At 60.2% G+C, this 115,343-nt stretch carries 89 protein-coding genes and 2 pseudogenes (2 of these 91 running past the window's edge); 31 read left to right on the top strand and 60 right to left on the bottom strand.

What is annotated here, in order from left to right; genetic code table 11:
• A protein-coding gene (locus AC07OJ_RS03895) for a DNA-binding protein (protein ID WP_120448666.1) crosses the window boundary here: on the bottom strand, positions 1–27 show its 5' portion. Its footprint begins 981 nt before the window's first position; 27 of the gene's 1,008 nt are visible here — the first part of the coding sequence; its start codon is at positions 25–27; the stop codon falls past the left edge of the window.
• A gap of 170 nt (positions 28–197) precedes the next feature.
• Between AC07OJ_RS03895 and AC07OJ_RS03890 the strand changes: the two genes are divergently transcribed.
• The 3 genes from AC07OJ_RS03890 (at position 198) to ahpF (ending at position 3,520) form a co-directional block, all read left to right on the top strand.
• Positions 198–1,130 (top strand): site-specific integrase, encoded by a 933-nt coding sequence (locus AC07OJ_RS03890; protein WP_495093989.1) that lies wholly within the window; start codon positions 198–200, stop codon positions 1,128–1,130.
• Between the two features lie 133 nt (positions 1,131–1,263).
• Positions 1,264–1,827, top strand: a complete 564-nt coding sequence (gene ahpC, locus AC07OJ_RS03885; protein WP_010210361.1) for an alkyl hydroperoxide reductase subunit C — start codon at positions 1,264–1,266, stop codon at positions 1,825–1,827.
• A 127-nt stretch (positions 1,828–1,954) separates the two neighbouring features.
• Positions 1,955–3,520, top strand: a complete 1,566-nt coding sequence (ahpF, locus tag AC07OJ_RS03880) for an alkyl hydroperoxide reductase subunit F (protein ID WP_495093988.1) — start codon at positions 1,955–1,957, stop codon at positions 3,518–3,520.
• 62 nt (positions 3,521–3,582) lie between these two features.
• Here ahpF and gloA read toward each other — a convergent pair whose 3' ends face one another.
• On the bottom strand, positions 3,583–4,104 hold the full coding sequence (gene gloA, locus AC07OJ_RS03875; protein ID WP_106803787.1) for a lactoylglutathione lyase: 522 nt from the start codon (positions 4,102–4,104) through the stop codon (positions 3,583–3,585).
• 202 nt (positions 4,105–4,306) lie between these two features.
• Between gloA and AC07OJ_RS03870 the strand changes: the two genes are divergently transcribed.
• Positions 4,307–4,843 carry a DUF4946 domain-containing protein gene (locus AC07OJ_RS03870; protein WP_120448664.1) on the top strand — a complete coding sequence of 179 codons (537 nt, stop codon included), beginning with the start codon at positions 4,307–4,309 and terminating at the stop codon, positions 4,841–4,843.
• Positions 4,844–4,954: 111 nt separating this feature from the next.
• Here the strand turns inward: AC07OJ_RS03870 and AC07OJ_RS03865 are convergent, their stop codons facing one another.
• The 3 genes and pseudogenes from AC07OJ_RS03865 to AC07OJ_RS03855 form a co-directional block, all read right to left on the bottom strand.
• A complete protein-coding gene (locus tag AC07OJ_RS03865) occupies positions 4,955–5,320 on the bottom strand; it encodes a histone-like nucleoid-structuring protein, MvaT/MvaU family (RefSeq protein WP_106803789.1) in 366 nt (121 codons plus the stop codon).
• A gap of 198 nt (positions 5,321–5,518) precedes the next feature.
• The gene (locus tag AC07OJ_RS03860) at positions 5,519–7,060 is read right to left on the bottom strand and encodes an EAL domain-containing protein (protein ID WP_120448663.1); all 1,542 of its coding nucleotides are present in this window, start codon (positions 7,058–7,060) and stop codon (positions 5,519–5,521) included.
• A 44-nt stretch (positions 7,061–7,104) separates the two neighbouring features.
• Positions 7,105–7,298 (bottom strand): annotated as a pseudogene (locus AC07OJ_RS03855) (LysR family transcriptional regulator); the annotation flags it as partial.
• A 304-nt stretch (positions 7,299–7,602) separates the two neighbouring features.
• Here AC07OJ_RS03855 and hppD point away from each other — a divergent pair.
• Positions 7,603–8,679, top strand: coding sequence for a 4-hydroxyphenylpyruvate dioxygenase (gene hppD, locus AC07OJ_RS03850; protein WP_065905432.1), 1,077 nt, complete (start codon positions 7,603–7,605; stop codon positions 8,677–8,679).
• A 55-nt stretch (positions 8,680–8,734) separates the two neighbouring features.
• Here the strand turns inward: hppD and rarD are convergent, their stop codons facing one another.
• The 4 genes from rarD to AC07OJ_RS03830 all read right to left on the bottom strand — a co-directional run bounded on the left by rarD (position 8,735) and on the right by AC07OJ_RS03830 (position 13,194).
• Positions 8,735–9,616, bottom strand: a complete 882-nt coding sequence (rarD, locus tag AC07OJ_RS03845; protein WP_120448662.1) for an EamA family transporter RarD — start codon at positions 9,614–9,616, stop codon at positions 8,735–8,737.
• 485 nt (positions 9,617–10,101) lie between these two features.
• Positions 10,102–11,112, bottom strand: a complete 1,011-nt coding sequence (locus AC07OJ_RS03840) for an aldo/keto reductase (protein WP_106803792.1) — start codon at positions 11,110–11,112, stop codon at positions 10,102–10,104.
• 186 nt (positions 11,113–11,298) lie between these two features.
• Positions 11,299–12,162 carry a hypothetical protein gene (locus tag AC07OJ_RS03835; protein ID WP_120448660.1) on the bottom strand — a complete coding sequence of 288 codons (864 nt, stop codon included), beginning with the start codon at positions 12,160–12,162 and terminating at the stop codon, positions 11,299–11,301.
• Positions 12,163–12,282: 120 nt separating this feature from the next.
• Positions 12,283–13,194, bottom strand: coding sequence for a LysR family transcriptional regulator (locus AC07OJ_RS03830; RefSeq protein ID WP_106803794.1), 912 nt, complete (start codon positions 13,192–13,194; stop codon positions 12,283–12,285).
• Positions 13,195–13,295: 101 nt separating this feature from the next.
• On the opposite strand from AC07OJ_RS03830, the gene AC07OJ_RS03825 reads away from it, so the two are divergent.
• Positions 13,296–14,000 carry an SDR family oxidoreductase gene (locus AC07OJ_RS03825; protein ID WP_495093987.1) on the top strand — a complete coding sequence of 235 codons (705 nt, stop codon included), beginning with the start codon at positions 13,296–13,298 and terminating at the stop codon, positions 13,998–14,000.
• A gap of 99 nt (positions 14,001–14,099) precedes the next feature.
• Here AC07OJ_RS03825 and AC07OJ_RS03820 read toward each other — a convergent pair whose 3' ends face one another.
• Positions 14,100–15,410, bottom strand: a complete 1,311-nt coding sequence (locus AC07OJ_RS03820) for an MFS transporter (RefSeq protein ID WP_106803796.1) — start codon at positions 15,408–15,410, stop codon at positions 14,100–14,102.
• Between the two features lie 174 nt (positions 15,411–15,584).
• Between AC07OJ_RS03820 and AC07OJ_RS03815 the strand changes: the two genes are divergently transcribed.
• From AC07OJ_RS03815 to AC07OJ_RS03800, 4 genes are all read left to right on the top strand, one after another.
• Complete coding sequence (locus AC07OJ_RS03815; RefSeq protein WP_106803797.1) at positions 15,585–16,691, top strand: sugar diacid recognition domain-containing protein; 1,107 nt, start codon at positions 15,585–15,587, stop codon at positions 16,689–16,691.
• A gap of 91 nt (positions 16,692–16,782) precedes the next feature.
• A complete protein-coding gene (locus tag AC07OJ_RS03810; protein WP_495093986.1) occupies positions 16,783–17,922 on the top strand; it encodes a glycerate kinase in 1,140 nt (379 codons plus the stop codon).
• Between the two features lie 53 nt (positions 17,923–17,975).
• Positions 17,976–19,046: a DUF1176 domain-containing protein gene (locus AC07OJ_RS03805; RefSeq protein WP_065905413.1), complete on the top strand. Its 1,071-nt coding sequence runs from the start codon at positions 17,976–17,978 to the stop codon at positions 19,044–19,046.
• A 61-nt stretch (positions 19,047–19,107) separates the two neighbouring features.
• Positions 19,108–19,620: a GNAT family N-acetyltransferase gene (locus AC07OJ_RS03800; RefSeq protein ID WP_495093985.1), complete on the top strand. Its 513-nt coding sequence runs from the start codon at positions 19,108–19,110 to the stop codon at positions 19,618–19,620.
• On the opposite strand, the gene AC07OJ_RS03795 is transcribed toward AC07OJ_RS03800, so the two are convergent.
• Positions 19,617–20,309 (bottom strand): aspartate/glutamate racemase family protein, encoded by a 693-nt coding sequence (locus AC07OJ_RS03795; protein ID WP_495093984.1) that lies wholly within the window; start codon positions 20,307–20,309, stop codon positions 19,617–19,619. The two genes, AC07OJ_RS03800 and AC07OJ_RS03795, sit on opposite strands and share 4 nt — an antisense overlap.
• Before the next feature lie 437 nt (positions 20,310–20,746).
• On the opposite strand from AC07OJ_RS03795, the gene AC07OJ_RS03790 reads away from it, so the two are divergent.
• From AC07OJ_RS03790 to AC07OJ_RS03775, 4 genes are all read left to right on the top strand, one after another.
• Positions 20,747–22,972: a cytochrome P450 gene (locus AC07OJ_RS03790; RefSeq protein ID WP_495093983.1), complete on the top strand. Its 2,226-nt coding sequence runs from the start codon at positions 20,747–20,749 to the stop codon at positions 22,970–22,972.
• The gene (locus AC07OJ_RS03785; protein WP_495093982.1) at positions 22,969–23,775 is read left to right on the top strand and encodes a class I SAM-dependent methyltransferase; all 807 of its coding nucleotides are present in this window, start codon (positions 22,969–22,971) and stop codon (positions 23,773–23,775) included. Before AC07OJ_RS03790 ends, AC07OJ_RS03785 begins: the two co-directional genes overlap by 4 nt.
• A 64-nt stretch (positions 23,776–23,839) precedes the next feature.
• The gene (gene idi / locus AC07OJ_RS03780) at positions 23,840–24,382 is read left to right on the top strand and encodes an isopentenyl-diphosphate Delta-isomerase (protein WP_106803804.1); all 543 of its coding nucleotides are present in this window, start codon (positions 23,840–23,842) and stop codon (positions 24,380–24,382) included.
• A gap of 478 nt (positions 24,383–24,860) precedes the next feature.
• Positions 24,861–25,355, top strand: a complete 495-nt coding sequence (locus tag AC07OJ_RS03775) for a hypothetical protein (RefSeq protein WP_495093981.1) — start codon at positions 24,861–24,863, stop codon at positions 25,353–25,355.
• 45 nt (positions 25,356–25,400) lie between these two features.
• Here the strand turns inward: AC07OJ_RS03775 and AC07OJ_RS03770 are convergent, their stop codons facing one another.
• A complete protein-coding gene (locus AC07OJ_RS03770; protein WP_495093980.1) occupies positions 25,401–27,614 on the bottom strand; it encodes a tetratricopeptide repeat protein in 2,214 nt (737 codons plus the stop codon).
• Between the two features lie 172 nt (positions 27,615–27,786).
• Here AC07OJ_RS03770 and AC07OJ_RS03765 point away from each other — a divergent pair, with 172 nt between their 5' ends.
• Positions 27,787–28,458, top strand: a complete 672-nt coding sequence (locus AC07OJ_RS03765) for a DUF3313 domain-containing protein (RefSeq protein WP_120448650.1) — start codon at positions 27,787–27,789, stop codon at positions 28,456–28,458.
• Between the two features lie 3 nt (positions 28,459–28,461).
• On the opposite strand, the gene AC07OJ_RS03760 is transcribed toward AC07OJ_RS03765, so the two are convergent.
• The 20 genes from AC07OJ_RS03760 to AC07OJ_RS03665 all read right to left on the bottom strand — a co-directional run bounded on the left by AC07OJ_RS03760 (position 28,462) and on the right by AC07OJ_RS03665 (position 53,378).
• A complete protein-coding gene (locus tag AC07OJ_RS03760; protein WP_201144535.1) occupies positions 28,462–29,436 on the bottom strand; it encodes a DUF3829 domain-containing protein in 975 nt (324 codons plus the stop codon).
• Positions 29,433–30,980 carry a J domain-containing protein gene (locus tag AC07OJ_RS03755; RefSeq protein ID WP_495093979.1) on the bottom strand — a complete coding sequence of 516 codons (1,548 nt, stop codon included), beginning with the start codon at positions 30,978–30,980 and terminating at the stop codon, positions 29,433–29,435. Before AC07OJ_RS03755 ends, AC07OJ_RS03760 begins: the two co-directional genes overlap by 4 nt.
• Positions 30,981–31,023: 43 nt before the next feature.
• Positions 31,024–33,516 carry a spermidine synthase gene (locus AC07OJ_RS03750; RefSeq protein WP_495093978.1) on the bottom strand — a complete coding sequence of 831 codons (2,493 nt, stop codon included), beginning with the start codon at positions 33,514–33,516 and terminating at the stop codon, positions 31,024–31,026.
• Between the two features lie 115 nt (positions 33,517–33,631).
• Positions 33,632–35,218, bottom strand: a complete 1,587-nt coding sequence (locus tag AC07OJ_RS03745; protein ID WP_262135261.1) for an arylsulfatase — start codon at positions 35,216–35,218, stop codon at positions 33,632–33,634.
• A gap of 75 nt (positions 35,219–35,293) precedes the next feature.
• Complete coding sequence (locus AC07OJ_RS03740) at positions 35,294–36,295, bottom strand: HAD family hydrolase (protein WP_495093977.1); 1,002 nt, start codon at positions 36,293–36,295, stop codon at positions 35,294–35,296.
• Complete coding sequence (locus AC07OJ_RS03735; RefSeq protein ID WP_495093976.1) at positions 36,292–37,341, bottom strand: hypothetical protein; 1,050 nt, start codon at positions 37,339–37,341, stop codon at positions 36,292–36,294. The genes AC07OJ_RS03740 and AC07OJ_RS03735 overlap by 4 nt, the downstream gene beginning before the upstream one ends.
• The gene (locus tag AC07OJ_RS03730; RefSeq protein WP_495093975.1) at positions 37,338–38,804 is read right to left on the bottom strand and encodes a vWA domain-containing protein; all 1,467 of its coding nucleotides are present in this window, start codon (positions 38,802–38,804) and stop codon (positions 37,338–37,340) included. The genes AC07OJ_RS03735 and AC07OJ_RS03730 overlap by 4 nt, the downstream gene beginning before the upstream one ends.
• Positions 38,791–39,777, bottom strand: coding sequence for a vWA domain-containing protein (locus tag AC07OJ_RS03725; RefSeq protein WP_495093974.1), 987 nt, complete (start codon positions 39,775–39,777; stop codon positions 38,791–38,793). The genes AC07OJ_RS03730 and AC07OJ_RS03725 overlap by 14 nt, the downstream gene beginning before the upstream one ends.
• Positions 39,764–40,219, bottom strand: a complete 456-nt coding sequence (locus tag AC07OJ_RS03720) for a DUF4381 domain-containing protein (RefSeq protein WP_495093973.1) — start codon at positions 40,217–40,219, stop codon at positions 39,764–39,766. Before AC07OJ_RS03720 ends, AC07OJ_RS03725 begins: the two co-directional genes overlap by 14 nt.
• Positions 40,216–41,139 (bottom strand): DUF58 domain-containing protein, encoded by a 924-nt coding sequence (locus AC07OJ_RS03715; protein WP_495093972.1) that lies wholly within the window; start codon positions 41,137–41,139, stop codon positions 40,216–40,218. Before AC07OJ_RS03715 ends, AC07OJ_RS03720 begins: the two co-directional genes overlap by 4 nt.
• The gene (locus tag AC07OJ_RS03710; protein WP_495093971.1) at positions 41,136–42,110 is read right to left on the bottom strand and encodes an AAA family ATPase; all 975 of its coding nucleotides are present in this window, start codon (positions 42,108–42,110) and stop codon (positions 41,136–41,138) included. The genes AC07OJ_RS03715 and AC07OJ_RS03710 overlap by 4 nt, the downstream gene beginning before the upstream one ends.
• Before the next feature lie 24 nt (positions 42,111–42,134).
• Entirely contained in the window at positions 42,135–42,647 is a 513-nt protein-coding gene (locus AC07OJ_RS03705; RefSeq protein WP_495093970.1) for a hypothetical protein, read from the bottom strand.
• On the bottom strand, positions 42,644–43,393 hold the full coding sequence (locus AC07OJ_RS03700) for a DUF2092 domain-containing protein (RefSeq protein ID WP_495093969.1): 750 nt from the start codon (positions 43,391–43,393) through the stop codon (positions 42,644–42,646). Before AC07OJ_RS03700 ends, AC07OJ_RS03705 begins: the two co-directional genes overlap by 4 nt.
• A 12-nt stretch (positions 43,394–43,405) precedes the next feature.
• On the bottom strand, positions 43,406–44,440 hold the full coding sequence (locus AC07OJ_RS03695; RefSeq protein WP_495093968.1) for a transporter family protein: 1,035 nt from the start codon (positions 44,438–44,440) through the stop codon (positions 43,406–43,408).
• The gene (locus AC07OJ_RS03690) at positions 44,437–45,342 is read right to left on the bottom strand and encodes a transporter (RefSeq protein ID WP_282396822.1); all 906 of its coding nucleotides are present in this window, start codon (positions 45,340–45,342) and stop codon (positions 44,437–44,439) included. Before AC07OJ_RS03690 ends, AC07OJ_RS03695 begins: the two co-directional genes overlap by 4 nt.
• Positions 45,343–45,416: 74 nt before the next feature.
• On the bottom strand, positions 45,417–46,817 hold the full coding sequence (locus AC07OJ_RS03685) for a DUF1254 domain-containing protein (protein WP_495093967.1): 1,401 nt from the start codon (positions 46,815–46,817) through the stop codon (positions 45,417–45,419).
• A gap of 13 nt (positions 46,818–46,830) precedes the next feature.
• On the bottom strand, positions 46,831–48,288 hold the full coding sequence (locus tag AC07OJ_RS03680; protein ID WP_495093966.1) for a DUF1254 domain-containing protein: 1,458 nt from the start codon (positions 48,286–48,288) through the stop codon (positions 46,831–46,833).
• 9 nt (positions 48,289–48,297) lie between these two features.
• Complete coding sequence (locus tag AC07OJ_RS03675; protein ID WP_495094266.1) at positions 48,298–49,059, bottom strand: hypothetical protein; 762 nt, start codon at positions 49,057–49,059, stop codon at positions 48,298–48,300.
• 232 nt (positions 49,060–49,291) lie between these two features.
• Positions 49,292–49,654, bottom strand: coding sequence for a response regulator (locus AC07OJ_RS03670; protein WP_495005202.1), 363 nt, complete (start codon positions 49,652–49,654; stop codon positions 49,292–49,294).
• A gap of 193 nt (positions 49,655–49,847) precedes the next feature.
• Entirely contained in the window at positions 49,848–53,378 is a 3,531-nt protein-coding gene (locus AC07OJ_RS03665; RefSeq protein ID WP_495093965.1) for an Mcf1 protease effector domain-containing protein, read from the bottom strand.
• A 286-nt stretch (positions 53,379–53,664) separates the two neighbouring features.
• Between AC07OJ_RS03665 and AC07OJ_RS03660 the strand changes: the two genes are divergently transcribed.
• The 5 genes from AC07OJ_RS03660 to AC07OJ_RS03640 all read left to right on the top strand — a co-directional run bounded on the left by AC07OJ_RS03660 (position 53,665) and on the right by AC07OJ_RS03640 (position 60,238).
• Complete coding sequence (locus AC07OJ_RS03660; protein ID WP_120448644.1) at positions 53,665–57,162, top strand: response regulator; 3,498 nt, start codon at positions 53,665–53,667, stop codon at positions 57,160–57,162.
• Entirely contained in the window at positions 57,163–57,993 is an 831-nt protein-coding gene (locus tag AC07OJ_RS03655) for a CheR family methyltransferase (protein ID WP_371920652.1), read from the top strand. It begins immediately after the preceding gene.
• Entirely contained in the window at positions 57,990–58,595 is a 606-nt protein-coding gene (locus tag AC07OJ_RS03650) for a chemotaxis protein CheB (protein WP_213553189.1), read from the top strand. Before AC07OJ_RS03655 ends, AC07OJ_RS03650 begins: the two co-directional genes overlap by 4 nt.
• Positions 58,589–59,782 carry a hybrid sensor histidine kinase/response regulator gene (locus AC07OJ_RS03645; RefSeq protein WP_065905381.1) on the top strand — a complete coding sequence of 398 codons (1,194 nt, stop codon included), beginning with the start codon at positions 58,589–58,591 and terminating at the stop codon, positions 59,780–59,782. The genes AC07OJ_RS03650 and AC07OJ_RS03645 overlap by 7 nt, the downstream gene beginning before the upstream one ends.
• 78 nt (positions 59,783–59,860) lie before the next feature.
• The gene (locus AC07OJ_RS03640) at positions 59,861–60,238 is read left to right on the top strand and encodes a response regulator (protein WP_065905380.1); all 378 of its coding nucleotides are present in this window, start codon (positions 59,861–59,863) and stop codon (positions 60,236–60,238) included.
• A 99-nt stretch (positions 60,239–60,337) separates the two neighbouring features.
• Here the strand turns inward: AC07OJ_RS03640 and AC07OJ_RS03635 are convergent, their stop codons facing one another.
• The 7 genes from AC07OJ_RS03635 to AC07OJ_RS03605 form a co-directional block, all read right to left on the bottom strand.
• Entirely contained in the window at positions 60,338–64,237 is a 3,900-nt protein-coding gene (locus AC07OJ_RS03635; RefSeq protein ID WP_495093964.1) for a hypothetical protein, read from the bottom strand.
• 405 nt (positions 64,238–64,642) lie between these two features.
• A complete protein-coding gene (locus AC07OJ_RS03630; RefSeq protein ID WP_495093963.1) occupies positions 64,643–70,069 on the bottom strand; it encodes an Mcf1 protease effector domain-containing protein in 5,427 nt (1,808 codons plus the stop codon).
• Positions 70,070–70,583: 514 nt separating this feature from the next.
• Positions 70,584–74,795 (bottom strand): Mcf1 protease effector domain-containing protein, encoded by a 4,212-nt coding sequence (locus AC07OJ_RS03625; protein WP_495093962.1) that lies wholly within the window; start codon positions 74,793–74,795, stop codon positions 70,584–70,586.
• Between the two features lie 244 nt (positions 74,796–75,039).
• Positions 75,040–76,722: an ATP-binding protein gene (locus AC07OJ_RS03620; RefSeq protein WP_065905365.1), complete on the bottom strand. Its 1,683-nt coding sequence runs from the start codon at positions 76,720–76,722 to the stop codon at positions 75,040–75,042.
• Positions 76,719–78,221 carry an ATPase domain-containing protein gene (locus AC07OJ_RS03615; protein ID WP_065905363.1) on the bottom strand — a complete coding sequence of 501 codons (1,503 nt, stop codon included), beginning with the start codon at positions 78,219–78,221 and terminating at the stop codon, positions 76,719–76,721. Before AC07OJ_RS03615 ends, AC07OJ_RS03620 begins: the two co-directional genes overlap by 4 nt.
• Positions 78,222–78,341: 120 nt before the next feature.
• Positions 78,342–79,400: a tetratricopeptide repeat protein gene (locus tag AC07OJ_RS03610; RefSeq protein ID WP_495093961.1), complete on the bottom strand. Its 1,059-nt coding sequence runs from the start codon at positions 79,398–79,400 to the stop codon at positions 78,342–78,344.
• 76 nt (positions 79,401–79,476) lie between these two features.
• Positions 79,477–80,370, bottom strand: coding sequence for a bestrophin family protein (locus tag AC07OJ_RS03605; RefSeq protein ID WP_065905359.1), 894 nt, complete (start codon positions 80,368–80,370; stop codon positions 79,477–79,479).
• 224 nt (positions 80,371–80,594) lie between these two features.
• Here AC07OJ_RS03605 and AC07OJ_RS03600 point away from each other — a divergent pair, with 224 nt between their 5' ends.
• From AC07OJ_RS03600 to AC07OJ_RS03585, 4 genes are read left to right on the top strand one after another with little or no spacing between them, the layout of a single operon-like run.
• Positions 80,595–81,362, top strand: a complete 768-nt coding sequence (locus tag AC07OJ_RS03600) for an SDR family NAD(P)-dependent oxidoreductase (RefSeq protein WP_120448635.1) — start codon at positions 80,595–80,597, stop codon at positions 81,360–81,362.
• Between the two features lie 11 nt (positions 81,363–81,373).
• The gene (locus AC07OJ_RS03595; RefSeq protein WP_495093960.1) at positions 81,374–82,558 is read left to right on the top strand and encodes an acetyl-CoA C-acyltransferase; all 1,185 of its coding nucleotides are present in this window, start codon (positions 81,374–81,376) and stop codon (positions 82,556–82,558) included.
• A gap of 9 nt (positions 82,559–82,567) precedes the next feature.
• Complete coding sequence (locus tag AC07OJ_RS03590; RefSeq protein ID WP_065905356.1) at positions 82,568–83,695, top strand: acyl-CoA dehydrogenase; 1,128 nt, start codon at positions 82,568–82,570, stop codon at positions 83,693–83,695.
• An 11-nt stretch (positions 83,696–83,706) separates the two neighbouring features.
• A complete protein-coding gene (locus tag AC07OJ_RS03585) occupies positions 83,707–84,480 on the top strand; it encodes an enoyl-CoA hydratase (RefSeq protein ID WP_065905355.1) in 774 nt (257 codons plus the stop codon).
• A 139-nt stretch (positions 84,481–84,619) separates the two neighbouring features.
• Here AC07OJ_RS03585 and AC07OJ_RS03580 read toward each other — a convergent pair whose 3' ends face one another.
• The 12 genes from AC07OJ_RS03580 to arnC all read right to left on the bottom strand — a co-directional run bounded on the left by AC07OJ_RS03580 (position 84,620) and on the right by arnC (position 97,668).
• Positions 84,620–85,771: an acyl-CoA dehydrogenase family protein gene (locus tag AC07OJ_RS03580; protein WP_495093959.1), complete on the bottom strand. Its 1,152-nt coding sequence runs from the start codon at positions 85,769–85,771 to the stop codon at positions 84,620–84,622.
• Positions 85,772–85,774: 3 nt separating this feature from the next.
• Positions 85,775–86,878: an enoyl-CoA hydratase/isomerase family protein gene (locus AC07OJ_RS03575; RefSeq protein WP_495093958.1), complete on the bottom strand. Its 1,104-nt coding sequence runs from the start codon at positions 86,876–86,878 to the stop codon at positions 85,775–85,777.
• A gap of 142 nt (positions 86,879–87,020) precedes the next feature.
• A complete protein-coding gene (locus AC07OJ_RS03570; protein WP_495093957.1) occupies positions 87,021–87,731 on the bottom strand; it encodes an HPP family protein in 711 nt (236 codons plus the stop codon).
• Between the two features lie 183 nt (positions 87,732–87,914).
• The gene (locus AC07OJ_RS03565) at positions 87,915–88,073 is read right to left on the bottom strand and encodes a type VI secretion system contractile sheath small subunit (protein WP_257236856.1); all 159 of its coding nucleotides are present in this window, start codon (positions 88,071–88,073) and stop codon (positions 87,915–87,917) included.
• A 289-nt stretch (positions 88,074–88,362) separates the two neighbouring features.
• Entirely contained in the window at positions 88,363–89,985 is a 1,623-nt protein-coding gene (locus tag AC07OJ_RS03560; protein WP_495093956.1) for an ArnT family glycosyltransferase, read from the bottom strand.
• A gap of 3 nt (positions 89,986–89,988) precedes the next feature.
• Positions 89,989–91,368, bottom strand: coding sequence for a UDP-glucose dehydrogenase family protein (locus AC07OJ_RS03555; RefSeq protein WP_065905348.1), 1,380 nt, complete (start codon positions 91,366–91,368; stop codon positions 89,989–89,991).
• Entirely contained in the window at positions 91,365–91,766 is a 402-nt protein-coding gene (gene arnF / locus AC07OJ_RS03550; RefSeq protein WP_495093955.1) for a 4-amino-4-deoxy-L-arabinose-phosphoundecaprenol flippase subunit ArnF, read from the bottom strand. Before arnF ends, AC07OJ_RS03555 begins: the two co-directional genes overlap by 4 nt.
• Positions 91,763–92,110 carry a 4-amino-4-deoxy-L-arabinose-phosphoundecaprenol flippase subunit ArnE gene (arnE, locus tag AC07OJ_RS03545; protein ID WP_065905342.1) on the bottom strand — a complete coding sequence of 116 codons (348 nt, stop codon included), beginning with the start codon at positions 92,108–92,110 and terminating at the stop codon, positions 91,763–91,765. Before arnE ends, arnF begins: the two co-directional genes overlap by 4 nt.
• Entirely contained in the window at positions 92,107–93,762 is a 1,656-nt protein-coding gene (gene arnT / locus AC07OJ_RS03540) for a lipid IV(A) 4-amino-4-deoxy-L-arabinosyltransferase (protein WP_495093954.1), read from the bottom strand. The genes arnE and arnT overlap by 4 nt, the downstream gene beginning before the upstream one ends.
• Positions 93,759–94,643, bottom strand: a complete 885-nt coding sequence (gene arnD, locus AC07OJ_RS03535; protein WP_065905338.1) for a 4-deoxy-4-formamido-L-arabinose-phosphoundecaprenol deformylase — start codon at positions 94,641–94,643, stop codon at positions 93,759–93,761. Before arnD ends, arnT begins: the two co-directional genes overlap by 4 nt.
• Positions 94,643–96,634, bottom strand: a complete 1,992-nt coding sequence (gene arnA, locus AC07OJ_RS03530) for a bifunctional UDP-4-amino-4-deoxy-L-arabinose formyltransferase/UDP-glucuronic acid oxidase ArnA (RefSeq protein ID WP_120448627.1) — start codon at positions 96,632–96,634, stop codon at positions 94,643–94,645. Before arnA ends, arnD begins: the two co-directional genes overlap by 1 nt.
• Positions 96,631–97,668: an undecaprenyl-phosphate 4-deoxy-4-formamido-L-arabinose transferase gene (arnC, locus tag AC07OJ_RS03525; protein WP_495093953.1), complete on the bottom strand. Its 1,038-nt coding sequence runs from the start codon at positions 97,666–97,668 to the stop codon at positions 96,631–96,633. Before arnC ends, arnA begins: the two co-directional genes overlap by 4 nt.
• 412 nt (positions 97,669–98,080) lie before the next feature.
• Here arnC and AC07OJ_RS03520 point away from each other — a divergent pair, with 412 nt between their 5' ends.
• Together AC07OJ_RS03520 and AC07OJ_RS03515 are read left to right on the top strand one after the other, a co-directional pair.
• Positions 98,081–98,893: a M949_RS01915 family surface polysaccharide biosynthesis protein gene (locus AC07OJ_RS03520; protein ID WP_213554102.1), complete on the top strand. Its 813-nt coding sequence runs from the start codon at positions 98,081–98,083 to the stop codon at positions 98,891–98,893.
• Positions 98,894–99,001: 108 nt separating this feature from the next.
• Entirely contained in the window at positions 99,002–99,916 is a 915-nt protein-coding gene (locus tag AC07OJ_RS03515) for a site-specific integrase (protein WP_065905329.1), read from the top strand.
• 92 nt (positions 99,917–100,008) lie between these two features.
• Here the strand turns inward: AC07OJ_RS03515 and AC07OJ_RS03510 are convergent, their stop codons facing one another.
• Together AC07OJ_RS03510 and AC07OJ_RS03505 are read right to left on the bottom strand one after the other, a co-directional pair.
• Positions 100,009–100,866, bottom strand: a complete 858-nt coding sequence (locus AC07OJ_RS03510; RefSeq protein ID WP_065905536.1) for an SDR family oxidoreductase — start codon at positions 100,864–100,866, stop codon at positions 100,009–100,011.
• A 95-nt stretch (positions 100,867–100,961) separates the two neighbouring features.
• Entirely contained in the window at positions 100,962–101,864 is a 903-nt protein-coding gene (locus AC07OJ_RS03505) for a LysR family transcriptional regulator (RefSeq protein WP_495093952.1), read from the bottom strand.
• 113 nt (positions 101,865–101,977) lie between these two features.
• Here AC07OJ_RS03505 and AC07OJ_RS03500 point away from each other — a divergent pair, with 113 nt between their 5' ends.
• Positions 101,978–102,592, top strand: coding sequence for a LysE family translocator (locus AC07OJ_RS03500; protein WP_495093951.1), 615 nt, complete (start codon positions 101,978–101,980; stop codon positions 102,590–102,592).
• A 29-nt stretch (positions 102,593–102,621) separates the two neighbouring features.
• Here AC07OJ_RS03500 and AC07OJ_RS03495 read toward each other — a convergent pair whose 3' ends face one another.
• A complete protein-coding gene (locus tag AC07OJ_RS03495; protein ID WP_495093950.1) occupies positions 102,622–103,842 on the bottom strand; it encodes a multidrug effflux MFS transporter in 1,221 nt (406 codons plus the stop codon).
• Positions 103,843–103,975: 133 nt separating this feature from the next.
• Here AC07OJ_RS03495 and AC07OJ_RS03490 point away from each other — a divergent pair, with 133 nt between their 5' ends.
• Positions 103,976–104,872, top strand: coding sequence for a LysR family transcriptional regulator (locus AC07OJ_RS03490; RefSeq protein ID WP_495093949.1), 897 nt, complete (start codon positions 103,976–103,978; stop codon positions 104,870–104,872).
• Here the strand turns inward: AC07OJ_RS03490 and AC07OJ_RS03485 are convergent.
• The 3 genes from AC07OJ_RS03485 to AC07OJ_RS03475 all read right to left on the bottom strand — a co-directional run bounded on the left by AC07OJ_RS03485 (position 104,849) and on the right by AC07OJ_RS03475 (position 108,180).
• Positions 104,849–106,045 (bottom strand): iron-containing alcohol dehydrogenase, encoded by a 1,197-nt coding sequence (locus tag AC07OJ_RS03485; RefSeq protein ID WP_495093948.1) that lies wholly within the window; start codon positions 106,043–106,045, stop codon positions 104,849–104,851. The two genes, AC07OJ_RS03490 and AC07OJ_RS03485, sit on opposite strands and share 24 nt — an antisense overlap.
• Before the next feature lie 19 nt (positions 106,046–106,064).
• Positions 106,065–107,549, bottom strand: coding sequence for an APC family permease (locus AC07OJ_RS03480; protein WP_495093947.1), 1,485 nt, complete (start codon positions 107,547–107,549; stop codon positions 106,065–106,067).
• Between the two features lie 271 nt (positions 107,550–107,820).
• Positions 107,821–108,180, bottom strand: a complete 360-nt coding sequence (locus tag AC07OJ_RS03475; RefSeq protein ID WP_495005218.1) for a winged helix-turn-helix transcriptional regulator — start codon at positions 108,178–108,180, stop codon at positions 107,821–107,823.
• 100 nt (positions 108,181–108,280) lie between these two features.
• On the opposite strand from AC07OJ_RS03475, the gene AC07OJ_RS03470 reads away from it, so the two are divergent.
• On the top strand, positions 108,281–109,030 hold the full coding sequence (locus tag AC07OJ_RS03470; protein ID WP_495093946.1) for an SDR family NAD(P)-dependent oxidoreductase: 750 nt from the start codon (positions 108,281–108,283) through the stop codon (positions 109,028–109,030).
• A 220-nt stretch (positions 109,031–109,250) separates the two neighbouring features.
• A pseudogene (locus AC07OJ_RS03465) lies at positions 109,251–110,294 on the top strand (tyrosine-type recombinase/integrase); the annotation flags it as partial.
• 559 nt (positions 110,295–110,853) lie between these two features.
• On the opposite strand, the gene AC07OJ_RS03460 reads toward AC07OJ_RS03465, so the two are convergent.
• Together AC07OJ_RS03460 and AC07OJ_RS03455 are read right to left on the bottom strand one after the other, a co-directional pair.
• Positions 110,854–111,171, bottom strand: coding sequence for a LysR family transcriptional regulator (locus tag AC07OJ_RS03460; RefSeq protein ID WP_495093945.1), 318 nt, complete (start codon positions 111,169–111,171; stop codon positions 110,854–110,856).
• 1,047 nt (positions 111,172–112,218) lie between these two features.
• Positions 112,219–112,863 carry a glutathione S-transferase family protein gene (locus tag AC07OJ_RS03455; RefSeq protein WP_495093944.1) on the bottom strand — a complete coding sequence of 215 codons (645 nt, stop codon included), beginning with the start codon at positions 112,861–112,863 and terminating at the stop codon, positions 112,219–112,221.
• A 908-nt stretch (positions 112,864–113,771) separates the two neighbouring features.
• Between AC07OJ_RS03455 and AC07OJ_RS03450 the strand changes: the two genes are divergently transcribed.
• Positions 113,772–114,668 (top strand): LysR family transcriptional regulator, encoded by an 897-nt coding sequence (locus tag AC07OJ_RS03450; protein ID WP_495093943.1) that lies wholly within the window; start codon positions 113,772–113,774, stop codon positions 114,666–114,668.
• Between the two features lie 137 nt (positions 114,669–114,805).
• Here AC07OJ_RS03450 and AC07OJ_RS03445 read toward each other — a convergent pair whose 3' ends face one another.
• A protein-coding gene (locus AC07OJ_RS03445) for an MFS transporter (RefSeq protein ID WP_495094265.1) crosses the window boundary here: on the bottom strand, positions 114,806–115,343 show its end. 1,010 nt of this gene lie beyond the right edge of the window; only the last 538 of its 1,548 coding nucleotides appear in the window; its start codon lies off the right edge, out of view; its stop codon occupies positions 114,806–114,808.

Genomic DNA, 115,343 nt, shown 5'->3' with positions numbered 1-115,343 from the left:
TGCTTTGTTGATCCCGCCGCGAGCCATGGGGTCTCCGTCGATTTAGTGCTGTGGTATGTAGTATGTATATACGTACTATAACATGAATGAAATCACCTTTAAATTCATGATTTAACGGATGGGATATTGGCGTATTATCCCGTGTCATAGCCGTTTTGGTTGCCGACACACCCCATAGCCGTACGAATAGGCCCTGCATGAGCGATCTGGATCGTTACCTCAACGCGGCGACCCGCGATAACACGCGCCGCAGCTATCGCGCGGCGATCGAGCATTTCGAGGTGAGTTGGGGTGGGTTCCTGCCGGCCACCAGTGACAGCGTCGCGCGGTATCTGGTGGCGCATGCCGGGGTGCTGGCAGTCAACACCTTGAAGCTGCGGCTCTCGGCGTTGGCGCAATGGCACACCAGCCAGGGGTTTCCCGACCCGACCAAGGCGCCGGTGGTGCGCAAGGTGCTCAAGGGCATCCGCGCCGTGCACCCTGCGCAGGAAAAGCAGGCTGAACCGCTGCAGCTCCAGCAGCTGGAGCAGGTGGTGGCGTCTCTCGACGCCGAGGTTGCCCGCGCCAGCGCCGATCAGGATGAGCCGCGCCTGCTGCGCGCCAAGCGCGACACCGCGCTGATCCTGCTGGGCTTCTGGCGCGGCTTTCGCAGCGATGAGCTGTGCCGCCTGCAGATCGAACACGTACGCGCCACGCCCGGTGCGGGGATCAGCCTGTATCTGCCGCGCAGTAAAAGCGACCGCGACAATCTCGGCAAAACCTACCAGACCCCGGCGCTGCTACGCCTGTGCCCGGTGCAGGCCTACAGCGAATGGCTCAGCGCCTCGGCTCTGGTGCGTGGTCCGGTGTTTCGCGGGATTGATCGCTGGGGCAACCTGGGCGAGGAGGGCTTGCACCCCAACAGTGTGATTCCACTATTGCGCCAGGCGCTGGAGCGCGCCGGCCTGCCTGCCGAGCAGTACACCAGCCACTCGCTGCGGCGCGGCTTTGCTACCTGGGCGCATCGCAGCGGCTGGGACTTGAAGTCATTGATGAGTTACGTCGGTTGGAGCGACATGAAATCTGCCATGCGCTATGTTGAAGCGACGCCCTTTCTCGGCATGACCTTGGCGACGCAACCGCTGCTTTGAGATTTCTTCTATTAATACAGTTACCTGATAGGGAAAACCAATCGTCAGCATCAGGTTTGCCAATGAGCCAACCGCCGAGAAGGTGGGTAGGATTCACCTCATCAACTTCTTAACCCCTGACGGAGAGTCAACGATGCCTATCATCAACAGCCAAGTAAAACCGTTCAAAGCTACCGCATACAAAAACGGCAACTTCGTAGACGTGTCGGACGCTGACCTGAAAGGCAAATGGTCGGTAGTCTTCTTCTACCCAGCCGACTTCACCTTCGTTTGCCCAACCGAACTGGAAGACCTGGCTGACAACTACGCCGAATTCCAGAAACTGGGCGTCGAAATCTACAGCGTTTCCACCGACACCCACTTTGCCCACGCTGCCTGGCACAACACCTCGCCAGCCATCGGCAAAATCCAGTACACCATGATCGGCGACCCAACCCTGACCATCTCGCGCAACTTCGATGTGCTGATCGAAGAAGCTGGCCTGGCAGACCGTGGCACCTTCGTGATCAACCCAGAAGGTCAGATCAAGATCGTTGAGCTGAACGACGGTGGTGTTGGCCGTGACGCTTCCGAGCTGCTGCGCAAAATCAAGGCTGCCCAGTACGTTGCTGCCCACCCAGGCGAAGTGTGCCCAGCCAAGTGGAAAGAAGGCGAAGCCACCCTGGCTCCGTCCCTGGACCTGGTCGGCAAGATCTAAGTCTGTGAAGTATCAAGGGCGGGTTTCCGCACTTAAGTAAGCTGCATCCGCCCTCAAAACGCCCGGGCGAGATTCGCTCGGGCGTTTTTTTGTCTGCAATAAACCGAATTAATAGGAAATCGCCCGTATGTTGGACGCCAATCTTAAAGCTCAGTTGAAGTCATACCTGGAACGGGTCACCCAGCCGATCGAGATCGTCGCCTCCCTCGACGACGGTGCGAAATCCCAGGAAATGCTGGCCCTTTTGCAAGATGTAACCAGCCTCTCCACGCTGATTACCCTGATCACCGATGGCAACGATGCGCGCAAGCCTTCGTTCTCCATCAACCGCCCGGGTGCCGATATCAGCCTGCGTTTCGCCGGCATCCCCATGGGCCATGAATTCACTTCGTTGGTGCTGGCCCTGCTGCAAGTCGGTGGCCACCCGTCGAAGGCCAGTGTCGAAGTGATTGAACAGATTCGTGCGCTCAAAGGCGAGTTCAGCTTCGAGACGTACTTCTCGCTGTCGTGCCAGAACTGCCCGGACGTGGTCCAGGCGCTGAACCTGATGGCCGTGCTCAACCCGAACATCCGCCACGTCGCCATCGACGGCGCGCTGTTCCAGGCTGAAGTCGACGAGCGCCAGATCATGGCGGTGCCAAGTGTCTACCTCAACGGTGTGAACTTTGGCCAGGGCCGTATGGGCCTGGAAGAAATCCTCGCCAAGCTCGACACGAGTGGCATCGAAAAGGCTGCCGAAAAAATCAGCGCCAAAGACGCCTTTGATGTGCTGGTGGTCGGCGGTGGCCCAGCCGGTTCTGCGGCGGCTATCTACGCCGCACGTAAAGGTATCCGCACCGGTGTAGCGGCGGAGCGTTTCGGCGGCCAGGTGCTGGACACCATGTCCATCGAGAACTTCATCTCGGTGCAGGAAACCGAAGGCCCGAAACTCGCCAGCGCCCTCGAGGCCCACGTGCGTCAGTACGACGTGGACATCATGAACCTGCAGCGCGCCAGCAGCCTGGTACCAGCGAAAAATGCCGGCGACCTGCACGAAATCCGTTTCGAAAGCGGTGCGACGCTGAAGTCCAAGACCGTCATCCTGGCGACCGGCGCGCGCTGGCGCGAGATGGGTGTGCCAGGCGAGCAGGAATACAAAGCCAAGGGCGTATGCTTCTGCCCGCACTGCGATGGCCCGCTGTTCAAGGGCAAGCGCGTGGCGGTGATCGGCGGCGGTAACTCCGGCGTTGAAGCGGCCATCGACCTGGCCGGTATTGTCAGCCACGTGACCTTGCTCGAGTTCGACAGCAAGCTGCGCGCCGATGCGGTACTGCAGCGCAAGCTGTACAGCCTGCCCAACGTTGATGTGATCACCAGCGCGCTGACCAGTGAAGTCAAAGGTGATGGCCAGAAAGTGACCGGCCTGGCCTACAAGGACCGTGACAGCGGCGAGTTCAAGACCATCGACCTGGAAGGCATCTTTGTCCAGATCGGCTTGCTGCCTAACACCGACTGGCTCAAAGGCACTGTCGAGCTGTCGCCCCGTGGCGAGATCATTGTCGATGCCCGTGGCGAGACTTCACTGCCAGGCATATTCGCCGCCGGTGACGTCACGACAGTGCCGTACAAGCAGATCGTGATTGCCGTAGGCGAGGGCGCCAAGGCTTCCCTGAGCGCTTTCGATCACCTGATCCGCACCTCCGCCCCGGCGTAAATCCGGCGCCGCAAATGAAAAACCCCATGAGCGATCATGGGGTTTTTTATTGCGTGGGGCTTTTACAGCGGCGCTGGCTGAATGATCTCGACCCAGTACGCGTCCGGGTCCTTGATGAACGCCAGGCTTTTCATGCGGCCATCGCTCAGGCGTTTCTGGAAGTCGCAGCCCAGGGCTTCGAAGCGTTCGCACGCGGCCACGATATCCGGCACCGAGATGCAGATATGGCCAAAACCACGCGGGTCGGTATTGCCATTGTGGTAGGCGAAGTCGGCGTCGTTTTCGGTGCCGTGGTTATGGGTCAGTTCGAGGATGCCCGGGATCGACTTCATCCATTGGGTCCGTTGTGCGGCATCGGCCGGGATCTGGGATTTGTCGACCAGGGCCAGGAAGTACAGGCTGAATTCGGCTTCCGGGAAGTCGCGTTTCTCAACCAGGGAAAAACCCAGGACGCGGGTGTAGAAATCCAGCGACTTGGTGATGTCCTTGACCCGCAACATGGTGTGGTTGAACACAAAGTTTGCAGTGGCGGTGTCAGGTTGGGCGGTGACGCCCGGGAAGGTGTTCAATTCGTGCAGGCTCATGGGCCCTCCAGAAAAAAATGGGGCAAACGCGGCTCCAGTGAAAAGCGAGGAGCGATCCCTTGGCTTGCGGCAGGCATCCGTGCAGCCGAGCCATGATACGCAAGGCTCGGCGGTGGCGCCAAATGAAAAAGCCGCTGCAAGCCTTGCGAGCTGCGGGTGGCGGGCTCACACTTTGTCGCTTGAACCTTGGGTATTTGTCGCAATGATCGAATTTCGTAAACCGCTGTTGAGTGCCGTATGCGTGCTGTTGGCCAGCCCCGTGGTCATGGCGGCCGATCCGGAAATCCATTGGCCCAGCGGCTGGCAAGTGGAAGAAGTCGTGCCTGACGACCAGGCCCCGGCAGCGCCCGCCACGGTGTCGCGCCAACGGGCGATCAAGAACGATGAAAACGGCACGACCTTGATGGTCATGGAACTGACCGGCACCCCCATCGAGGCCGGGCATAAAGTTAATCTTCAGGGCGTATTGCTGGAAATGCGCAAATCCATCCAGAAGGACTTTGCCCAAGGTGGCTATCAAAGCGTCTGCACCAAGATGCACCCAACAACATTGAGCCGACTTGACGCGTTGGAAACTACTTGTGTGATTACCGAGAACGGGCGACACGTGCTGTCACAAACATTGGTGGGCGCTGTTGATACCGATAAGGCCTATGTTTTTTCATATGCGGGGCAGGCGCAAACCTACGAAGCGAGCAAGGATGAAGTCAGTTCGGTGCGCGACAGCCTGAAACTTTAAATCGGTTATGTCGATCGATCTTGAATACGGTGAAATGTTATTTAAGTTTGTGTTCGAACCCTCCAATAAAAAAGCCCCGCATCGGCGGGGCTCTTTATGGGTAGTGCCTGATCACTTGCGCAGCCATGACTCTACAGTGGCTGCACCGTGCTCTTCTTTCCAGGCCTTGAGGCCGCGGTGGTTGCCGCCTTTGGTCTCGATCAGCTCGCCGGTGTGCGGGTTCTGGTAGACCTTGACGACGCGTGCGCGGCGCTGTTTTGGTGCGGCGGTGGCTGCAGCGCTGGTCTTGCCCAGGTTAGGGTCAAGGATGGCGATGATGTCACGCAGGCTCTTGCCGTAAGTCTTCATCAGGCCCTGGAGCTTTTCTTCGAATTCGATTTCTTTTTTCAGGCCGGCGTCGTTCTTCAGGGATTCCAGCTGGGCGAGCTGCTCTTGAAGGGCTTTTTCTGCTGCGCGAAATTCGGCGAGTCTGGACAAAATAGGTACTCCAATAGTGTTGTTGGCTGATATCAATTACAGACAAAGCTATAAGCCAAGCGCTTTAAGGCAACTCAGGAAAGACGCCTTCCTGCGAGTTCTGCACAGGCAGGAAAAATTGTAGTAGTTAATGCGCTACGAGTAAATCACGTCTTTTGTATTACTTACATTATTTCAACCTGTCTAGTACCGGGCTATTCATTGGTGGCCCAGGGATTTAATCAATTCATCGCTGGGCACAGGCTTTCCGAACAGGTAACCCTGCAGGAAGTCCACGCCACGCGCCGCCAGGTATTCGCATTGCTCGACTGTTTCCACGCCTTCGGCAACGATGCCCAGATCGAGCTTGCCGGACAGTTCTATGATGCTGTCGAGAATATGCCGGGAGAGTGCATCGGCGCCGATCATGGCGACAAAACTCTGATCAATCTTCAAATAGTCCACATTGAAGTTGCGCAAGTAGCCCAGGCTGGAATGGCCCGTACCGAAGTCGTCAATGGCGATCATCACCCCCAGTTTATGCAACGCATCGAACAGGCGGCGGGTAATATCCGTGGGTTCGATCAGCTCGCGCTCGGTCAACTCCAGCACCAGGGTGACCTGGCCAACAGGAAAGGCTGCCAGAAACTCTCGGCAATCGTCCACCAGCGCCAGGTCCTGGCAGTGGTGGGCGGTAATATTCACGCCAATATGAAACCCCGGGCTGAAACGCGCCGCGTGGGGTGCCAGTTGCGCGGCGGTCTGGCGGAGCAGGGCGCGCGTCATCGGCACAATCAGCCCGCATTCCTCGGCGAGTGGAATAAACAGGTCCGGCCGTACCAGGCCTTCCTTCGGGTGCTTCCAGCGCATCAGCACTTCACAGCCCGCCCACTCCCGCGTGTCGCCGCGTACCACGGGCTGGAAGTACGGGATGAATTCATTCGCCCCCAGCGCCCGTTGTAATTCATGGGTTGGCGCGGTCACGCGCTTTTGCAGGGCGTGCGCAAGGACGCCGGCCAACAGGCCAAAAAACACCACCAGGCTGAACATCGCAGGGTATCGGTCCTGCATATAACGCCACACTTCACCGGCCGGCATACCGGCGTCGACACTGTAGCGATAGCGCTCGGACGCCAGGTGATGATGGGCCACGGCAAACACCGGTACCTGCGTGCTGCGCACTTTGCCGTCGGCACCCAGCCAGTTGGGCCCGACCTGCAGGATCAGGTTCGCATAACGGCTGATCAGGCGCAGCGCGTTGGTCAGGTGGTAGCCGTCGATCGAGGCAAACGCGGCCTTGTCGCCCTCCACCAGGCGGTACACCAGCAAGGCCGTATCCGGCGTCACCGGGTTGCCGTTCATCAACCACAGCCGCCCATCCACGTAGTCATCCGGGTTCACCCGCGACTCGTACTGGCTGCCGAACAGCGAGCTGCAATAGATGTTTTTCTGCCAGGACAATGTGGTTGCGCGCACAAACGGCCGGCGTGTGACCTGCTCGCGCAGTGCCAGCTGCGCACTGCTGTCGCACGGCTGTCCGGCGAGTGGCAGCAATTCCTGGGCGGCGAGGGCGGTGTTGTCGAGCATCAGGTCGAATTGGCGCACGGCTTCCTGCGCGGTCTGCGCGGTGCTTTTCTCAAGGGTGCGTTCGGCTTGCCAGTGCAGGATGAGCACACCGAGCAGGATGGGCAGCAGCCCGCACAGCACACTGATCGAATGGCGAGTGAAGGACTTTCGAGGGCCTGTGACAGTCAGGGGCATGAATTCCGGGCCTGTTGCGCGAGAGGGCGGTGACGGTAGGGCAGTCAGGGATGCCCGGATGATAGACGGCCCGGTTCAAATATGCTCGTCAGCCCCAGCGATTCTGCGATCTCGATAAAGGCCTGGGCGGCAGGCGAGGACTGCCGGCGGTCCAGCACCGCCAAGCCGATACGGCGCGTCACCCGGGCGACAGGCGCCGGTATACATAGCGCGGGTCAAGATCGCGCGGCAACGCTGCTGGGCAGTTACCTGTGCAACAAACCGCTTGCGCAGGCCAAGGCAATAGGGATTTGATGAAGACTGCGGACAAACACGGTTACGCTGTGTAGAATCGATTTACGCATACAAGAATATGGACTTGCGCTCACGCAAGCCTCGGCCGTCAGAGACTGATGACACCATGAAGCTACTCGGCTCCCCCCTCATCTTTGGTGACTTCCTCGCCCGCAGTGTGCGAGGCCTTTCCTGCGCGCCTCCCTTCGACCTCATCCTTGCTCGCCACTAATCAATTGCTACCCAACAAGAATGATGAGGCACCGAACATGACCGACCATTTAGACAACCCAATGGGCCTGATGGGCTTTGAATTCATCGAATTCGCATCGCCGACCCCGGGCACCCTGGAGCCGATCTTCGAGATCATGGGCTTCACCAAGGTCGCGACCCACCGCTCCAAGAATGTGCACCTGTACCGCCAGGGCGAGATCAACCTGATCCTCAACAACGAGCCCAACAGCATTGCCTCCTACTTCGCGGCGGAGCATGGCCCGTCGGTGTGCGGCATGGCGTTTCGCGTCAAGGATTCGCAGCAAGCCTACAACCGCGCGCTGGAGCTGGGTGCGCAGCCGATCCATATCGAAACCGGCCCGATGGAACTGAACCTGCCGGCGATCAAAGGCATCGGCGGCGCGCCGCTGTACCTGATCGACCGCTTCGGTGAAGGCAGCTCGATCTATGACATCGACTTTGTCTACCTCGACGGCGTAGACCGCAACCCGGTCGGTGCCGGCCTCAAGGTCATCGACCACCTGACCCACAACGTGTATCGCGGCCGCATGGTCTACTGGGCCAACTTCTACGAGAAACTGTTCAACTTCCGTGAGGCGCGCTACTTCGACATCAAGGGTGAATACACCGGTCTGACGTCCAAGGCCATGAGTGCACCGGACGGCATGATCCGCATCCCGCTGAACGAAGAGTCGTCCAAGGGTGCCGGTCAGATCGAAGAGTTCCTGATGCAGTTCAACGGCGAGGGCATCCAGCACGTGGCGTTCCTCACCGATGACCTGGTCAAGACCTGGGACGCGCTGAAGGGCATCGGCATGCGCTTCATGACCGCACCGCCGGACACCTACTACGAAATGCTCGAAGGCCGCCTGCCGAATCACGGTGAGCCGGTCGATCAACTGCAATCGCGCGGCATCCTGCTGGACGGCTCGTCGATTGAAGGCGACAAGCGCCTGTTGCTGCAAATCTTCTCGGAGACCCTGATGGGCCCGGTATTCTTCGAGTTCATCCAGCGCAAGGGTGATGATGGCTTTGGCGAAGGCAACTTCAAGGCGCTGTTCGAATCCATCGAGCGTGATCAGGTGCGTCGTGGTGTACTGACCGCCGACTGAGGGTAAAAAAGCCCGGCCGGGATTGCTCCTGGCCGGGCTTTTTATTGCCTGCGGATCAGGCTTTGCGCTGACGCACCAGATGCTTGAAGCCTTCATACACCAGCACCATCACCGCCAGCCAGATCGGGATATAGGTCAGCCATTGACCACCCTTGATGCCTTCACCCAGCAGTAACGCCACTGCCAGCAACAGCACCGGCTCGACATAGCTGAGCAGCCCGAACAGGCTGAACGCCAGCAACCGGCTGGCGATGATGTAGCTCACCAGCGCCGATGCGCTGATCAGCCCCAGCGTTGGAATCAAGGCATACAGCTTCGGATAGGCATCGAGCACGGCAACCCCCTGTTCGCCGCTCTGCACGAACCACCAGGCCACCGGCAGCATCAATGCCATGTCCAGCCACAGACCGCCCAGGTGATCGGTGGACAGGTATTTACGCACCACGAAGTAGACCGGGTAGCCGATGATCACGACCAGCGTGGCCCAGGAGAAACCGCCGGCCTGATACAGCTCATTGAGCACGCCGAGCGCGGCGAACACGACGGCGATCTGCTGCAGGCGCGACAACCGCTCGCCGTACACCAGGCGTCCCGTCAATACCATGGTCAGCGGCAACAGGAAGTAACCCACCGACACATCCAGGCTGCGCCCGTTCAGTGGCGCCCACATGAAGAGCCACAACTGCACGCCGAGCAATGCCGAAGACAGCACCACGCCGCCGATCAACCGCGGCTTGGCCGCCAGCCTGCGCAGCAACTCCCACACACGGCGCCATTCGCCGCTGACGATCATGAACACCGTCATGCACGGCACGGTGAGCAACATGCGCCAGCCGAAAATCTCCAGGCCGCTCAACGGCGTGAGCAGCGACGTGAAGTAATACATCACGGCAAACAACACCGACGCCGCCACGGATAACACAACACCTTTAGACACACTGTCCTCGCCAAAACCGGTTGCTACAAAAGAAGAGAGAAAATCAGGAGGGGATTATGGAGCTTTTGACGGGAGACGGTTGCGCTGTTTTGGGGCGTTTTGCGCGAAAATTTTCATGGGGTGAGGTTTGGAGGGAGTGATAGAGACAAACCTCCTTTGATGAACCCACTTCCCATGGCGGGCCAGTTTGTTGTGGTGAGCGGGCTTGCCCCGCGTTGGGCTGCGAAGCAGCCCCAGTCAGCGAGTATGCGGTGGATCAGGTACTCCTCGCCGACTGGTTTTGGGGCGGCTTCGCCACCCAACGCGGGGCAAGCCCGCTCACCACAGAAAGCCCGCCCACCACAGGGAGCCTGTTTGCCACATGAAGCTGTTTGCAGCCACAAGCCCGTTCACCACACTAAGCCCGCTTGCCACAACAAGCCCGCTCACCACAGAAAACAGCTCAGCACAAAAAGCCCCGCTTGCTACAAGGCCCTATTCCCCGCTTACAAACGAGCTATCCGCCCGGACACAAAGTGCCCCACATCATTGAACCCCGGCGTGGACGAGTGCCCGGGCGTCACCAGCGAGTCGATGAAGGCTTCATCCTCCGCCGAGATCTTCACGTCGAGCGCGCCGATGTAGGCATCCCATTGTGCTTCCGTGCGCGGACCGACAATCGCCGAGCTCACCGCAGCATTGTTGAGCACCCAGGCGATCGCAAACTCGACAATCCCCACGCCACGGCCTTGGGTGTACTGCTGGATCTGCTGGGCGATGCGCAACGACTCCACGCGCCACTCGGTTTCCAGGATGCGTTTGTCCTGGCGCGCTGCGCGGCTGCCGGCCTCGGGGGTTACATCCGGCGCGTACTTGCCGCTGAGTACGCCACGCGCCAATGGGCTGTAAGGCACCACGCCCAAGCCATAGGCGGCGGCCGCAGTGATCTGCTCGACCTCGGCCTGGCGATTGACGATGTTGTACAGCGGCTGGCTGATCACCGGCTTGTCCACGCCCAGGCGCTCAGCGACGCGAATCACTTCGGCGATGCGCCAGCCGCGATAGTTGGACAAGCCCCAATAGCGGATCTTGCCCTGGCGGATCAGGTCACCGATCGCCGACACCGTGACGTCCAGCGGTGTGTCGTGGTCTTCGCGGTGCAGATAGTAGATGTCGAGATAGTCGGTATCCAGGCGCGTCAGGCTGGCTTCCAGCGCATTGAAGATACGCTTGCGGCTCAAGCCACTGCGATTGGGCAGGCCGTCGGTGGGGCCGATGGCGACTTTGGAGGCCAGCACCCAATCCTCACGATGGCGCGCAATGGCCTCGCCGACGATTTCCTCGGAGCGTCCGCCGGTGTAGACGTCCGCCGTGTCGATAAAATTGATGCCCTGGTCCCAGGCCTTGTCGATGATGCGCAGCGAGTCCTCGGTGTTGGTCTGTTCGCCAAACATCATGGTGCCCAGGGTCAGGGCGCTGACCTTCAGTCCGGACTGGCCCAATGTGCGGTAAATCATGCAAAGCTCCTCAAGGCAGGGAAACGTGACCTATGCAATACCAGAGAGGGAGGCTCTAGAACAAGCCTGATGTCGCGTTTTGCTGCTCGTATGTGCGTACACGGCCCTACCGCCGATAACACTTGCTTGAGGAGCAAGCGAAATCAGCGGGTGATGATTCAAGGCAATCGCTGAGTATCCAGCAGGTCAGGCGGTATAGAAGGGCGCGCGGACGTCAAACTTACCGTCGAACTGGAATTCCCCGCCTTGGGGATTAACGAAACTGCAATTCAGCTTGCCTTTTGCGTGACCGGTGCCGGGTAATGAATCGAAATGCAGTGTTCCCTTGCGGTGGACATAAAACGTCCACCCAGGCAGGGCGCTGCAATTAACGTACACCCCTTTGGCTTCTGGGCCGATGACATAGTCATGCTCGGTCAGGTTCTTATCTATTTGAATACTGACAATAAGATTTGAGGGCAGGGGTAGGGCAATGCGCTGCGAGCCAAAAACTTCCCACACGTGCGGAAAGACGGGCGATTCGTGACTGATGATGCCTGCACTCTCGGCGACAAACTGCTTATGTAAAAAAGGGCTGTTGGTGAATTCTCCCTCGAAGGTTCCCGTATTGAGCCTTGGATAGGAAACTCCCTTTAAATGGAGCACGCCGGCAGTCACATCCACATGGTCATTGTTCAATGCTGAGGAGAAGTGAAAGGCTGCTTTCATCTCGTCATTTTGTACGGAAACGGTAATCTTGCCGCTGACAATCGTGTAGACCGAAATCCCTGCGCGATGGGGCGTAAAGACGAAACCAGTGGCCTCGCCGGGGAAGCTGTAGGTGTGGTCCTTGCCATTTTCCTCAAGGCTGGCTGGCAATACCACACTGAGTCCGTAGTAGTTCTGGTGCGGATCGCTGCTTTGCAGTTGTACTCCGCTGAAACGCCATTGGCCGCCCGCTTTGAAAATGTGTTGCCTGTCAGGATCCGATACGAATGAGTGATTATGGCTGCCGCTGAACTTTGCGGTCAGCGTGCCTGTACTGGTGAGTGCCTCTGTCTCAGCTTTCATCTCGATGTTCCTTGCTTAACGTGAAGGGTACCTCGGGATGACTATGCTAATCGGGGTCAATGAACTCAGATACTGTCATAAATGACAGGTTTAAACGGCCGCGTTTTTATCGCCAAATTGTCACTGGTGCGTCGTGTTAAGCAACGACTGGCAGCGCCTCTGCAGAAAATCATGCAGTACTTTCACGCGCTCCGAGACCTGCAGGCGATGAGGACACATCAAGTTGAATGGCGCGGGCTCACCTTGCCAGTCAGTTAAGAGAGGCACCAGCCGGCCTGCTTTGATGTCGCGGGCAACATCCAGGTTGGCCTTATAGGCGATACCGTGGCCGGCCAGGGCCCAGCGTCGCACGATCTCACCGTCATCGCTGAGGTAGTCACCGCTGACCTCGACCTCCTGCAACTGTGCGCCCTGGCGGAAATACCAGGTGCTGTTGGCGCGGCCGCGACGCATATAGCGCAGCGTGCTGTGCTGCGCCAGGTCTGCCGGTGTGCGGGGTGTGCCGTGGCGTGCGAGGTAGTCGGGGCTGGCGCACGCGATGCGGTGGTGGCCGGGCACCACCGGCAGCGCCACCAGGCTGGAGTCCTGCGGCACGCCAAAGCGCAGGGCGATGTCGACGGTGTCGCGAAACAGGTCGGCGTTGCTGTCATTGAGCAGCAGTTGCAGGCGGATAGCCGGGTGTTCGACCTTGAATTCATCCAGCCAGCCCAGCAATACATTGCGCCCGAAGTCCGAAGGCGCCGCCAATTGCAACAGGCCGCTGAGGCTCTGGCCTTGCTGCTTGATCGCTTGCTCGCCCTCGGACAGTGCTTCCAGCGCCACGCGCACGCTGTCCAGATAGCGCCGGCCTTCTTCGGTGAGGCGCATGCTGCGGGTGGAACGCGCGAGCAGGCGAATACCCAGGCGGGTTTCCAGGCGTTTGAGCGCGATGCTCGCCGCGGCCGGCGTCAGGTTAAGGCTGCGTGCGGCGGCCGAGAGACTGCCGGTGTCGGCGGTGCGTACAAACACGTCCAGATCGAGGATCGAGCTCATTTGTAAAAATCCTTTAAAGATCTTGTCGTTTTACCGGGATTTTTCGTCGATTGCCAAGCTGGGAAGATGAACGCTCACTTTCTGACCCAGGACACTTCTCCATGACTTCTTCCCTCAACGGCAAAACGGTGATCGTCATCGGCGGCAGCAGCGGTATCGGCGCCGCCGTGGCCAAGGCCGCCGCAGCACGGGGCGCCCAAGTGGTACTGGCCGGGCGTCGTTTGTCTGCGGGCAACGAAAACGGCCTGCGCAGCGAGCCGGTAGACGTTACCGATGCCGCTTCGCTGCAGCGACTGTTCGAAAGCGTGGGGCGGTTTCATCATCTGGTCTATACATCCGGGCCATCGGTGCGCGCCAAGACGCTGGCCGAGACCGACCTGGATGAGGCCCAGGAAAACTTCAATGTGAAACTCTGGGGTTCACTGCGGGCCATTCAACTGGCGCTGCCGTTTCTCGACGAGCATGGCAGCATCAGCCTGACCTCCGGGCAGTTGGGGCGTAAAGCGGCGGCTGGCCAATTCATCAAGACCGGCATCAACGCCGCGACCGAGGCATTGGGCAAGCAGTTGGCTAAAGAACTCGCGCCACGGCGCGTCAATGTGATCAGCCCCGGGGTCATTGATACACCGGCCTATGCGGGGTTGACCGAGGAGCAGCGCCTGGCGATGTTCGCCAAGGCTGGCGGCGCCTTGCCGGTAGGGCGTGTCGGGCAGGCTGGGGAAGTGGCGGCGGGGTATGTGCTGGCCATGGAGAATGGCTTCATGACCGGCGCCGTGATCGACATCGACGGCGGCGGCTTGCTCTGACGGCACCGGTAGGAGCCGGCTTGCCGGCGATCGCGCCCTCTGGCGCGCAGCAAGGCTTTGGGCCTTATCGCCGGCAAGCCGACTCCTGCAGGATGAGCGTTACGCCTTCAGGGTTCGCGTCATCCGCAACGCCAGCACGCTGCCCGCCACGATCACCGCCGCCAACAGGTACAGTGCCACATCCGTGGAGCCGGTGGCATCTTTCACGAAGCCGACGATATACGGGCTGAGGAAGCCGGCCATCTGGCCCATGGAGTTGATCAACGCCAGGCCCCCGGCCGCTGCGCCGGCACTGAGCATGGCGGTTGGCACTGGCCAGAACATCGGCAGGCCGGTGAGAGCGCCCATCGTCGCGATGGTCAGGCCGAGGATGGCAATGGCCGGGGTGGTGGCGAAATTCACCGCGATCACCAGGCCAATCGCGCCCATCAACATTGGCACCACCAAGTGCCAGCGGCGCTCTTTGCGCAAGTCCGCCGAACGACCGACCAGCAACATGAAGACTGCGGCCAGCAGGTAGGGGATCGCACTGAGCCAGCCAATCACCAGGTTATCGCTGAACCCCAGGTTCTTGATGATCGACGGCAGCCAGAAGTTGATCGCGTACACGCCGCTCTGGATGCAGAAGTAAATCAGGCCGAACGCCCAGATCGCCGGGTTCTTGAACACTTCCGCCAACGAGTCGGTGGTGGTTTTCGGCTTGTTCGCGAGGTCCGTCGCCTGGTCGGCTTCCAGCACCGCGCGTTCATGCGGCGTGAGCCACTTGGCGTTGGCGAAGCTGTCGCTGAGCAGGAAGTAGGCGAGGGCGCCGAGGATCACGGTCGGAATGCCCTGCAGCAGGAACATCCACTGCCAGCCCGCCAGGCCGCCTTGGCCGGCGGCGAAGTGGTTGAGGATCCAGCCGGAAAACGGGCTGCCGAGCAGGCCGGACACCGGGATCGCCGACATGAACAACGCCATGATCCGCCCACGACGGAAGGTCGGGAACCACTGCGAGAGGTACAGCACCACACCCGGGAAGAAGCCGGCTTCGGCGGCACCGGTGAATAGACGCAGGGTGTAGAAATGCGTCGGCGTGGTGACGAACAGCAGGCAGGTGGACAGGGTGCCCCAGACGATCATCATCAACGCGATCCAGCGCCTCGGACCGAATTTGGTCAGCGCCAGGTTGCTCGGCACGCCGCACAGCACGTAGCCGATAAAGAAGATCCCGGCACCCAGGCCGTACACGGTTTCGCTGAATTTCAATGCATCGAGCATCTGCAACTTGGCGAAGCCAACGTTTACCCGGTCGAGGTAGTTGAACAGATAGCAGATGAAAATGAAGGGGATCAGGCGCAGGGTAATGCGCTTGTAGATGGCGTTTTTATCGTCATCGGTGGCCAGTGTGGCAGCGGCGCTCTGTGACATGGGGAGTCTCTCTTTATTATGATTTTTCGCGATGCGCAGGTAACGTTGATCGCCCAAAGAGTCTCAGCCACGTGGCAGGGTGCTGTCTTTGTGCTTGCGCACAGTGAAGCATCAATTGCGCTGTGCTGATGAACAACCTGCGTTTTCAAGCACTTCTTTCAAGGAGATGGCCCCATGTTCGAGCTGGATCATGACCTGGCTCAGGATATCGTCGATCGCACCATGGCGATCCTGCCGCACAACGTCAATGTCATGGACAGCCAGGGCCTGATCCTTGGCAGCGGTGAACCGGAGCGCATCAATACCCGCCACGAGGGCGCCCAACTGGTCCTGGCCAATGGGCGCGTGGTCGAGATCGACGGGCAGACCGCCAAGCACCTCAAGGGCGTGCAGCCGGGCATCAACCTGCCGCTGATGCACGACCAGCGTCTGATCGGCGTGCTGGGCATCACCGGTGAGCCGGAAGGCCTGCGCACTTACGCCGAGCTGGTGCGCATGACCGCCGAGATGCTCGTCAGCCATCGGCACCAGCAGGTCGAACAACAATGGCGGCGCCAGCGCTGCGATGACTTGCTGGCCTTGCTGCTCGCCGACACTGGCGACTCGCCGCGCCTGGTGGACGAGGCGCAACAACTGGGCCTCAAGCCGCAGCTGCCGCGCACCCCGTACCTGTTCGAGCTGGGCGTGGGGCAATCGGCGGAGGCGTTGAGTGCCTGGCTGACCTCGCGCTATCCGGACAGCTGGTGTGTCAGCTCGGCGCAGTTTTCGCTGCTGTGGTGTCGGCCTGCCGCGCTGCAGGTCGACAATCCGCGCTTGTTGGAAAAGCTCGAAGGCCTGGGTTGGCAGGTTCTGCGCGTGGCCGTGGGTGGGCAAGCCGATGGCTTGGCGGGGCTGCGCCGCTGTTACCGGCGTGTCGGTGATCTGCTCGCGTATGGGCGCGATATCCTGCCGCAATCGCGGCTGCTGACCCTCAACCGTTATCGCCTGCCCGTCATGCTCTGGCGCCATCGCAATGACGATGCCCTGGACGAATTGCTCAAGCCGCTGCACAAGGTGCTGGCCAAAGACACCAACGGCCAGTTGCTCGCGACCTTGCGCAGTTGGTGCGACCACGACGGGCAAAGCCAGGCGTGCGCCGACGCCCTCGGCATTCATCGCAATAGCCTGCGTTATCGCATGGAGCGCATCGCCGAGCTGAGCGGCGTTGATCCGCTGACCCTGGACGGCATGCTGGCTCTTTACCTAGGCGTACAGCTGCTGCCCCAGGCTTTGTCGGAATGAACAACAAACCTGAGCCAGACTTGTGCATCGGACCGGCGTCATTCCCGAAGCCAACTGGCAGCATGGGCGTCATAAAAACCGGAGAAAGCCCATGAAAATCATCATCGCCCCCGACTCGTTCAAGGACAGCCTGAGTGCCGAGGGCGTCGCCCAGGCCATTGCCGCCGGGCTGGCGCAGGTCTGGCCGGATGCGCAGAGCGTCTTGTGCCCCATGGCGGACGGTGGTGAAGGGACGGTGGATGCGGTGCTCGCGGCCTGCAACGGTGAGTTGCGGCGCCAGGCGGTGCGGGGTCCGTTGGGGGCCACGGTGCAAGCGCGTTGGGGCTGGTTGGCTGAAAGCCACACCGCGATTATCGAAATGGCCGAAGCCAGCGGCCTGCAACTGGTACCGCCGGGCCAGCGGGATGCCTGCAGCAGCAGTACGTTCGGCACCGGTGAGCTGATCCGCGCCGCCCTCGACCTGGGTGCCCAGCGCATCATCCTGGCGATTGGCGGCAGCGCCACCAACGATGGCGGGGCCGGCGCGATGCAGGCGCTCGGCGTGCAATTGTTCGACGCCGATCACCAGGCCCTGGCCCCCGGTGGCCTGGCCTTGGCCGGGCTCGCGCGGATCAGCCTGGAGAACTTCGATCCACGGCTGGCGCAGGTACGCTTTGAAATCGCCGCCGATGTGAATAATCCACTGTGCGGCCCCCACGGCGCGTCGGCGATATTCGGTCCGCAAAAAGGCGCCAATCCCGAGCAGGTGCAACAGCTGGACGCCGCCCTCGGCCACTTCGCCGACCAGTGCGCCCAGGTGTTGCCCAAGGATGTGCGCGATGAGCCCGGCAGCGGCGCCGCCGGCGGCCTGGGTTTTGCCGCCAAGGCGTTTCTCGGTGCGCAGTTCCGGGCCGGTGTGGACGTGGTCGCGGAGCTGGTCGGCCTGGACGATGCCGTACGGGGCGCCGACCTGGTGATCACCGGTGAAGGCCGCTTCGACGCCCAGACCCTGCGCGGCAAAACCCCGTTCGGGGTCGCGCGTATTGCCCGCCAACATGGCGTGCCGGTGATTGTCATTGCTGGCACCCTGGGCGATGGCTACGAACAGATGTACGCCCACGGTGTGAATGCCGCGTTTGCCTTGCCGTCGGGCCCGATGAGCCTGGAGCAGGCCTGCAGTGAAGCCCCGCGATTGTTGGCCGAGCGCGCGGCGGATATTGCACGGGTATGGCGCACGGCTGCCGGGCGCTGACTTGAACCCTTGAACATGGGACAATCCGCGCCTTTTTGACACGGAGAGTCCCCATGCTGCGCCCCGCATTCCTGGCCATGCTGCTGGCTGGTATCAGCCCTCACGTCCTCGCCCAACCCGCGACTGAAACCGTACCGCTGCTGCGGGAAATCAAAAACTGGGTCACCGGTTGCGACAACTTGCGCAATTGCCACGCGCTCAGTTCACCCAGCGGCGTCGATGAAGAAGACTACAGTTCGCTGACCCTGCATATCTTTCACCAGGCAGGTCCCGAAGGGTACTTGCGCCTGCGCTTTGATCACCGCGGCGAAGACCTCGACCTTTCCACCTTGCTGCTGGATGGCCAACCCTTGGGACAGGCATTGACGCGCGACTTGCATGTGGAACTGGACGATGAAGGCGGCGACCCCGAGATGCACTTCTACAGCGTCATCGAGGACGCGCCGGCGCGGCGCTGGTTGCAGCGGTTGCGCAATGGCCAGCGCCTGCAGTTGCCCGGCGATGACAACGCGAAGGTGTCGCTGAGCGGGCTGAGTGCTTCGCTGTTGTTGATGGACGCGGTGCAGGGGCGGGTAGACAACGTCACCGCGCTGGCCCGGCCGGGCAAGGCCGCTGCCAGCGAGGTGCCGGCTCGCCAGCCGACCCCGGTGCTGCGCAAGTTCCCGACCGCACCCGCGCTGACCGCGCAAGAACAGGCCGGCCTGGCTGCGGCGGCGATCAAGGCGCTGACCAACACCGACACCGAAATGAAACCCGACGCCGAGGCCGGGGCCTTGAGTGCCGACCAGGCCATGATGGTGGTGCGCACTGACTGCGCGGCCTACAACTGCGAGTACGAAATCAGCAGCCGTGAGCGCAAGCCGCCTTACACCGAAACGTTGCTGAGCATTCAGCCTTTGCCGTTGGACGGCGCCGCGTTCGAAGGCTCCGTGGGGTATGACGAAACCACCGGCACCTTGAGTTATTTCTACAAGCTGCGCGGGATCGGTGATTGCGGTGCGGGCGGGGTCTGGGTCTTTGACGGCAAGGCGTTCCAGTTGCGTGAGTTTAAGATGATGCCGCGCTGCACCGGGAGCCCCTACGGGGATTGGCCGGCGTTGTGGACAACCCTGCCGGCGCCCTAGCCAGGCAGCGCGCATGGCCTCTACACTGGTCGGCCACGTGTCTTTCAAAGGATGAAACACCATGCACGCCCCTGAACCGCATATCGTGATCCAGCGCTTTGGCGAAACCCACCTCGAAGGCGTGGCTGCGCTCTATAACGATCCGGCCGTGTGCCGACAGGTGCTGCAGATGCCGTTTCAGTCGGTAGAGGCCTGGCGCAACAAGCTGGTCACCGACAATGAGCGCCGGCTACAACTGGTCGCCGTGCACGGCGGCGAGGTCATTGGCCAGCTGGGCCTGGAACAGTACCCGCGCGTGCGCCGTGCGCATGTCGGCTCGTTTGGCATGGGCGTGGCGCCGGCCTGGCAGGGCAAGGGCGTCGGTTCGCGCTTGTTGGCCGCCGCGCTGGACGTGGCCGACAACTGGATGAACCTGCGCCGCGTGGAACTGACGGTGTACGCCGACAACGAAGCCGCGCATCACCTGTATCACAAGTTCGGCTTCGAAGTCGAAGGGCGCATGCGCGACTACGCCCTGCGTGACGGTGTTTTTGTCGACACCCTGAGCATGGCGCGCCTGCGCCAATCGGCTTAATCCTGCAGTGCAAACGCCACCGCAGCCTGCGCATGCAGCTCGGTGGTGTCCAACAGCGGCAGCGTGCTGTGCTCGGGCTTGACCAGCAGGCTGATTTCCGTGCAACCGAGGATGATCGCCTGGGCGCCCCGTGCGGCCAGGCCTTCGATCACCCGCAGGTAGACCGCGCGTGACGCATCGCTGATCACGCCGACACACAATTCCTCATAGATGATCCGGTGCACGGCCTGGCGCTCGTCGGCGTCCGGCACCAGCACGGTCAGGCCCTGGGCGGCTAGGCGCGCCTTGAGAAAGTCCCGCTCCATGGTGAACGCCGTGCCGAGCAAGCCGACGGTCAGCGTGCCGGCGGCCACGGCAGCGGCGCCGGCCGCATCGGCGATATGCAGGAAGGGAATCGACACCGCCGCCTCGATGCGCGGCGCGACCAAATGCATGGTGTTGGTACACAACACCACACACTCGGCGCCCCCGGCCTGCAGGCGAAGCGCGGCATCTTCGAGGATCAGCGCGGCGTCATCCCAGCGCCCGGCATGCTGGGCTTGTTCCATCGGGCCGAAATCCACGCTGTACATCAACAGTTGCGCCGAGCGCAGCGGGCCGAGCTGGTCGCGCACGCGCTGGTTGATGATGCGGTAGTACTCGGCGCTGGACTCCCAGCTCATGCCGCCGATAAGGCCGATAGTGCGCATGCGATGCTCCTGACAAGGAAAGTCGCTTCACCTTACCCAGCGGCTGCCGATTAGTCATACGCAGTTGCCAACTCATTCACCATAGCAGTTCAAATAACGGCGTTTGCCGATCGCAGCCAGCGTGCTGGGGGACTCGTCCATACCTGTAAGAAATGACAGTATATTTCGAATCAATGCGCGTATCTAATCAACAGTGGCGAGCAATCAATACACCTGCCAGACCGCTGGGACGGGAGGGGTAGGGATGGCGGTTCACCCCCCCACACTCTGAGAGGCATTGTCCGGGTCGACTTAAGGCAATGCCCACATTTCAAAAGATTAGCTTCAAGTAAGATCAGGCCGGTTGAAGAAACTACGATCTATTCTGCTTCGTCGTGACGGCAGGCGTTGCAGCCGGAGCCCAATCTTATAAAAAGTTGATTCAGGAGGAATCCCTCATGGCATCGCAACCCTGCGAAGGCGATCCCGGCACCGGCCAACGCGATCACTTATCACCGACACCGCTCATTATTCCCGAAATCCATCTGCCTTTCGCTGGTCCGCCACCGCGTTCCGACCGTGAGCCGTTGCGTGCACATGCTCTCGCCTGGGCGCAGCGGTATGGCTTGATCGGACGCCGCGGTGCGCATCGGTTGAGTACCACTGCGCTGCTCGAGCTGGGCATTGCGCTGTGCGGAAGGGCGCCCACGCCACAAGCCGAGATTCTGGTCTGCTGGTACCTGTGGGCGCTGATCCTCGATGACCGAATCGATGATGGCCCTTGGGCGGAAAAAGGTGCACTGGATCGTTTCATCACCGCAGTACAGGCTTTGACCGACGGTTGCGAGGCTGATCCTGCAGCTGAAACCAGCCGCTTCGATGACCCGATGCTCAGTGTTCTGGTCGATGACCTGTGGCCTCAGACCCAGCGCTTGGGGAGCGACCATTGGCGAAATAGGCTCGTGCGGCATTTGATCCAACATCTGCGAGCGCAGGCGACGCTGGTCCGCGTGCGGGAAACCGGCACGGCGCTCACGTTGGCCGAGTACCTGCCTTTGCGCCGTAACTCTTTCGGCGCACTGTTCTTCTTTGATCTCATCGATGCGGCTGAAACGCTCGATCCGTACGCGGATGCAGCGGACACCGAATGGTGGAACACGCTGCGTGAGCACGCTGCCGATATAATTGCCTGGACGAACGACATCCATTCGATTGCCAAAGATGTGGTGTGTGGTGAGCGCTTCAACCTGGTGTCGATCCTTGCCGATACCAGAAGCCTGGACTGGCCTGCCGCGATTGAATTGGCCCATCAGATGGTGAACACGGCGGTTGCGCAGTTCACCGCGGTCGCCGCCCAGCCTGCGAATCATTGGCGGTCCGCCGCGACTGACCCCGATCGGCTGCGCCAGGTTGTTCGGGCGGCGGGCGACTGGCACCGGAGCGTTTCTCGCTATCACCTGCAAGCTGCCGACGCTTCGGCACAGGATAACCGGCAAGTGGATCTGAAACTGACCCCGCCGACCCTTAAATCCCGTCAATTCGAAGTCGACCCGTACCCATTGTATGAGCGTTTGCGTACCTCGCTACCGATCGTTTACGACGAGCCCACCGATGTGTGGCTGGTCAGTCGGTATGTGGATGTGAAGGCGGCGCTGACCCATCCTGGGGCGAGCAACAACAACTACAGTTGGCAGATTGGACCGTTGCTGGGACACACAATTGTCACTATGGACGGATGCGAGCACGCTCAGCACCGAGCGTTGCTGAGTCCATCGTTTCGCAGCAATGCCCTCGCGGCGCTTGAGACCTCCATCATCGCGGTAACCACAGACCTTCTGGCGCAAATGCAGGGTCGACCTCAGGTGGACCTCATTGCCGATTTCACCGCGGCACTGCCCGTGCGGGTGATGGCTCGTGCACTGGGTCTCCCGGCTGAAACCCGCGAGGAAGTGGAGCGGCTTAAACGTTGGTGTGCCGTGGGCTTTGCTTATATGGGCAACTATCGACAGGACCCGGCACTGTTGACCGGTGGGTTATCCAACCGAGACAGTTTCTACGACTTCATCCAGCCACACATCGACGCCCGCCGTTCTGAACCCTCAGATGATTTGATTTCGCAGCTCCTGGCGGCTCAGATCGACGGCAAGCCGTTGTCGGAGACGTTCGTCCGATCCTACTGTGCGATCCTGATGACGGCGGGTAGCGAGACCAGTCACGGTGCGCTGGCGAATCTGATTGTCAACCTGCTGAACGAGCCGGGTGTCAAAGATGCGGTGATGGCCAATCCAGAGCTGATGGATAATGCGCTCGCCGAAACCCTGCGACGCAACCCGCCTTTGCAACTTGTACTGCGGGAGGCCCGTGAATCGCTGGAGCTGCCGTCGGGAACGATTCCTGCCGGAGCGACCCTGGCTTGTCTGATCGGCTCGGCCAACCGTGATCCAGACCAATTCACCGATCCGGACACTTTCAACATGTCGCGCACCGAACACGCAGCCAGCCATTTTGCCTTTGGCGCGGGGCGCCACTTCTGTCTGGGCTCAATGCTGGCACGGATGGAGATCACGATCAGCGCTCGCATGCTGCTACAGGCCTTTCCAAACCTGCGCTGGGCTCCTGGGTTCAAGCCTACCGAGCACGGATTCCTCAATCGATGCCCTGGGCAACTGGAGGTCACACTATGAGTACTACTGACTTCACTGAGGAAGCCGGCTACACCAGCAGTTATCTTGCCGATCAGCACGCAGGCCAATTGGCCCGTTTACGCACCCTGGAGCGTGCCTTTGACCCCTTGAGCCAGGAGGTTTTTAATCAGTTGGATCTTGCGCACACGCCCGCCATCCTCGATCTCGGCGCCGGTGCCGGATCCCTCGCGAGATGGCTGAGCAAGCGATATCTCGACGCGACGGTCACCGCCACTGACATCGATACCCGATTCCTGGCCGATATTCCCGGCATTCGGGTGCTGACCCACAATGCGGCGACTGATGGTTTTCCTGCTGCCTCCTTTGACGTGGTGCATGCTCGGGCGCTGCTGTGTCACCTCAGCGAACGCGAAGAAGTCTTGACGCGAGCCGCAACCTGGGTCCGCCCGGGCGGTTGGTTGGTGATCGAAGACGTGAGTCTGCAACCGAGCTTGAGCACTGCGAACCCGCTGTTTCGAAAAGTAGCCGAGGCCGGAGTCACCCTCCTGGAGCAGACCATCGGTTCCAACATGCGCTGGGCTGATACGCTTGCCGCTGGATTACGTGCTCGGGGACTCTCCAGCGTCGGGCAGCGTACCCTCGAAGGTCGAATCGGTGACAACAGCCTCGCCGATGCCTTTTGGGCTGCAACCACCGCCCAGGCTGGACCGGCGCTGCTGAAACTGGCGTTACTCACTCAAGACGACCTTGACGCCATGGCCCGCCTGCGTGCCGATCCAGGGTTCGACGAGGCAGCGCTGACGTTCGTCAGCGCCTGGGGGCAAGTCCCCTTACCTGAGTAAACCTCGCGCACTGAAAGCAGTGTGCGGGGGAGGGCATGCGTAATTGCACGGAAGGGAATGCACAATGAACAATGATGTAGTGTTAGTTGACGCTCAGGATGTACAGATCGGAGTGTGTGACAAACGCACAGCACACCTGGGAGCGGGAAAGCTTCATCGCGCATTTTCAGTGCACCTGATCGACAGCGACGGGCGTCATCTACTTCAGCGTCGTGCCGCCGGAAAAATGCTCTGGCCAGGGTTCTGGTCGAATGCGTGCTGCAGTCATCCGGCTCCGGGAGAGACTATCCTGGATGCCGCAGCTCGTCGTCTGCGTGAGGAATTAGGCGTCACGGCCTCGTGCCGTTTTTTATACAGTTTTGAGTACCATGCGCGCTTTGGTTCAATCGGCGCGGAACACGAATTTTGTCATGTATTGGTTGCGCAATCTGACGCTTTGGTCAGCCCGGCACTTGAAGAAGTCAGCGAGATCAAGTGGTGGACACGAGCCGAAATATCGGCGCGCCTTTCAGAATCGCAAGGACAGTTCACTCCCTGGTTTCGAATGGAGTGGCGTCAGCTTTTATCGGAGCATCCCTCTTTCGATACACCTGTATTGCAGGCCTGATCAAGCCGCAATGGGCGTCATGCGAATCCCCTGAAACCCTCAATCCCAGGCGAGAATCTTGCGCGTGCTGCAGTGTGTACCTGTAGCACGCAACACCGTCATGACAGGTATAAACCTGTTAATTCTAACAGTAGACGGTAAGCGTTTTGGCGCTGTTAATGGAGGTCAGGCCTATCCCATGCAGGCTTGATCCATTGATAGACGAAGGAATTGCATATCGACTACGGCGCTTACGTTAACAAGCGCGCCGTTCATCGATCAGCCGTGGCGCAATATCCCGCCGCTGAAACGCCAGCCCAGGGCTGACACGTCAACCGCACCTTCCATTGCATTCCACGTTGAGGCCGGGGCGCCTGGGTTGGAGTTGATCCAACGGTCAGCGACGAGCCGCGCCTCACGCTGGTGTTTAGTCATACGCTGAGTGGCCGCATCTGCCATGATCGGGCTTCGCAATCTGGCTCACCCAAGGAAATCCGCAATGGACGATGTACAGCAACTGGGCGAGATGCTTCGTCATTACGCTGATAGCGAAGCGCACAAAAAACAACAATTTGACCTGCAGTCGGCGCGCTGGACGCACAAGCTCAGCGAGTTGTTCGGGCAGATCGAGCAGTGGCTCGAACCGGTCAAGCAGGTGGGGTTGCTCGAAGTCCACCGTGAGCCCTATGTGGCCAGCGGGCCGAGCGTGCCGGCCGAGGCCTCGACCTTCAAGACCGAGAAGCTGACCGTGCAGATCACCGGCAAACCGGTGGAGTTCGTGCCGGACGTGATGGGCGTGGGCGGCTTGATTTCCGTGGCCGTGATGGGCCTGACCGCTGCGCGCCACGGCAGTGTGTCGCTGGTGCTGGCGGCGGATAAAAATGACTGGATCTGGAAGAAAACCAACGGCCTGAAAGACCCGGACACTTTTGCCTTCGACGCCAACTTCCTCGCCTCGCAATTGCAGAGCCTGATTCCGCGCGAACGCGGCTGAGGCACACGGCCCTCGCCGGCACGTCGGTGCCGACTGAGGACGTGTCTACTTCAGCGCCGGGTCGCCGGGGTTGAGCGCCTTCCAGCTTTGCAGCACGGCCTGCGCCTTGGGTTCCTGGCCATTTTCCAGGTAGTACTGGATCAGCGACAGCCGCGCAGTGCGGTGATAAGGCTGACGCTTGAGCAGGTCTTCCAGTTGCTCGCAGGCTGGCTCGACCTCACCGATGTCATGCAGGGCCACGGCCAGTACGTACGCAAACTGGGCGTTGGCCGGGTCCAGTCGTGCCGCTTGGCGCAGGTAGGGCATGGCCTTGGCGGTGTCGCCAGCGCGAATCCGCATCAAGCCCTGGGTGTGCTGCAACAGCGGCGCGTCGGGGTGCAGTGCCAGCTGCTCGGCGATCAACGCGCGTGCTTCGTCGGCGCGACCATTGGCTTCAAGCCACTGGGCGAGGGTCACCAATGCCGGGAAAAAGTCCGGATCGCGCAATAACGCAGCGCGCAACTGCGCTTCGACCCGGTCGCCACGGCCGCTGGCCTGGTAGAGCATCGCCAGGTTGAGGTTGGCTTCGGCGCGTTCCTGCAGGCTCAACTGCACCTGTTCATATTCGGCGATGGCCTTGTCCCAGGCCGGCCCCTGTCCCGGCACACTCAGCAGATCGCGCGCGGCGAGGATGCGCACGGCGCGCACCGGATCCTTGAGCAATGGCCCATACAGCGCGACACGCTCCGGTGGCGGCAACAACGCGCTGACCGCACGCACGGCACTTTCGCGCACCTGCGGGGCGGCGTTGGCCAGGTCCCTGGTTGCCAGCTTCAGCGCTTGTTCGCTCGGGTAATTGGGCAACTCCATCAACATCGTCGCGCGCTGGATCGCCGGCAGGTTGCTGCGCGCCAGCTGGTCATACAGTGCCTGGGCCGCACCGGGCTGGCCACCGCGAATCAGCGCCATGCTGTCCGCGTAGCTGGGAGCGCGCAGCACGTCACGCGCGCCGGCGGGGATGCTGAAGCTGTGGTCGTGCCGCAAATCGTTGCCCATGTAGAACTTGCCGGGCATATGGCAATCGACGCAGAACGAACCGGGTTGCCCAGGTGGCAGCCGCGTGTGTTCGCTGGACTCGTAGTTTTTTGCCTGCAAGCCACGCCCGTCCACCGTAGCGATCGGGGTTTTGCCTGCCGGGTTATGGCACTGCAGGCATACGCCATTGCCTGGGGCCTTGAGCTCGGCGCTGTGGGGGTTGTGGCAATTGCTGCAGCGCACGCCTTTTTCGGCCATTTTGCTTTGGGCGAAGGAGCCGTGTTCAAACACTTCATCCTTGATCTTGCCGTCCAGGGCATACAGCTCGCGGGTCAACACGCTGGGCAGGTAGTCGTCCATCAGGCGCTTGCCCACGGTGAAACCATCGCCCAGCGGCGCACGGCGTGCATGGCAGCGGGCGCAGGTTTCGAGTTCGACGGTGGCGTCCTTGTCTTTCAAATCCACGGCAAACCCGGCGTGCACCGCATCAGTGTTTTTGGCGGTCCACTGCAGGTGGTTGGAGGCCGGGCCATGACAGGCCTGGCAGCCCACGCCGAGGCTGTTCCATTGACTGTTAAAGCGGTTGTCGAGCGCATCGAAGTTGCGTTTGTAGCCGGTGGTGTGGCATTCCACGCACATGAAGTTGGCGTTCTGGTTGGGTTTGCTCCAGTGCAACGGGTTCTTGAAGTTGACGCCCTGGCCTGGATAGAGATGAAACCAGCGGCCTTTCTGTGTATCCCAGGCCACGCCCAGGGCCTGCAAGCGACCGTCGCCGACTTCGAGCAGATATTGCTGCAACGGCGCGATGCCAAAGGTGTAGGCCACCTTGAAGTCGGCCGCCTTGCCATCGCTGCCCGGCGTGTTGACCCAGAACTCATCGCCGCGTTGATAGAACCGCGTGGTTTCACCTTCGGCACTGAACGAGGCGTTGTTGAAATCCGCCGGGATCGTCTGCGGCGTGGCGGGCTGCATCGCCAGCTGGTGGTGCGAACCTTGCCAGTCCTTGGCCTGGGCCTGGTGGCAGCCCTGGCACTGCTGCTCGTCGACCATCTGCGCAGGGGGCGCGATGACCACCGGTTTGGTCGCCGCCACGGGCGCCGGAGCCGGTAGCCGAGGCGCGCTGGCCTGCAGGAAAAACCAGATCCCGGCCATGGCCGCCAACAGCAGCACAATCAGCACGGGGTACAGGTAACGACGGGGCGAATCACGGTGGGGTACGACAGGTGCTTGTTTGGGCTTGGGCATTCCGACTTCCGCTGTCTTGATGCATGGACGCTCTACGGCGTGCTTAAGCTCCGTGCAGCTTTGACGCTGGGCACAGTCCTGTCAAACGGGCAGGTGAAAAAAGCACTATTTCGCCAGGATTGGCTATACCTACAGCTCAGTGTTTTGACGAAGACCGCCAGGGAGTTCAATGATGAAACTAAGGCTAATGATCAGCACCGTGTGCATCGCAACCCTCGCCATGAGCGGTTGCGCCAGCAAGGTCACGCAACCGGATGAGTACTCGGGCTTTCTCTCCGACTACAGCCAGCTCAAGGAGGCCCAGTCGCCTTCGGGGGCCGAAGTGATGCGCTGGGTCGATCCCAAGCTGGACCTGAGTCGCTACAACGCGGTGTACATCGAACCGACCCAGTTCTACCCCAAGCCCCAGGCCACCGCGAAAATCCCGGACAGCACCCTCAATGGCATCAACACCTACTACAACCAGGCGCTCAAGCGTGAGCTGGCGAAGTCTTTGCCGCTGGCCAATGCCCCCGGCCCTGGCGTGATAGTGGTGCGTGCGGCGATCACAGCGGTAAGCAGCAAGACCGAGTCCCTCAAGCCATATGAGTACATTCCGGTTGCCCTGGTGGCGGCGGCGGTGAGTACCGGCACCGGCATCCGCGACCAGGAAACCACCCTCGGCACCGAGGCGCAGTTCCTCGACGGCGCCAGTGGCAAGGTGCTCGCCCAAGTCGTGCGCAAAGGCACCGGCAAGCCCCTGGCGAACGACTCGCAGGTGATGAAGGCCGACGATGTCAAAAGCGTCATTGATGGCTGGGCATCGGACCTGCATCAGTCTTACCTGAAGCTGAAAAAGCACTGACGCTTAAAACGCATTCCTGGCCGGTTTGTTGTAGTAGCTGAGCAGGGCATCGTAGCGGCGGGTGACGAGGTAATAGTCGTCACTCAGTTGCTGCGGTGGGGCGTGTTCGTGCCAGTGTTGGGTGAGCGTGCGCAAGGCTGAGAGGTACGCGTCGGCCGGCTCGTTCAGGGTGTACCAGAGAAAATGGGCTTCTTCGTCGAGCTTGTCGCCCGGATGGGTACGCACATAGGCCCGGGCGCTGTCTGCCGCCTGTTGCACGGTGTCGGCCAAGGCTGCCACGGCAGGCGGCGTCAGGCTGGCGTTGCGCATACCTTGCTCGATCTGGTTCACGGCCTGGCGCGCGGCGATCATGTAATTGAGCACCTGCCAGTGCATGTCCCGGCCGAAGCGTGCCTCGATCAACGCCAGCTGCGCCGGGCGCACCGCCATGTCGGCCTGCTCCAGCGGCGTGCGCAGCGCGGTCGAGGCCGCCAGGTAGTCCTGGCCTTTCTCGGCCAGTTGCAACGCATACTGTTTTCTCACGGCTTCGACGAGGATTTGCTGCGCGGCAGACGTCCACTCCGGCAGCGTGACCCGATCAGCCAGCGAGGTGAAGCTGTTCAGGCTGGCCGCGTAGGTCGCGGCGGGCCCGAGCAGTGGGCTGTCGGGTTGCTGGCGCCGCAGTTTCAGGGTGTACAGCTCAGAGCAGACCGACGCGCGGATGTAGCGGGCATCGGGCTCGTTGCGGTCGCCGAATTTATCGTAGCTGCGCACTTCCTCCTGCCCGGTACTCATGAAGTAGTAGGCCAGGCGTGTTTCGCGATCGACGCGGTTTACGCAATCAATGATCGGCGCAATGGCGCTGGCCGCCGCGGTGTAGGGGCTGTCGCGCTGGTCGAGCCACAATTGCGCGTATTGCAGCGGTTTGGTGGCGCCGGCTACGCCGAGCAAGCCCAGGCCGAGCACCAGGCCGATAGGCACCAGCCATTTCGGATTCATTGCGTAGCCTCCTGTCCATACCACTGCGCCTCGGTGGCGGGGGCCTGGCACGCGGTGTCGGTGCGCGGCATGCGACTGCACAGGCGTTCGGTCCAGGGTTGCAGGCCCTGGTTGCGGGTGACGCGGTGCTGGCTGTCGAGCAGGGCCAGGCCCGCGTACAGCACAATCCCCAGGATCACCAAGAGTGCCATGCCCAGTGCGGCCCAGCGCGGATTGCGCGCGGTCCACGGGGTGTGACTGTTCATCAAGGGTCGCTTGATCACGCCGATAAGCGCCAGCACCGCCACCAGTGTCAGGCTGGCAAACGGGCTGAAGACATACCCCAGCGTGGCCGCGAGGATCAGTCCAGGCACCAGGTCCCGTATCGGCAACAATGGCAAGTGTGTAGGGCTGAGCCAGCGGGGCAGGCGTTGACTGAGCTGCTCATCCAGCATGCGGTACTGATGGGCCAGCGGGCGCCAGGCCTGCCAGGCCACGCCGGCGCCGATCACTGCGGCGAATGCCCATAACACGCCGTAGCCCAGCGTCGGTACCACGTTGCCGGCCAGGGTTTCGGCCTTTGCCAGCGCGCCGACCAGGCAACTCAGCACCAGCGCGACGATCCACGGCCAGGTGTCCATCGCCGTGTCCCAGCCTTGCCAGAAATACACAGTGCCGCCGGGCATCGCCTCGGCTTCGGCCACGTGGTCGGCGTAGATGTCGGCGCTGAGCGCCTGGCAGGCTTTCCAGTCGTGTTCGTTGAAGCGCTGGGCGAAGGCACGCCGCTGGCCCAGGCTCAGCGGTGCCAGCAGCAACCGCGCGGCCCGTTGTTGCGGGGTGTTGGGGGCTTCGGCCGCCAGGGCACGCTGGCGCGCCATGACGATTGGCGCTTGCTGGCGCCGCAACAGCAGCGTCCACTCGTCTGCCGGGCAGTCATGACCCGCGCCGCCGTGCCAGTGCTGGCCGGCGCAGACTGCCTCGAATACGGCGCTCGACCAGTAGTGACTCTGCGCCAGCAGCCGCGCCAGCCAGTGGTTGAACCACTCGGCATGTGGGTGATTGTTCACCCACGGGTGCTCGTCGCGCGCTGCATAAGCGGCCAGGAACGCTGCCTCATCCTTGTGCTCCAGAGCCTCGCGCAGCGGTTGCTGCAAGGCCGCGCGGTGCTTGCGCTCGAGCTTCCCGACCAGCTCGGCGGGCAACTCCAGGCGCTGCCAGGCGGTCAGCCAGTTGAACGTTTCAAAGGCCCAGCGCGTGTCTTCGGGGTTGAGGTCGCCTTCGATGTCGCGCAGCAGCAGGTGGCTTTCGAAGTGCAGGGCGCCGCCATTACCGAGCGCCGCCTGGTAACGCTCGGCCAGGGTCTCGCCATGGGTCTCGATGATGACTTCGTCGGCTTCCTGCGGGTCCTCGCTCCATGTCAGCGCGGCCTCATAGGCTTCGCGCAGGCGCTGGAAACCCTCGGGGTCGTCATCCGGCCGGGCCTTCTTCAGCAGCGCCGCGTAAGTGCGCTTGATCGTGCGGCTATCGGCATCCGGCGGCAGGCCAAGGACATTCCAGCAAGTCATGTGCGGTGCAACTCCCTAAACAATCGCGCGCACATTACCTGTTTTACGGGGTGATAAACCAGCGGTAGTACGGGTTGGCGCTGTCTTGCTGCAAAACATCGCGAATATCCCGGCCCCAGGCATCGCGGTCGCCGTCGTAGGCATGCAGGCTCGCGCGGTAGAACTGCAGCAGGCGTTGCTGCTCGGCGGCCACGGTGCGGGTGAAGGCTGCATCGGCGTTGACCAGCGGCGCCGGCACCCGCAGGTCGAGCAACGCCGGCAGCACCCGCGTGATCTCCTTGCTACGCACCCACGGCGCGTATTCGATGCGCGGCTGGTCGTCGGTGACCGGCAATGCATCGGCGGCAAAGCGCTCAAGACCCTGGCGGTCGGTGACCCAGGTGGCCAGCAGTGTGGCCGCTGAATCGATACCGACGTCCGCCAGCGCGCTGCTGACGCCGGGCTGCGCGAACCGTTGGCGAATGCGTTCGGCATCCAGTTCGATGGGGTAGCGGGAGCCGACCAGCAGCATCTCGTGGAATTCACTGGTCCACAGCGAGGCGTACGGGAATACGTTGAGGAAACTGCGCACCAAGGCACGGGAATCGTCGATATTCTGCGTCGGCAACGGCAGCCATTGCGCCAGCAGGCCCTGATTGCCCAGGCGCGTGGCCGCCAGTTGGTAGAAGTCCTGGGAATACAGGTTGACCACGCCGGCGGCGGAGGGCGGCGGCGGTTCCAGGGTGATCAGGTCATAGGTTTGCGGGTTGCGCAGCAGTTCCTGGCGACCGTCGCGCAGGCGTACCTCTACGCCCGGGTCACTCGCGGCGTTGTAGTTGCCCTTGAACAGCGGCGCGGCTTGCACCACGCCCGGCAACAACTCGGCAACCACACGCTGCTCCAGGCCCGGATAGCGCAACAGCGCACCGGCGGTGATGCCGGTACCGAAGCCGATTACCAGCGCCGATTTGGGCTCGGCGTTATGAATCAACAACGGCAACAATGCCTGGATGCGCATGTAGCGCAGCGACGGCATGGCGTCACCGGTATTCGACACGCCCTGGATATACAGGCGCTGGAAGCTCCGCGCGCCCTGGCCCTGGGTGACTACCGCGACCGTCGCGCCACGTCCTTCCTGGTAAAACGCCACGCTGGCATTGCGCGCGCCGGGCAGCAGCTTGGCGAGCCGGTCCACCGGCGTCAGCAGCGCCACCGCCAGCGACACCAGCACCACTGCGACCACGGCCTGGCGCCGGCCTTTTTTCACGCCATGGCCACGACGTACGGCCAAATAACCCACGATGCCGGCGACCACGGCCAACAGGCCCAGGGTGCGCACCAGCCCCAGCCAGGGAATCAGCACAAAGCCGCACAGCATCACCCCGACAATCCCGCCGAGGGTGTTGAAGGCCACCACCGCACCGACATCGCGCCCGACCTGCTGGTTGCCGACACTCAGGCGCAAGGCCACGGGGAACGCCGCACCGAGCAACAGCGTCGGCACAAACACGATGCACAACGCCGCCACGGCAAAACGCGCGCTCATCCCGGGCAACTCACTGCCGCCCAGGCTCAACACCAACGCCTCGGCCTGGGTTTGCAGCAGCACCAGCCAACGCCCGAGCAAGGCGATTTCCAGCAGCGCCACCAGCCCCGCGCCCGCAATCAGCAGGCCAAAGACACCCCAGGGATCGCGCAGGCGCTGCACCCGATGGGCCATCAACTGGCTGCCGATAAACAGCCCGCCAAGGTAGGTGGCCAGCACCACGGCAAACGCGTAGGTACGGGTGCTCATGAACTGCACGATGGACTGCGACCACACCACCTCATACCCCAACGCCACGCCCCCGGCGATGGCGTACAACACCAGTGCCAGCCGCGCCGGCTGCACGCGATGGGCCGGCGGCACCCGCGCCGCCACCGGGTGACGCACCGACAGCAGCGCCCCCAGCGCTGCCACCAGGTTAAGCAGCGCCGCCGCCAGTGCACTGCCGCGCACACCGAATTGCGCGATCAGCACAAACGCGGTCAGCAAGGTCCCGGCAATCGCGCCCGCGGTATTCGCCGCATACAGGCGCCCACCGGCCTGGCCCAGGCCCTTGGCGTCGATGTTCAGCGAACGCACCAGTACCGGCAGCGTGCCGCCCATCAGCAGTGCTGGCAAACCAACCAGCAGGAACGGCAGCGCCCAAGCCAGCAGGCCGATGCGCTGCTCCAGCCAGGCGAACGGTTCAGCCGCCATGCCCAGGGCCAGCGTCGCGCCAACGCCAAAGACCGCGACCAGTAATTCAATCCCGGCATACAACAACAGCGGCCGTGCAAAGCGGTCCGCCAGGCGCCCGAACAGCAGCCCGCCCAAGGCCAGCCCGGCGAAAAACGCACTGATCCCGGTGGTGATCGCGTACACCTCCACGCCGACCACCAGCGACAGCTGCTTGATCCACAGCACCTGGTACACCAGGGCGGCGCTGCCGGAGATAAACAGGAGGAGGGCGGGAATGAGGATTGCGGCGGACGAGGTCACATCAATGGGCTTGCTGGCGGTGCGTGAGGTCATTGCCGAATTCCAAGGTAAGCGCAGGAACCTGTGGGCGCACGCAAGCCGGTGCCCACAGTGATCTCCAGTGATTCACAGAATGTGCCCACCCCATGCGGTGAGCACAGTGTTACCGCTAGCCCGCAGGTGCGGCCTTCATCTTCGCCTCGATTTTCTTGTCCACCGCTTCACGTATCTGGTCGATGCTGAAGCTGGCCGGTTTCTGGCTGGGCGGGTACTCGATGAACGTCTCGAGGAACTTCGCCGATTTGGTCACCGCGACCGCACCGAGGTAGACGTTCTTGGTGCTCCAGTCGTAGTACTGGTCGGAGACCACGTCCGCGCGTTCATACGGGTCCATCCTCAGGTTGAAGATCTTCGGCACCCGCAATTGCACGAAGGGCTCGCTCCAGACGCGGAAACCACCCGGCTGGCGTTGTTCGGCGAACACTACTTTCCAGTTGTCGAAGCGGACCGCCACCAGCGCTCCGTCATCGTTGAAGTAGAAGAACTCGTTACGCGCGCCCTTGGGTTGCTGGCCGGTGATGTACGGCAGTTGGTTGTAGCCGTCCAGGTGCACCTTGAAGTTGGTGCCGCCTGCCGTCGGCGCCCAGCCCTTGAGCAGCTTGTCCTTGACGTCGCCATCACCGGCGGCGGCCAGCAGGGTCGGGAACCAGTCCAGCCCCGAGACCATTTCGTTGGACACTTCACCCGCCTTGACCTTGCCCGGCCAACGGATGATCGCTGGCACCCGGTAGGCGCCTTCCCAGTTGGAGTCTTTCTCGTTGCGGAACGGCGTGGTCGCCGCGTCCGGCCAGGAGAACTGGTTCGGCCCGTTGTCGGTGGTGTAGACGACGATGGTGTTGTCGGCGATTTTCAGCTCGTCGAGGGTTTGCAGGAGCTTGCCCACATCGCCATCGTGTTCGAGCATGCCATCGGCGTACTCGTTGCCGGGCATGCCGCTCTGGCCCTTTATCGAGTCACGCACGTGCGTGAATACGTGCATGCGCGTGGTGTTCATCCACACAAAGAAGGGTTTGTTGGCTTCGGCCTGTTTCTTGATGAATGCCTGGGCCGCCGCGGTGGTTTCATCGTCGATGGTTTCCATGCGCTTGGTGGTCAAGGCACCGGTGTCTTCGATCTTGCCGTCGGCGAAGCTGTGGATCACCCCGCGCGGGGTGTTGGCCTTGACGAACTCCGCGTCGTCCTTGGGCCAGTAGGGGCGCTCGGGTTCTTCTTCGGCATTGAGGTGGTACAGGTTGCCGAAGAACTCATCGAAACCGTGGTTGGTCGGCAGGTATTCGTCGCGGTCACCGAGGTGGTTCTTGCCGAACTGCCCGGTGGAGTAGCCCAGCGACTTGAGCGCCTGGGCGATGGTGATATCACGCTTTTGCAGGCCGATTGGCGCGCCCGGGATGCCCACCTTCGACAGGCCGGTGCGCAACGGCGTCTGGCCAGTGATAAAGGACGAGCGCCCGGCCGTGCAGCTGTTCTCCGCGTAGTAGTCGGTGAACAGCATGCCTTCTTTGGCGATCCGGTCGATATTCGGGGTCTTGTAGCCCACCACGCCCATGGAATAGGCGCTGATGTTGGTCTGCCCGATATCATCGCCGAATATCACCAGGATATTCGGCTTGTCGGCGGCCCAGGCGGATGCCGAGGCCCCCAGCACCGAAGCCGCCACCAGGGCGAGCTTCGGCAGCCACTTACGTATGCGAGTCATAAGACTTGCTCCTTCTAGGGCTTGAGTCGCATTGCCTGCGACCAACGTTTTTTACAGTCCATCGCTACGTCTTGCTTATTGCACCTTCACTTGCACAGCCGGTTCGAAGGGGTAGATGCGGCGCCATTCGCTCGCCATGTCCACCACGGTCCAGTGCTGTGTCCTGGCCAGGTCCAGGGCCTTGTCCAGGCGCCCCACCTGAGAATTGCGGTCATAGGCCCACTCGCGCTTGGCGTCGGTGTGGTGGACCAGGCCCATAAAGCGCTTGCCCGAACCTGCGGCGGTCCACTGCAGCATTTGCAGGTCGCCGTCGGAGTTGCCGAAGGCCAGGATCGGCCGGCGGCCGATGATCGAGTCGATGCTTTCCGGCTTGCCCGGGCCGTCGTCGTTATGCGCCAGCTTGGCCGTGCGCAAGACCTGTGGCTGGCCGTCCTTGAGCTGGAACTGGGTGACAAAATTCGAGCCGATCACCTGTTCCGGCGGCACGCCATACACCTCTTCGGCAAAGGCGCGCATGAACGCGGTGTCACCGCCGGAGACGATGTAGGTCTTGAACTGCTGGCTGCGCAGGTAGTCGAGCATTTCCAGCATCGGCTGGTAGATCATCTGGTCGAACGGCTTGCCGGTCTTGGGATGACGGGCCTGCTTCAACCAATTCCGGGCATTGGCGACAAAGGCCTCGGTGCTGACCCCGGTGTGGGTGGCACCGATGATTTTCAGCAGGCCGTCCATGCCGCTCTGGGCCAGGGCCTGGTGATCGTTCTCAAGCACAGCCTTGAACGGCTGGGTGGTTTTCCAATCCGGATGCTGCGGCGCCAGGCGCTTGACTTCATCGAAGGCAAACAGCACTTCGAAGTACGCCGGCTGTTCGGTCCACAGGGTGCCATCGTTGTCGAACACTGCGATGCGTTCGGCGGGTTTCACATAGTCCTTGGAGCCTTCGACCGTCACGGCCTGGACGAACTCGATGATCTGTCGTTTGCTCGGGCCTTCGTTCCAGGAGGGCAACGGGTCGGCAGCGAGGGCGGGCAGGCTCAGCAGGAGCAGCAGGGGCAGGGCAGAACGCAGCGACGTCATGGGAAGTCCTTTTCGTGACGAGGGTTCAGTGCAAGCAAGCGTAGTCGACGACACACCCAGCGCAATGTCGCGCACAACGTTCGCCACAGCGGTGGAACACGTGGCCACAGGCCATGTAGCAGGTAGCCAGCCAGTACCAACAGCACCCCGGCGGCGATCCACATCATCCACTGCCGCGACAGTTGCCAGCGGCTGTGCTGCCCGAGGCCCTTGAGGTCCTCGGCGACGGAAAACGTCGGCGTGTAGGCGCTTGCAGCCTGGGCGTCGAAGGTCAGCGCCGGAAGCTGCGCGAGTTGCAGGCGATGGTGACGGCTGTCCCACCATTTCACGCTGATCGCTGGCAGGCTGAAGTGACCGCCCTGTTGCACGCGGTACACCAACCGGTCGATACGCTGGCCGCCGGTGATGGCACCCCGGCCGTCATCCAGATTGCTGATGATCGGCGCTTGCGAGTACAGGCGCAGGCCACTGACATCCGCGGCACTGGGGGGTGGGAGCGACAGCGCGGGGGTGTCGTCGGCTTGCAGGGTCAGGGTCCGCGTGAGGCTGTCGCCGACACGCAGGCCGGTGGCCGCCAGGGTCTGGCTCAGGCGCAGGTCGCTGGCAACCAGCACGGGTTCGCCGGGGGCAAAGCCTGGAGGTTGGGTGGCCTCGAACGTCAGCGGTGCACTCTGCGCACTCAGGGGCGCGCTGGCCTGGCCGGGTCGGGCGCTGACGGTCAACGCGGGCACCGTGAAACGTTGCGCCACGCTCGGGGTGATGCGGTAGGCGTAGCGCACGCCGTAGAAAGTCTTGCCGTCGATCACTTGGGTGGTGTGCTCGGCCTCACCGCCGGGCGCTTGCACGCGTGCGCCCTCGAGTTTGAGCGGCGGCAACGTCGCGGCGGCGGTGAACCAGGTGTCGGTCAGTACGTCGACCTGGACTTGCAATTGCTCGCCCACCACTACGGACGCACCCGGTATCAGCTGGGCTTGCACCCGCAGTTGCGGCTCGGCCGCCCATAACGGTCCCGCAAGCAACAGCAGCACGGCGCAATAACCCTTCATGGCTGCGTCTCCTGATCCTGCAGGCTGAATTTGCGCCGCAAAAAGGTGGCCGGCGAGGTGGTCAGGTTCTGTAGCCACAACGCATCGTTACGGGCTTGCTCGGTCTGGATCGTCTTGCTCTGGCCTTTGCCGGGTGCCTTGTCGAACTTGATCTCATCGGGCTTGACCTCGGGCGCGTTATTTGCCGCGCTCTCGGTGTCTTTTTTCAGCGCGATGGCCAGCGCGAGGTTGGCGCTGGCCTCGGGAAACACCGGCTGCAACTGCAACGCGTGTTGATAGGCGACGATGGCGTCATCGAACTTGAAGCGGCGCACGTGGATATTGCCCTGGTAGAAGGCGGCCGGCGCGGTGTCGAGGGTCGCGAAGGTGGCCTGGGCCAAGTCGTAGTCGGCGGCGTTGTAGGCGGCGATACCTTTCCAGTACGGGTCGACAAACAGCGCCGCCGCCTCGGGGTAGTGGTGGTGTTCGAAGGCCCAGCGGCCTTGCTGGTCTGGCGTGAGGAACGGATTGGCCTCGGCCTGGGTCGGTTGCAGCAACACGCCCAACAGCAACACGGCTGTCCAGTTCAGGCTCCAGCCCCGCCGCACGCTCAACAGCGCCAACAGCAACAGCGGCCAGCACAGCCAGTAACCGGCGTCTTTCCATTGCAGCAGGCGCTGCTGCTCGTCGGCGTTCTGGAAGTGCGCCTGGGCGTGCAGTTCGATCCAGTCGAGGTCATCGTCATTCAGCGTAAGGCTGCCCAGCGGCGCGTCGGTGGCCGAGGCCAATGCCTTGAGCGTGGGGCTGCTACCCAGGGCCAGCACCAGCACTTGCAGCGGGCTGTCGGCCAGATGCTGCTTGAGGCTCGGCAATTGCGCGGTGTCAGCACCGTCGGTGACCAGCAGCAGGGTGCCGGGTGCGTTGTCCAGCAAGCGCTTGGCCTGGTCGATCACGGCGGCCACATTCTTGCCGGGCTGGCTGATCAGGTCGGTGGCCAACGCCTGGATGAAGGTGCCGAGCAATGCCGGGTCATCGGTGGGTGGCAGTACCAGGTGGGCGCTGCCTGCGTACACCAGCAGCGCAGTGCGTGCGCCTTTGCGCCGCTGCACCAGGTCGTGCAGCGTGTGCTGGGCGGCGCGCAGGCGTGTCGGCGGCACATCGCCGGTGTCCATCGAGGGCGAAAGGTCGACGGCGATAATCAGCGGTGCGCGGTTTTCCAGGAAGTCCGGGCGATCCTGTTCCCAGGTCGGCCCGGCAGCGGCGATGGCGCCGAGCATCAGCAGGGTGCTGAGCACGTGCACCGGCCGCAGGCGATGGCGATCTGTAGGCGTCAGCAGTAAGTGCGGCAACAGATGGGGCGCGATATTTGCGCGCAGGCGCCGCTGCAAGTCGCGGCTGCGCCGCCAGATCAACGGCAGCAACACGCCAACAAGCGCCAGCAGCAGCCAGGCGGGGCGCAGGAAATGGAAGTCAGCGAGATTCATCAGCGGCCCTCCGGTGCGGCCAGCCGGCGGCGATCAGGTGATACACCGCCAATATCGCCAGCGCCGCCGCCAACGGCCACCAGAACAGATCGCGCTTGGGCTGGTGGCTCAGCGTCTTGACCTGATGCGGGGTGATCGTATCCAGGGTGGCGTAGACCTGGGCCAGGCTGTCACGGTCCTCGGCGCGGAAATAGCGGCCGCCGGTGGCCGAGGCAATCGCTTGCAGCGTGCTCAGGTCGACCTTGGCTTCGCCGCTGGCCTGTGGGTCGCCAATCGCGATAGTGTGGATGATCACGCCCTTGGCGGCGGCCATCTCGGCGGCGTGGTCGGGTGGGATTGCGCTGCTGGTGTCGTTGCCGTCGGTGAGCAGGATCAGCACTTTCTGCGGCTCATGGGCCTGGTCCAGCAGCTTCAGGCCCAGCCCGATGGCATCGCCGATGGCGGTATTGGGCCCGGCCATGCCGATGCCGCTGTCGTCCAGCAGCAGCGACAGGCTGGTGTGATCGAGGGTCAATGGCGCCTGGGGATAGGCGCCGCTGCCGAACAGGATCAGGCCGATGCGGTCATCCTTGCGTTGCTGGATAAAGCCATGCACCACCTGTTTGACGGCGGCCAGGCGGTCGATCTTGTGCCCGTTGGCGTCGTTGAAGTCCTGGGTTTCCATGGACTGGGAAATATCGATGGCGAGCATCAGGTCGCGCACCGGTTGCTGGCGTTCGATGGGTTTTTCCACCCACACCGGGCGGGCGATGGCCACGACCAGCAAGGCCCAGACCAGCAGGTTCAGCAGCAGTTGGGCGCGATTGTGCCGCGCGCCGCTGTTGGACGGTACGGCGCCGACGGCCTCGGTCATGCCACTGAAAAACGGCACGCGCACGGCGCTGCGGGCTTCACGGTAGTGCGGCAAATAGCGGTAGGCCAGCCATGGCAATGGCAGCAACAGCAGCAGCCAGGGGTAATCAAGCTGCCACATGGTGATGCTCCACCCAGGCTTTGCACTGGGCCAGCAAGTGCGCGTCCGCCGACGCCGTGCCGTAGGCCAGTGCACCCAGGCGCTGGCTGAGGTCAGCGGGCACGGGCGCGCCGGCGTGGCGCTGCAGGAAGGCTTGCCAGTCGGCGCCGCTCAAGGTCGGCACGCGCTGGCGTTCCTCGGCGCCCAGTGGCATCGACAGCGCGACGCGCTTGAGCAGTTCGGGCAGCTCGCGCATATCCTGCAGGGCATTCAGGCGTGCCAGGGCTTCGCGCCGGTACGCATCACGTCGCCAACGCAGCCACCTGCGCGCGGCCAGTATCAGCACGCCCAGCACTACCACGCCCAGCAGCACGCCCCAGCCCCAGGTCTGCGGCCAATAGCTGACCGGCGCGGGCAAGCCCAACTCCTGGAGTTGCTCGATGCTCGGTACCGGCGTGCTCACCGGCGTCTCCCCAGTTCGCTGCGCAATTGGTCGACGGCGGGCAGGGCCGTGCTGATCATCAGCAAGGGCACCTGGCTGCGGCGCAACAGACTCGCGACCGCCTTCAAACGCCCGCCGAGAAAATCGCCCAAAGGTTGGCGCACCTGGCGCTTGCTCACCTCCAGCGTCACCTGCAACTGGCCCTGGGTCACGAGCAATTGCCCCCGGCTGGGCACGTTGAGCGCCAGCGGGTCGTAGACCTGCAGCGCCACCACATCGTTATGCGCCGACAGTTGCTGCAGCAGTTGCAAAGTGCGCGGTCCGGCACCGGCGAAATCACTGACCAGGCAGATCAAGTGGTCGTGGCCGGCCACCGCCAGGCAGTGTTGCAGGACCTTGTCCAACTGGCTGTCGCCGTCGCCATCGGCGTTGCTCGCCTTCAACTCGCGATTCTGCTCGGCGATACGGCTGCACAGTGCTTCCACACGCTTGCGGCTGCGCAACGGCACGACACTGTCGATGCGTGCATCATTGAACACCAGGCCGCCGACCCGGTCCCCGGCGTTGAACACCATCCACGCCGCCAGCGCGCCCAGCTCGGCGGCGACCGCCGACTTGAAGCTGCGCACCGAACCGAAAAACATCGACATGCGCTGGTCCACCACGATCAGCGCCGGGCGGTCGCGCTCTTCGGTAAAGGTGCGCACCACCGGTTTGCCGGTGCGCAGGGACGCGCGCCAGTCCAGGTGGCGCAAATCGTCACCCGGCTGGTAGCGGCGCAGCTCGTCGAAATTCAAGCCACGCCCGCGCAGGCGTGAGGCATGGTTGCCGGCCAGAATGCTGCCCTGGGGCTGGCGCGCGACGAAACTCAGGTCGCGCGCCTGGAATTGCAAGGCCATCAGTTGCGCCAGGCTGACGTAGACGAAGCCGTCAGCGTTCATGCCGGAATCGCCACTTTGCTCAGCAGGCGGTCGAGTACCTGATCGGCGCTGACGCCATCGGCCACGGCGTCGTAGCTCAGTTGCAGGCGATGCCGCAGCACCGGGTGCGCCACCGCCTGCACATTCGCCGGGGTGACAAAGGCCTGGCCCTGCAACCAGGCGTCGGCCCGTGCGCAGCGGTCCAGGCCGATGCCACCGCGCGGACTGGCGCCGAGGCTGATCCAGCGTGCCAGATCGGCATCGTAGTCGGCGGGATGGCGGGTGGCGTTGATCAGGTCGATCAGGTAGCGATCAATAGCGGGAGACACCTGCACCGCGCTGACGGCGTGGCGGGCGGCGAAGATCACTTCCTGGGCCAAGGTAAAGCCCTGCACGGCCTCGGTGGTGGCCGCCTGTTCTTCCTCGCGCAGCAGGCGCAGGACCTGGGTTTCATTCTCGGCACTGGGGTAGTCCAGGAGCACCTTCATCACAAAACGGTCCATCTGCGCCTCCGGCAACGGGTAGGTGCCTTCCTGCTCGATAGGGTTTTGCGTGGCGACCACGATAAACAGCTGCGGCAACCCATGACTGGCGCCGGCCACGGTGATTTGCCGTTCTTCCATGGCCTCCAGCAGCGCCGCCTGGACCTTGGCCGGGGCGCGGTTGATCTCGTCGGCAAGGATCAGGTTGCCGAACAAGGGGCCGGGCTGGAAGCGGATCTGGTTCTGGCCGTCGACCTGGTGCAGCACTTCGGCGCCGGTGATGTCCGAGGGCAGCAGGTCAGGGGTGAACTGGATACGGCTCATTTTCGCGTCCAGGTGCCGCGCCAGCGCCTTGACCGTGCGGGTCTTGGCCAGTCCCGGCAGGCTTTCGAGCAACAGGTGCCCGTTGGCCAACAGGCCCAGCAGGATCTGGCGGATCACCTGGTCCTGGCCGAGCACACTTTGCGCCATGCTGGCTTGCAAGGCTTTCACATCATCGAGCGCTGTCATGCCAATCATCCTTGAAACGGTGGGTCACCAGGGAGCGGCGACCACGATGTATTGCACGGAACTGCCGACGTATCGCGGCTGGTACCAGGTCGGCCCGCAATGCTGGTAGGCCACGCCGTTGGCGACCACCGAGACACAATCCGGCGGCACGCTGCTGACCTGGGTGCCGATCGCCAGGATGGTCGCGGTGGTGGCGCCGACCACGGCTGCAGCCGCCCAGGGGTGATACCAGTCATCCGGGTGCGGCGGTGGTGGCGGTGGTGGCGGTGGCGGAGGGGGCGGCATCGGATAGGGATGCGGTCCAGGCCCAGGCCCCGGATGAGGCAGCGGCCCTGGATTCGGATGGGGTTGCGGGTGCGGCGCCGGATGCGGCGGCATCGGATGCGGTGGCGGCGGCCGGTAGCCACCGCCGCCGGGATGCGGCACCACAAATGTGCGAGCGCCACCGCCACCGCGCAATTGCCAGGCCTGGGCCACCAGCGGGTCGAACAGCGTCAACACCAGGCTGGCCGTGAGTACCGCCGCCGTGGTCTTCATGGCTGTTCTCCCTGCGGCTCCAACTGTTGCAGTGGGACGGCACGCGCACCCGCCGGCGCGATGAATTCAAAATCCCTGGCCGCCAGCGCAGGGCTGAGCTGCCATTGATAGTCGACGCTGTGGCGCGGCTGTTCGGCGCTGTCGCGGCGGCTGATCACCAGGCGACACGGCAGCGGTTGCGGGCCCTGGCGCACCCACAGTTGCCAGTCGATATCCGGCTGGCGAAAGGCATAGTGGTCACAGGCCTTGCCGTCCAGGCTGCCCTGCCCGATTAGCAGTGCGCTGCGCAGGCCCACGGCCTTGGCGGTGCCGGGGTTCCAGCGAAACAGGTCGGCCAGCGGCAACTCGATGCCGTAGCGCTCGCTCAATTGGTCGAGCAAACCGCTGATGTCTGCCGGGGCGTCCTGGCTGGCGAAGTAACCGCTGCGGCTATCGAACAGGGTAAAACGCCGGCCGTTGTAGAACAGGCTGCGGCGCTTGCCGTCGCTCTCGACCGTCACCTGCAGCTTGTCCGGCCGCTTGGCGAGCAGGCGGGTGTGATGGCGAAACTCGATGACCTGGCCATTTTCCAGCACCTGGTCAGTACGGCTGTCAGCCTCGATGCGAAATTGCTGCAGGCTGCGCAAGTAGCCGCCCATCTGCTCCAGGGCGCTGAGGGCCTTGGGCTCCAGCTCGTCGGCCGAGGCGCCATTGGCGGCCAGCAGCAAGCTGATCAAGACCATGCGTGTGCGATGAAAACGGGACATGGCGCACCTCGTTCAAAGCATGAAAGTGGGAATTACCGGGATGAACGACACGCGGAAATTCCAGCGACTGCTGATCAGGTCGTCGGCGTGGATCACCGAGTACTGCACTTCGCCGGAGATGCGCACCGGCAACTTGCCGAAATTGACGATGCGCCCGGCACCGATGCCGATCGGGAAGTTGACCTTGTTGCCACCCTCGGCCTTCCAGTTGACGGTGATGTTCGGCGTCATGCCCACGCGCCACTGGCCGGGACCCGGGATGGCGCGCTGAATGAAGTACTGGATATTGGTCAGGCTGACATCCTTGCGCCGCGCGTCGCCGCCCACCGACCACCAGTGCTGGGGGAAGACGCCTAGGGTCCAGTCTTCGCCCAGATAAGCCGCCACGAACGCCGGGCCGAGGGAGTACTTGCCGGTGCCCAGCACGTCCTTTTCGGCGGTAGGGAACATCGCCGTGGGGCCGAACCCCCAGACCATCTTGCCGCCATTGGCAAAGCGCACTGGCTGCTTGGGCGAGAACACGCCGACGTAGGCCAGGTCGCCAAAGCCCGAGGTGCGGTCGAACGGATCGTTGACCACCGCCGGAAAGTCGCGGTCAGTCAGCACGCCATAGGGGCTCATGCCGATCAGGTCGCCCGCCTTTGAGTTCACCGGGGCGCTGACGTAGCTCACCGGCAGGCGGTTGATCAGGTTCCAGTCGTCACCCAGCGAAATCGGAAAGGTCGGCATGAAACTGTATTTGCCCAAGTAACGCGTGCCGTTGCTACGCGGGCCCTTGAGCGCGCTGTAGTCGTACTGGTTGAAGAGCAGCACCAGGTTGCCCACCGGGTTGTCCATCAGCTTGGCAATCTGTTCCGAGGACGGCTCGCAGCCGGCCTTGATCACCTGCTTGAGGTCGATATCGAAATCCTGCTGCAGGCGATGGCACGTCTCGGCGTCGGCCTTGGGCGCAGGCGTGCTGCTGCCGAGGTCGGGCAGGTTGGCGGCCGACAGGTTGAAACTGCCGAGCAGGCCGACCCACAGTGAGGCGTCGCGTAACGTTCTCACCAGACGTACTGCAGGCGGAAGGTCCAGGTGTTCACGTCCGGCGAGCCACGGCGCTCGGACACGGTGTCGGAGTAGGCCAGCAAGCCGCCAAACTGTGGCGAGAGCATGAAGCCCAGGCTTGCACCGAGCAGGGCGTTTTCCTGTTTGTTGTCCTGCCAGTCGCCGTCGATGCGGCTTTCGCCACCCCGGCTGTAGGTGGCGTCCAGCGAGGCCCATAACGCACGGTTGAAGGTGTAGCTGTAATGGCCTTCGATGGCGTACAGCGGCTTTTGCTCGAGCTTGCTGTCGCCGTGGTAATCCTTGTTATCGCCAAACAGCGAGACCCAGGTGTTGATTTCCAGCCAGGTCGGGCCGATGGGGGTGCCGAAGCCGAGTTCCGGCTTGAATACCCAGCGGTTGGAACCGATGTTGATGATGCGGTCTTTGTCGTAGTCACCGGTGGGCGCGGTGATCCACAGCGCGCCGGTCAGGAAGGTCTCGGGTTTCCAGCTGGCAAACTCTTCGGCGGTCAGCGCCGGGCCACCGAAGATGTTGTGCGCAAACACGATCTGGGCGTCGCCCATGCCGCCGTTGTGCTTGGTGCCGTCGAAGAAGCGCGCATTGTCGAACGACGCCGAGACATCCGCGTACGGCTGGATGAACTGAATGGCGCTGTTGCGCCCGTCAATGCCGAACGAGCGCGCGTAGCGGAACAGGTAGAGGTCGGCATTCAACGACAGGCCGGTGATCGGCAGCGTGGTGTCGATGGGGGTGTTGGTGTCGACTCGGTTGTAATAGCCGAACACCATGTTCAAGTCAGTGGGCGTGTTCTGCCAGTCCCTGGCGTTGTCGGCAAATCCCATGCCTGGCACCAGGGCCAATGTCGATGCACAGAACGCACTCAGTCGGGCACGTGAAATCATGGCGCTACTCCTTGTCGGCCTGATATCTGGGGCTACATGCCCGGTCTACCCCTGTTGCGACCGGGCAGGCAGTGCTACTTCAATGGGGTCAAGGGCGGCAGTTTCCATTGACCATTACCTACCTCAGGCTTGGGCAGGTAAATCCGCAGTACCGCGTAAAACGGACCGGGTGGGGCCGGCAGCCAGTTGCTCTGCTCGGCCTTCGGTGGTTCGTGATGCTGCAACGCCAGGGTCAGGCCGCCATCGGCGTCCAGCTTGAGGTTGGGCAGCATGCGCGAATTGATCAGGTAGCGTTTCTTGTGGTTGGGCACCAGCAGCTTGGTCTTGCCGTCGTACATGGTCAGCGACCAGAACGCGTCGGCAGGTGGCAGCTGGTCCTTGGCGAAATGCACGGTGTAGCTGTGGCGTGCGCCGTTGGCCGGCTTGCCTTCGCTGTCGACGAAGTAACCCAGGTAGGCGGCCTCATCGGTGGAATTGCCGAAAATCCCCATGTCCGCACCGGCGTAGCGGTACAGGTAGTTGTTCTGCAGGTGATCGCGGCTGCCGAACAGGTCACCGCTGCTGACCTGGTGGGTGTCGACCTTGTCTTTCTTGAAGGCGGCGAATTCGGCGCGGGCGTCGGCAATCCCTTCTTCAAGGGACTTGCGCTGTTCAGCCGTCAGGTCCTTGACCTTGAACGGCGCGCCGGGGGCGATACCAATCCTGGCAAAGCGCGCCAGCAGGTCTTTTTCACTGTCCTGGGGGGCGGCGAAGGCCAGCATGAAGTTCAGGTAGCGAAACAGCTGCGGGCCTTCGGTCATGGTCGCCATGGGCTTGGGCCATTCGATCTTCGGTGCCTTGGCCGGCGCCGCTTGCTTCACGTAGCTGCTCAGCGGCTGCACCTTGTAGCCATTCTGGATCTGCTTGACCTTGTTCAGGTCCTTCTCATCAAACAGTTGCGTGCGGTACAGGGCATAGGCGATGTTGCTTTCGCTGTAGACCACGCGGTCGATGTCGACCGGCTGCTGACCTTTCCAGTCCGGGCCGGCGATCATGTAGTGGCCGCCGTTATTGCCGGTGCTGCGCGTGCCCAGGTAGGCGAAGTTCTGCGTGTAGAGGTCGATCAACTGCACCGAGTAGTAACGGTTGTCTTCGATCTTGGGCAGGGTCAGCACTTGTGGCTCGCTGCGCAGGTCCAGCCAGACAAAGGAGTAGGGCGTGTCCGAGTTCGGGGTGACGAAAGCGCTGTCCTTGGGCGTGAAGACCTGGGCGGTGTTGCCGATGTGGTTGAACGGTGCCTTGAAGTTGGCACCGCCCTTGTCGACGGCTTGGGTGTAGAGCGTCTTGTACATTTCCACCACCGGGTAGCCATACAAGTAGGCTTCCTTGGCAATGGCCCGGGCTTCGCTGGGCGTCGCGGTGAAATCGGCCCAGGCGCCGGTACTCATGAGTATCGAGAGGCTCGCCAACAGCAGGCGCGTCGGTTTTCTGATCATGTTGTTGCGTCTCTTAGGGAACTGGGGTGATGTCGTCGAGTTTCCAGCTTTTATCGAAGTAGGCCTCGGTCGGCGCGTACAGTCGGAAATAGCTGAACCAATGTTTGCCGGGGAGAGTTTGCACCCAGTTGCTCTCGAAGTCTTTTGGCGCGTGCGGTCCGAAGTAAAGATCGATCGATCCATCGGGGTTTTTCTGTAAATCCTGGCGTGAAGACAGGTCGGCCTTGCGTTGTGGGTTGTCGATCAGGCAGCGGCTGTCGATGTCGTAGACCGACAGTGACCAGAATTGCCTGGCGGGTGGATTGGCGCCCACATGCAGCGTGTAGTGTTTGCCGCCGTCGAGCCATTGGCCGTCTTTATCGGTGTAGGCGCCGAGGTAGGTCTGGCCCAGGCCCGGGGTCTTGGACACCATGCCCTTGGTGTTGGTGACTGCCTCGTAGAACCAGGCGCTGCGTTCCCACAGCTGGTCGTAGTAGCCAAGACGCTGCGAGGGTTCGGCGATGTTGAGCACTGTGTCCCACTGCCGGTCTTTCCAGTACTGGGAGCCCAGGAAGCGCTTGGCGAAGGCATTCGCCTTGGCGATCAGCTCGCCCATCTGCGCGCCTTGCTCCAGGGCCTGGCGCTGGCGATCGTTGGGGTTGAACGGTTTGTCCTTTTCGATACCGAGGCTGGCGAGCATGGCCATGTAGAAGCGATCACGTTCATTGACCGGCTCTTTCTGGATGATCCCGTGCAGGCGCTGCCAGTACGGCATGCCGCGTGGCTGGGTGCCGGACCAGGCTTTGCCGCCGGGCGAGAGCAAGCGGGTCGGGGCGGGCTTGCTCCGTTGGGCATAGGGGTACATCTTGAATTGGTCGACCAGGGCCTTGCCTTTGGCCGGGTCTGGGTCCAGCACGCGAAAACCGACGAGCACGTTCATGGTTTCCGACTTGGCCACGTAATACCGGCCCGCATCCGCCGGCGGCTGCTGGCCTGGTGGAATCACCAGGTATTTGCCGCCCTTGCCTTGATCCGGACCGGTCTGGCCCATGTCGATAATGGCGCGCTGCCAGAAGTCGCCAATCCCGCCGGCCGTGGGCCCGGGAGGTAACTCGATCACCAGCGGGCCGGTTTCGTTGAGGTCGACGAAACCGAGGATGTACGGGGTGGTGGCGTTGGCCGTGATGACCCCGAGTTTGTCTTCATAACTGTTAAGGACCATCAGGTCGCCACTGCGGGCGCCCAGCTTGCTGCTGAATTCTTCCTGCCACTGGGCGTAGGACACCAGCGGCAATGCCCAGAGAAAACTCTGCGTGGCTTGTTGGAAGTCCAGCTCGCCAAACACCTTGGCGATATCACTGCGCGCCGGCAGTTCGCCCTCCATGTTGATCGGGCCGATGCGCGTGTCCAGCGTCTGCGCCTGCACACCCACACTGCAACCGGCCGACAGGGCCAGCAGGCTGAAACCGGCATTGCGAAGCAGAGCGTTCATTGCGTCACCTTACTTTCCAAACGTCACGTTGATCCCGGCAAACAGGGTGAACTGCGGCAAGCCATCGCCTTTGCGGGCTACGGTCCACTGCGGCTCGATAAAAGCGTTGAAGATGTTGCTGCCGGCTTTCCAGGCCTTGCCCGCGCCCAGGCCGATGGGGATGTAGTGGGTGTCGTTTTTCAGGTCGAAGGTCCAGGTGCCGGTGGAGCGCAGGTACCAGCCCTTGGGGAGGTTATGGATGATGAAGGGCTGGAACGTGGCGCTTTCCACGTGGGGGCGATCATGGTCGCCGGCGAATGAACTCTGGTACTGCACCAGCGCACCGAGCAGGCCGCGTGGCGAGGAGTCGATGGCGATGGCTGCCAGGCCTGCCTGCCACTTACCGGTGCCCAGCTCATCATGCTCGGCGGTGGGCGCGGTAATCTGCGGGCCGATGCCCAGCTGCACGCCGTCGGTCTTGAGCAGGAAAATATCGAACAGGTTGAGGTCGCCGATGCCGGTGCTGTAGCCACTGTGCGGATCCGGGCGGGTGCTGATCGGCAGCGTGGCACGCAACAGCTGCGGCACGCCGATGAAGTTCGACGGTGCAATCGGCAATGTACCGCGCAGCAACAGGTCATTGGTGTGCGCGTTGCTGTCATACAACCTGGGCGTGTAGTAGTCCTGCAAGTTGGCGCCCGGTGCCAGGTTGAGCGGGTTGTTACTCTTGTTGGCGGTATCGGCGTTATCGGCGTGTGCAGAAAACGTCGGCATGGTGAACGCGGCCAGCATCAATGCCGGAACAAGCGGTGATCTGGACATGACAATTCCCCAATTCCATGGCGACTTGCCCGACTACATCTACGTGCTCGGGCTGCCCTGCGTCATAAACGCTGTAGGACCTGTCGATTGAAATTAGCAGCTATATCCAGACGCGCTAGCAACCCGAATGAATTAGTTGTTTAGAAAGGGGAAGAGCAGTGGCCTACCGCTCCAGGGAGCGATAGGCGGCAACGGGGAAGTGTCAGGCTGCCAGTATGGCTTTGACTTTGTCGCGCAGTTGATCGATGGAAAACGGCTTGCCAATCACGTGCATGCCCGCGGGCACATCGATGCTCTCGGCATAGCCGCTGGCAAACAGGATCGGCAGGTCAGGACGCAGTTCACGCACTTTGGTCGCCAGTTGCTTGCCATCCATGTCCGGCAGGCCGACATCGGTCATCATCAGGTTGATGACATTGTTGGAGTCTTCCACCACTTTCAGGGCCTCTTCGGCGTCGGCGGCCTCAAGCACCTGGAACTCCAACTCTTCAAGCACATCGACGATCAACATGCGCACGATGGCATCGTCTTCGACGACAAGGATGGTGGGGGCGGTGGCGGACATAATGAGGGTTCCCGAAAAGTGAGGTGCAGGTCGTGCTCAGTGCAAAGACCATCTTCTAATGAGTGGCTTCGATCCTGGCAAGTTCCCGCAGCAGGTCTTCATTGTGAAGGCAATGGACAAGAATGTCCCGCTCGGGAGAGGACCCTGCGCCTCACGTGGTCGAGTGAGGCGAGGGCTATTCACGTGCGAGGCATTATAGCGGCGTCATCAACTGCGCTACGGCCGCGCCGTCAACCTTGTCGGCAGCCAAATCGCGCGCTTGGAATTCGCTGACGTTGTAGGTCAGCGTGCCGTGTTTTTTGCCATAGGGCCTGCGCGTCACCGCAGTCAGCCCGCTGCTTAACGCTTTATCCAGGCCTTCCTGCATCGATTGCAATGTTTGGAATTTCACCAGCCCTGCGTCCGGGTCGTAAAAAAACCATTCTGTTTCTCCGTTCTTGACCTTGATACCGGCTAACAGCCCATGATCTTTCTCACCGATCCTCAGGGTTTTCGAGGTGGGGGAGTTGGTCAGGTCTTCGATGATTTGCGCGGCCGTGCATTTTGTGACGGTTTGGTCCAGGTGAAAGCTTTTTTTGTCCCCGACCACGTCTTGAAAGGTTCTCAGGGTCTTGATGAAGGTTTGCGCTTCGGGGGTCAAGGGCGCGTCGGCGGCGCGGTACAGGTTGGTGAGGAACACGTCTTCTTTGCCATGCTCGATCGCCAGCGCCATCGTATTTGCCATTGCCGCGCACTCGCCGCGGGAGGCGGGGTCGACATGCGCGTGGTAGTGGGTCTGTGACGCCGGGAATAACCGCACACCGGGTGCATCGACGTCACAGTTCAGAAGATGTGAGGCGTATTGTGCATTCTCTATGGCCTTCGACTTGATTTCCTTGGCAAGCATGCCAATTTCTTCCGCAGTCCGGCCGGGCTTGGAAATCAGTTCGATGAGCCCTTGCGCGCTGATATCTGGGTAATAATCGCGAAGACGGGTCACATCGCCACTTTCAAAGCCGCGATTGAAATCGGCGCGATTATGCGGCCACTGCGCACGCTCGAGGTTGTTCTTGAACCCTTCGTGATGAGGCCCGATCGGTGCTCCAGCGTCGATAGGGCCTGGCCTGCCATTCAGAGGGGTGAAGTGCTGCAGGGGCGCGCCAAATGCCTCCTGCTTGAGCGGATTGTAGGGGTACCAGTTGCCATTGCGATGGACAGCGACCCCGTCGACGGAACCCTCGGCGACTTTATACGACCCCAGGGCTGCCGCCCCGTATTCCTTGTTGGCCGCCTTCAACAGGTCATAGCTCCCCGATGCGCCCCGAACCTTGTTGATCAGCCATTGGCCTGAATGGCTGAACATTCTGGCGCCCTGGGTCGCCAATGCGGCTGTACCGATGGCCAGGCCCTTGGCGCCGCTCAAAGGGTTGAGTGCGCTGATCAGGGCGCCGCCGATGATGCGTCCCGCGTGCGCAGCCTTCACCGCAGCGGAGGCACCCGTCGAGGCTACCTTGGCGACTTTTGCGCCGGCTCCGTAGCCCGCGGTCAAGAGACCGAACGCATCCAGGCCAAGGTCGATAAGGCCCGCCTCGTAGTCACCCTGGCGAAAATTGACAATGGCCGACCTCAAGGGAATCAAATTGAGGAAAAACTCCTTGACGCGCTCCCCCCCGGCTTTCTGCTGATCCAGTGTCGTGGTTCCAAAGGCTTGCGTGCGTTGATCATGGCCACCGATATCCAAGTGTTTAAAAAAAGCGTCGGCGAGGTAGTGTGTGCGTGCGGAAGTAAAGCTCAAAGGGACTGGCGCCGAATCCAGCGGTGTTTTTTCAGGCGCTTGGCGGTCATGGTCATCCGGTATGAATTTTTCTATGCGGGTCTGGATATTGCTGTTGCGTTGATCGCCCCGGGTAATGGCCGCTTCCGAGCGCTTGATGATGCGGCTGTTTAAAATGTCCACTTCATACACGCACACCTGCGGTTTTCCATCCACCATTCGCTGCGTTCTTATCAGCAACTCATTGCGTCTGGAGCGAAAGACGGGCGGGTTTATAAACCCTGTATCAATGACATATTGGTTTTTTTGGTAAAGATCAATTTTACCCAGTTCGAGGTTTTTTCGATCTTCCAGGGGCAGTTCAGAGATCAAGTGCCTTATTTGGGTCTTGACGCCTTTTTCCAGGGAGTCGACAGCGGTTTCGTACTGGCCGAGAAATTCACCGTTGACATTAAGCCTGGGCCGCTCGTTGATCGCGTCGATGGGGATTCGGCTATCGTCGGTTTTCCAGCGGACATTGATCCCCATCATCGCCATGTCGAGCATCGAATGCTTGCCATCCAACTGCTTGGATTTGTCATCCGAAACCGTCGTGAGACATTTCTCCTCGAACGGTAGGCCTTCGCCAAACTGTTGCTTGAGCTTCTCCAGGGCAATCGCTTTGCGACTTGGAATGCTGGCCCCGAGTAATTCAGAGGCCGTGGTTCTTTCGTTGATTTGCTGATTGAACGCGGTCCTGACGGTTTCCACTTCCTGCGGAGTGTAGAGCGCGTCCTCTTTCCTCGCGACAAGGCCATTGATCACGCCCCAATCCAGCAGCAAGGCCTGGGTGATATGGTCCGGGGGATCATTCAGCGCTTGTGCCGCGCTCATGACATGGCCGTAGCTCATCTGTGACGCCGTTCCCGGCGCAATCGCTTCGATCTTGGCCACCGCCCGACAAAAATTGACCCAGGCCTGGCTGCCATTGACCACGCTGCCGGGAATATCCTGGACCAGCAACTGCGGCGCCACGCGTGCCAGCAACACGTGGGTGGCGAGTTTGGCTTCGGCCTGCGTGACCCGGCCGGCAGTCACCAGATGGCGACTCAGCCCATCGACGACAGTGGCCGCGGGCATGCCCCAATACGCTTCCTGACCCAGATCAAAGCCGGCGACCGACTGCCGGCGGGGTTGCTCGACGGACTCACGATCCAGGCCAATGTTAATGGCGGCCATCACGTAATCGCCGAGGCTGGTGGGCGTGGCAATGCCATTCAGGCCGTCCTGCACGGCTTGGCCTAGCGCCTGGGCCTTGGGTGACTTGAGCAGGGTTTGCAGGGCCTGACCCGGTTCCTGCAATTGGGCCTCCGACAACGAGGCGGCTTTTATCAGCGCACCCAATGCGCCTCGGGCCAATTGCGTCTGGGTGTCGGAGGAGGGGGCCTGGTTATCACTGCGCAGGATGCTGGAATCGACAATGACCCGGACCTTGCGTTGCTCCTCCTGCGTCAGGGGATGGGGCCAGGACAGCGCTCCGCCGAGATTGCCCTCTGGCTGTTGCAGGGCGTGAGCGTGAGCGGCTTCGGCCAGGTGAGCCAGGTCGGATCGGGTCTGAGGGATGGGCAAATCATGATGCTTGATAAACATTTCGAGGCTGACAGAGGGCGCGCCGCCCAAGGCGTTGAACCGATGATCGTCGGAGCGCGCATCAATCGCGACCTGAGTGTTTTTCAAATGGGCCAGCACGGCGGACGGCGCCGCGTCCTCGGCCAGGCTTTTTGCCGCGCGGGTCAGCTGTTGTGCCAGGTTCTTCCAATTGTGTGCATTTGCTTGCGCACGCGCCTGGGATGAATCCGATGGGGGCGCACCTGGCGTGTTCGCCGGGGGGGTGTCGTTTACGTCGGCAGCAGTGTGGGTAGATTGCGCTGACGTTGCAGGATGGGCGTGCTCTGTGACTCGGGGCTGTAGTTGCGAAACGGACGAAGACATCATCGTTATCACCTTTGCAGATTAGGATAATCGCCTACAAAAAAGCCTCACTGCGCGTGAGGCCTACTGCAAATGAGTGACGAGCCGAACTGAGCAGTTCCGGTGGCACCGCCTGCAGAAATGTCATAAATGTTTTGGTTGGGCGGATGTAACAGACTTGGCGGGCGGCACAGGTCGTGGCGCAGGAATCTGTACGCTTAATCCTCAATACACATTAGAAACGTAGCCCTGTACCGCCACTTTGGGGCAAACTCCCGGTTTTTCCATACTTGGCCAAGGCATGCCCATGACTCCTGCGTCGTCCGTCGATGAAAAGAGCTTTCGTACACTGCTCAGCCGAAACGTGGCTTTGCCCCTGGGTGTGGGCGTGCTCAGTGCGGTGTTTTTCGTCTGTCTGATCACCTATTTGCTCTCGGTTATCCAGTGGGTGGAGCACACCGACCGGGTCATCAACAACCTCAACGAGTCGTCCAAGCTGACGGTGGACCTGGAAACCGGCTTGCGCGGCTTCCTGATCACCGGTGACGAGCATTTCCTCGACCCGTATGAAGTGGCCAAGCCGCGCATCATTGGTGATTTGCACAATTTGCAGGAGCTGGTGGCGGATAACCCTCAGCAAGTGGATCGGCTCAAGCGCCTGGAGGCGATGCAGGCCGAGTGGAACAAGTACGCCCAATCGATGATTGACCTGCAACGCCAGAGTGGCGATTACCGGGGGGCGGTGAAGTCCGGTCGCGGCAAGAGCCTGACCGACGCGATTCGCCAGGAATATGCAGATGCCGTGGAGATGGAGCAGCAGTTCCGCGTCACGCGCAATCAAGATGTCACCCGCACCACCGTGATCAGCGTGACCGCATACCTGGCTTTCGTGCTGGGCCTGAGTGGTTTTCTCGCCTATATCGGTCGTAAGAATTTACTTGCACTTTCAGACAGTTATAGCGCAAACCTCGCGTCACAACAGAAGATCGCGCGGCGCCTCGAACAACAAGCCTGGCTGCGTAACGGTCAGACCGAACTGGCCGAACAGGTGCTGGGCCAACTGACTCTGAACATGCTCGGGCGCAACATCCTGCAATTCTTCGCCCAGTACATGGGCTCGGCCGTCGCCGCGTTGTATGTGCGTGAGGAACACGGCGGCCTCAAGCGCGTGGCCACTTATGGCTTCTCCCGCGAGCAGGAACAGTTGGAACAGTCGATCTACAGCGACGAGGGCATCGTCGGCCAGGCTGCCCAGCTGGACCGCCTGATTCGCCTCGACGACGTGCCGGTGGATTACTTCAAAGTCAGCTCCGGCCTTGGCGATGGCCCGACCCGCAGTGTGCTGGTGGTGCCGACCAGCGACGACGACCGCGTCAATGGGGTGATCGAGCTGGGGTTCCTGCGCCCGCTGGAAGAGCGTGATGTAGAGCTGCTGGAGCTGATTGCCGGGAACATCGGCACATCCATCGAGGCCGCGCGTTATCGCCAGCGTCTGCAGGAAGTCCTCGCCGAAACCCAGCAGCTCAACGAAGAACTGCAGGTGCAGCAGGAAGAACTCAAGACCGCCAACGAGGAACTGGAAGAACAGTCGCGCATCCTCAAGGAGTCCCAGGCCCACCTGGAAACCCAGCAGGCGGAGCTGGAGCAGACCAACGAGCAGTTGGCCGAACAGACCCAGACCCTGGCCGAGCAGCGCGACGCCATGGACCGCAAGAACGTCGAGCTCAACCAGGCCCAGCTCGAGCTGGAAGACCGCGCCGAAGAACTGCAGCGCTCGAGCAAGTACAAGTCCGAATTCCTCGCCAATATGTCCCACGAGCTGCGCACACCGCTGAACAGCTCGCTGATCCTGGCCAAGTTGCTGGCGGAGAACCCGCAGGAAAACCTCAGCGCCGAACAGGTCAAGTTCGCCGAGTCGATCTATTCGGCCGGCAATGACCTGCTCAACCTGATCAACGACATCCTCGATATTTCCAAGGTCGAAGCCGGCAAGCTCGAAATGCGCCCGGAAAACTCCAGCGTGGCGCGCCTGGTCGACGGCCTGCGCGGCATGTTCGAACCGCTGGCTGCCGACCGCAAGCTGGGTTTCCAGGTGGAGGTCCAGGAAGGCACACCGGCGATGCTGTTCACCGACCGCCAGCGGCTGGAGCAGATCCTCAAGAACCTGCTGTCCAACGCGGTCAAGTTTACCGAGCAGGGCCAAGTGAGCCTGTCGGTGTACCGTGCGGCAGGCGAAGGCATTGCGTTCAGCGTGCGCGACTCCGGCATCGGCATTGCCCCGGACCAGCAGGAAAGCATCTTTGAGGCCTTCCGCCAGGCCGACGGCACCACCAACCGCCGTTATGGCGGCACCGGCCTGGGCCTGTCGATCTCGCGCGACCTGGCCAGCTTGCTCGGCGGCTATATCAGCGTGACCAGCGAGCCGGGCAAAGGCAGCGTGTTTACCCTGGTCTTGCCTGAGCAGTACGTCGAACGACAGGAAGACGCCCCGCCTATCGAGCAGCCGCGCCAGGTGGTGGCCGCCCCTGCGCCCAAGCCCATCGCGGTGTCGCCGCTGCCGGTGGCCGATGCGCAACAGATCCCGCGGTTTGCCGATGACCGCGACAAGGCACCGTTCACCACGCGCTGCATCCTGGTGGTGGAGGACGAGCCGAATTTCGCCCGTATTCTCTTCGACCTGGCCCATGAACTGGGTTACCACTGCCTGGTGGCCCACGGCGCCGACGAGGGCTACAGCCTGGCCGAGGAATACACTCCGGACGCGATCCTGTTGGACATGCGCCTGCCGGATCACTCCGGGCTGACCGTGTTGCAACGCCTCAAGGAGCACGCCAATACCCGCCACATCCCGGTGCATGTGATTTCCGTGGAAGACCGCGTCGAAGCCGCCATGCACATGGGCGCGATCGGTTATGCGGTGAAGCCCACCACCCGTGAGGAGCTCAAGGACGTGTTCGCGCGCCTGGAGGCCAAGCTGACCCAGAAGGTCAAGCGCGTGCTGCTGGTGGAAGATGATGACCTGCAGCGCGACAGCATTGCCCGCTTGATCGGCGACGATGACATTGAAATCACCGATGTTGGCTATGCCCAGGCCGCCCTCGACCTGCTGCGCACCAATATCTATGACTGCATGATCATCGACCTGAAGTTGCCGGACATGCTCGGCAACGAATTGCTCAAGCGCATGGCCACCGAGGATATCTGCTCGTTCCCGCCGGTGATTGTCTACACCGGGCGCAACCTGACCCGCGATGAAGAAACCGAACTGCGCAAGTATTCGCGCTCGATCATCATCAAGGGCGCGCGCTCGCCGGAGCGCCTGCTGGATGAAGTCACACTCTTTCTGCACAAAGTCGAATCCCAGCTGTCCCATGATCGCCAGAAGATGCTCAAGACCGCCCGCAGTCGCGACAAAGTCTTTGAGGGGCGCAAGATCCTGCTGGTGGACGACGATGTGCGCAACATCTTCGCCCTGACCAGCGCCCTGGAGCACAAAGGCGCCGTGGTGGTGATCGGGCGTAACGGCCGCGAGGCCATCGACAAACTCAACGAAGTCGAGGACATCGACCTGGTGCTGATGGACGTGATGATGCCGGAAATGGACGGTTACGAGGCCACTGCCCTGATCCGCCAGGACCCGCGCTGGAAGAAGCTGCCGATCATTGCCGTGACGGCCAAGGCCATGAAGGACGATCAGGAACGCTGCCTGGCGGCGGGTTCCAACGATTACCTGGCCAAGCCGATTGATCTGGACCGCCTGTTCTCGCTGATTCGCGTATGGCTACCGAAGATGGAACGCATTTAAGTGGAGCGAAGTTTTTTGGAGAAGAGCAGCGATATTGAGCTGCGCCTGTTGATCGAGGCGATTTACCTCAAGTACAGCTACGACTTTCGCGACTACTCCGGTGCGTCAGTCAAACGCCGCGTGGCGCACGCCTTGCGCCAGTTTGATTGTGCGACCATTTCGGCGCTGCAGGAGCGGGTGCTGCACGACCCGGCAGCGTTCATGCAACTGCTGCAGTTCCTGACGATTCCGGTGAGCGAGATGTTTCGCGATCCGTCGCACTTCCTGGCAATCCGTCAGGAAGTGGTACCGCTGCTGAAGACCTACCCGTCGATCAAGATCTGGATCGCCGGCTGCAGCACGGGGGAGGAGGTGTACTCCATGGCCATCCTGCTGCGCGAAGAGGGCTTGCTGGAGCGCACGATCATCTACGCGACGGACATCAACCCGGCGTCCCTGGACAAGGCCAAGCAGGGCATCTTTTCCCTGGAGAATGTGCGGGCCTACACCGCCAACTATCAGCAGGCCGGTGGCCAACGTTCATTTGCCGACTACTACACCGCAGCTTACGATTACGCGATCTTCGACAAGTCGCTGCGTGAGAACGTGACATTCGCCGATCACAGTCTGGCGACCGACAGCGTCTTCTCAGAAACACAATTAATTTCATGTCGTAACGTATTGATTTATTTCAATAAAAAATTGCAGGATCGAGCATTCGGATTGTTTCATGAGTCGCTGTGCCATCGCGGCTTCCTGGTGCTGGGCAGCAAGGAAACCCTGGATTTCTCCGCCTTCGGCAAACAATTCGAACCCTTGGTCAAACAGGAACGGATCTACCGAAAACTATGACTCAAGCGACTGCCAACCCGCCATTGGTCGCGGGTATAGAGGCTATCGTCATCGGTGCATCCGCCGGTGGTGTCGAGGCGTTGCTGAAGGTTTTTGCCGAACTGCCCAGAGGGTTCGGGTTGCCGATCATCACGGTGTTGCACCTGCCCGATGAGCGCCGCAGCCAGTTGGCCGAAGTGTTTGCCCGCCGCCTGGCCATGCCGGTGGTGGAAGCGCGCGACAAGGAAGTGATCCAGCCTGGCACCCTGTATTTTGCTGGCCCCGGCTATCACCTGTCGGTGGAGCACGATCGCAGCCTGTCGTTGAGCCAGGAAGAGCGCGTGCACCATTCGCGACCCGCGATCGATTTCCTGTTCGAGTCCGCCGCCGATACCTACGGCCCGGGCCTGCTCGCCATACTGTTGACCGGCGCCAATCAGGACGGCGCGCGTGGCCTGGCCCACGTCAAGCAACAGCGTGGAACTACCGTGGTGCAAGAACCCACTGAAGCACGTGTTGCCATCATGCCCCGTGCAGCCCTGGCGCTGCATACACCTGACCACATTCTTACGCTGAGCCACATCGGCTCACTGTTGGCTTCCCTGGAATATTCCCCATGTTAAGTACTGTCCAGGCCAAACTGCTGATCGTTGACGATCTGCCGGAGAACCTGCTGGCCCTCGAAGCGCTGATCAAGCGCGAGGATCGCCAGGTCTTCAAGGCATTGAGCGCCGATGAAGCCTTGTCCCTGTTGCTGGAGCACGAATTCGCCATGGCGATTCTCGACGTGCAGATGCCCGGCATGAATGGTTTCGAGCTGGCCGAGCTGATGCGCGGTACCGAAAAAACCAAGAACATCCCGATTGTGTTCGTCAGTGCCGCCGGCCGCGAACTCAATTACGCCTTCAAAGGCTACGAAAGCGGCGCCGTGGACTTCCTGCACAAGCCGCTGGATATCCATGCGGTGAAGAGCAAGGTCAATGTGTTCGTCGACCTGTATCGCCAGACCAAGGCAGTCAAGCAGCAACTCGAAGCCCTGGAGCGCGCGCGTCGTGAGCAGGAACTGTTGCTCACGCGCCTGCAGGCTACCCAGGCCGAACTGGAGCAGGCGGTACGCATGCGCGATGACTTCATGTCGATCGTCGCCCATGAAGTGCGTACGCCGCTCAACGGCCTGATCCTTGAAACCCAACTGCGCAAGATGCACCTGGCGCGGGACAATGCGGCCGCGTTTACCCTGGACAAGATGCACGCCATGGTTGACCGCGATGAACGGCAGATCCAGAGCCTGATCCGCCTGATTGAAGACATGCTCGACGTGTCGCGCATCCGCACCGGTAAATTGTCGATTCGCCCGGGGCGTTTTGACCTCGCGCAACTGGTGCGCAACCTGGTCGAGAACTTCGCGCCGCAAGTGGCGGCGGCGGACTCGTCCATGCACCTGGTGGCGGAAGAACCGGTGGAAGGCAACTGGGACGAGTTCCGCATCGAGCAGGTGGTCACCAACCTGCTGACCAACGCCCTGCGCTACGGGGCCAAGAGCCCGGTGGATGTGCGCGTATACCGCGAGCACGGCGAAGCGCGGGTAGAGGTGCGCGACCGTGGCATCGGTATCAGCCAAGAGAACCAGAAGCGTATTTTCCAGCAGTTCGAGCGGGTTTCCGCCAGCCAGGTGGCGGCGGGCCTGGGCCTCGGGTTGTTTATTTCAGAGCAGATCGTTGCAGCCCATGGTGGCACCATCGAGGTCGAGAGCCAGATAGGCGAGGGCGCCTTGTTTCGGGTGTGCCTGCCCCTTGAGCCATCGGTATGAAATCAATCGTCACCCCGACGCAACCTCTGCGTGACCCCATGGTCGTAATTGCAGCAATTGACCGGACAAAGGCTTCCCATGAGTGAAGATGCACAAGATGTCGTACTGATCGTCGAGGACGACGAATCCATTATGTTTGTGCTGGGTGAGTACCTGGCAGGCCTGGGCTATCGGGTGTTGAAGGCAATTGACGGGGAGCAGGCGTTCCAGATCCTGGCGACCAAGCCGCACCTGGACCTGATGGTCACCGACTACCGCCTGCCGGGCGGAATTTCCGGCGTGCAGATCGCTGAACCGGCGGTCAAGCTGCGCCCGGAATTGAAAGTCATCTTTATCAGCGGCTACCCGCAGGAAATTCTCGACTGCAACAGCCCGATCACGCGCAATGCACCGATCCTGGCCAAGCCGTTCGATCTGGATACGTTGCAGGAGCATATCCAGCGCTTGTTGGCTTGACTCTATTCGCTGTTTTTACATGTTTTTGAATCCCAGTTACGCGTCGTCCGCGCACCACGGACGACGCGTAGCTGTTTGCGTGCACACCGATGTAACGCGCTAGCCGGCAGTATTCCATGGTTTTTTGCCGTAGAACGCGGGGCGATAGTTGATCACTTGTTTTACCTGTTTGTTGCCAGATAGTCCGTCGCTGACGATGTCGACTCGCTTGTGTTCATTATCGACTTTTAGGATTCTGTCGACTTTTCCTTCGAAGTCTCTTTTGAGTTTCTCTTCCGCGATGGTTAAAAGAGCGTTCTCATCGAGCTTTGGATTTTTGATTTTAGCGATGTGCAGATTAGTTTTAAATGGTATCTCGAAATCATTGATGTTGACCGTGACGGTGCCTTCGAAGGCTGCCACAGGCTTGCCGGTCAGCTCACCAAACTTGGCAGCAAAAGAATGGGTACCGGCCTCGCCAGAAAAACAGGTAACAAATCGTACGCTGTCGTATTTCTTCGGGTCGATACCGTGTTTCCCAAGTAGTTTGAGAAATTGTGCTGGCGTGTAAGAGTGCTCGGCGAAGTCTGATACAGTCGAGCCAAGATTGAATAATTTTTTTAGCGGGTTTCTTTCCCAACCATGCGCAACAATCGTCAATCGGGACGTGCCTTGAACGTCGTTTACAAAAGTGAATATTTCTTTGTCAATCGCTTTTATGTCCCTCATCGCGCCGCCCATATCCACGACGTTGTCAACTGCCAGTTGCCTTCCGAGTAAAGAATAGCGGTCATTCGCGCCGCCGGGGTTCATGCTGAAGCCCTCGAGCGGTCGCCCATAAACCTTATCCGCCTTGGCCGAGTAGCGGTAAACTTTTCCGGTACGGGTGTCCACTTTGGCAAGTGTCTTGTACTGGCTCACCCCATTGGGCCCCTTCACCGTCAGTTCGGCGACATCCGCTCTCGTCGCCAAATGCAGCAAGTCCGAGTTGCGAATGGCACCACTCAAGGATTTTGCCCCCTTGCCAGCCAGCTTGGCACCTCCAATCGCCAAGTCACCCAGCCCGTCGAGCGGGTTAAGGGCGCCAATGGCCCCTCGGCCGACTATTTTGCCCACATGCAGCGTTTTGCCCAGCAATGAGGCGCCGACTTGCAGGGCTTTGGCGCTCTTTGCCGCAGCACCTATCCCCGCCATGAATCCAAATATGTCCAGCGACAGATCAAGAATACCCTCGCCAATTTTCCCTTCCTGAAAGTTGATAATTGCCGATCGCAGCGGAATCAGGTTGAGCATGAACTCTCGAAACTTCTTGTAGAAGGGCACTTCGGTATCAAAGGTCGTCAGTCCCTGCGCTTCTTTTTCAAAAGTTTCGATATCCGAGTTGGTTATAAATGCATCCGCTATGTAGGACGTCCGCTCACTGCTGTAGCTGTTGGGAACCACGGGAGCGTCGTGTTTTTCATCGGTTAAGCCTGGAGGGTACGGACGTGACGAAACGGGTTTTACTTCTACGAAATTTGTGCCTGGGTGGGTGTGATCGAGTGGAAACTTGCCAGGCTGGAAATCTCCAAGGTCAGTACGTTCGAGGATTCGATCATTCTTTAGGTCCACCTCATAGGTGCGAGGCGCCTTCCCGGTTCGTTCAATTTTGAACAGCAAGTTATTATCGGTATTTCTCTTTGGTATCGGCCCCATTGAGTAGGGTGTGTAGGTTATGCTGTCCTCTCGGACAATAGTGATTTTGCCTTCCTCAAAATCTTTGCGAATGGCCAACGGCTGTTTAGATATCAAGCTTTTGAATTGAACGCCGAGGCTTTTCTTGATTGCCGTACTGTAGTCTCGAAACGTTGCTTTGAAACTACCCGACACATCAGGCAGTTCTTTTAAGACGGCAAGCACGCTGCGGGTATCAATATCAGCGGATGAAGAAACTAATGCAGCGACGACGTCACCGTTATTATGACGAATGTTATCGCTGACGTTGTTTCGTACAATCGGCGCATCCTGCACACTTCTGCCGTCGAGATACAGGTCCATGATCGAGTAAGGCCCTGGGAAATCGGGCACGTCAGGTTCGAAGCTAATGCATTTTTTATCAAACAGCGCCGGATCCATGTCAGGCAACGCGTTCTTCAACGCTGCCAATGCGATGTCCCTTGCGATCGGCATCGGAGTACGTTGCGCCTGGGAAGCAGCGCTCAGTTCTTGAATCTGGCGATTGAAAGCGTTACGCACGGTCTGCATCTGTGTGTCGTTCTGGGGGTATCCCAGGCCATTGGCCAGCGCCCAATCCTTGAGGGCATTTTCCTGGGCAACATATTCAATCTGACGCTCCTCGGCAGAGACCGGTGCAATGGATGCGTGGAGCATGACCTGCGCATAGTTCATGGTTGCAGTCGAACCGGGTGCGCTGGCTTCAAGCCGATCTACGGCCGTGACAAAGCTCACCCAACTGTGAGTGCCATAGATCAGCTTGTCAGGGATGTCCTTGACCAGAAACTCAGGCGCCCGGGTCGATAGCAGCAGGTGTACTTGAATCTTCGCCTTCTCGGGCGACGAGGCTCTGCCCAAGGTTGTGACAATTTCCTTGATTATTTCTGCGGCGTTCTTACCGTAATTGTACGAGGTTGCCAGCATGCACCCGCCAAGGTTGGCTTTTGGTGACACGCCCGGTGGGCTTCTGCGAAAGCTCTCATCAATGCTCAAGGCTGCCAGCAACCAATCTTCGGCACTGCCTTTGATCGCCATCGTTTCGAACTCGGCCATGATCGCTTCGCCCAATGCCTGGCCTTTCGGAGACTGGATCACCCGGTCGATCACCCGTTGCGGGTCCTGCAACTCGGCGGGCTCAAAGTTCATGCCCTGCATCAAATATTCCAGCACGTTGTTGAAACGGCTCACATCTGGGTCTGTCCTGAGGTACGTCAGCAGTTGCTGCTGGCCGTTGCGATCAAGCGGATCCGGCCAAGTGAGTGCGCCCCCATAGTTTCCATAAGGTGAGCTTTTGGGGTCTGGAGCGAGCAGGGCACTCACAAGGTTTTCCACCTGCAGTCCAGTGGTTGGGATATCCCAGCCATTGGTTTGCAGGTACTGCTTAAGGCTGATCTCACCTGATGTGCCAGCAAGCGTTTTCGCATAGGTGCTGTCGGGATCGACCGGGATTGTATTCTTCTCCAGATGCTCACCGATCAACGACGGTGGCAGGTCTCCGGTTTCCAGAAAGGTAACCATCTGCATGAAACCCTGGGCTGCGTGTCGCTGCGTATTGTGGTTAGCCAGTACCGTCCTCTGCCTGTCGAGGCTTTCTTCGCTGCGGGTTTCATGAAGACTGGAAAATTGCTCCAGGGGCAGTTCGTGGAAGGCCTTGTCCCGCTCCAGCTCTGCGACCCGCTGTGGCACTTCACCGGGCAGCGTTGCACGCTCCCGATAGAAACGCCCCACGAGCCATAATGGCGCGCTGTTGCTATTTTCCGACAAGGGCGGCTTGAATTTCGAAAACCCATAATTCGCGGCAATGACTTTGCCGGCCTGCATGACCGGACCGCTCACCTCTGCCCAGCGCTTGTCGTCTTGCCCACGGCTCTGCAGTACAGGATTGGAGGAAATGTGATGCTGAACCTTGTAGGAAATTTGGCCTGTTTCAGGAGATATCTGAACCGTGCGCGTATCGATCCCCACAGATCTCATCCAGTCGCCCACATCCGGGGACTGCATGGCGCGCCCCAGTTGTGCCCACCACTGGCCAAAGGTGGAATGTGGTGGAATGTTTTCCAGCATAAGCTCGCTGTCCCGGCTGGCGATACCGGTGATTTGTGGCAGTGTGCCGGCATAAAGCGCCGCCAGTTGAGTGTCGCCAGTGGCGCGAGAGGTATTCGAAAACGGGGAGGGTGTCGGGGTATCGCTTTCGGGGCCGATGCCAATGCCAATGCCCGTAGTCGGCTGATCAACGGGAACCTGGGGCAAGGTGGAATTCTGGGTAGATGTGGGAGGTGTCTGGGCTGCGAAGTTTGGCATCATCATCGGTGTGGTTCATCCAGGTCTTATTCAGAGGGTACCAGGGGCACATTTCATACCCTCAGGTACAAACCTTCGTACCCAAACTGTGATGAGTAATTCCACGCTTCGCCTGGCTAATGATTGCAGGCTATGTTCGTGATGGGCAGTGACCCTGCGAACGCAATCAGGACCGAATCATCTCCCTCACCTTACGGATGTATAGGCAGCATCAACGCGTTTTTCCGGCACGGTTGCCTGGCAATCGTTGGCTCAGTAGGCTCGGTACCTACCGGCGGGGCAGAGGATCAGGCTGCTGGAGCCAGTCTCAGCCCCGCCGGCCAAAGGCGCGGGAATACGTGAATGCAATCCTGCATTGTTGGCTTGATGGAGGAGCGGCGTCGAAAGCTCGACGCCGCTGATTTCATAGGTTCAAGGTGCCAATTTTTTCACATTGGCATTAAGTGTGCTGGCGGGTGTGTAGGCAAATTGCCAACCCGGGTTGCCCCGGAGCCCATCGAGGTAGTCCTGCAGGCCTTTGCTTTTGCCATTGCTAAGGGGGAACACTGCCATCCCGCCGCTATATTCCGGCGGATTGCCATTTCTGATCATCGCCACTTCCAGGTCCGGGCTATTGATACTGAAAAGAAACAACTCATCGTTTTTTGTTTTTTGAATGTAGACGGTATGCCCGAATTCTCCGCCTTGGTTGGTATGCTTGAAATTAATCAGCCCAGACTCTGTGATGTCTTCGGCATTGAAGGTCGCCTTCAGACTGTCTTGTTTGATGTCCATCAAGTCCAGATAGCGTCGTGAGTAATTAGTACCCTCACCATTTGTACTTGCTATGACCGCGGTAAATACTTCGGGCGAAAGGGTTTTTTCAGATTGACCGATGAGCACGGAAGACTCGTAACAGATTCGCTGTTGATTGTTTGGCGCCTGATAGAGGATTTCCCAATTCTTCCGCAATTCTGCGTGAGAGAGGGGCGTAGTGCCGGAAAGCGCTAGGGGGTTTTCATACAGTTTTTTGACATCTGCGCTGAACACACTGTTTTTTTGCTGCCAGGCATCGTCATGGTCAAAAACCTTGAAGGTCAGCTTGTTGGGGTCGGTGTCGTGGGTTTTATATTGCGGTTTCAGCTTTTTATCGCGGGTCAGTTTTTCAAGCCCCTTTTGCATGGCCTCTGCACTGCTGAAGTCGGCGAGACCAAAATTAGGATCGTAGAAGTAATAGGATCTGCTGCCATCCTGGATTTTTACTCCTGCCGCCATGGCGTGCCCCGGCGAGTCGATCATCACTGACTTTGAAACAGTAGCGTCTGCCAATTCCTTGACCATGTCATTGACTGAGAGCTCCCGTACAGGCTGTCCTGCGTGAAAAGCACTGCGGGCACCCACTTGATTTTGCATCTTGCTCAGTTTGCCAATGAATTCTCGTGAGGCTGGATCCGTTGGAAAGGCCGCTGCGCTAAACATGTTTTTAATCAGTTGCCCTTCCTTTCCTTGCTCCATTGCGGTGGCCATCACGCGTGAAAGCGCAGCGCATTGCCCATCAGACAGTTGCGCGGTCTTGGAAAAGTAAACGACCTGCGGCATCGGGTGCACGTTGCCAAAACGTGGTTCGATGACGTCGATAAACTTCGCTGAACCATTGCGCCCCAGTTCGTAGGCGACGTCGTCGTACTTTTTGACCAGCATCCCAACCTGCCTTGCTGTGAGGTCTCTGTTACCCGCCAATTTCATGATATCGGGGGCTTTCATATTATTTGAGAAGCCCTTGATCGTTTGTGGGTTTCCAGAATAATACCCGCTCTCAAACGCCTCTTTTTCCGGCCCTTCGCGATGTGTCCTGACCGTTCTTTTCCAGTTATTGACAACGGCCTCATCGACTTTCTTGACGGTGCCATCGGCCGTCGTCCATTTCCCCAAGTCTTCCGTATTGAGTCGAGCAGAGGGCAGGAAGTCCCTCACCGCAGGGCCGTAGGCTTGGCCGGTTACCGTGTTGTAGCGATGCCATTTGCCATTTTGCAGGACAACGGGACCTTCCACTAACTCAGCGTTCACTTTGAAGGTGCCCAGAGACGATGCATCAAAGCGTTTGGCGGCGAGTAACAAGTCATAACTCCCAGCGGAGTTCGTGAGGGTGTTCAAACGGTGAGACACCGCGTTGAAACTGATCACGTTCGAGGATTGACTCCCCGACAACAAATCCCCAGGCAGAGCAGCTCTTTTAGGGTGGTTGGCTAAAGAGGGAAGCAGTCGTCGGGTGATTTCATCTTTGATTTGCCCGCCGGTTAAATGTGCGGTGTTGGTAGGGACACTTCTTGAAATTTCGTTGATAGCGTCCGGCGACAGATTCGCATGCAGAGGTCCTTGGAAGGCCTTGACTTCACGCTTGATCAATCCCCCGAATTGCTGCCGGAAAGAATCGACGCTGCCACTGGCAGGGTCGCACATTAACAGCCGCACGTTATTAAAACTTTCTGGATTTATATTGGAAGCCTTGAGCGTCGCCAACAGTTCAGCGGGTGTATTGTTCTTCCCGTTGTAATATATTTTCATCGGCTCATCGAGCAACAGGTCTGCGGCATTTGGGTCAAAGCCATGCGCGCAGACGTTAAGTCGCTCAACGCCTTTGTATTCATCTACATAAGTAAAAATACCCGTCCCCGGCGAATTAAAATCCTTAATGTTTCGCCCAAAATTTATACTGTTGTCTTTGGCCAAACTCCTTTCCAGATGGTTTTCATTAACTCCTCGCGCAGCACTGTTGGAATACCTCGCCGTTTCAGGTGTAAAGTTATCAAGGGGCTTACCGTAGACCCTGTTCTTGATAACATCGTAAGGCAACCATTTGCCCGCAGCGTCATTGTATTTGGCCGCGACGCTGACAGGCTCGGTACTGCCCGCTACCTTGTAAGTTCCCATTGCAATATCGTGTCGGTTAGACAATTTCACCAAATCGACGTTATCCGTAATGCTCATCACCTTACCGAAACGCTGAGCCCCGATGACAGTGAGTTTTTGTCCGCCTTTTCCCACCAGGCGAACCAAGTCATCCAGGCCACCTACCGGGTTTGCTGCGGCAAGAATGCCTGCGCCGGCCATTTTGGCAATGCTCAAGGATTTGAGCGCCCCGCTGGTACCTATTTTGCCGATATTGCTGGCGACCTTCCCCGCAGGGATCACGAAACTCAAGCCATCCATGACAAACAGCATGGCGGCCTGTGCAGCGTCCCCGTCAATAGCTGCTTCGATGGCGTTCTTGAACGGAATCAAGCCCAGCAGGAACTCTCGTCCGGCGATGTGTTGTCGGGTGGTTTCCTCCAAGGCGCTTTCCCCGTGGGCAGCATTCTTGAATGTTTCATAGTCAGGTGTGAAATGTTGGCTGGCCGCCAGTTCAGCAAGGTATTCGGACTTCCCACCGAAATAAGACATCGGCATGGCGTTGACCGAACTGTCCTGAGGGGGCGGCACCCATTCTTTTTCTGGCGTTATGCGATGCAGCTGTATTTGCGAGGTGGTCGACTCGCCCCGAGGCGGTTTACCGGTTTTGTAGGCATTCCAATCAAGGCGGTGAGTTTTATTTATTTCAGTATTCACCAGCGGTTTCACACCGCCGAGTTCCAATTGACGGGGAAGATCCGTGCGTTTACGAATCAGCATGCTATTGGGGAAAACCTCGTAATGGCAGACATTGCCCTCGTGCTCAGAGCGAATTAACAATCCACCTAATCCTTTCGCAACGATTTCATCCGCCGAGGGGATGAGGTGTGAAGCATAGCCGGTGATGGCCGGGCGTAAGTAATATAATTCCTGCTTACCAAACTCAAGATGCTTACGGTCCTCCTCGGGCAACTTCGAAAACATATTCTTCAGCAGGTTTTTATGGCTGACTTTCAAATCATGGTGGTAGGCATCGAATCTCGTTTTGAAAGTGAAGTTCGGGTCCGTCAAGCCTTTGCTGGTAAGGTCATTAGCCGACAGGCTTGAATCGATAGACCTCCAGCGCCCAGGACGCAACTCGTTTGACATATAAACATCGACCGGCGAGAAATAACGATTGTCGCCGTATTGCTCGTTGGCCGATTGCAGGTAGTTCCTTTCTAGCGGTAGCGTCTCGCCAAACACATCCTTTAACTTTTCCAGCGCTATGTCACGGCGAGTCGGCATGGGCGTCATGAGGTGCTGGGAGACTTTCGACAACTCTTCAACTTGCTGATTAAAATGTGTCTGGCACAGCTTTAAATCCTCCAGTGAGGGAGTATCGCCCGCTTGATTGCCGATGACGCTATTGAGCTTCCCCCAGAGCATCAGCGATTCATTGGTAAACACGTTCCTGAGCGCTTGCTCATCACTGCTGAGCGGTGTCAGGTTGGCGCGCTCCATAATCTGAGTGAAGTTCATTTGAGCACTGGCCCCAGGCGCCTGTGCCTCAATGAACTTGACCGCAGCCCTCAAGTGCATCCACGAATTGGAGCCATAGGTAACGCTACTGGGGATGTCCTTGACCAATAGCTCCGGGGCGGCACGGGATAGCAGCAGATGCGTTCCAATGGGGGCTAGCCGTGCCGACGTTTTGCCGGTGGCGACCAAGTGGTCCGACAGTGTTTGCTTTACGCCCGCCAAGGGTTGACCGTAGAGGCGGTCGGCCGATAGATCGAACCCCGCCGTATGATGCTGTTTAGGCGCAAATACAGATTCGTTGTCCAGGGTGGTCATGATCGCGGTCAAGGCCCAATCCTGGAAGGTCTCCTCCGTTACTGCGGCGCCCATTTTTTCTTGAAGCGCCTTGCCCAACTCAAGCGCCTTGGGAGAGCCGAGAACATCCTCAATGACTCTGCGGGGGTTACGCAGGTCGTAAGTCTCAAGCGGCATCCTCTTCATGAGGTAATCCAGTGCGCCCTTCTTTCTGACAGCCGGGTTTTCCCCGTCCAGGCCAGAAAGTTTCAAGTTGTAGAGGACATGGCTGTAAACGTGTGTCTGCGACTCCAGATCCAACGGTGGGGACCAGGATAATCCGCCGCCGAAGTCTCCATGGGGAGGCTCTTGCAGTGGCGGTATATCCAGGACTTCAATCAGATTGTTCAGTTCAACGCGGCTTTTGGGTAGCTGCCATCCATTGCCCGAGATAAAGGCTTCAAGGCTGACAGTGTCGTTGACTTGCTCCTCTTGGTTAAGGCTGTAGCTGGACAGGGGATGAACCTGCAGCAATGTGTCTTTCAAATACCTGGCGATTTGCGCTGGGTCATCGTTGGGGAGGGCGCGCAGCTTGGCCCCCAGGACGTGTTTATCCTGGGCATCTCCCAGCGCTGTCTGCTCATGCGCCAAGGCTTCATCAGAGCGCTCATGAGCCCGCTTGGCCAGATCAGCCGGCGGTATCGGCTCAAATATTTTTGTCCGCTCCAGTTTCGTGGCGCGCTCTGCCAAGGTACCCATCGACCAAGGCCGCCTGGGCTCGCCATAGAACTTGCCGATTGTCTCCAAGGGGGCGGATGAACCGGAGGTGGGCGCTGTAATCGCTGTCTTTCCAAGCCCCAATACGCCCGCAGCTTTCATGACAGGCGCCATGAAAACAGGCCACGACTTATCCTGCTCGGGGCCCCATAAGGATTTGCGTTCGCCATGAATGTAGCAGGAGATCTGGTCGAAACCCGGATAAATCTCGATGGGTTTCGATAGATCGATATGTTTGCTTTTGGCCCACTCGGTAAACGGTGGGCTCTTGATCGCGTCATGAAGATGCGACCACCATTTGCCGAACGACGAATCATTAGGAATATTATCTAACGACTCCTGCAGGATCCCGTTTTTAATGCCATCGCGCAGGGCGTTGGCATAGAGTCCGGCGAGCACACTATCTGCTTCAACGTATCCGCCACGATTCGAACTTTCAGGCGTTGTCTCTAACGGCCTACTCCTGCGCTCGGGTGTCGAACTGTTCGCCTGAATCCCCCCTGACACTGCATTGACTGGAAGGGGTCTCAGGGAATTGCTGGTTGATAACATGCTCGCCTCGCTTCGCGTACTAAAAATATGGCCGTGTCATATGTCATGGTATGGCCCTATAAGTTGTTCAGCTTGGGCGGCGGGTTCCACAGCAGACATAGAAAGACTTATATGTTTACTGATAGGCGGATATACCCCTTGGGGCGGGCGGTTTTTAAAGAGAATTGATGAGCCCGAAGTTTAAGTCGCCAGGTATTCGGGCTGAGTGCGCTATTGTCAGGTAGGCAGACAGGTATATAGCAAGTTGGCAGCCGTCTTTTTCTTTTAAATCTGCAGATAAATCCTGTGCGGCGTTATAGTTGACGCAGCGGCGTCGAAAGCCCGACGCCGCTGATTTCATAGGCTCAAGATGAGAGGTGCCTTAGCTCACCATAAATGCCGGCGGTATGTCGCCTTTGACATAAAACACCTCTAACTCCTGCCCGTTCAATTTTTCAACGGCTTGCAGAAGGGTTGCCTTAGTGATTTTTTTATCCCTGACCAGTCTTTCACCGTCTTTGAGAACGATATCGACCACCGTCCGAAATGCGTCCGGGTCTTGGGTGGTGTCGACCGTAAAGACGGGCACCTTCTTCGTGGGGGTTGAGTATTGGGTGGCAAAACTATTGGCTTTGGCCTTGCTCGCGCTGAATGACATGACTTCACCGCCACTGCCTGATGTTCTCGCCGTATGTTGGATAATCGCAGCCAGATAGTCGTCGCCGAACGAGTCCGTTCCCGCTGCACGCCTGAGACCGGTCGCGAGAGTATCCCCGGTAGCTGTATGCCCCCGGAATATTTGGGTTGGGACGGCGAAGTCAAATTGCTTCAGTTCCTCAAGGGTTCGGACACTTGCCTTGGCTCCGGGCGTGGCAAGATGTTCACTGAGTAAACGAACCATGAACTTTTCAGCACTTCTTTCGCTGTCTGGTCGGATGGCCAGTCGTGCGTCATAGAGCTTTTTAACATCCGTACTCAGCACACTGTTTGTTCGCTGCCACGCGTCAGTATGGTCGAAGACCTTGAACTCCAACTTCGCGGGGTCAGTGCTATGAGTCACGTAGCCTGGCTTCAGTTTCGTGTCGCGAGTCAGTTTCTCCAGGGCCTTTTCCATGTCCTGGGCATTGGAAAATTTCGCAAGCCCATGATTAGGGTCATAGAAGTAGAAGCTCTTTCCTGTGTCATCAACCCTTACCCCAGCCGCCATGGCGTGACCAGGAGAGTCGATCATGATTGACTTGGATACGCTGGCGTCGGCCAGCTCATTCACGATGCCTTGAATCGTGTCCTGACGCACTGTCTGCTGAGCATGGAAAGCACTTCGTGCGCCGACTTGGGTTTGGATCTTGCTCAGTTTGGCAGTAAATTCCCTGGAGGCCGGATCGGCCGGGTAGGCCGCTGCACTGAGCATGTTTTTGATCAATAACCGTTCTTTGCCTTCTGCCATGGCGTCCGCCATGACGCGCGACAGCGCGGCACATTGGCCATCGGACAATTGCCCGGTCTTGGAAAGGTAGATGACTTGAGGCATAGGTATTACGCTGCCGAGCCCGGGTTCTATGGCGTCGATAAAACGAGCTGAGCCACCTCGACCGAGTTGGTAAGAGAGATCGTCGAAGCGCTTGAGCAGCATCCCGACCTCCTTGGCAGTAAGGTTTTTATTGCCAGCCAGGGTGATGATATCTGCGGGCTTCATGGAATTGGAAAACCCCGCGATAGTTTGCGGGTTTCCTGATTGGTATCCGCTTTCAAACTGAGCTTTTTGCGGTCCAGTGCGATGGTCGTTAACGGTCTTTTTCCAGCTTTTGACAACGGCCTCATCGAGTGTCTTTCGGGGGCTGTCCGCAGTCGCCCATTTCCCGAATTCTGCCATTTGGGCCTGCAGCGACGGCAAGAAATCCTCCAGCGGTGCGCCATAAGGTTTCAGTGACAAAGGATCAAGTGCGTACCACTTGTTATCTTTGAACGCTGCCGCGCCCTGCACAATTTCGCCTTGATGCTTGAAGGTACCCATCGACACGCTGTCCAGGCCGTTAGGCGCCGTGAGCAAACCGCGGCCAGACAACTGCAGAGAATGAACACCGTCATAGAGTGACGATGCTGCGGATTTCGCACCTTTGGTCAACAAGCGCGTCAGGTCCGCTACGTCAGCGAAAAGATTGGCGTCTTTCAGCACGGCGCCGCCGAATTTTTTAACGCCTGTCAGCAGCCCTAAGGCGGTTTTTTTACTGGTTCTGTTAACAATGCCACCGCCTTTGGCGCCAGGATTATAAAGCGATATCAGATCCAGCATGGCATCGCCGATGGCTTCGTCCCATTTACCCTCAATCGCGTTTTCGATAGCGGACTTGAACGGAATAATGACATTCAGAATGCCGTTGTTGAGTTGATGGTTTTCCCGGTATCGCTTCTCAAAGTTTGTTTCACCTGAAGCATCTGTCTCGAAACTGTCCTTGTCGCTGAAAAAATGCTCGCTGACGGTCGTGGCAATCGCATCGGTCTTAGTGGTGAAAAATGTCTTGAGGGGGGCCGTTGTCGAGTTCGGTTCGTCGGCGCCGGGGGTACCTGATGCGGGCTGGATCTTGACCCGATCAATGATGACGGGGACTTTTGGCGGTGGCAGCCCTCCGTGCCCGATCCCATACTTATCCAGATCGAACGGCAGCCGTGTAAACCCTTCGATATATTTATCGCCGTCTACCCCTCGGGCGATATGGGTTGCACCGATTGGCAGTTCTTCAGGCAGGTCGGTTTTTTTGCGAATGGTCTGATCGCTTATAGAAAACTCATAGTAGGTGGTTTCCTCGCCACGCACCGTTTTAAACAATAGGCAACTGCGCCCAATATTTTTGTATTGTTTTTGACTGATGTCATCGTCGCTATCCTCACGCAGGGGGAGGCGGACGGAGTAAGCCGTTACGCCGCCGAATTCAAAGTTTTTTCGGTCTTCTAAAGGGAGTCGTGAAATTTGACTCTTTATCCGTGAGGTAAAGGCTTTTTTTACCCCGTCGAAATAAGGCGTGAACGTTTCTTTAAATACTTCTTTGATATCAGGAAGTTCATCGAATTTAGGCTCGACTTTTTTTAGAAGCTCCTTGTCAGAATCAGACCTGAGCGTATCGGTCTTGAGCCGACCCGACATATATAGATCAATAATCGAGTACGCTATGCCACCTCTGTTTTGGCGGCCCAGCTTGATGAATTCTTTCTCCAGAGGGACGTCATCGCCCAGTACTTTTTTGAGTTCGGCTTCTGCCAAGGCTTTTCGGGTCGGCAGCGGTGAGGAGAACACCGCGAGGCGTGTACTGAGCTCTGTTATCTGCTCGTTGAATTTGCCCTGCGTGTGTTCAATCGCTGCCGGGTCGTAGTTGTCATCGTCATTCTTGATGAGAAAACCATTGACGATACCCCAGTCAACCATGGCGTTGCGTCGCGCAAGGGCGGCTTGCACCGCTTGGCGCTCGCTAACCGGAGAGGTGTTGCCGAACTCGATCACTTGGTCAAATGTCATGGTCGCCGCAGTACCGGGCGCCTGTTGCTCAATGCGCGAAACGGCAGCACTGAACACAGCCCACTCGTTGGACCCGTACACCAGGTTCTCGGGCAACTGTTTGACCAGAAACTGCGGCGCGACCCGCGAGAGCAGCAAGTACCCCCTTACGTCAGGAACATCGGCGTTTTGACGTTCCAGATGGTCATTGACCGCTGCGATGATCGCCGAAGCGGGTTTGCCCCAATTGTCGGGCTGGTTCAGGTCATAGCCTGCGATACGGTTGCGTTGTGTTTCGGGCGTGATGCCCAGTTCCAGTGCCAGCGCTGTCATCAACCATTCATTGACACTGGTTGGGGTTGAAATACCCTGCAGTTCGGCTTCCAGTTTCTGACCCAGTGCCTGCGCCTGGGGGTTTGCGATCAACTGATCTAGTACCTTGCGAGGGGTTACGGGTGAATCCGTGTTGGTGACAGCGTGTGTGATCAAGGACTGAATGCTGGTATTGGCTGATTCGTTGACGATAGCGCGCACGCGGTCTTGCTGGGATTGAGCCAAGGGTATGGTCCGACCCAGCAGCCCTCCGAAATCACCCAGCGCAGGCGGTGCGGGCAATGGCATGGCAATTTTCTGGGTCAATCGCAAGGTCTCTTGCCAACTGGTGGGTAACGGCAAGCCCAGCGCCTGGATGAACCGTTCAGCGCTTATGCTTTGCCCTTCGACAAGGTTGTTCTTGCGCGCAATGTAAGAGTCTGGTGGCAGGGTTATCTGCAGCGATCTAAGCCGCCGTTCAGTGCCATAGTATTGATGTTTCTGCAATTCACCTGTTTTAGTCAGACCGTCGATAAGTGCTTGTTGGCCCATGGCATCAGCCGCCGTCATCGAATGTTTTTGCGGCGGTGGTGGCAGCTGGTTCTGGACACTGTGTTGGGCGAGCAGCGATCCTTGCCCGATGCTCCGAATAGATCGTTGATTAGGTACGGGATCGATGCCCCGCTCGGAAGAAGATTCAGCAAGAGGCACTTGGGGCGAAGGGGAAGTGGGTGTTTGCGGGGCGTTCTGAAGATGCGGGCGGGGAAGAGTAACGCTATCAGGTGAAATCATGGGTGGCATTCTCTGAGAGGCAAATGAACATACCCCGGGTGTTGTAACTGCGCCCGCGGTATAACACTTGGTATTGGCATCAGCCTCTAGCGTTCCAACTCTACCCTTTGCCGGAAGTTTCTATGTGCGCTGTCGACGCCGATACAAACGGCGCCCCTGCGTATTAGTGCCTAATTCATCGCCATCAACGTAAATAGCTCGTCAGCGGACCCGGTCGGTCCCAGCGTTTCGTTTAACCTGCGCCTCATTCCCTTATCTGCAGGTGAATCATCTCCCGCACCTTCGCCGTCAACAGATCAAAGGTAAACGGCTTGGTGATCAACTGCATGCCCGGGTCCAGGAACCCGCCCCGTACCGCCGCATGCTCGGCATAGCCGGTAATAAACAAAACCTTCAAGTCCGGGCGAATTTGCCGGCCGATTTCGGCCAGCTGGCGGCCATTCATGCCTGGCAGCCCCACATCGCTGATCATCAGGTCGATGCGCTGGCTGGACTCGATGATCGGCAGCGCATTGTCGGCATCGCCGGCTTCGACGAAGGCGTAGCCCAACTCGCTCAGCACCTGGCTCACCAGCACGCGCACGGCGGGGTCGTCCTCGACGATCAGCACGCACTCGCCGGCATTCGCGAACGGCAATAGAGCGGAGTCCAACGGCGTATCAGCCGTGACTTCACCGACAAAACGCGGGAGAAACAGGCTGACGGTGGTGCCTTTGCCCACCTCACTGTGGATGGTCACATGGCCATGAGATTGGCGTGCAAAACCGTAGATCATCGACAAGCCCAGGCCGGTGCCCTGGCCGATGGGTTTGGTCGTGAAGAACGGGTCGAATACCCGCCCCATGAGGCTTTCCGGAATCCCGCAGCCGGTGTCGCTGACGCTCAGTTCCACGTAGTCGCCGGGGTTCAAGGTGCCATACGCGGCGGTGAACACGCTGTCGAGGTGGCGGTTGCTGGTTTCAACGATCAGCCGGCCGCCGTCGGGCATGGCGTCGCGGGCATTCAAGACCAGGTTGAGCAGGGCGCTTTCCAGCTGATTGGGGTCGGCTTCGGCGGTCCACAGCCTGTCCTCCAGGCGCATGTCCAGGGCAATGCTCTCGTTGATGCTGCGTTGCAGCAGTTCGCCCATCGAAGTGACCAGCTCGTTGATCTGCACTGGCTTGGAATCCAGCGACTGGCGCCGTGAAAACGCCAGCAGGCGGTGAGTCAGGCCGGCAGCGCGGTTGGCCGAAGTCACGCCCAGGTCAATCAGGCTGTCGAGGTCGTCCAACTTGCCGCGCGACACACGCCGCCGCAATAGCTCCAGGCTGCCGATAATGCCGGTGAGCATATTGTTGAAGTCGTGGGCGATACCGCCCGTCAACTGCCCGACCGCTTCCATTTTCTGCGATTGGCGCAACGCTTCTTCGTTGCTGCGCAACTGCGCCGTGCGCTCCTCGACTTGTTGTTCGAGGGTTTCCAGGGTGCGCTGCAGGCGCAGTTCGCTCTCGCTGAGGTCAATCAAGCGGTCACGCGCGTCGTATTGCCGGCGGCGACCGCGCAGGGCCGCGCTCACCAGGCTGATCAGGGTGATGGGGTGGAACGGCCGCTCAAGGAATGTGACATTGCCAAGCAAGCCACTCAGGTGCGAGGAACCATTCTGTTCGCTGCCGCCGTGGTGGGTCATCAGCACGATGGGCAGGTCCGACCAGGCTGGCTGCTGATGCAAATGCTCCAGCAACGGCTCCAGGTCCGCGCCCCGCAGCGCTTCGGCCGCAATGATCAGCAGGCCGGCACCTTGCTCCAGGGCCTCGCACAGCATCGGCAGGCTGCTGGCAACGATGCCGCTGTAGCCGGCCTCGTTGAGCATCATCAGCGCCAAAGTACCGTCACGGCCCATAGGCGCCAGGACGATGGCGCGCTCGGATACGGGTGAAATAGCCGTCACACGCCCTCATCCTTGAGCAGAGGCGAGCCTGCGCCCATGTAGGTTGGAATGCCACGCAACACGCCCTGGAAATTATCCAGCGGTTCGCCGACGGTCATGCCACGGCTGCTGATACGGTATTCGCGGATGGTCGACTCGTGAGAGCCGGTGCGTTTCTTGATGATCGAGATGGCACGGCGCACCTTGCCCAGCGCCTCGAAGTAACGCAGCAGAATCACGGTGTCTGCCAGGTAAGTGATGTCGACCGGTGCCTGCATGTCGCCGACCAGCCCGTGCTGCGCGACGGTCATGAAGGTGGCCGCGCCCCGGCGGTTGAGGTACAGCAGCAACTCGTGCATATGCAGGATCAGCGCGTTCTCTTCCGGCATGGCCGCCTGGTAACCGTTGATGCTGTCGATGACCACGGTCTTGATCCCACGCTCGTCGACACAGCGGCGTACCCGGTGCGAGAACTCGCCGGGGGACAGCTCGGCGGCGTCCACTTGTTCGATCAACAGGTTGCCGGTGGCTTGCAGGGCGTCGAGGTCGATGCCCATGTTTTTCATGCGCTCGAACAGCAGGCCCAGTTCTTCATCGAAAATGAACAGCGCGGCTTTTTCGCCACGGGCCACGGCAGAGGCGGCAAAGATCATCGAGATCAGCGATTTGCCGGTACCGGCCGGGCCGAGGATCAGGCTGCTGGAACCGGTCTCCACGCCGCCGCCCATCAAGGCGTCCAGTTCTTGGATGCCGCTGCTCAAGGTCTGGCGCACGTAGCCGCCGCGATGCTCGGCGGCCACCAGGCGCGGGAACACGTGAATGCCATCCTGCATGATGGTGAAGTCGTGAAAGCCGCCACGATATTTCTGGCCGCGGTACTTCACCACGCGCACGCGTCGGCGTTCGGCGCCGTAGTTGGGTGTCAGTTCTTCCAGGCGAATGACGCCGTGCGCCACGCTGTGCACGGTTTTGTCGAGGGATTCGGTGGTCAGGTCATCCAGCAGCAGTACGGTGGCGTCATAGCGCACGAAGTAGTGCTTGATCGCCAGGATCTGGCGGCGATAGCGCAGCGAGCTTTGTGCGAGCAGGCGGATTTCCGAAAGGCTGTCGATCACCACGCGGGTCGGCTTGACCCGTTCCACCACTTCGAAGATCTGCCGGGTGGCTTCGCCCAGTTCCAGGTCGGAGGAGTACAACAGGCTCTGCTGGTGCTCGGCATCCAGCAGGCTCTCCGGCGGGGTCAGTTCGAAGATATGGATATTCTCGTCTAGGTCCCACCCGTGGGACTTGGCGCCTTGGCGCAATTCGCGCTCGGTTTCGGACAGCGTGATGTACAGCGTTCGCTCACCTTCTTTCGCGCCGGCCTGCAGAAAGTGCAGGGCGACCGTGGTTTTACCGGTGCCAGGTTCGCCTTCCAGGAGAAACAGATGGCTGCGCGATAGCCCGCCGGAAAGAATGTCATCAAGACCTTCGATGCCGGTGGCTGCTTTTTCGGATAACAACGCTTTGGATGTAGACAAGAAGTGCCCTCAGGTCACATACGAGTAGAGGATGCGCGCCCTGGTGGACGCGCCATGTTCTCTTGACCGTAGCGCTTTGCGGCGGTTCAACCTGTTCCAGGAAAATACGGCCGGTGATGTCTACAGACCCTGTTGCAGGGCCGGATCGTCGGGGTTTTGCTGTTCGAGCTGGGCCAGCAGCACCTGCACGTTCTGCAATTGGCCGCTTTCTTTCCAGTAGGTGACGAGCAGCACCCGCGCCTTGCGATTGGCCGGATGGCGCTGGATGATTTCTTCCAACTGGCGCTGGGCCGCTTCCTGTTCCTGCTGGGCGTGCAGGGTGGTGGCCAGGTCGTAGCGGTAATCCTGATTGTCCGGCTCCAGCTCCACGGCCTTGGACAGCCCCAGCAGCGCATAGGGGCGCTCGCCGTGGTGCAGCAGCCACATGCCCAGCGCATGTTGCAGGTAAGCCGATTCAGGGTGCGCCGCCAGTTGCCGCGCGAGCAGTTGACGGGACTCGTCGGTCTTGCCTTGCTTATCCAGCAGCTCGATCTGCGCGACCACCGCCTGCAAGTTGTCCGGCTGCAGGCGCATGGCCTGTTCCAGCGCATTTTGTGCATCGGGCAGCAGGGCGCTGTGGATGTACAGGCGCGCCAGTTGAATCCAGCCCTCAGCCGTTTCCGGCTGGGCCTTGAGCTTCTTCACGAACTCATCCAGCACCTGCTGCAAGGGCCCGAAATACAAGCTCAAGGTGTCGGGCGAGAGACCGAGCAACGCATTGGCGGCGGCAAAGCGCACGCCTTGCTCGGGGTCATCCAGGGCAGGGCCGAGCAACAGCGTGCGCTGGCCCGTGGGCACCAGGCCGACAATGCTATGGATAGCGGCTTCGCGTACCAGCGGCGAGTCGCTGGCGAGGTCTTTATCCGCCAGCTTCAAGGCCTGGGGGCTGGGGTAGTTGGGCAGTTCGGCATGCAATGCGGCGCGGCGCTCGGGCGACAGGTCCGGCCGGCCCAATTGCTGATAGAGCACGCGCGCCGCGCCCGGCTCGCCGTTATGCGCCTGTTTCAGCGCTTTCGCGTAACCATGGGCAATGGCGGGTGGCACGGCCACCGGTGTGGAACGGGAGAAATACCAGGTGATCAGTACAATCAACAACAGGGCGCACAGGCCGACGATGGAGTAACGGCGTGACTTTGACATGCAGGCGTCCGAAAGCTTGGGCAGCTAGAGCAAAGCCATCAGCTTCGGCCAGACCAGGGCAGGTGTCAAACCCGCGTCAGGTCAGCACGTATTCCACCGGCTCGAGCGGCGGCGGCAAGTCGGTTTCGCCGAGGGCCGCGAGAATCTCGCGCTCCAGGGTGCGCAGGATCGCGTTGCAGGGCAGGTCGTTTTCGTCGAAGCCGAAAGGGTCTTCGAGATCATCGCCGATCTCGTCCAGGCCAAAGAAGGTGTAGCTGACAATGGCGGTGAACACCGGCGTGAGCCAGCCCAGGGGCTCGGCCATGGCGAACGGCAACAGAATGCAGAACAGGTAGATGGTGCGGTGCAGCAGCAAGGTGTAGGGGAAGGGCAGCGGCGTGGCCTTGATCCGCTCGCACGAGGCCTGCACCTGGCTGAGGCTGACCAGCCGGGTCTCCAGTTGGGTGTAGCGCCATTCGCTGAGCACGCCCTGTTCGGTCAACACGGAAAACCGCGCGCCGACCTGCTGCAGCAGCTTGTCGGGGAGGTTGGGGTGGCGGGTGTCGACGTCGCTCCACGGCTTGATTGCCAGCGCTTCATCTTCATGCCGCAGGCGGGCGACCAGGCCGTGCGCAAAACCACCCAGCGCGCGCAGCAGGCCGGCGCGCTCGGCCGGGTCACTGAGCACCTGGGTCTCGCGGATCAGCGAGCGTACATCGATGATCATCTGCCCCAATTGCTTGCGGCCTTCCCACCAGCGGTCATAGCAGGCGTTATTGCGAAAGCTCATGAAGATCGACAGCGACAGCCCCAGCAGCGTGAATGGCGTGGCGTTGACCTTGGAGAAATACGCCGGGTGCAGCGTTTCCACCAGCACGATCACCGAGGCCAGCAACGTGACCAGCAGGCTGCGCAGGGCTATGCGCTTGGCTATCGAGCCTTTGAGGGAGAACAGGATACCCAGGAGGTTGGGTTTGGGACGCACAATCATCGGCGGGACAGGGCTTCTTCGGGGACGCGGCTTCAGGGGGTGTATAGCCCCTCAGATTAGAAGCAAGCGCGACAGGCGTCCAATCGCTTGGACTGACTGGCCGATAAGCAGGATTGATGACTGGCCAAACCAGTCAAGCAGGTTGAAAGCTTTGACCATTGCTGCGCCAGCGCGCGGGAGCGACTATTTCCACGATTCGGTCCTTCTGGTTCAAGGAAACAATAATGCAGATTGAAAACAAGATCTTCCTGGTCAGCGGCGGCGCGTCAGGCCTGGGCGCGGCCACCGCAGAAATGCTGATTGCCGCCGGTGCCAAGGTGATGCTGGTGGATTTGAACGCCGACGCGGTGACCGCCAAGGCCAAGCAGTTGGGCGAGAACGCGCGCAGCGCCGTGGCCGATATCAGCCAGGAAGCGGCGGCCGAAGCCGCCGTGCAAGCGACCGTTGCCGCCTTTGGCGGCCTGCATGGGCTGGTCAACTGCGCCGGTGTGGTGCGTGGCGAGAAAATCCTCGGCAAGAACGGCCCCCACGGGCTGGCCAGCTTTGCCCAGGTGATCAACGTCAACCTGATCGGCAGCTTCAACCTGCTGCGCCTGGCAGCAGCGGCCATCGCTGAAACCGAAGCGAATGCCGATGGCGAGCGCGGCGTGATCATCAACACCGCCTCGGTTGCAGCGTTTGATGGGCAGATCGGCCAGGCTGCCTATTCCGCGTCCAAAGGCGCGATTGCCAGCCTCACGTTGCCGGCCGCTCGCGAGCTGGCGCGCTTTGGTATCCGCGTGATGACCATCGCCCCGGGTATTTTCGAGACGCCAATGATGGCCGGCATGACCGCCGAAGTGCGCGACTCGCTGGCCGCAGGCGTGCCATTCCCGCCGCGCCTTGGCAAACCTGCGGAATACGCGGCCCTGGTCCGCCACATCATCGAAAACAGCATGCTCAATGGTGAGGTGATCCGTCTCGACGGCGCCTTGCGCATGGCCGCCAAGTAAGGAGAACTTCCATGACTGATCCCATCGTAATTGTCAGTGCCGTGCGCACCCCCATGGGCGGCTTCCAGGGCGACCTCAAGGGCCTGACTGCGCCGCAGCTGGGTTCTGCCGCGATCCGTGCAGCGGTCGAGCGTGCCGGCATCGCCACCGATGCTGTCGATGAAGTGCTATTCGGCTGTGTGCTGCCCGCCGGCCTCGGCCAGGCACCGGCGCGCCAGGCGGCCCTCGGCGCCGGGCTGGACAAGTCGACGCGCTGCACCACCCTCAACAAGATGTGCGGTTCGGGCATGGAGGCGGCGATCCTGGCACATGATTCGCTGCTGGCCGGCAGCGTCGACGTGGTGATTGCCGGCGGCATGGAAAGCATGTCCAACGCCCCTTATCTGCTCGACCGCGCCCGCAGCGGCTACCGCATGGGCCACGGCCGCGTGCTCGACCATATGTTCCTCGACGGCCTCGAAGACGCCTACGACAAGGGCCGCCTGATGGGCACTTTTGCCGAAGACTGCGCCGCGCACAACGGCTTTACCCGTGAAGCCCAGGACGCCTTCGCCATCGCCTCGCTGACGCGTGCGCAAGAAGCGATCACCCATGGCAGCTTCGCCGCCGAGATCGTCCCGGTGCAGGTCACGGTCGGCAAGGAACAGAAGACCATCCAGCACGACGAACAACCGCCCAAGGCCAGGCTGGACAAGATCGCCAGCCTGAAACCGGCGTTCCGCGAAGGCGGTACCGTGACGGCGGCCAACTCCAGCTCGATCTCCGACGGTGCGGCGGCCTTGTTGCTGATGCGCCAGTCCGAGGCGCTCAAGCGCGGGCTCAAGCCGCTGGCGGTGATCCATGGTCACGCGGCCTTTGCCGATGAGCCCGGGTTGTTCCCGGTGGCGCCGGTGGGCGCAATCCGCAAGCTGATGAGCAAGACCGGCTGGAGCATCGACGAAGTTGACCTGTTCGAGATCAACGAGGCCTTTGCGGTCGTCACCCTGGTGACGATGAGCAAGCTGGAAATCCCGCACGCCAAGGTCAACGTTCACGGCGGCGCCTGTGCCCTGGGCCACCCGATCGGTGCTTCCGGCGCGAGAATCCTGGTGACCCTGCTCGCGGCCCTGCGCCAGAAAGGCCTCAAGCGTGGCGTGGCCGCGATCTGTATCGGCGGCGGTGAAGCCACGGCCATGGCCGTCGAATGCCTGTATTAAGGAAACCCTATGCTGCCCAATGACGAACAACTGCAGATCAGCGACGCGGCCCGGCAATTTGCCCAGGAGCGGCTGAAACCGTTCGCAGCCGACTGGGACCGCGAGCACCGCTTTCCCAAGGAAGCCATCGGCGAAATGGCCGAACTGGGCTTTTTCGGCATGCTCGTGCCGGAACAGTGGGGCGGCTGCGACACCGGTTACCTGGCCTACGCCATGGCCCTGGAAGAAATCGCCGCCGGCGACGGGGCCTGCTCGACCATCATGAGCGTGCACAACTCGGTGGGCTGCGTGCCCATCCTCACGTTCGGCAACGATCAGCAGAAAGAGCAATTCCTCAAGCCGCTCGCCAGTGGCGCCATGCTCGGCGCGTTTGCGTTGACCGAGCCTCAGGCCGGTTCGGATGCCAGCAGCCTGAAGACCCGGGCGCGTCTGGACGGTGATCACTACGTGCTCAATGGCTGCAAGCAGTTCATCACCTCCGGGCAAAATGCCGGGGTAGTAATTGTGTTTGCGGTGACCGACCCGGCCGCCGGCAAGCGCGGCATCAGCGCGTTCATCGTGCCTACCGACTCGCCGGGCTACAGTGTGGCGCGGGTCGAAGACAAGCTCGGCCAGCACGCCTCGGACACCTGCCAGATCCTGTTCGAGGACGTGAAAGTGCCGGTGGCCAACCGCCTGGGCGCGGAGGGCGAAGGCTATCGAATCGCCCTGGCCAACCTCGAAGGCGGTCGCGTGGGTATCGCCTCGCAGTCGGTGGGCATGGCGCGCGCTGCCTTTGAAGCCGCCCGCGACTATGCCAGGGAACGCGAAAGCTTCGGCAAGCCACTCATCGAGCACCAGGCCGTGGCGTTTCGCCTGGCTGACATGGCCACGCAAATCGCCGTCGCCCGGCAGATGGTGCAGTACGCGGCGGCACTGCGTGACAGCGGCAAGCCGGCGCTGGTGGAAGCGTCCATGGCCAAGCTGTTCGCCTCGGAAATGGCTGAAAAAGTCTGTTCGGCCGCCTTGCAAACCCTGGGCGGTTACGGTTACCTGAGCGACTTCCCCCTCGAGCGGATCTACCGCGATGTGCGGGTCTGCCAGATCTACGAAGGCACCAGCGATATTCAACGCATGGTCATCTCACGCAATCTCTAAGGAGCCGATACATGAGTTACGAAACCATTTTGCTCGAAGTCCAGGGCCGCGTCGGGCTGATTACCCTCAATCGCCCGCAAGCCCTGAACGCCTTGAATGCGCAGTTGGTCAGCGAGCTGAACCAGGCGCTGGACGGCCTGGAAGCCGATCCACAGATCGGCTGCATCGTGCTGACCGGTTCGAAGAAAGCCTTTGCCGCCGGCGCCGACATCAAGGAAATGGCCGAGCTGACCTACCCGCAGATCTACCTGGACGACCTGTTCAGCGACAGCGACCGCGTGGCCAACCGCCGCAAGCCGATCATTGCCGCGGTCAACGGCTTCGCCCTCGGCGGGGGCTGCGAATTGGCGTTGATGTGCGACTTTATCCTGGCCGGTGACGGCGCCAAGTTCGGCCAGCCGGAAATCAACCTCGGCGTGTTGCCGGGCATGGGCGGCACGCAGCGCCTGACCCGCGCCGTGGGCAAGGCCAAGGCCATGGAAATGTGCCTGACCGGGCGCTTTATCGATGCAGTAGAAGCCGAGCGCTGCGGGATTGTCGCGCGCATTGTGCCGGCGGATGAATTGTTGGAAGAGGCCTTGAAGGTCGCCACATTGATTGCCGGCAAATCGGTTCCGATCAGCATGATGGTCAAGGAAAGCGTGAACCGCGCGTTTGAAGTGAGCCTGTCCGAAGGCGTGCGCTTTGAGCGCCGGGTGTTCCATGCCGCGTTCGCGACCCTGGATCAGAAGGAAGGCATGGCGGCGTTCGTGGCCAAGCGTGCGCCGGCGTTCAAGGACAAGTAAGCCCCCCATCACTGACACCGATGATCCAAATGTGGGAGCGGGCTTGCTCGCGAATACGGCTAATCAGTCACTGCAGCTTTGACTGACCTGGCGCATTCGCGAGCAAGCCCGCTCCCACATGGGGGGTGTGGTCTTTCAGTTAGAGGGCATAGTTCTTCAGTTCCCTGGCAATCACCATCCGCTGTATCTCGCTGGTCCCTTCGTAAATCTGCGTGATCCGTGCATCGCGGTAGTAGCGTTCCACGGGATAGTCTTCCAGATACCCATATCCACCGTGAATCTGCATCGCCGAGGAGCAGACCTTTTCGGCCATTTCCGAGGCGAACAGCTTGGCCTGGGAGGCTTCCGACAGGCACGGTTTGCCGGCCGAGCGCAGGCGCGCGGCGTGCAGGATCAACAAGCGCGCGGCGTTCAGGCGGGTTTGCATGTCGGCCAGCAGATTCGCCACGCTCTGGTGCTCGATGATTGCCTTGTCGAACTGCACGCGGTCGCGGGCGTAGACCAGCGCAGCTTCAAACGCCGCGCGGGCAATGCCCAGGGCCTGGGCGGCAATGCCGATGCGGCCGCCTTCCAGGTTCGACAGCGCAATCGCCAGGCCTTTGCCGCGCTCACCCAGCAGGTTGGCTTCGGGCACGCTGCATTGGTTGAGGGTGACGGCACAAGTGTCCGAGGCGCGAATGCCCATCTTGTGTTCGGTACGGTCGACGACAAAGCCTGGCGTGTCGGTGGGCACCAGGAATGCGGAGATACCTTTCTTGCCTAATTGCGGGTCGGTCACGGCGAACACAATAGCGAGTTTGGCGCGCTTGCCGTTGCTGACAAATTGCTTGGCACCATTGATCACCCATTGGCCATCGCGCAACTCGGCACGGGTGCGCAGGTTGTGCGCTTCGGAACCGGCCTGCGGTTCGGTGAGGCAGAAGCAACCGATTGCCTGGCCACTGGCGAGGTCGGCCAGCCAGGTCTGTTTCTGTTCCTGTGTGCCGTAGTTGAGAATGGGCCCGCAACCGACTGAATTGTGGATACTCATCAGCGCGCCGGTGGCGCCATCGCCGGCGGAAATTTCCTCGACCGCCAAGGCATATGCGACGTAGTCGACATAGGTGCCACCCCATTCTTCAGGGACCACCATGCCCAGCAGCCCGAGTTCGCCCATCTTCGCAACCAGGGCATCGTCGATCCAGCCAGCTTTCTCCCAGGCTTGGGCATGGGGGGCGATTTCGCCACGGGCAAAGTCACGCGCCATGTCGCGAATCATCACTTGTTCTTCAGTGTATTCAATGTCTTGCATGGCTTAGTTCGCAACCTTCTCGAAGTGATGGAAGAAGCTCTCGACATGGGTCTTGTCCAGGCCGTGCAGCGTGGGCGGGTTCCAGCGCGGGGCCTTGTCCTTGTCGATGATCAGGGCACGAACGCCTTCGATGAGGTCGCCGCGTTCAAACCACTGGCGGTCAAGGTGCAGTTCCAGTGCAAAGCAGCGTTCCAGCGGCAGGCGCCGGCCGCGACGCAGCATTTCCAGGGTCACGGCCATGGCCAGCGGCGAGCGGGTGTGCATCAGTTGGGCGGTAGTGAGCGCCCATTCATGGCTGTCGGCGACCGTCACCTGCTGCAATTGCTCGACGATACTCGGTATATCCGGCAGGCCGAAGAAATGGTCGATGGCCGGGCGCAAGGCGGCCAGTGGTGCGTCGGGCAACTGTTGCACGGCGAGTTTGGCCAGTACGCCCTGCAGGTCCTTGAGCGGCGACTCGTGCCATTGCAGGCAGTCGAGCTTGTGGTCGAGGTCGGCCAGCTTCGCGCTGTCCAGGTACCAATCGGCGAGGCCGCAGTAGAGGGCGTCGGCGGCGCGAATCTGCACGCCGGTGACGCCGAGGTAAATCCCCAGCTCGCCGGGAATGCGCGGCAAGAAGTAGCTGCCGCCAACGTCCGGGAAGTAACCGATTGCCACTTCCGGCATGGCCAGGCGGCTACGCTCGGTGACCACGCGCAGATCCGCGCCCTGCACCAGGCCCATGCCGCCGCCGAGGACAAACCCGTCCATCAACGCGAGGACAGGTTTGCGGTAATGGTGGATGGCCAGGTCCAGCGCGTATTCCTCGACGAAGAAATCTTCGTGCAGGGTGTCGCCGTTTTTGAAACTGTCGTAGAGGGAGCGAATATCACCGCCGGCGCAAAAGGCTTTTTCGCCGGCGCCGCGCAGCACCACGGCATGCACCTGCGGATCGTCGGCCCACGCCTGCAGCTGGCGGGCGAGGCTGCGGACCATGTCCAGGGTGATGGCGTTGAGGCCGGCAGGGCGGTTGAGGGTAAGGTGGCCGATGTGGTTGCGCACTTCGGCCAGGACGTCGTCTTGAAGGATATCGGCGCTGCTTGCTTGGTTTGAAACCTGAGCAGTCATCTGTAACTCCCTGCTTTTATTGTTCTTTATCAAGAGGTTCAGCGAAGAACCATCTCGCGATCGTACCAGTGCAAATTTGCCCAGTACAACCTTCAATCATGCAGGTCGTTTTTGCATTTATGCAGCAGGCCGCGCGTCTGCGTCAGGGGATGCGGCTGGCCAGGACTTCACCAATACTGCGGCGCCGCGCGTGGGTTTCGGCGGCGTGGATCAACTGTTCCAACTCGCTGGGGGCGACATCGTAGAACTGCTCCATGTCGGCCAGCGCGAGCTTCAGGTCGGCAGCGGTAATGGCCGGGTCTTGAGCGGCCTGCGTGTCTGGCAGGACCACCGCGGGAGCCTCGACGGCGCCCTTGGGGTAGCGGGTGCGCGTGGCATTGTTGTAGGCCAGTGCACAGGCGAGCAGGGCGCCGGCACCCAGCAACACCGCGCCCATCTCATGCCAGCCGATGGCGGCCGAGGCCGGGTCGGCCAGTACCAGGGTCATGGTCAGGCCACCGGCAGGTGGATGCAGGCAGCGCAGCCAGCACATCAACACCACCGTCATGCCTGCCGCCAGGCACGCACCGCCCAGGGTGCGCCCAAGGACGCGGGCCACCAGCAAGGCCACCACGCCAGCACACAGGTAGCTGCCGATGATCGACCAGGGTTGCGCGAGCGCGCCGGATGAAACCGCAAACAACAACACCGCCGAGGCCCCGAGTGGCCCCAGCAGGTGCAGGGCCACGTCCATGCCAAACACTTGGGCACATAACCACACGCTGAACAGCGTGCCGAGCGCCATGCCGATGGCGGCACGACTCCATTCAGTGGGACGGGTATTGACAGCAGCAGGGAACCAGCGAGCGAGCATTGACAGGCATTCCATAAACGACAGGCAAAAAAAAGGCTTGTCTGGTTGCCCGGAAAAGCCCTTTGAAAGTTCCAACATTGGGGGAAGGAACCTGTGCAGTGTGCCGTGCCTGTCGACACCGCGCCAATGCATATTAATGCAGGTTAAATCCAAAAATAATGCAGTTAAATGAGACTGCCACGCTTACAAAAGAGGGACCTGCACACTGAGCTTGCCCAGGACGCGATCATCGGTCTCGTCGTTGAACAAGCGTTTGCGCAGATCCGCCTGCAGCCCGGTATCACTGGCAAGTGGGCCCTTGAGCGCCACCAGCGCGTCGCGTAATTCCATCAGCCGCTCCAGAGGCGGGACTGGCAAATAGCCAACGTGAACGAGATCGGGCTCCGGGGTCGCGTAGGCGCCCGGCGAAACATCATCTGACACGGCATTGTCCTCTTATTGGATAGGCTGCGGCGTACACCGCGGGCCTACAGCTTCCTTGTTGTTATGCATGACCCGTGGCGGTAAATGATTACCACACATGGCATTCGAGTTTACCGTTGGGTTTCGGGCGCGGGGAAGGGCAATGGTCGCAGCAATTACGCATAGCTGCGTAGGAGTTTTCTGCGTCGGGAGCCCCGACGCAGAGCACTCAAGGGTGTGGGGTCTGGGCCAGGTGCAGCAGCACGTAGGGGTTGCGGTCGAACTCACCGCTCAGGGTCGGCGTGAGGGCGCGAAAGCGCGGGTCTTTCAACCCTTCGAAATCCGCCTCGCTCATCACCAGCCAGGCCGGCCCTTGTATCGGATTCAGGTCAGCGGGGTTCTGGGTGAACAACGGTACCTGGTCGCAATCAAGGTTGACCATGTATTTGATGGCCTTGGCGTCTTTACCCAGGCCGTGCAATACCACGGGCGCGCGCTGCTGCATGACCTGCTCGTGCACCTGCAGGGTAAACGTGTGGGTGTCGTAGAGGCTGCGCTCCAGCGGCTCGACCACGCCGATATAGCTGGCCCACACCGCCAGTACACCGGCCAACGCCGGGCCCAGCGGGCGCAGTTGCGACTTGAACAACGCCAGCAAAGCCACGACCTGCAGCGCGCCCAGCAGGCCAAACATTGGCCCCAGATGCTCCAGCTGCTGCGGATAACGTGTGCGTGCGAACAACAACCCGGCGATCAGCAGCGTCGGAAGCAACGTCCAAATGCCCAGCATCAGCCTGCGCAACCCGGCAAACAGCCGACCCTCGGCAACCTGGAACGGATAGGCCGCAATGATTGCCGCCATGGGCAACATCGGCAGCACATAGCGCGCCTTTTTGGCCTGTGGGATCGACAGGCCAAGCATCACCAGCAGGCCGGCGGCCGCGCAGTACAGCACCAACTGCAAGGCCGGCCCCGGCGTACGCCGGCCGCCGAGGGCGATTGCCAGCAGCACCAGCAGCGCCACGGGATAGGCCATGGCGTAATTGCCTAGCGAACTGGTGAAGTAATACAGCACGCCACTGGAGCCTTCGCTGCCGTCCATGCGCCCCAGGAACTGCATGCGGATCACGTCCTGCATGAAGCTCTCACCGCCGCTGAGCTTGGCCATCAGCAACAGCAGGCCGACACACGCCACCAACAGCGCCAGCGCCAGCAAGCCAAAACTGAACAGCTGCCGCCATTGCCGATTGATCAGGTAGTAGCTGCACAGCACGCCGGTGGGTATCACCAGGCCAATCGGACCGCGAATCGCAAAGCCGAGGATCAGCAGCAGGTACAGCCAGTGCAAGCGCTTGCCAGCACCGAAGTGGTCATGCGCGTAACCCAGGTAGAACACCGCCAGGGCAATCGCGGCGAGCATCTGGTCGAGGGATACCGAGCGGGTTTCACTGATGAAGGTACTGCTGAGCAGCAATACCGCGATGCTCAGCAGGCCCCAGTGCCGGGAGTAGGGCGCCGTGAGGCGATACACCAGCACCACGATCGCGGCCGAGGCCAGCGCCGTGGGCAACCAGGCCGTGAGGCTGGTGACCTGGCCCAGGGGCAACGACAGCAACCAGGTCAGCAGTGTCGAGGTGGCCAGGTAATCCGCATACGGCTGCCCGTAGGTGGTCGGGAAAAAGCCCGGCCCGTGGCGCAGCATCTCCTGGGCAAACACCACGAAGCGGGAGTCGAAGCCGATAATCGCCTGGTGCCAGCTGCCAGCGATGAATAACGCCAGCGCCAGCAACCCCAGCAGTAGGGATTGGCGGCGAATCGTCGGGCTCAGCAGGGACGGTTGAGCTTTGTTCACGTATCAGGCTTCCACGACCTGTGGCACCCACTGTTGCTGCGGAATCGGCAACTGGCACGAGTCGCCACGGCCCATCGGGAAGTACTGGAAGCCTTTGCGCGCCAGGCGCTCGCCGTCATACAGGTTGCGGCCGTCGAAGATCACCGGGGTTTTCAGGCGCTGGTGAATCAGGTCGAAGTCCGGTGCCTTGAACTGCTGCCATTCGGTGCAGACGATCAGCGCATCGGCGCCGCTCAAGGTCGACTCCGGGGTGCCCATCAGCATCAGGCGCGGGTCATCGCCGTAGATGCGCTGGGTTTCCTGCATGGCTTCCGGGTCGAACGCGCGTACGTTGGCGCCGGCGGCCCACAGGGCTTCCATCAATACGCGGCTGGGGGCATCGCGCATGTCGTCGGTGTTCGGTTTGAACGCCAGGCCCCAAAGGGCAAAGGTCTTGCCGCGCAGGTTGCCCTTGAAGAACGCATTGATGCGCTCGAACAGCTTGCTCTTCTGGCGCTGGTTGATCGCTTCCACGGCTTCCAACAGGTCACTGGAGCAGTTGGCCTGCTTGGCACTGTGGATCAGCGCGCGCATGTCCTTGGGGAAGCACGAGCCACCGTAGCCGCAGCCAGGGTAGATGAAGTGGTAGCCAATGCGCGAGTCGGCACCGATGCCCAGGCGTACGGCTTCGATATCCGCGCCCAGGTGTTCGGCCAGCTCGGCGATCTGGTTGATAAAGCTGATCTTGGTCGCGAGCATGCAGTTGGCGGCGTACTTGGTCAGCTCGGCGCTGCGCAGGTCCATGAAGATGATGCGGTCATGGTTGCGGTTGAACGGCGCGTACAGGTCGCGCATCACGTCGCGCACTTCTTCGCGCTCGCAGCCGATGATGATGCGATCCGGGCGGCGGCAGTCGGCCACGGCCGAGCCTTCCTTGAGGAATTCCGGGTTGGAGACGATATCGAACTCCAGGTGCCGGCCAGCCAGGTGCAGGGCCTTCTCGATGTGCGCGCGCAGGGTGTCGCCGGTGCCCACCGGCACGGTGGATTTCTCCACCAGGATCACCGGCTCGATACGGTGGCGGGCCACGGCATCGCCTACCGACAGCACGTATTTCAGGTCGGCCGAGCCGTCTTCATCCGACGGCGTGCCCACGGCAATGAACAGTACTTCGCCGTGTTCGACGGCCAGCTTTTCATCAAAGGTGAAGTGCAGTCGCCCGCTCTCCAGGTTCTCCTTGACCATCGCGGCCAGCCCCGGCTCGAAGATGCTCACATGGCCTTGCTGCAACAGCTTGACCTTGTTTTGATCGACGTCCATGCAGATGACATCGTGACCGACTTCGGCCAATACGGTGGCCTGCACCAGACCGACGTAACCACTACCAAATACACTGATTTTCATGGGGCATTCCTGGGACTTGTAGCGCTAGCACGGTGAGAGTTGATAACCAGCACTCCGAGGATGACCAAGGCCACCCCCAGGGTTTTTGAAATCGAAAAGTGTTCGTTGAAGACCGGCAGGCTGGCCGCCAGCAGGTACACCAGCGCGTAGCTGATGCTCAGCAGCGAATAGGCCCGGCCCAACGGCAGGTGTTTGAGCGCGCCGAGCCAGCAGAGCATCGACAGCGCATAGGCGAGGATTGCCAGCAGCACCACAGCCAGGGCGCCGAGGTCGATCTGCACCGTCAGCCATTCGTTGGGCAGCGGCAGGCGCGTCATGCTCCAGCGCATGCCCAGTTGGGCCGCGCTGACCAGTGCTACGCTGCCCAGGGCCAGGGCAAATCCCTGGACCCGGCTCATACGTGACGCCCCAGCAGCACGACGCCGCCGATCACCAGCGCCACACCCAGCCAGTGACGGCCATCGATGTGTTCATGGAACACAAAACGCGCCATCAGCGTGACCAAGACAAAATTCAGGCTGAGCATCGGGTAGGCGATGCCGACCTCCAGGCGCTGCAGTACCAGCAGCCACACCAGCAGGCCCAGGCCCAGGCACACCAGCGCCGCCCACAGCCACGGCGAGCGCAGTTTCAGCGCCCAGCCGTCCGGCAGGTCACGCCAGCTTTCCACGGCGAACTTTTGCGAGACCTGGCCCATGCAGGTCAGCAGGCAGGCGGCCAATAGCAGGAGGAGGGTGATCACGGCTGCACCTGCGGGAAGATCAGAATCACGATATTGCCTTGCTCATAACGCTCGCCGTCGGTGGGCAGCAGCGCTACTTCGGCGATTTCATCGTCGCCTTTGACGCGCATCACCACACCCACCGGCCCTTGTTTGCGCGCCTCGCTCATCCATTGCTGGACCTGGCGGGTGTCGACCTTGTGATGCCCGGCATCCGGGTAGGCCAGGCCGTATTTCACTTCGCCGACCGTGTTGTACAGCGTCACATCCGGGCGCTGCAGGCGCCACGCCAGGGCCGATGCCGCGCCGAGGTCGTTGCTGAGCAACGCCGTAGCCGGGCGCAGTGCCTGCAGGTGGTCGATGATGAATTGATCCGGGGTCTTGTTGTAGACCACCGAATGCGGCAGTGCGGCCGGCAGCAGGGCGACCATCAGCCAGCTGCCGATCACCGGCGCGGCCCACAGGTGCAAGGGCCGTGCAGCCTGCAGCAGGTTGACCAGGATCCAGCCGAACAGGAAGACAAACACCAGCACCAGGCTGAAGGTTTCCTGGCCATGTTCGTACAGCGGCTTTTTCAGTTGGAACCAGCTCAGGGCGAGCAATACCACCACGCCGAGAACCAGGTTTAGCCAGCCGTTGAGGCGCAACGCGCGACCGCGGCCCTGGGCCAGTTTATCCGCCAGGGTGTTGCCCATCAGCAAGGCCAGCGGCAGCAGGCACGGCATGATGTAGGAGGGCAGCTTGCCTTTGGCCAGGCTGAAGAAGGCCAGGGGCATCAGCAGCCACAGCAACACAAAGCCGACCTTCGCCGTGCGCTTGTCTTGCCACGCCTGCTTGAGGGTGGACGGCAGCAGGGCGACCCACGGCAGCGAGAACGCCACCAGCAGCGGCAAGTAATACCAGAACGGCTCGGCATGCTGGGCGTCGTCGCCGGCAAAGCGCTGGATATGCTCGTGCCAGAAGAAGAAATTCCAGTAGTCCGGTTCCTGCAGGTGCACGGCCAATGCCCACGGCACGCTGACCACAATCGCCACCGCTACGGCCACCAGGCCATAACCCAGCAGTTCGCGAAAACGCTTCTGCCAGATTGCGTAGGGCAGGGCGATCAACACCGGCAACAGCCAGGCCAGGAACCCCTTGGTCATGAAGCCCATGCCGCATGCCAGGCCCAGCACTGCCCAGGACCACAACCGGCCGCTGCGCGTGGTGCAGTCGAAGCAAAACCACAGGGCCACACCGGTGAGGTTGACCCAGAAGGTGAACTGCGGATCCAGGTTGGCATAGCCGCCCAGGGCCGCGACGCTGACAAAGCTCATGTACAGCACGGTGCTGATCAGGCTTTTTTGCGGGTCATTCCACAACCGGCGTGACACCAGGTACACCAGCAGGATGCTCAGGCCGGTGCTCAATGCCGACGCAAAGCGCACGCCGAACAGGTTCTGCCCGAAGATCGCCTGGCCCAGCGCGATCATCCAGTAGCCGGCCGCAGGCTTTTCGAAATAGCGAATACCCATGAAGTGCGGCGACGCCCATTTGCCGGTCAGCAGCATTTCCTGGCTGATCTGCGCATAGCGGGTTTCATCCGGAATCCACAGGCCGTGGGTGGCCAGCGGCAGCAGATAGAACACGCCGAACGCCAACAGGAGCAGGGGCAGGGCCCAACGGCGGATCATGCCTGTTGCACTCCGAGCCAACCCTCACGGCCGCTCAGGGCGCCGCGCACCAGCTGTTGCTGGGGCAGGGTGGTGACGTCGGCAGGCAGCAACTCGCCCAGCGGTTGGAAATCGATGCCGCGCTGCCCTGCCTGGGCCAGCAACTGGCGAAAATCATTGGCCATCAGAATCCCTTCTACTTCTGCGTGGATGGTGTAGACGTTGAGCTTCGACTCCGCGAAGCGCTCGAGGATGTAGCTATTGAAATCCTTGGCAGCCACCACCGGCCCGACGACTTCGTCGAAGGTCGGCAGGTCGACCGGAATCTGTGGGGTGCCCGCGCTGCCATCGGCCAAGGTTGGCCTGAACAGGCTGGTGCCCCGACAATCACTGTTGTAGCGGAAGTTGAACCCTTGCTTGGCCTGCACCACGCGTTCATCGGCGCGCCAACCGGCGGCCGCGGAACAGTCGATGCGTTCACCCAGGATATCGCTCAGGGTGTCGACGCCGCGCCGAATCTGCTCGACCAGCTGCGCGTCGCTCCAGCGCCCGGTGTTGGCCTGCCAGCCATGGTGATCCCAGGCATGCAGGCCGACTTCATGGCCGGCGGCCTTGGCCTGGCGCATCAAATGCCCCAGGTCACGGCCGATCGGCTTGCCCGGCCAGGCAGTGCCGGCGAGCAAAATATCCCAGCCATACAGGCCGGCAGCGTTGGAACGCAGCATCTTCCACAGGAACTGCGGGCGGATCAGGCGCCACAAGTGGCGCCCCATGTTGTCCGGCCCGACACTGAAGAAGAACGTCGCCTTGACCCCGGCTTCATCCAGGGATTCGAGCAGTCGCGGCACCCCTTCACGGGTGCCACGGTAGGTGTCGACGTCAATGCGCAAGCCTGCCTTCATTACTTCTTGTCCGCGATTTCGAGCATGGCTTCACGCAGGAAGAAGTCCAGGGTGTTGCCGATGGTCTCGCTCATCTCCACGGTCGGCTCCCAGTTCAGCAGGCGCTTGGCGTTTTCGATGCTTGGCTTGCGGTGTGCCACGTCCTGGTAACCGGTGCCGTAGAACGCCTTGCTCTCGACGTCGCGGAAACCGGCGAACGGTGGGAAGTTGCCACGCAACGGATGCGCTTCGAACTGACGCAGCAGCTCTTCGCCCAACTGGCGGATGCTGGCTTCGTTTTCCGGGTTGCCGATGTTGATGATCTGACCGTTGCAGACATCGTTGTCGTTATCAATGATGCGCGCCAGGGCTTCGATGCCGTCGGCGATATCAGTGAAGCAACGCTTTTGCTCGCCACCGTCAAACAGGCGGATCGGCGTGCCTTCCACCAGGTTGAGGATCAACTGGGTGATCGCGCGGGAGCTGCCGATACGCGCCGAATCCAGGCGGTCCAAGCGCGGGCCCATCCAGTTGAAGGGACGGAACAGTGTGAAGTTCAGGCCCTTGGCGCCGTAGGCCCAGATCACGCGGTCGAGCAGTTGCTTGGAGACCGAGTAGATCCAGCGCTGCTTGTTGACCGGGCCGACCACCAGGTTGGAGGTGTCTTCGTCGAAGTACTGGTCCTGGCACATGCCATAGACTTCGGAGGTCGACGGGAAGATCACGCGCTTGTTGTACTTGACGCAGTAGCGCACCAGCTTGAGGTTTTCCTCGAAGTCCAGCTCGAACACGCGCAGCGGGTTACGCGTGTATTCGATTGGCGTGGCGATGGCCACCAGCGGCAGGACCACGTCGCACTTCTTGATGTGGTACTCGATCCACTCGGTGTGGATGCTGATGTCGCCTTCCACGTAGTGGAAATTCGGGTGGCTGCGCAAGCGCTCGATGGCGTCGGAGCCGATGTCCAGGCCGTAGACTTCGTAGCGGTCGTCACGCAGCAGGCGCTCGGACAGGTGGTTACCGATAAAGCCGTTCACACCGAGGATCAGCACGCGGGTACGGCGCGGCTTGCGGCCGGACTCGGCGCCACGCAGCACGGAGCCGTCGACCAGGCCGAGTTCATTGGCCAGGGATGGGCCGGCCAGGTACAGGCCGTTGTCATTGCGCTGGCCGAACTTGACCACCAGCGAGTCTTCACCACAGGCGATGCGCAGCGGGTTGACGCTGATCACGCGTCCTGGCGCCAGACCTTCATTGCCCTTCACCACCTCGGCCTGCCAGACGATCAGCTTGTGCTCGCCCACGGCGCAGAAGGCGCCCGGGTACGGTTGAGTCACGGCGCGGACCAGGTTGAACAGTTCTTCAGCCGGCTTTTTCCACTCCAACTTGCCGTCGGCAGCGGTGCGACGACCGAAGTAGGTGGCCTGGCTTTCGTCCTGGGCGGTTTCAGTCAGCTTGCCGGCGGCCAGTTGCGGCAGGGCGTCACGCAGCAGGTTGCTGGCGGCGTCGCGCAGTTTGGCGTGCAGGGTCAGGCCGGTGTCGGTGCGCTCGATGGCGACCTTCTGCTGGGCCAGGATCGCGCCGGCATCGGCACGCTTGACCATGCGGTGCAGGGTCACGCCGGTTTCGGTTTCGCCTTTCACCAGCACCCAGTTGGCTGGTGCGCGGCCACGGTATTTGGGCAACAGCGAACCGTGCAGGTTGAACGCGCCTTTGCTGGCGGTGGCCAACAGGGCTTCGCTCAGCAGGTTGCGGTAGTAGAAGGAGAAGATGAAGTCCGGCTTGAGCTTGGCAATACGCTCGATCCACAGCGGGTGGTTGGCGTCTTCCGGCGCGTGCACTGGAATGCCGTTACGGGCGCACAACTGCGCGACGGAACCGTAGAAGTTGTTTTCCTTGGGGTCGTCGGCATGGGTAAACACGGCAGCAATGTCGTAGCCGGCAGTCAGCAGGGCTTCAATGCCTGCACAGCCAATATCGTGGTAAGCGAAGACAACGGCGTTTGAATTCATGACGAAACCTGATCGGAAGGAGAAGTAGAAGTGGTATGGGAAGACACCAGGCCGTCGACGACGACCACGGGTGCCGGTACTGCCGGTTGGTTGCGCAGCACTTTTTCAATGAAGAACCGAGGGCGGGCACGCACGTCGCTGTACATGCGGCCCAGGTATTCACCCAGCAGGCCCATGCCGATGAACTGGCCACCGGTGAACACGAACAGCACGGCGAACAGCACGAACAGGCCATCACCGGCCCAGTCGGCACCGAATGCCAGGCGCATGACGATCAACGCGAAGGCGAAAAAAACGCCCAGTGCCGCCAGGCTGAAACCGACGATGGACAGCAGCCGCAGCGGGGTGGTGGTCATGCAGGTCAGCAGGTCGAACATCAGGCTGATCAGGCGCATGGCGCTGTATTTGGATTCGCCGTGCTCGCGCTCGGCGTGGTGCACCAGGATCTCGGTGGTGTGGCGGGCAAAGCCGTTGGCCAGGATCGGAATGAAGGTGCTGCGCTCGCGGCAGGCAAGCATGGCGTCGACGATGGTGCGCCGGTAAGCGCGCAGCATGCAGCCGTAGTCGGTCATGGCCACGCCGGTGGAGCGTTGCACCGCCAGGTTGATCAGGCGCGACGGCCAGCGGCGAAAGGCCGAGTCCTGGCGATTGTTGCGCACGGTGGCGACCACGTCGTAGCCCAGCGCGGCTTGTTCGACCAGGCGCGGGATTTCTTCGGGTGGGTTCTGCAGGTCGGCGTCGAGGGTAATCACCACCTCGCCCCGGCACTGCTCGAAACCGGCCATGATCGCGGCATGCTGGCCGTAGTTGCGGTTGAGGATCACCGCGACCACCTTGCTGCCGTCTACGGCGGCAGCGTCTTCCAGCAGTTGGGCCGAATTGTCGCGGCTACCGTCATCCACAAGGATGATTTCGTATTCGTAGGCCAGTTGCTGGCACGCTGCGGTGGTGCGACGCAGCAGTTCAGGCAGGCTTTCTTGTTCGTTGTAGACCGGGATGACGATCGACACGCAATGAATAGGGTAGGGTTTCAAAGATTCATGACCTCGGGGGTTAGCGCAACTTGGAGCGTGGAAACATCAATAAACAGCGGGCAAACGTCTAGACCGTAGAAGCAGGGACGGTGCTAAAGGTGAAGCGTAATCAACAGGTTAGACGGTGTTGCGCAATTTGCTATTAAGTTTCACGTTCAAGATTAAGCGCAAAAATGTTGAACAGATATGAAAGGCAGATGAAAAACTCGTTTATTTGACAGGTAGACAGCTAGGGTTCAGCTAAACATCCACGGCGTTGTCCGTTGAATTGGCTGGCGAAATAGGAACGGCCGCGCAGGTGTTTGGTTCAACGCAAACGTGCGTCCTGTGCGTTGGCACTTTATTCAAGAATCTTCTCTGCAATGCGCCCCAAGTGCCGGTAAAGTAAGCCGTCTCTTGCCAGGGTGATCGGATGAATAGCGTGCAGCTTTTACGCGGCCAGTTGCGGCCAGTGTTGATGGGATTGTTGATGACCGTGGCGTGCGTCACCACGGTGCGCGCCGACGACGGCGTGGCGCTGACCAGCATCGACCAGGTGCCGGACGGGGTGGAAGTGCGCGGCAAGCAGATCGCCGCGTATACCTGGGACGATCGCCAGGGCAAGAACCTGCTGGTGCTCGCCGAGCAAGTCAGCGAGCGCGACGATGACGGGACCCAGTCGGCCTTCGTCTACGCGGCTCAGTACCTGATCGATGGCAATCGCCCCAAACGCGTGTGGATGCTCTACGACGACGTGCAGCACTGCGAATTCGATGCCGCCCTGCGCTTCGACAGGGAGGCGACCAAGGTCACCGACCTTGCCGGCGATGGCATCACCCAGGCGACCGTGGGTTACTCGCGTACCTGCACCAGCGACGTCAGCCCCAATGAATTCAAGTTGATCATGCACGTGGGCAAGTCGCAGAAGTATCGCCTGCGCGGTGTCGACCGGGTCGGCGCCAGTTGGTGGGACGAAGAAGCGGGCGCCCTGCGCGGCATGCCGTTGCCCAAGGATTGCAGCGTGGCCGGCCAGCAGGCATTGGTCAGCCAATACAAGGAGCAGGGCACCGAGTTGCCCTTGCCGGGCTGCTATGGCGATGAGAAGGATTTTGCCAAGGCCCCCGAGGCGTACCTGACCTTTATGCGTCAGCACTGGTTCGCGCTGATGCAGAAGCAGGACACTGATTGGAGCCAGGCCCAGACCCAACCGCAAGACCCCACCGAGGATGACGACAGCGCCCCGTGATGTGGTGCGAGGGCTCCTGCTGGGGTAGACTCAGGCCTCGCCAATTCACTAAATACCTCGATTAAACAAAGGCTTGTTCGAGGTATTTAATCCAAAGGCTGATCTACCTTGACTGAGTCTATCCGCAACCCGCTGACCCTTTACCTCACCCGCCTGGCGCCCTCCAGCCAACTGACCATGCGCTACGTGCTGCAGGACGCCGCCGACCGCCTGGGCTTCGAGGACATCAACCTCGAAGACATCGACTGGCACCTGCTGCAGCCTGAACACGTGATCGCCCTGGTCGCCGCCTTGCGCGAGGACGGCTACGCGCCCAACACCTCATCGTTGTATGTGAACGCCGTGCGCGGGGTGATGAACGAGGCGTGGCGCCTGAGCCTGATCAGCCAGGAACACCTGTTGCGCATGCGCACGGTCAAGGCCGCGCCCGGTACCCGCCTGGGCCAGGGGCGCAACCTGCGACGCACGCTGATCCGCGAGATGATGGAAGTCTGCGCCGCCGACCCACGGCCACAGGGCCTGCGGGACGCGGCGGTGATCGGCATCCTGTATGGCTCGGGCATGCGCAAGTCGGAGTCGGTCAACCTCGACCTGGCGCAGATCAATTTTGCAGAGCGCAGCCTGCGGGTGATCGGCAAGGGCAACAAGGAGCTGGTCAAGTATGCGCCGGACTGGGCCTTCGCCAAGTTGCAGGCCTGGCTGGCGTTTCGGCGCGAGCAGCTCAAGGAAGGTGAGCAGGACGACAGTTTCCTGTTCAATCGCATCCGTCGCGGCAGCCATATCACCCGCGAACGCATTACCAAACATGCGATTTACTACATTGCCCGCCAGCGCGGCGAGCAGGTGGGCGTGAAGATCATGCCCCATGACTTCCGGCGCTCGTTCATCACGCGGGTGATCGAGGAACATGATCTGTCGATCGCACAGAAGCTCGCGCACCACACCAATATCCAGACCACCGCCAGCTATGACGTACGTGACGACAATGAGCGGCGGCGGGCGGTGGATCGGTTTGATCTGTAGAGCGTTTTTTGTGGGCACCGGGCTTGCCCACGATGCAGGCGCCCCGGTCTTCCTGGGAAGCCGAGAGGCCGACACCGCCGGTAAGCCAGTTGCTACAGGATGGGTTTGCCGCCGGTGACGGCATAGCGGGAGCCGGAGATGTAGCTGGCTTCGTCCGAGGCCAGCAGCACATAGATCGGTGCCACTTCCACCGGCTGGCCAGGGCGGCCCAGCGGGGTTTCGCTGCCGAAGCTCTGGACGTCTTCGTCGGGCATGGTTGCCACGATCAGCGGCGTCCAGATCGGCCCAGGTGCCACGCTGTTTACCCGAATGCCCTTGCTGCCGAGCAATTGCGCCAGGCCGCCGGTGAAGTTGGCAATCGCGCCCTTGGTCGCGGCATAGGCCAGCAGGGTCGGCTTAGGCATGTCGGAATTGACCGAGCTGGTGTTGATGATCGAGCTGCCGGCCTGCATATGCGGCAGTGCGGCCTTGCAGATACGAAACATCGCGGTGATGTTGATATCGAAGGTCTTCACCCATTCCTCATCCTCGATCTCTTCGAGGGTCTCATGAGTCATCTGGAACGCCGCGTTATTGACCAGCACGTCAATGCGGCCGAACTGTTCGACCGTCTTGTCGACCAGTGCCTGGCAGTTGGCTTTCTGCGCGATATCACCGGGCAGCAGCAGGCACTGGCGGCCCGCTTCTTCAACCCAGCGTGCGGTTTCCTTCGCGTCCTCGTGTTCGTCCAGGTAGGCAATGGCAACATCGGCACCTTCGCGGGCAAACGCGATGGCCACCGCGCGGCCGATGCCGCTGTCGGCACCGGTGATCAGGGCGATCTTGTTGGCCAGTCGGCCGGAGCCCTTGTAGCTCTTCTCGCCACAATCGGGATAAGGCTCCATTTTCTTCTGGGTGCCGGGCACGGCTTGGGCTTGAGGGGCGAAGGGTGGGCGTGGATAGTCAGTCATTTCAATCTCCATAGCGCATCAAGGGTGCTATGGGGTTAGTAGTTTTGGCGGCAGCGATAGTTGTAATGGATGGCTGGCGGGCCCGACGAATGGTCTCAACCCGTGGCGGGTAAAAACACCAGGCCCGGCAGGTCGATGGCCGGGATATGTCCGCTGAGCGCATCGCGCAACGCCTGCACTTGTTGGGTGTGGCGAGTCTCTTTCGGCCACACCAGGTAGTAGCCATCACCGGAGGCGACAGCCTTGCCGTACGGCAAGCCGATCAACCCGTCGCGGACATCGTCGGCCACCAGGTGCAGGTCGCCGATGGACACACCGTGGCCGCGCATGGCCGCCGAGATGGCCTGGTCGAGCGTGTCGAAGACCTTGCCGCGATCCAGGTTGATCCGGGCTTCCAGCGGCAGGGCCGCCAGCCAGCGGCGCCAGTCGCGACGGTCGGGAGTGGGATGGATCAGTTCGGCGTGCGGCAGTTCGACGTCGATCTTGCCCGGCGCGCAGATGGGGATCAGCCACTCATCAAACAGCTTGTACGCCTGCACATCGGCACCGAAATGGCCGTTGCCAAGCAAAATCGCGCAGTCGTAGGGCTCGGCGTAGAAGTCCACGCTGTCGAAATCCATCCAGACACTGGCCAGTTGCACGGTCAGCTCGGCCTTGAGAAGGTCCAGCGTGTGCAGCAGCCAGCGCATGGTCAGCGTGGAGGGCGCCTTCAGGCGCAAGTTGCCGGTGCCGGCACGAAACGGTGCACAGGCTTGTTCGATGATGCGAAAGCCAGCCTTGAGTTCCTGCGCCAGCCGCTCACCGGCCGCGGTCAGTTGCAGCCTGGGCCCGTGCCGCTCGAACAGCCGGCAGTCAAGGATGCCTTCGAGGGTCTTGATATGGCGACTGATCGCACTTTGAGTCAACGACAGCTCTTGCGCCGCGCGGGTAAACGAAGAGGAGCGTGCCGCGATTTCAAAGGCGCGCAGGGCATACAGTGGCGGGATGCGTTCGGCCATGGCGATTATTCATTGTGATAAATACTCATAGTAGGTCACAGGCTTTTGCGTTTTTCAACGCGTGCCTGGTGCCTCACGCTGCCAGCCACTGACCCCACAAGGCTGTACGCACCATGGACACTTCATTACTGCTGGTCTACCTGCTGAGCGTCTTCATGCTGATCGCCACTCCGGGCCCGGTGGTGGCGCTGATCATCACGACCAGCCAGCAGGCCGGCACACGACATGCGTTGTGGACGGCTGTGGGGACCAACCTCGCGTCGCTGACCCTGGCAGTACTGGCAGTGCTGATTCTTGCGGGCAGCCTGTCGGTCAGCCCGGCACTGTTGAACGGCATCAGTGTTATCGGCTGCCTGTTCATCTTCTACCTGGGCGTCCAGGGCCTGCGTAGCCCTGCAAGTCAAGCGCCTGCGGCCGGCCGTCGCGGTGGCACTGTCGGCACCGGCTTCCTGGTGGGCATCTCCAACCCCAAGGACATCATTTTCTTCGTGGCGTTTTTCCCGCAGTTCATCCAGGTAGCCGACTCGTTCAGCCGCAGCGTGACGCTGTTGACCCTGGCGTGGGTGGTCATCGACTTCCTGGTGCTGGCGTTCTACATCGCCATTGCCCGCAGGCCGTTTGCGCTGAAGTACCGCGACGGCATCAACCGGGTGGCCAGCTTGGTGTTGCTTGCGGTGGCGCTGGTCGGCATCGTGCATTCGGTTGCAGGCACGGCCAGCATTGCCTAGCCCAGGCATCATGCCCGCAAATCGTGCGTTCACTGAGCGGGCGGCGTGTGCGGCACGCTGGACGCCAGATGCGGTGGCAGGCGCTGCAAGGTCCACAGTGTCGTGAGCAGCGCCGCGACCGCGCACAGTGCGATGCCGATCAACATCGGTGCCGGCGTGTGGTCGGCGAACACACCGACCAGGGTCATCGACACGGCGGCGGTTACCATCTGGATGGCGCCCAGCAGTGCCGACGCCGAACCCGCCACCGCGCCGTGGTCTTCCAGCGACAACACGCCGGCCGCTGGCAACAACAGGCCGAGAAAGCCGAAGCCGATAAACAGCAGCGTCATCATCAGGGCGAGGCTGTCGCTCCACAGGGTGGTCACAGCGAGCAGGACCATCACCGCCGCGACGCTGACCACGGACCAGCGAATCAACGGCGCCAGGCCGAAGCGTGCACTGAGGCGTGCGGTGAGCTGGCTCATGGCAAAAAACGACGCAGCGTTGAGAGCAAAGCACAGGCTGAACTGGGTCGGAGTCAGGCCGAAATACTCGATGTACACGAACGGCGCGCTGCCGATAAACACAAAGAATGTCGCCAGGCCAAACCCGCAGACCACCGACAAGCCGGTGAAGACCGGGTCGTGGAGGAGGGCGCCGTAACTGCCGAACGCGCTGCCCAGGGTCTTGCCCAGACGCCGCTCGGCGGGGTGGGTTTCCGGCAGTTGCACGACGGTCATCACCAGGCAGAGCACAGCCACCACGGCGAGCACGACAAACACTTCACGCCAGCTCCACAACGAAATCACCAGGCTGCCGGCCAGCGGCGCAAGGATCGGCGAGACGCTCATTACCAGCATCAGTAAGGCCATCAGGCGCGCGGCTTCATGGCCGGTGTACAAGTCGCGCACGATGGCCCGCGGGATCACCATCCCGGCACACGCCCCGAACGCCTGCACCGCGCGAAAACCAATCAGCACTTCAATGCTCGGGGCCAGCGCGCAACCGATGCTGCCCACGGCAAAGATCACCAGGCCGGCATAGATCGGCAGCTTGCGCCCGAACACGTCGCTGATCGGGCCGTAGAACAGTTGGCACACGCCGACGATGATGAAGAACACCGTCAGGCTCATCTGTACCGCCGCCGGCGACGCCTGCAGGCTGGCGCCGAGGGTCGGCAGGGCCGGCAGGTAGATGTCGATGGCGAAAGGTCCGACGGCGGTGATCAACCCGAGCAGGAGGGCGAGGTGAGCAATACTTCGAGACATGGAATATCCGGGGTAGGCCGTGCAAAAGAGCGTCAGCTTAAGTTTCGTACCGCTGGCACACAAGCAAGATTGACGCTGGCGAAGCGCTCGCGTTGAATGAGCCCCTTCATAAGCCTGCACTCAGGGAATTGCTGTGCTCAGAAATGTCACGGACATGGATCTGCGCCTGCTGCGCATTTTTGCCGTAGTGGTCAGGTGCGGCGGGTTCACAGCAGCCCAGGCCGAGCTGAACATGAGCCAATCGAACATCAGCACGCATATCTCCGGCCTGGAAAAACGCCTCGGTTATCGCATTTGCGAGCGTGGCAAAGGGGGCTTTCGCCTGACCGAAAAAGGCCAGCGCATTCTCAAGGCGTCCTCGGCGCTGTTTGGGGCGGTGGATGCGTTTCGTGATGAGGCCCAGGATTTGGCCGGGCGCCTGGTCGGCGACTTATACCTGGGCCTGGCGGACAACATTGCGACCTTGCCCACGGCCCGTATCGATGCGGCGATTGCGCGGTTCTATGCGCGAGAGCACGACATGCACCTGCACATCTTCGTGAACTCGCCGACGGAGCTGGAATTGGCGGTGATCGATGGGCAACTGGACATGGCCATCTCGTATTTCAGCCGGCCATTGCCGACCCTGGACTACCAGCCGCTCTACAGTGAGGCGATCGGCATATTCTGTGGCCGCACGCACCCGCTGTTCGGCGTCGATTCGCCGAGGGTGGACCAACTGCAAGCCTGTGACTGGATCAAGCATGGCTTTCTGCCCGCTGACCAAGTCCTGCCGGTGGTGCCCACGCGCGCGTCGGCCACTGCATACCACATGGAAGCGGTGGCCCACGGTGTCCTCGCCGGGACACACCTGGGGTATCTGCCGGCGCATTACGCGGCGCCCTGGATCGCCAGTGGCCATATGCGTGCGCTGCACCCCGACACCCTGCATTACGCGGTGCAGCACAGCATGATCACGCATATCGGCCACCCGCGAAGTGAAGCGGTGCGCGCGTTTATCGAGGATTTACGCGTCGAGCACGAGCGCTAATTCGCCATGCACCGCGTTGCGGAAGATCTGGCTGTATTCATCGGCGCTCAAGGGACGGGCATTGGTGTCGGAGGACGAAATATCGGCCACCGCCTGCTCACCGACCCACGGCGCGGCGTCTGCCTCCAGGCCAATCTCGCCGAGTGAATGGGGAATGCCCAGTTGCCTGCGTAGCTGCAGTATCCAGCGCAGGAAGCCGTCGAAATCCGCTTGGGGCAGTTCCAGGTAGCGCGCCAGGCGGGCGATGTCATCACTGATCACCGCCCGATTGGCCACCATTACATAAGGCAGCAGGATCGCATTCAACAAGCCATGGTGGCGGTGGTACCGCGCACCCAGCGGATGGGCGAGGGCGTGCACACCGCCGAGGCCTTTCTGGAATGCCACGGCGGCCATGGCGGACGCGACCAACATGCCTTCACGCGCCACCATGTCCTGCCCATCCGCGCAGGCGGCGGCCAGGTGCTGCTGAATCAGGCGCACCCCCTCGACGGCGACCCCGGCCGACATCGGGTGATACAGCGGTGAGCAGAACGCTTCAATGTGGTGGGTGAGGGCGTCCATGCCTGTCGCGGCAGTGAGCGCTGGTGGCAGCCCACGGGTGAGGATCGGGTCGAGAATCACCGAGGCAGGCAACAGCTCCGGGTGGCTGATGACTTGTTTGATGTTGTGTTCGCTGAGGGTCAGCACCGCTTCCCGGCCCAGTTCCGAACCGGTGCCGGCGGTGGTCGGCAAGGCAATCAGCTTCGGCAACTCCAGGCGCGGAAAGTCCGCCAGGCTTGGGTAGCGCTCGATCACCTGGGACCACTCGAAGCGTTCGAGACCATGCCGATCGACAGCCGCGAGGCTGATGCCTTTGGCCGCGTCCATGGCACTGCCGCCGCCGAGGGCGATCAACGAATCATGGCCGCCAGCCTGGAAGGCGCTGACGCCGCGCGCGACGTCGTCCAGCGTGGGGTTGCTGTGAATGTCACTGAACACGGCGAAGGGAATATCCGCCTCGATCAGGTGCGCCTTGAGCAAGGCCAGTGGCTCCAGGGCGAGCATGCCCGGGTCGGTCACCAGCAGCGGTTTGCGCATTTCGAGCAAATTGCAGCGTTGCGCGAGGACCGCCAGCGCGTCGGGCCCGCAGAAGATTTCGGTGGGGTAATTCCAATAGTGAAGGGCTGACATCTGAAACTCCGTGTCCAGTTTATTGAGCGCGCAATTGCGCGGTGACGCCGCGTTGATACGGCTTGGCCCAGAACAGGTAGATCAACCCGAGCACGGCCAGTACCGAGAACACCAGGACCACTGCCCATACCTGGAACCACGGCGCGTCTGGCGGTGCCAACGCCACCCGCGGCCAGGCCACGTTGATGCTTTCGAATATCAGCCAGGCAAAGGCTGCGACGTTGACCGGCAAGCCCCAGCGACCAAGGCTGAAGGTGCCGGGCTCGGGTTTCCAGCGGCCGTTAAGGCGAGCGAGCAGGGCGCAGGTCACCACGATCAGGAAGACAAAGAAGAACCCGCCACTGCCGAACGCGATCAAGGTGCCCACGGCGGTCGCGTTCACCCCCAGGGCCAGGCCGAAGCTGGCGAACAGCGTGCTGAAGACCATCGCGGCGAACGGAACCTTGCGTTTATCCACCCGCCGCAGCAGCGCAGACGCCGGCAGGATTTCGTCGCGTGCCATGCCAAACACGGCGCGACCGATATAGGTCTGGACCGAGACGACGCAGGCAATGAACGCCACTAATACAATCGCCACGAAGGGACGCTCAGCCCAGGCGCCGAACGCATCGACCACGGCGGGCGTGACCGGATCGATCACTTGGCCGGAGACCATGGCGGCAGTGTCGGTATAGGACAGCGTCACGGCGAATGCGGTAAGCATCACGGTCAGGCCCACCAGAATCATCGAGCGCAGGATCGCGCGGGGCGTCGAGGTGCGGGCGTCGGCGGTTTCTTCGGAGACTTGCGAGCACGCATCAAAGCCCAGAAACGCCCAGCCGCCGACCGCCATGGCGGTGAGGAAACCCGAGAAATAGGTCCCGTCACTGGTCGACGTCGCGCTCAGGCCTTCCAGCAGTATCGAAAACGAATGGTTACGGAAAAACAGCAGCAACAGCACACCAATACCAATCGAGGCGATGGCTTCCGCAACGATTCCTGCGTTGACGAAATACTTCAGCGGGTTGATTCCGAACAGGTTCACCCCCAACCCCAGCAGTAACAGCACTGCGCCGCTGAACACCTGGGCATTCGCCGCCGGCGGTTCACCAGTGACGAACAGCCACAGCCAGAACCCGCCCAGATACGCCACGGTGGTCAAGGAAGCCAGGGCGGAGGCGAGGTACATGAACCCGGTAAACCAGGCCAGGCGTTCGCCAGCCAGGCGCTTGACCCACTGATAGCAGCCACCGGCCAACGGGTACTGCGAGGCAAGCTCGGCGTAAATCAACGCCACCAACAGCTGCAGGGCGAGGCACAACGGCACGATCCACACCCAGGAAGGGCCGGCATTCATGGCGCCCAGCGACATCACCGAATAGATACCCACGACGGGGGAGACCGTGGCGAAACCGACCGAAAACGACGACCACAGCGACAGGCCGCGATGCAGTTGCTGGTCATAACCCTGGCTGTGCAGCAGGCGCTCATCGGCGTTTTGCCGGTCAGACAAATGAGAGGACATAGGTATTCCTTGGGTCGGCAGACACATTATTTTTAGGATCGCCCTTGTGTTCAGGGCGTACCGACGACGCATCCTCCATCACGGGGAGGAGTGAGGAGAGCTTAAGAGAGGCAAACATTTGGGAAAATCCATATGTTTGTAGGCTGGCATCTGGATTTTTTGATGTTTGCGCGGTGCGGGGGGATTGCAGCCAAGCTTGTGATTGTTTCGTAACTATATGATTTAGCTCAACTAAATAGTCATTTAGTTGAGTTGGCTATCGGGGCAGAGCTCAGGCCTGGGAGAGGGCGGCGGTACGCCGTTCGCTGATGCGCTCGACCGTCTGCATATGCTCGGTACCCCAGGCACACAGCCCACTCAGCGCCGTGGCCAGGGAACGGCCGAACGGTGTGAGGGAGTATTCGACCTTGGGCGGAATCTCCTGGAAGTCGACGCGCGCAATGATTTCATCACGCTCCAGCTCCTTGAGTTGCTGAATCAAGACCTTATCGGTCACGCCTCCAATCGCACGTTTGAGCTCGCCATAGCGGTGAACATTTTGCGCCAGGTTGAACAGGACCAAGGGCTTCCATTTGCCGCCAATCACCGCCAGCGCAGCTTCAAGCCCGCAGTTGAACGAATTGTTTGCCATGAGGGTGGTAGCTCCCAAGGGGTACTTACTTAAAGGTGCATACTATTCAAAATAATAGCGTGGATCTACAGTTGGGCTTCAACATTCCCCGGAGTTCATCATGAGCAGGCTCAACGGCAAAATCGCACTGGTTACCGGCGGCAACAGCGGCATCGGCCTGGCCAGCGCCATACGCTTTGCAGAAGAAGGCGCACAGGTCGTTATCGTGGGGCGCCGCCAAGAGGAACTGGACAAGGCGTTACAGCTGATCGGCCCTGGAGCCATCGCGATCCAGGGCGATATTTCCAACCTGGCGGACCTTGATCGCATCTATGCCCAGGTCAAAGCGACCAAGGGCCGGATCGATATCGTGTTCGCCAACGCAGGGCTCGGCGATTTCCAGCCCATCGGCGCCATCACTGAAGCGTCGTTTGATCGCACGTTTGGCATCAACGTCAAAGGAACATTGTTCACCGTGCAAAAGGCCTTGCCACTGATGAGCGCAGGCGGCTCGGTGATACTCACCGGTTCAACCACAGCCAGCATGGGCACGCCGGCGTTCAGCGTGTACAGCGCCACCAAAGCCGCACTGCGTAATTTCGCCAGGAGCTGGGCACTGGACCTCAAAGGCACCGGCATCCGCGTCAACGTACTTTCACCCGGGCCAATCTCGACACCGGGCCTGGACCTGGCGCTTTCAGGCACAGGACAGAAAGATGCGATCATCGACGCGATGGTTGCGCAGATCCCGCTGGACCGCATCGGCAAACCTGAAGAAGTCGCAGCAGCGGCGTTGTTCCTGGCGTCGGATGAAAGCAGCTTCATGACAGGCAGCGAAATGTTCGTGGACGGAGGCTTTGCGCAGGTTTGATCCAGAGAGGGGTTTTGCCCGTTGAAATCTGATGGGCGCTGCCCCTGATTGCGTAATGTCGTATTACGCATAATGTATATTATGTTAAACGACAGGTCATGTCATAGATGTTCATGAGCTACCTAAGGCGCTGATTCGACAAACCCACTTCTGGTGTCCATTCTCTCAACGGGCCATGTCCTTCATGTTCATGGCAAGTTATTCAATGAGGTGGCTGCCGATGAAGCTGATTCAGTGCCGTTTCTCTTCTGGTCAGCGTGTACCGATGCTCGTGCAAGCTGGTAATGCGGCTCCGTTGCCCAAACTCGTTCCGTTCATCTACGTCCAACTCAAACTCAGGCACCGCGCTTACAATACGGCTGCAGCGCATCTGCGAGCGATCCAGGCTTTCTATAGCTATGCTAAAAGCCGAGATCTGGATATCGATGACGCCATCTTGGCATGTCACTTCGAGTCGATTTTGTCTTTACTGGACGGTTACGCCATCTGGCTCCAAAGCGGCCGTCAAGCCGACAACCTGGTCGCCCGAATCGGCACAGCTGAAACGGCACCTTTTCCGCAGATTGATTCGTGTACCCGTGACCAGTACCTGCGGTTGCTGAAACAGTACCTGTCCTGGTGCGTCACTCGTTACATTCCGCGCACCCGTCAGAACTCAGCCACTCTGGCTAACATCGAAGTCGTATTTGCAGATGTCGCCGACGTCATTGAGCGGCGCTTTGAGAGCCATATCATCAATGCTCGGCCAGACCGCACTCGTTACCGAAGCCTGACAGATACTCAACTCCAGATCATTCGCACGCTGATTCGCCCGGGGGCCGGGAAGAATCCGTTTCCGGAGCGGCTACAGTTGCGCAATTGGCTAATGATTGAATTGCTGCTGGAGACCGGTATCCGTCGCGGAGAACTTTTAAAACTTTACACCACGGATATCAATCAGGGCTCTCAGCACGCGTTCGTCAGCATCAACGATCGCGAACATGACCCTGGCGATCCACGCGCTGAAGAGCCTGCACTGAAAACACACGGGCGAACAGTAGGAATCTCCGCGCAGTTGTATGAGGTCTACGAGCGTTATATCCAGGGCGAGCGACGCCCACTGCGTGACGGAAAACCGATGAAATTGCTGTACCGCTATTTGTTCATCTCGGATCGAGGTCGTCCGCTGTCGATCCGCGCGTTGTCTAACGTTCTTGATCGGCTGTTTCTGGCCACTGAACTGGCTCATCCGAGATTATTGCCTACACTTTCCGCGCATGACTACTGAATTTATTGAAGAAACTATGTTTCAAGAAGAGTTCACGGGTTTTGTATTCGCCTCAGCATCTCCAAAACCACACACCATCGCGTGGGATGGAAAGGCTCGAGGGCGATAGCGGCCTCTACGGCCCCTATGGAGGAAGTAGTCGATCTCAGGGCAGGCACTTCTTTCTGAACTAGGTGAATGGAGGCTCTCATAGGGTCTACAAAGATATTTACGCTATTTGAAATGCTTACGGCGATGTTGATCTCACGTGTTTTTATTATTGGTTGAGTGCGCCAGATGTCGGAGTACGGCGCCATACTTGATCAAACTGCTTCTGATTACCCGATCCGGGCGAATGCGCCTATAAGATCGACTGCATGTCGTAGCTCCCTATGGGCACGGACAATGCCTTGCTGGACATCTCCGAAAGCATTCCTCTGGTTGTGGACGTCGTGGCCCGTAATGCCGGTGTGCCCGGAACGCGCTTCACTGACCGCCACGGCAACGAACTGCCTTGGTAACCGTCCAAATCCCCCTGCGGTTGGAGGCTGAGGAACTACAAAAAATCATCACTCCATTATGACTGTGAACTCGTCTCTTCATCTGGAAGAGGCGGATGACGCCCCGTTATTACAGCTTCAATACAGCTAAACGCAGGCATCAAATTTTCTGCGATCTCTACCGCTTTTCCTGTTGGGCGCACTCCTCTACCTGTCCGAAGAAATAATGGATCGTCAAAGTGCGATCTCAATCGAGCGAGAGAACCACTCACGGCAGGTTGCCCTACCTTCATTAGAATTGCGGCGCGCGAGACACTTCGCTCACGATATAGCACTAAAAACGTCACCATCAGGTTGAGGTCGACGTTATGAAAAATTTTCTCATTGATCGCCATAGTCCTCTTTCCCTCTACTATTCAGTTTATTGTTTTTTCTGGCACGGAGATGATTACGATGATGCTTGCGGCTTGAAAGCAACTGCCTTTTTTGTACTAGCAACTACCCCACCGAACTGCGTCGGTCAGTCATCAGCTTTCACGCCAGATTCATCGCAACCTAAAATAATTGTGCGGTGGATAATGAAATGGATAAACCGTTAAAAATGAGACGCTTAGTCGTAGCAAAAGCGACAATTTACTTGAAGTTTACTTGTTTTCGATATCAGGACTAATGATATTTACTCAGGGCAAAAAAAAGCCGCCTATGAATAGGCGGCAAAAACCAAAGGACGATGAATGAAGCCTCTACCAAGAGTAAAATTGACAGAAACACATCGGGATGTTGATCCAAGCAGAATCCTACTCGCATCTTGCGCCGCGCACCATAAATCCCGTCAATATAAAAAATCAAAACAACTTATTTTATTTTTGGCGATTTGCAAAAATACCAAAACAAACAATACGACGATATCTCCAGGGCTAATAACACGACTCAAACATCCCCCCCCCTCCTCGATCGCCGTTCGATAATCTTTTTCCTGGCGGCCTTAACCTGAGAGGCCAGTTCTGGAAAATATGATGAGTGCTTTAGAGCAAGAGCGCCTGAGCTGAATCTGCAGAGTGCTGGCTCAGTTCTTTCTTCTTTGTAGGCAGGAGGCATCGATAGCGAGGGCAGTTCATGGTTTAACGCCAGCGAGGAATACAAAGTTATTGTCAGTGTTATCAACGTAAGGAAGCTGCGGCAACCATCGCCACTCAACATTTCGAGTGTGCCGTTTAAGGTCAGGTGGTAGTGCAGATGAAGGCCATCATCGAAACAGGTGGTGAAATCGTCCTTTTGACACACTGCAACTGAGAGACAATTTGTAGCTGACACTGCCACGGCCTCCTCTCCTCTGCGGCATGACAGCAACCGCGGGACTGCCTTTGCTTAGAACATAAATACGATCAAAAAAATGGGCCGTGGTTATCACCACGACCCATCGCCTACTTGCGTGTCAGCGATCAGGCAGTTGCTCGTGCCTTATGGATAGCCACGATTTCAGCTTCATCCTTCAGCGCCTTTTGAACGGATGGACGAGCGTCTACACGCGCTTTCCAGGCGTTCAGGTTTTCCAGATGGCCGATCTCGGTGCCCGAGCGTTCGTGCCACAGGGTGGCCCAAACATAGGCGTCAACAACCGAGAAACTATCGCCTAGCAGGTACGCACGTCCGTCAGCCAGACGGGTGTCCAAGGTGGTGTATGCGGCGACCAGTTTTGCACGAGTCCACTCCGTGCCGAAATCGGTCATTAGTTTGCGCATCAGAGGGATATGCTTCTGTGCAATCTCGGTGGCGATGAAGGTCAGCAATTGGTCGACCTTGACGCGTTCCAGGGTTCCACGCGTTGGGATCAGACCGAATTCAGGATGCTGGTCAGCCAGGTAGGAAGTAATAACGATCGTTTCGGTGATTTTGTCCTGCGAATCATTTTCCAGGGCCAGAACCGGAACGTACAGGAGTGGGTTGGCCTCGGCGAAAGATTCACCATTGGAAGTGGTTTGGTCGAAAACGTTGAAGTGAACCAGTTCAGGATTCAGACCAATTTCGTTGGCGATGATCTGAACGGCTTGGGAGCAGGTTTGATCGGCGATGTACAACTTAGTCATGATTGCATTCCTCGGGGAGTCAGTTGTTTTTCCGCGCCCTGAATCCGGGCTGGTGAACAAAGTCTGAGCTTCCCTCTGAGGATGATAAACAGCCGGCAACGATACGCTCTGTAGCTTGCACAGCTACAATCAGCCCACCGTTTGATAAAGCGTCGGGTGATCGTCGCTGCCTTGCACCGGCGGGTCTTCTTATATGATGGGAGAACGTGAAAAAATGAATACGGACGTGAGCTTTCCAAGCGTCGATCACAGAACGTCTGAAACCAATCATTGAATCCATATGGGAGACAGTCTGTGTCCAAAAAAGCGCTTATTCAGATTTAAATAACCTATATAGTCGGTGCTGAAACTCGATTCTCAGGTAATCACGCGAAATAGGCCCACTGCCTCTGAGCTCGATACGCCGAATAACACAAGCACGCAGAGACCTCTGTCAGCGCAAAGCTTAGGTACGGCTTTGGGCTTCTATTAAAAATAGCGCCCCACTCCAGACAAAGAAAGTCAACTCAACAAAACTATTACTCATTCAAAAAAGTCCCGCGCGCTTGCGGACCTGAAAACCAAAATAGCGCAACCGAGGGCCGTCTTCGAGACCGAACCTGCAACTGATCCCGAAGCATTTCGCCTGAAACTATTCTAATAAAAATTACGGTATCAAAAAATCGTAAGCAATGATGCTTTCAATTAATATTAGATAAAACCCTAAAACTTCTCACAAAGAAAAAACTTTAAGATATAGCAAACGCACTAGCTTTTTTTACCGAACGTCTTTAGCTCCGCCATTGTGAGATGGTACCGCACTATCGAGATAAAAAATCTCAAACCGCCTTTTGAAAAATGAGCCATAGTAAGTCAAGCGATAGTTGTGTACGTATCGACATGAATAGACAGATTATAGAGAGACTGTAATGGAACGAGCCGACACCTCCTTTCCGGACATAGCCGCCTTCGTCAGCGTCGCACAGACCAGTAGCTTTACCCGAGCTGCTGAAAATCTTTCAACGAGCAAATCCAACGTAGGCAAGGCGGTTCAACGACTGGAGATCAGGCTGGGTACCAAGCTCTTCCAGCGTACCACCCGTGCCGTACGTCTAACTGAAGATGGCGAAACTTATCTGAACGCGGCCATCGCGGCGCTGGATGGCCTTCGGGATGCGGCTCGCGAGTTAGCCGCAAGAAAAGATGAGCCAATGGGCCGCGTTCGCCTGGACATCCCGTCTGGGTTTCGCCAGTTGTTTCTTCCAACCATCTCCGAACTTCGTCAGCGCTACCCACAGGTGACGCTGGAGTTGTCCATGACCGATCGCATGTCGGACGCAGTGGGTGAAGGCTGGGATATTGTAGTTCGTGCGGGGGAGTTGCCGCAGGACAGTGAAATGACTGTGCGCAAGCTCTGCAATATCACACTCAGTCTGTACGCCTCTCCCGACTACCTGGCCCGTCATCCGCCGATTGAGTCAGCGGCCGATCTGGTCAACCACGAGGCGGTTATTTTTCGGGGGTTTACTGGTCGGCTGCGTCCCTGGTCGATTACCGATAATGGCCATGTTCGAGAGTTTTCGCCGACGCCGGTTTTGATTGTTTCAGATGGGCAGGCCGTTATTGACTCCACGGTTATTGGGCTCGGCATTGCCCAAATTTATGACAAGGTTGCTCAACCCTATGTCGATTGTGGCAAGCTTGTCCGCGTACTCACAGCTGTTGACTCACCGGGCCCTCCTGTCCATGCCCTCATACCCTTGGGCAGTCGTATGCCGGCAAAAACGCGAGCGGTGCTCAACTACCTGGCGGATCGTCTGCGTTAGCGTGATGACTTGTCGCATCCTGCTCTTGATCCAGGCTCGCCAAACGCAAAAAGCCTTGAAGCAGAAAGGGATCTTCTGCTTCGGGGTCTGAGCACATCGGGTTATTGCCGCTTCAAGGCGGGCAACTGTTTTGATGCCTAGGCAGCTTCGCTGGCAGCGCCACCTGCAACCGCACGATTCTTGCTCAACAATCCAAGAACCACAGCCGCAGAAGCCAATGTGATGATGGTCAGGATATGCAGCAGGTACTGAAATGCAGAGGCATACCCTTGTACCAGACGCTCATTGGCCAGACCTGGAACGGTGTTGATGGCATGGGCCATATCACCGGTGGTAACGCGATGCGCGGCTTCTGCAATAAGCGATGCATCAGCGCTCCCTGCAACCACCTGTACCGCTTCTGAAAGGTTGGTATGCAGCAACGAAGCCAGCATCGCAGCCACGCTTGCCAGAGCAATGCCCTCACCTGCGACACGCACCGTGTTGAAGATACCAGCCGCCATACCCGCGCGCTCTTTGGGCACGACGCTGACCGATAGACCGTCCATCAAGCCCCAAGGCAGACCTGCCCCGATACCGATCAACAGCATAGGCCCAACAAGACCCAACTTCGGCTCGCCAACGTTGTACAGGCTCAACCAGTGCAGCCCCACGGCAGCAATCAGGAACCCCACG

The sequence above is a fragment of the Pseudomonas sp. GW821-FHT09C08 genome (assembly GCF_059418125.1).
The sequence above is the reverse complement of the archived record's forward strand: the minus strand, read 5'-3'. Positions and strand labels throughout refer to the sequence as shown.

What these genes read in the sequence shown, in the direction of transcription:
- AC07OJ_RS03890 (WP_495093989.1), top strand. Translation starts at nt 198, where the DNA reads ATGAGCGATCTGGATCGTTACCTCAACGCGGCGACCCGCGATAACACG.
- ahpC (WP_010210361.1), top strand. Translation starts at nt 1,264, where the DNA reads ATGCCTATCATCAACAGCCAAGTAAAACCGTTCAAAGCTACCGCATAC.
- ahpF (WP_495093988.1), top strand. Translation starts at nt 1,955, where the DNA reads ATGTTGGACGCCAATCTTAAAGCTCAGTTGAAGTCATACCTGGAACGG.
- gloA (WP_106803787.1), bottom strand. Translation starts at nt 4,104, where the DNA reads ATGAGCCTGCACGAATTGAACACCTTCCCGGGCGTCACCGCCCAACCT.
- AC07OJ_RS03870 (WP_120448664.1), top strand. Translation starts at nt 4,307, where the DNA reads ATGATCGAATTTCGTAAACCGCTGTTGAGTGCCGTATGCGTGCTGTTG.
- AC07OJ_RS03860 (WP_120448663.1), bottom strand. Translation starts at nt 7,060, where the DNA reads ATGCCCCTGACTGTCACAGGCCCTCGAAAGTCCTTCACTCGCCATTCG.
- hppD (WP_065905432.1), top strand. Translation starts at nt 7,603, where the DNA reads ATGACCGACCATTTAGACAACCCAATGGGCCTGATGGGCTTTGAATTC.
- AC07OJ_RS03840 (WP_106803792.1), bottom strand. Translation starts at nt 11,112, where the DNA reads ATGATTTACCGCACATTGGGCCAGTCCGGACTGAAGGTCAGCGCCCTG.
- AC07OJ_RS03835 (WP_120448660.1), bottom strand. Translation starts at nt 12,162, where the DNA reads ATGAAAGCTGAGACAGAGGCACTCACCAGTACAGGCACGCTGACCGCA.
- AC07OJ_RS03830 (WP_106803794.1), bottom strand. Translation starts at nt 13,194, where the DNA reads ATGAGCTCGATCCTCGATCTGGACGTGTTTGTACGCACCGCCGACACC.
- AC07OJ_RS03825 (WP_495093987.1), top strand. Translation starts at nt 13,296, where the DNA reads ATGACTTCTTCCCTCAACGGCAAAACGGTGATCGTCATCGGCGGCAGC.
- AC07OJ_RS03820 (WP_106803796.1), bottom strand. Translation starts at nt 15,410, where the DNA reads ATGTCACAGAGCGCCGCTGCCACACTGGCCACCGATGACGATAAAAAC.
- AC07OJ_RS03815 (WP_106803797.1), top strand. Translation starts at nt 15,585, where the DNA reads ATGTTCGAGCTGGATCATGACCTGGCTCAGGATATCGTCGATCGCACC.
- AC07OJ_RS03810 (WP_495093986.1), top strand. Translation starts at nt 16,783, where the DNA reads ATGAAAATCATCATCGCCCCCGACTCGTTCAAGGACAGCCTGAGTGCC.
- AC07OJ_RS03805 (WP_065905413.1), top strand. Translation starts at nt 17,976, where the DNA reads ATGCTGCGCCCCGCATTCCTGGCCATGCTGCTGGCTGGTATCAGCCCT.
- AC07OJ_RS03800 (WP_495093985.1), top strand. Translation starts at nt 19,108, where the DNA reads ATGCACGCCCCTGAACCGCATATCGTGATCCAGCGCTTTGGCGAAACC.
- AC07OJ_RS03795 (WP_495093984.1), bottom strand. Translation starts at nt 20,309, where the DNA reads ATGCGCACTATCGGCCTTATCGGCGGCATGAGCTGGGAGTCCAGCGCC.
- AC07OJ_RS03790 (WP_495093983.1), top strand. Translation starts at nt 20,747, where the DNA reads ATGGCATCGCAACCCTGCGAAGGCGATCCCGGCACCGGCCAACGCGAT.
- AC07OJ_RS03785 (WP_495093982.1), top strand. Translation starts at nt 22,969, where the DNA reads ATGAGTACTACTGACTTCACTGAGGAAGCCGGCTACACCAGCAGTTAT.
- idi (WP_106803804.1), top strand. Translation starts at nt 23,840, where the DNA reads ATGAACAATGATGTAGTGTTAGTTGACGCTCAGGATGTACAGATCGGA.
- AC07OJ_RS03775 (WP_495093981.1), top strand. Translation starts at nt 24,861, where the DNA reads ATGGACGATGTACAGCAACTGGGCGAGATGCTTCGTCATTACGCTGAT.
- AC07OJ_RS03770 (WP_495093980.1), bottom strand. Translation starts at nt 27,614, where the DNA reads ATGCCCAAGCCCAAACAAGCACCTGTCGTACCCCACCGTGATTCGCCC.
- AC07OJ_RS03765 (WP_120448650.1), top strand. Translation starts at nt 27,787, where the DNA reads ATGAAACTAAGGCTAATGATCAGCACCGTGTGCATCGCAACCCTCGCC.
- AC07OJ_RS03760 (WP_201144535.1), bottom strand. Translation starts at nt 29,436, where the DNA reads ATGAATCCGAAATGGCTGGTGCCTATCGGCCTGGTGCTCGGCCTGGGC.
- AC07OJ_RS03755 (WP_495093979.1), bottom strand. Translation starts at nt 30,980, where the DNA reads ATGACTTGCTGGAATGTCCTTGGCCTGCCGCCGGATGCCGATAGCCGC.
- AC07OJ_RS03750 (WP_495093978.1), bottom strand. Translation starts at nt 33,516, where the DNA reads ATGACCTCACGCACCGCCAGCAAGCCCATTGATGTGACCTCGTCCGCC.
- AC07OJ_RS03745 (WP_262135261.1), bottom strand. Translation starts at nt 35,218, where the DNA reads ATGACTCGCATACGTAAGTGGCTGCCGAAGCTCGCCCTGGTGGCGGCT.
- AC07OJ_RS03740 (WP_495093977.1), bottom strand. Translation starts at nt 36,295, where the DNA reads ATGACGTCGCTGCGTTCTGCCCTGCCCCTGCTGCTCCTGCTGAGCCTG.
- AC07OJ_RS03735 (WP_495093976.1), bottom strand. Translation starts at nt 37,341, where the DNA reads ATGAAGGGTTATTGCGCCGTGCTGCTGTTGCTTGCGGGACCGTTATGG.
- AC07OJ_RS03730 (WP_495093975.1), bottom strand. Translation starts at nt 38,804, where the DNA reads ATGAATCTCGCTGACTTCCATTTCCTGCGCCCCGCCTGGCTGCTGCTG.
- AC07OJ_RS03725 (WP_495093974.1), bottom strand. Translation starts at nt 39,777, where the DNA reads ATGTGGCAGCTTGATTACCCCTGGCTGCTGCTGTTGCTGCCATTGCCA.
- AC07OJ_RS03715 (WP_495093972.1), bottom strand. Translation starts at nt 41,139, where the DNA reads ATGAACGCTGACGGCTTCGTCTACGTCAGCCTGGCGCAACTGATGGCC.
- AC07OJ_RS03710 (WP_495093971.1), bottom strand. Translation starts at nt 42,110, where the DNA reads ATGACAGCGCTCGATGATGTGAAAGCCTTGCAAGCCAGCATGGCGCAA.
- AC07OJ_RS03705 (WP_495093970.1), bottom strand. Translation starts at nt 42,647, where the DNA reads ATGAAGACCACGGCGGCGGTACTCACGGCCAGCCTGGTGTTGACGCTG.
- AC07OJ_RS03700 (WP_495093969.1), bottom strand. Translation starts at nt 43,393, where the DNA reads ATGTCCCGTTTTCATCGCACACGCATGGTCTTGATCAGCTTGCTGCTG.
- AC07OJ_RS03690 (WP_282396822.1), bottom strand. Translation starts at nt 45,342, where the DNA reads ATGATTTCACGTGCCCGACTGAGTGCGTTCTGTGCATCGACATTGGCC.
- AC07OJ_RS03685 (WP_495093967.1), bottom strand. Translation starts at nt 46,817, where the DNA reads ATGATCAGAAAACCGACGCGCCTGCTGTTGGCGAGCCTCTCGATACTC.
- AC07OJ_RS03680 (WP_495093966.1), bottom strand. Translation starts at nt 48,288, where the DNA reads ATGAACGCTCTGCTTCGCAATGCCGGTTTCAGCCTGCTGGCCCTGTCG.
- AC07OJ_RS03675 (WP_495094266.1), bottom strand. Translation starts at nt 49,059, where the DNA reads ATGCTGGCCGCGTTCACCATGCCGACGTTTTCTGCACACGCCGATAAC.
- AC07OJ_RS03670 (WP_495005202.1), bottom strand. Translation starts at nt 49,654, where the DNA reads ATGTCCGCCACCGCCCCCACCATCCTTGTCGTCGAAGACGATGCCATC.
- AC07OJ_RS03665 (WP_495093965.1), bottom strand. Translation starts at nt 53,378, where the DNA reads ATGTCTTCGTCCGTTTCGCAACTACAGCCCCGAGTCACAGAGCACGCC.
- AC07OJ_RS03660 (WP_120448644.1), top strand. Translation starts at nt 53,665, where the DNA reads ATGACTCCTGCGTCGTCCGTCGATGAAAAGAGCTTTCGTACACTGCTC.
- AC07OJ_RS03650 (WP_213553189.1), top strand. Translation starts at nt 57,990, where the DNA reads ATGACTCAAGCGACTGCCAACCCGCCATTGGTCGCGGGTATAGAGGCT.
- AC07OJ_RS03645 (WP_065905381.1), top strand. Translation starts at nt 58,589, where the DNA reads ATGTTAAGTACTGTCCAGGCCAAACTGCTGATCGTTGACGATCTGCCG.
- AC07OJ_RS03640 (WP_065905380.1), top strand. Translation starts at nt 59,861, where the DNA reads ATGAGTGAAGATGCACAAGATGTCGTACTGATCGTCGAGGACGACGAA.
- AC07OJ_RS03635 (WP_495093964.1), bottom strand. Translation starts at nt 64,237, where the DNA reads ATGATGATGCCAAACTTCGCAGCCCAGACACCTCCCACATCTACCCAG.
- AC07OJ_RS03625 (WP_495093962.1), bottom strand. Translation starts at nt 74,795, where the DNA reads ATGATTTCACCTGATAGCGTTACTCTTCCCCGCCCGCATCTTCAGAAC.
- AC07OJ_RS03610 (WP_495093961.1), bottom strand. Translation starts at nt 79,400, where the DNA reads ATGTCAAAGTCACGCCGTTACTCCATCGTCGGCCTGTGCGCCCTGTTG.
- AC07OJ_RS03605 (WP_065905359.1), bottom strand. Translation starts at nt 80,370, where the DNA reads ATGATTGTGCGTCCCAAACCCAACCTCCTGGGTATCCTGTTCTCCCTC.
- AC07OJ_RS03600 (WP_120448635.1), top strand. Translation starts at nt 80,595, where the DNA reads ATGCAGATTGAAAACAAGATCTTCCTGGTCAGCGGCGGCGCGTCAGGC.
- AC07OJ_RS03595 (WP_495093960.1), top strand. Translation starts at nt 81,374, where the DNA reads ATGACTGATCCCATCGTAATTGTCAGTGCCGTGCGCACCCCCATGGGC.
- AC07OJ_RS03590 (WP_065905356.1), top strand. Translation starts at nt 82,568, where the DNA reads ATGCTGCCCAATGACGAACAACTGCAGATCAGCGACGCGGCCCGGCAA.
- AC07OJ_RS03585 (WP_065905355.1), top strand. Translation starts at nt 83,707, where the DNA reads ATGAGTTACGAAACCATTTTGCTCGAAGTCCAGGGCCGCGTCGGGCTG.
- AC07OJ_RS03580 (WP_495093959.1), bottom strand. Translation starts at nt 85,771, where the DNA reads ATGCAAGACATTGAATACACTGAAGAACAAGTGATGATTCGCGACATG.
- AC07OJ_RS03575 (WP_495093958.1), bottom strand. Translation starts at nt 86,878, where the DNA reads ATGACTGCTCAGGTTTCAAACCAAGCAAGCAGCGCCGATATCCTTCAA.
- AC07OJ_RS03570 (WP_495093957.1), bottom strand. Translation starts at nt 87,731, where the DNA reads ATGCTCGCTCGCTGGTTCCCTGCTGCTGTCAATACCCGTCCCACTGAA.
- AC07OJ_RS03555 (WP_065905348.1), bottom strand. Translation starts at nt 91,368, where the DNA reads ATGAAAATCAGTGTATTTGGTAGTGGTTACGTCGGTCTGGTGCAGGCC.
- arnF (WP_495093955.1), bottom strand. Translation starts at nt 91,766, where the DNA reads ATGAGCCGGGTCCAGGGATTTGCCCTGGCCCTGGGCAGCGTAGCACTG.
- arnT (WP_495093954.1), bottom strand. Translation starts at nt 93,762, where the DNA reads ATGATCCGCCGTTGGGCCCTGCCCCTGCTCCTGTTGGCGTTCGGCGTG.
- arnD (WP_065905338.1), bottom strand. Translation starts at nt 94,643, where the DNA reads ATGAAGGCAGGCTTGCGCATTGACGTCGACACCTACCGTGGCACCCGT.
- arnA (WP_120448627.1), bottom strand. Translation starts at nt 96,634, where the DNA reads ATGAATTCAAACGCCGTTGTCTTCGCTTACCACGATATTGGCTGTGCA.
- AC07OJ_RS03520 (WP_213554102.1), top strand. Translation starts at nt 98,081, where the DNA reads ATGAATAGCGTGCAGCTTTTACGCGGCCAGTTGCGGCCAGTGTTGATG.
- AC07OJ_RS03510 (WP_065905536.1), bottom strand. Translation starts at nt 100,866, where the DNA reads ATGACTGACTATCCACGCCCACCCTTCGCCCCTCAAGCCCAAGCCGTG.
- AC07OJ_RS03505 (WP_495093952.1), bottom strand. Translation starts at nt 101,864, where the DNA reads ATGGCCGAACGCATCCCGCCACTGTATGCCCTGCGCGCCTTTGAAATC.
- AC07OJ_RS03500 (WP_495093951.1), top strand. Translation starts at nt 101,978, where the DNA reads ATGGACACTTCATTACTGCTGGTCTACCTGCTGAGCGTCTTCATGCTG.
- AC07OJ_RS03495 (WP_495093950.1), bottom strand. Translation starts at nt 103,842, where the DNA reads ATGTCTCGAAGTATTGCTCACCTCGCCCTCCTGCTCGGGTTGATCACC.
- AC07OJ_RS03485 (WP_495093948.1), bottom strand. Translation starts at nt 106,045, where the DNA reads ATGTCAGCCCTTCACTATTGGAATTACCCCACCGAAATCTTCTGCGGG.
- AC07OJ_RS03480 (WP_495093947.1), bottom strand. Translation starts at nt 107,549, where the DNA reads ATGTCCTCTCATTTGTCTGACCGGCAAAACGCCGATGAGCGCCTGCTG.
- AC07OJ_RS03475 (WP_495005218.1), bottom strand. Translation starts at nt 108,180, where the DNA reads ATGGCAAACAATTCGTTCAACTGCGGGCTTGAAGCTGCGCTGGCGGTG.
- AC07OJ_RS03470 (WP_495093946.1), top strand. Translation starts at nt 108,281, where the DNA reads ATGAGCAGGCTCAACGGCAAAATCGCACTGGTTACCGGCGGCAACAGC.
- AC07OJ_RS03460 (WP_495093945.1), bottom strand. Translation starts at nt 111,171, where the DNA reads ATGGCGATCAATGAGAAAATTTTTCATAACGTCGACCTCAACCTGATG.
- AC07OJ_RS03455 (WP_495093944.1), bottom strand. Translation starts at nt 112,863, where the DNA reads ATGACTAAGTTGTACATCGCCGATCAAACCTGCTCCCAAGCCGTTCAG.
- AC07OJ_RS03450 (WP_495093943.1), top strand. Translation starts at nt 113,772, where the DNA reads ATGGAACGAGCCGACACCTCCTTTCCGGACATAGCCGCCTTCGTCAGC.